Genomic DNA, 111,136 nt, shown 5'->3' on the forward strand with positions numbered 1-111,136 from the left:
GTGGCCGCTGAGCCGATGGGAGCTTCGCGTATGGGCGCCGCGCCCAACGGCGTTCATCGCCTCGTCATCCAGCAATCACCACCATCCCTTCCCTTCCTCCATCGAGGAGGAAGGGGTGCTCTTCCCGGTAAGCGCTGACCGACGTCGGGGAGAGGCGGCGCCTGATCGCGGCTTCCCCACCCCGCTCGCCTTTGGCGAGTCGACCCTCCCCATCAAGCGAGGGAGAGGGCCCATGCGAAAGGGCCCCGCAGTCGCCTGCGGGGCCCTGGAGCTTCGCGGAGGAGAGCCGGCGCTAGGCGGCGCCGCCCTTGTCGCGGCGTTCGGCGTAGATGATCAGCGGCTGGGCGCGGCCCTCGATGACCTCGGCGTTGACCACCACTTCCTCGACGCCGTCGTAGGTCGGCAGCTCGTACATGGTGTCGAGCAGCACGCCCTCGAGGATCGAGCGCAGGCCGCGCGCGCCGGTCTTGCGCTGGATGGCCTTGCGGGCCACCGCGTTCAGCGCGTCGTCGGTGAAGGTCAGGCCCACGTTCTCCATGTCGAAGAGGCGGACGTACTGCTTCACGAAGGCGTTCTTCGGCTCGGTGAGGATCTTCACCAGGGCCTTCTCGTCCAGGTCGTCCAGGGTCGCGATGACCGGCAGGCGGCCCACGAACTCCGGGATCAGGCCGAAGCGCAGCAGGTCGTCCGGCTCCACCTGGCGGAAGATCTCGCCGGTGCGGCGCTCGTCCGGATCGGTGACCTTGGCCCCGAAGCCGATCGAGGTGCCCTGGCCGCGCGCCGAGATGATCTTCTCAAGCCCGGCGAAGGCGCCGCCGCAGATGAACAGGATGTTGGTGGTGTCGACCTGCAGGAACTCCTGCTGGGGATGCTTGCGCCCGCCCTGCGGCGGCACGGAGGCGACGGTGCCTTCCATGATCTTCAGCAGCGCCTGCTGGACGCCCTCGCCCGACACGTCGCGGGTGATCGAGGGGTTGTCCGACTTGCGGCTGATCTTGTCGACCTCGTCGATGTAGACGATGCCGCGCTGGGCCCGCTCGACGTTGTAGTCGGCCGCCTGCAGCAGCTTGAGGATGATGTTCTCGACGTCCTCGCCGACGTAGCCGGCCTCGGTCAGCGTCGTGGCGTCGGCCACGGTGAACGGCACGTCGATGATTCGAGCCAGCGTCTGCGCCAGCAGGGTCTTGCCGGTGCCGGTCGGGCCGATCAGCAGGATGTTGGCCTTGCCCAGCTCGACGTCGTTGTTCTTCGTCGCGTGGTTGAGGCGCTTGTAGTGGTTGTGCACCGCGACCGAGAGGACCTTCTTGGCGTGGTCCTGGCCGATCACGTAATCGTCGAGCACCTCACGGATTTCCTTCGGCGTCGGGACGCCGTCCTTCGACTTCACGAAGGAGATCTTGTGCTCTTCGCGGATGATATCCATGCACAGTTCGACGCATTCATCGCAGATGAACACGGTCGGGCCAGCGATGAGCTTGCGGACCTCGTGCTGGCTCTTGCCGCAGAAAGAGCAGTAGAGCGTGCTCTTCGAATCTCCGCTCGCGGCCTTGGTCATGATCTTGTTCTCACTCTATCAGGCAACGCCGCCGACGCCGGCCGCGCCGCCCCGCAGGACGCCTGCGCCCCTACAATGCAGAATACGCGCCGCGGGTTGTCTAAGTCTTGACATTCCCCGATCCGGCTAAGGATCACAAGCCTTCGCTCGCCGGAGCGACAATTGGCGGCGCGGCGCCGCAGACCGCGGCGCCACATGGACCTAAATGGGAAACGGGCCGAAATGGCACAAGAGTTCGCAGCGGCCCCGTCCCAAGGCGATACGCCGGACGCGGACAGTCCGATCGTGGCCTTCGACTTCGACGGGACGCTGACGGTCAAGGACAGCTTCACGGCCTTCCTGAAATGGCGCGCCGGTCCGGTGCGCTATGCGCTGGGCCTCGCACGACTCGTGCCAGCCGCGGCGGCCTACCTGTTCCATCGCGACCGTGGCCGGATCAAGGCGGCGGCGGTGGGGGTGTTCCTGAAGGGCGTCCCCCACGACCGGCTGGAGGCGGACGCCCGCGCCTTCGCCGAGAGCCACGCCCGCAAGCTGCTGCGGCCCGACGCGGTGGCGGCCTGGAAGCGCTGGCGCGACCAGCGGGTGCGGCTGGTGATCGTCACCGCCTCCCCCGACATCGTGGTCGCCCCCTTCGCCCGGGGCCTGGGAGCCGACGCGATCCTGGGCACCCAGCTCTCCTACGATCCGCAGAACCGGGTGCTGGGGGCGTTTTCCGGCCCCAACTGCCGCGGCCCCGAGAAGGTGGTGCGGCTGCAGGAGGTGTTCGGCCACGACGTGAAGCTGAAGGCCGCCTACGGCGACACCAGCGGCGACACCGAGATGCTGGCCATGGCCGAGATCAAGGGCTTCCGGGTGTTCACCGGCAAACCGTAAAGTCCCGTCGAAAACGGCGCGCGGGCCGGCCTCACGGAAGCCCTCCTCCTGATGGAGGAGGGTTGGGTGGTGGTGCGCGCGCCGAGGCGAAGCGAAAGCTCCGTTGGGCGCCGAGCCGAGAGCGTCTTCACCGCACCACCCTGCGAACACCACCATCCCTACCCTTCCTCCATTGAGGAGGAAGGGGCGCGGACCCCGGCCGCCCTAGAGCTGGCGCAGGGGGGCGGCCAGGAGGGCCTGCACGAAGGCGTCGCGCCAGGCGGTGACGTCGTCGCGCTTCACGCCGTCCATGAGGTTCTCCCAGCGGCGCAGGCGCTCGGGCTTCTCCATGGCCAGACCCCGGCGGATGGCGTCGGACATGTCCTCGCGGCTGAACGGATTGACGATCAGGGCCTCGGTCATCTGCTCGGCGGCGCCGGCGAACTGGGAGAGGATCAGCACGCCGGGATCGGCCGGATCCTGGGCGGCGACATATTCCTTGGCCACCAGGTTCATGCCGTCGCGCAGCGGGGTGACGAGGCCGATGGCGGCGGCGCGGTAGATGCCGGCCAGCTCGTCGCGGCGGTAGCTGCGGTTCACGTAGCGGATCGGCACCCAGTCGGCGGTGGCGAAGGCGCCGTTGATGCGGCCCGACACCCCGTCGAGGCGGGCGCGGATCTCCTGGTAGGCCGGCACCTCGTCGCGGCTGGGCGTGGCGACCTGCAGCAGGAAGACCTGCTCCTGGGCCTCGGGCGTGCGGCTGAGGAACTCCTCGTAGGCCAGGAACCGCTCCTCCAGGCCCTTGGAATAGTCGAGCCGGTCGACGCCGACGATCATCCGGCGGCCGGCGAGGCTCTTCTCCATGCGCTTGCGCCAGGCGTGCGCGGCCTCGCCCTCGGCGGCGGCGACGAAGGCCTCGGTGTCGAGCCCGATCGGAAAGGCGCCCAGGCGGATGGTGCGGCCGAAGGCGGTGGCCTCGCCGTCGGGGCCGAGCGAGCCGCCCGCCTCCAGGGTGACGTACTCCTGGAAGGCGGAGAGCGCGTCCTGGCTCTGGAAGCCCACGAGGTCGTAGTCGAACAGCGACTGCACCAGCTCGGCGTGGTTCGGCAGGGTGGTGAACAGGCGGCGCGCCGGCCAGGGGATGTGCAGGAAGAAGCCGATCCGCGCGCCGATCCCGCGGCGGCGCAGCTCGCGGCCCAGCGGGATCAGGTGGTAGTCGTGGACCCAGATGAAGTCGTCCGCCTCCAGGAGCGGCAGGACGGTGTCGGCGAAGCGGGCGTTGACCCGAGAATAGCCCTCGTCGAACGAGCGCTCGTAGGCCGACAGGTCGATCCGGTAGTGCAGCAGCGGCCAGAGCGTGCGGTTGGCGTAGCCGTTGTAGTACTCCTGCCGGTCCTGCTCCTCGAGGTCGACGGTGGCGACGGTGACGCCGGCGCCCCGCTGGAAGGACAGGTGGCCGGTGAAGCTCTCGGTGGTGCGGCCGCTCCAGCCGAACCAGACGCCGTTGTGCTCGCGCAGGGCGGCGGAAAGCGCCATGGCCAGGCCGCCGACGCTGGCGCCGTGCTCGTCGCCCGGCGGGCTGACGCGGTTGGAGATGACGATCAGGCGTCCCAGCGGCTGAGGCCCCGAACGTCCGCCGCGGCCGGTCGTGGCGCGATCACCCTGTCGATGCGGTCCCCGGCCCTCGGCATGGCGTCCGGATAGGGCGCGGCGTCGGGCGCGCCAACACCCTGGCCGCTAAACTTCGCGTGAGCGCGCTGCGTCCTCATGGGCGCGCCGACCACGGCTCCACCTGGCCGACGACGGAGAACGGCAGGTCCTCGCGGACGGCGCGGAGCACGCCGCCGGAGATCTCCTGGTCGGTGAGCCAGCGCGCGGCGCCGGCCTCCACGCGGAAGCCCAGGACGACCTGGCGGAGGCGGCAGTCCGGGAGCCCGTCGGCGACTGCGGCGGCCGTGCGCAGGCGGTCCGGCCGGGCCGGATCGGCGACGGCGCTGCCCAGCACCTGGAAGAGCCGCCCCGACGCGGCGGGGGTTCCGACCCGCTCGGCCAGTCGGCGCGGCGCGGCGAGCTTGAGGGTGTGGAACCAGGCGACGGCGAGGTCGATCGCCCCCTGCCCGGCCACGGCGGCGTCCAGCGCGGCCGTGAACGCCGCCTCGTCGTGGTAGTCGGCGTCGAAGGCGCGGCCCGGCAGGCCGGCGGTCGAGGCGCGGCGGGAGACAAGCGAAAGGCGCCCGCCGTCGCCGGCGAGCGCCTCCACAAGACCTGCGAGCATGCCGGTCCCGCCCACCACGAGGATGTGCGGGGCCATGGGGCGGCTCAGGACTCGGCTTCGCGCTTTTCCCAGACGTGGTCGACGATGCCCCAGTCGCGGGCTTCCTCGGCGGTCATGAAGTAGTCGCGGTCGAGGGTGTCCTCGACCTCCTGGACGGTGCGGCCGGTGTGCTTGGCGTAGAGCTCGTTCAGGCGGTGCTTGGTCTTGATGATGTCCTCGGCGTGGCGCTCGATGTCCGAGGCCTTGCCCGAGAAGCCGCCCGAGGGCTGGTGGACCATGATGCGGGAGTTCGGGAGCGCGATGCGCTGGCCCTTCTCGCCGGCCATCAGCAGGAAGGAGCCCATGGAGGCCGCCATGCCGAGGCACAGGGTGATCACCGGGCTCTTGATGTACTGCATGGTGTCGTAGATCGCGAGACCGGACGTCACCACCCCGCCGGGGGAGTTGATGTACATCTGGATCTCTTTCTTCGGGTTCTCCGCCTCGAGGTGGAGCAGCTGGGCGCAGATCAGCGAGGCCATGCCGTCCTCGACGGGACCGGCCAGGAACACGATGCGGTCCTTCAGCAGGCGGGAGAAGATGTCGTAGGCGCGCTCGCCGCGGCTCGTCTGCTCGACGACCATCGGCACGAGGCCGAGCGCGGTGGTGACGGGGTCACGCATTGGGAGGAAGTCCTTCTTGGAAACGCTTCGCAGGCTGCCGTAACCCGCGTCCCCTCCGATATCGCGCGCCGGGACGGAAGTCGCAAGGTGGCGGCGGGCCGCGATCAGGCGGCGATGCGGTCGATCCAGGCCTTCAGCACGCCCACGACCTGGTCGGGCGGCGCGTAGCCGCGGGTGACCACCCCGAACTCCCCCGACTCGCCCGGGCCGGCGACGAGCGTCGGGAAGCCGGTGACCCCGGCGCGCTGGGAGATGGCGTAGTCGCGCCAGGTCTCCTCCCTGGCGTCCTCCTGCGACCACTGGGCGAGGAAGGCGTCGCGGTCGGCGCCCACCTCGGCGGCGAGATCGGCGAGGACCTCGGCCTGCGTCACGTTCCGCGCCTCGGCGTAGAAGGCCCGCTGGATGCGTTCCAGGTAGGTGAGCGCCAGCTCCGGGTCGTCGCGGCGGACGACGACCACGGCGCGGGCGGCCGGGTCGGTGTCGTAGACGAAGCCCTCGCCCAGGGCGGATTCGTCGAACGGCAGGCCGGTGGCGTCGTGGACGTGGCGCCAGTGGGCGGTCACCTCGGCGCGGGCGGCGAGGGTCATGGGCTCCTCCGTGCCGGGCCTGAGGCCGCCCATGACCAGGCGGATCGGCAGGGCCCGGCCGAAGGCGCGGCGGATCTCGGCCACCACGGGCGAGAAGCCGTAGCACCAGGAGCACATCGGGTCGGAAAAATAGATGAGGTGCGGTCCGTCCATGGCGGGTCCTCCTGCCGGCCGGGACAGGATTGCAGCGAACGGTCGGCGGGTCACGCCTCGATCGCAGCTCAGGACGCGCGGGCCGATACGCTTCACGCGCGAGTGACCGCGGGCCCGGTGCGGATCGCGGCGACGCTTGCGCGACCCGCAAGCATTAACCTCTAAGGGATTGCTTTCCCGTCGCAATGACCCGTCAATACTGCCGTTCCACGGAGCCCGCGCACAGTTCCGCGCAGGCCGGCGGGAACCTTCAGCCCGCTTCGTACGCTGAAGCTTATCGCGAGGGTTGTGCTGAATGGTTCAATACGCGGTCACCCTGAAGAACGGAGACTGGACGGTCTTCCGGGACGGCGAGGCCCTGGAGCGGGGCCTCTCGCGCTCGGCCGCCATACAGATGGCCAAGGACCTCGCCTTCGACGCCGAAGAGCGGGGCGAGGTCGTCGAGCTCCTGATCCAGGGCTACTACGGGGACATGTCCCGCCGGGTGAGCGGCGGGGACGACGACTAGCCTCTAGCGGCGGGACGCCGACTTGGCCTCGCGCTTGGCGCGGGCCGCGGCCTTCTCGGCCGCCTTGCGGGCCTTGCGCTCTTCCCGCTTCATCGCGAGCTGCGCCTCTTCGTCGTTGGCCAGGGCCTCGATGCGGGCCTTCTCGGCCTCCTCGGCGCGCAGCCGGGCGGCTTCCTTCTCGGCCAGCCGCTTCTGGCGGACCTCTTCCAGTTCCCGGGCCTTGCGCTGGGCGCGGGTCTCGAAGACTTCCGGCTTCACGGTGGGCTTGGGCTTGAACTTCTCGAGGAGCGCCTTCCGCGCTTCGGCCTGGGCCTCCAGCCGTTCGCTGAAGTGCCCGATCTTGGACTCTCGCATCGCTACTTTCTGATTGGGATTGGTGTCCGCGGGGCGTGAACCCCGCGGACGTCACTCGGTTGCCGGATCAGCCGACGATTTGATCGTCGGTGAAGAACTGGGCGATCTCGATCGCGGCGTTCTCCTGGCTGTCGGAGCCGTGGACGGAGTTCTCGCCGACGCTCTTCGCGAACAGCTTGCGGATGGTGCCGTCGGCGGCCTGGGCCGGGTTGGTGGCGCCCATCACTTCGCGGTACTTGGCCACCGCGTTGTCGCCTTCCAGGACCTGCACCACGACCGGACCGGAGGTCATGAAGTCGACGAGCTCGCCGAAGAACGGGCGCTCCTTGTGGACCTCGTAGAACTTCTCGGCCTGCTGGCGGGTCATGCGGATGCGGCGCTGGGCGACGATGCGCAGGCCGGCGTCCTCGATCACCGCATTGACCTTGCCGGTCAGGTTGCGCTCGGTGGCGTCCGGCTTGATGATCGAGAAGGTGCGTTCGGTCATGGTGTTGTTCTTGGTCTTCCGACTGGGAGGGAGGCCGCACGCCCCGGCGGGGCGGCGAAAGTGGGCGGCTCTATAGCCGCTGGGCCGGTGCTCGCCAAGGCGCCGCGCGTCTGCTATGAGCGCGCCCGGTCAGGCGGCGGCGCGGTCTCACTCTAAAGCCCTGGCCCTCCCATACCGCGATCCGGCGAGGCGCTGGTCCGCGCCCGCAAACCCTTTTCGTCTGTCCGCATGCTTCAGATCCAGAACCTCGTCTTCGACGCCTGGGGCCGCCGATTCTTCGACGACGCCTCGGTCAACCTGCCCAAGGACGCCAAGGTCGGCCTGGTCGGCCGCAACGGCGTCGGCAAGTCCACCCTGTTCAAGCTGATCAAGGGCGAGCTGGTCCCGGGCTCTGGCGAGATCAGCCTGCCCAAGGCCGCGCGCATGGGCTCGGTGGACCAGGAGCACCCGGCGACGCCCACGCCCCTGCTGGAGACCGTGCTGGCCGCCGACGTGGAGCGGGCCGACCTGCTCGCCCGCCTCGACACCGCGTCGCCGGAAGAGCTGGGCGACATCTACGCCCGGCTGATCGACATCGACGCCGACCGCGCCCCGTCGCGGGCCGCGGAGATCCTGGCGGGCCTGGGCTTCTCCAACGCCGACCTTTCCCGGCCGATGGCCGAGTTCTCCGGCGGCTGGCGGATGCGGGTGGCGCTGGCCGCTTCGCTGTTCGCCGAGCCGGACCTGCTGCTGCTCGACGAGCCGACCAACTACCTCGACCTGGAAGGCGCGCTGTGGCTGGAGGCGCGGCTCAAGAAGTACCCGCACACCGCCATCGTGATCAGCCACGACCGCGAGCTGCTCAACAACTCGGTGGATCACATCGTCCACCTGAAGGACGGCAAGCTGGAGCTCTATGTCGGCGGCTACGACGCCTTCGAGAACCAGCTCGTGGAGAAGCTGCGCCTGCAGGAATCCACCCGCCAGAAGATCGAGGCCCGCCGCGCCCACCTGCAGTCCTTCGTGGACCGCTTCCGCGCCAAGGCCTCGAAGGCCACCCAGGCCCAGTCGCGCCTGAAGATGATCGCCAAGCTGCCGCCGATCGACGCGGTGGTGGAGGAGCGGGTCGCGCCCTTCTTCCTGCCCTCCCCCGAACGGCCCCTGCCCCCGCCGCTGCTCAGGCTGGAGGACGCCTCGGTGGGCTACGGCGGGGCCCCGATCCTCAAGCGGCTGAACCTGCGCCTCGACATCGACGACCGCATCGGCCTCCTGGGGGTCAACGGGGCCGGCAAGTCGACCTTCGCCAAGCTGGTGGCCGGGGCGCTGGACGTGGAGGCCGGGCGCCTGCACCGCAGCCAGCGGCTGAAGGTGGGCTGGTTCCACCAGCACCAGATCGAGGCCATGGACCCGACGGACACGCCGCTGGAGATCATCCGCCGCGCCATGCCGGAGGACACCGAGGCCAAGCGGCGCTCGAGGCTCGCCCAGTTCGGGTTCAGCTACGAGAAGGTGGAGACCAAGGTGTCGAGCCTGTCGGGCGGCGAGCGGGCGCGGCTGCTGCTCAACCTCGTGGCCATGGAGGCGCCGCACCTCCTGATCCTCGACGAGCCGACCAACCACCTCGACATCGACAGCCGCCGCGCCCTGCTGGACGCGCTGAACGACTACGAGGGCGCGGTGATCCTGATCACCCACGACCGCTCGCTGATGGAGCTGGTCGCCGACCGCCTGTGGCTGGCGGCGGACGGGACCATCGCGCCGTTCGACGGCGACATGGAGGACTACGCCCGCTTCGTGCTGGACCGCGCCCGCATGGCCGCCCGCGCGCCGACCCAGGTGAAGGCCGAGGCGCCGCCTCCGCCTCCCCCGCCGCCGCCGGCGCGGGCGAAAGTGCCCACCGGTCCGGCGCGCCGCCGGGCGGAGGCCGCCGAACAGGCGCTGGCCCGGGCGACCGAGGCCCTGGCGGTCATCGACAGGGCGCTGACCGATCCCTCGACCTTCGCCAAGGACCCGCAGAAGGCCGCCGAGCTCGGCCGGCGGCGGGACCAGGCCCAGGCCGCCGTCGAGGCCGCCGAGCTGGAGTGGCTCGACGCGCAGGAAGCCTACGAGTCCCTGAAGGTCTGAGCCCCTTTACGGCGAAGCGCTGAGCCGCGTACGGTCAAGCTTTCCGAGGGGGCGACGATGGTGCGGATCGTGGCGGCGGCTCTGACCGCCCTGGCGTTGTGGGCGCCCGCGGCGCAGGCGGCGGATCCGCCGGGCGTCCCCACGGCGCCGCCCACCTGCCCCGGTGTGATCACCCGCCAGGTCGGGCCGCTGAGCGCGCCCTGGACCCTGCTGGCGGATTACGCCGACGAATACCTCGTCCTCACCGCCCGGGTCATCCGCAAGGGGCAGTTCGGATGCGGCTACGCCCCGGCCATGCCCGGCAGCGTCCAGGCCGGCCAGCCGACGGCGCAGTCGCCGGGAGAGGCGTCGGTGCTGATCCTCGCCCAGGGCGGCGCCCTGACGTGCCAGATCGACAATGACTCCCCCTGGACCCCTGCGCCGAACAACGTCTGCCTGCTGGCGAACGCGCCCTGCAAGGTGACCTGCGTGAAGTGACGGGCCGGGTCGCCGCGGGAGACGCGACCGCTCGCGACGCCTCGCAGGAACAGATCAGGTATTGGCGCTCGCCGAACATTGCTCGAGTTCCTGAGTCGGTGCAGGCTTCCTCCACGCACAAGCTGGAGGGGCCTGATGAGCGCGCTTCGGAAGACAGTAATCCCTGCTTTCCAGGATCCGGCTGAGGCCTGCATCGACGCCGCCCTGGCGCGGATCGGAGCCTACGCCGCCGACTTCGCCTGGCCCGACCTGCGGCTGATGGCGGGCGAGCAACGGGTGGTGGCGGGACCGGAGGACGGCCTGGGGCGGCTGAGCCTCGCCACCACGGACATCGACGAGCTGAAGGCCTGGATCGGCGTCGCCGACGAGGACGCGCGCGCCGGCCGGGCGGCCCTGCCGCCGCAGGGCCCCGAGAGCGGCCCCGACCACGCGACCGACCGGGACGTGCGGCGAGCGCTCTCGGCCTATGTGTTCGGCGACTCGCGCCTGATGCAGGCCTGGAGGCCGGTCATCGAACAGCGGATCGGACGCTTCGACGTCGATGTCGTCACCGTGGGGACCCTGTCGCTGCACCGCCGGTCCAGGCTGATCCTGGCCGGACGGCCGGTGGTGTTCATGGCGCGCAGGATCGTCTTCGACGGCGGCCACTTCGTCTCCACCGTGGACGGCCACTACGCGGTCGGCGAGATCGTCAAGCGGGAGGCCCGGTGATGGACGAACGTCAAGCCGCACGCCGGCGCTTCCTGCAGGCCGCGGCCCTCGGCGCCGGCGCCAGCCTGCTGAGGCCCGCCTCCGGCCACGCCCAAGGTCAGGCCGGCTTCGCCGCGGACTTCACCTTCGCCGGGACCGACGGGGCGGCCGGGGCCGAGGGCGCCCGCGGGGCGGACGGCACGCGAGCCCAGGGGAGCGCGGCGCCGGGCGGGCCCGGCGGCGACGGTGGCCAAGGCGGCGACGCGCCCAGCGCCACCCAGAGCATCGGCCGCGCGAGCGCCGGGGCTCCCGTGATCGTGGCCGTCCGGGCGGGTCGGGGCGGAAACGGCGGCAAGGGCGGCCGGGGCGGCGATGGCGTCGGGACCACCGGCCGCGGCGGCGACGGCGGCCGTGGCGGCGACGGCGGCGACGCCGGGGGCGCCGGCACGGTCACCGTGAACTACTGGGGCGCGGCCCAGGTCATGGTCTTGCCGATGCTCGCCGAGGGCGGCCTTCCGGGTGTGGGCGGCGATCCCGGCGGCTCGCAAAACGGCTGGATGACGGCCCCCGGCCCGGGGGGGCAGCCAGGCCGCCCGGCGCAGCCGCCGGCGTTCAGACTGAACCAGACGCCGCCGCCCGGCTGACGACGCCGCCAGACCGGAACCTCCCGGCCCGCCTGCCTGTTGCAGCCGGGCTGTTCAGGGAGGATCGATTGTCCAACGCGCTTCGCAAGGCCGCCCCGTTCCTGGTGCTGGCCGGGATCGCGCTGATGCCTCGCCCGCGGCGGGCGGTGCGCCCCCCGGCGCCCGCGCCGGCGCCGAAGCCGGCTGACGCGCCTCCCACCCTGGCCGACCGGCCGACTCCGCATCGCAGCACCCACGACCCGGCCGAGATCGCCGATCCCACGAGGGGCCGTACCGCCGAGGCGCCGCAGGAGATCCCGAAGAAGGGGTGGAAGGACATCCTGCAACGGACCCGCAAGGAGTTCATGGACGACCAGATCCCGCTGGTGGCGGCGGGGATCACCTTCTACTCGCTGCTGGCCATGTTCCCGGCGCTGGGCTCCTTCGTGGCGCTCTACGGCCTGTTCGCCGACGTCTCCGAGGCGCAGCGGCACCTGCAGCTGCTGTCGGTCGTGCTGCCCGGCGACGCCCTGCGGTTCCTGGGCGAGCAGATGGTGCGGATCTCCACGGCCAACGAGGGCGGGCTGTCGCTGGCCTTCGTGGGCGGCCTCCTGCTGTCGCTGTGGGGCGCGAGCGGGGCGGTGAAGGCGATGATCACCGCGCTGAACATCGCCTACGAGGAGACCGAGAAGCGGGGGTTCGTGAAGCGCACCCTGGTGTCGCTGGCCTTCACCCTGGGCTTCCTGGCGTTCGGCCTTTGCGCCCTGGCGGTGATCGCCGCACCGCCAGCCATCGAGGGCCTGCTGGGCAAGCCCGCGGCCACCATGTTCCGCTGGACCACCTGGCCGGTGCTGCTGGCGGCGCTGGGCGTCGCACTCGCCCTGCTCTACCGGTTCGGGCCGAGCCGCCACCGGGCGAAGTGGCGCTGGATCAGCTGGGGCAGCGGGGCGGCCCTCATCCTTTGGGTGGCGGCCTCGGCGGCCTTCTCGGTCTATGTGGCCAACTTCGCCCACTACGAGAAGACCTACGGCTCGCTGGGCGCGGCGATCGGCTTCCTGATGTGGGTCTATGTCTCCGGCCAGGTGATCCTGCTGGGCGCCGAGCTGAACGCGGAGATCGAGCACCAGACGGCGAAGGACACCACGGTGGGGCCGGAAAAGCCGCTGGGCGCGCGCGGCGCGATGATGGCGGACACGGTGGGGGCGCCGCAGGGACGCTAGACGCCCCTGCGGCGGTCTTCAGGACCTCAGGTGATGTGCTTGGGGCTGATGGGGTCGGAGCCCGGGAAGGTCTCCTCCACCGCCTCGTCGATCAGGGCCTCCTGGCGGTCCTCGCCGTGGGAGTCCTTGTCGGCGAGCTGGTCGTACTTCTCGCCCTCGGCCAGGGGCTCGGCCTTGCGGGCGTGCGGGGCGTCGACGCGCCTCTCCTCGGGGCTGCAGGAGCCTCCGACGGCCATGTCGGCGGTGGCGCCGCTGGATCCGTCGGTGAAGGCGCGCCGGGCTTCTTCCTCGGTTTGCTTGTGGGGCATGGGGGAGCGCTCCTTGTGACTGTCTTGACCGTAACCCCCGAGCCGGCGCGTGGGTTGCCGCCCGCCGGGGTTGCGCAGCGGACGCAATACAGCCTGAGGGTCGTGGCGCCGGCCTAGATGTTCTGCTTTTGTTCGCCCCACAGCAACAGGAGCTCCCCGTGGTTCGCGTACGTTACACAGGCGTCAGCCAGCCCAAGGAGGCGTTCGAAGCCCTCCGCCCCTTCCACGCGAGCCTGATCAAGCTGCAGATCCAGTGCCGGCCGTTCGGGCCCGACTACCTGGTGCTGGACGTGGTGAAGAAGGCCCTGAACACGGCCGCCTACCACTTCACCGGCGAGCCGGACTTCTTCGCCCTGCGCCCGCCGCGCTCGTGATCCCCCTGCCCCTGGACCGCAGCGCGACGCTGGCGGCGCACGAGGCCCATCCGGGAAGCCGCGTGGAACTGGTCTGCGCGGCCTGCACCTGGTCGCGGACCTACAGGCCCGAGCGGATCATCGAGGGCCTGAGCCGCAAGCAGCTGGGCGGGCGGCACACGACGGTCGCGTCGGTGGCGCTGCTCGTGCGCTGGCCCTGCCCCGGCTGCCGGCGCATGCGCTGGGCGACGCGGCTCTCGGCGCCGGCGCCGGATCAGGCGACCGAGCGGCCGCGCAGCATCTCGAGGATGGCGGAGAAGTCCTTGCCGCCGCCGCCCAGGCGGTCGAACAGGGCGTAGAGCCCCTCGGCGGTGGCGCCCAGCGGGGTCGCGGCGCCCGAGCGGGCGGCGGCCTCCTGGGCGAGCTTCAGGTCCTTCAGCATCATGGCTGTGGCGAAGCCGCCCTCGTAGCCGCGGTTGGACGGCGCGGCCGGCACCGGGCCCGGCCAGGGGCAGTAGCTGGTCAGGCTCCAGCACTGGCCGGAGGACTGCGAGGAGATCTCGTGGAACTTCACCGGGTCGAGGCCGAGCTTCTCGGCGAGCGCCAGGGCCTCGCACACCCCGATCATGGAGATGCCGAGGACCATGTTGTTGCAGATCTTGGCCGCCTGCCCGGCCCCGTGGTCGCCGGCGCGGAACACCACCCGGGCCATGGGGCCGATGGCCTGCTCGATCTCGGCGAAGTCGGCCTCGTCGCAGCCGACCATGAAGGCCAGCGTGCCGGCCACGGCCGCCGCCGTGCCGCCGGAGACCGGGGCGTCGGCGAAGCGGAAGCCGTGTTCGCGAGCCTGGGCGGCCACGGCGCGGGCGCTCTCCACGTCGATGGTCGAGCAGTCGATCAGCAGGGCGCCAGGCCTGGCGTTGGGGAACACCTGCTCGGCGTAGACGGAGCGCACGTGCGGGCCGGCCGGCAGCATGGTGATGACCACCTCGGCGTCGCGCACCGCCTCGGCGACCGAGCCGGCGGGCGTGCAGCCGGCGGCGGCGGCCTTCTCCAGCGCCGCCGCCGACAGGTCGAAGGCGCTCACGGCCCGCCCGTCCTTCGCCTGGTTGGCGGCCATGCCGCCGCCCATGTTGCCGAGGCCGATGAAGGCGATGCGGGTCATGAGAACCTCTTACGCTTTGAAGGACTTACTTGGGCTTGCGGAACTTCAGGATGAACTGGTCCGTATGCCCGCGCAGCGCCGGGTCGAACACCCCCTTGGTGTGGTCGTCGGCGGGATTGGCCAGGGCCTTGCTCTCGCCGACGTACTTGAAGCCGGCGGCCTCCAGGTTGCGGCGCACGGCCGCCGGATCGATCCGGTGCAGGGTGTTGGCGGTCTCGGCGACCGGCGCGCCGGGCGCGGCGGCGTGGTCGAGGACGACGAGCGTGCCGCCGGGCTTCACGGCGTTGAAGATCGCCTTGTCGGCCTGGGGCACGTCGAGGTTGAAGCGGGTAAGGTAGAGGTCGTGGTAGTTCTGCGAGGTCCAGAACACGTCCACCGGCTCCGGCAGGGCGAAGCTGGCGATGCCGGTGGCCACCACCTGGACGTTGCCGTAGGCCGGGTCGGCGGCGATCGCCTGGATCGGCGGCGGGTTCGGCGCGTTGGCCGGCGGCGGGTTGGTGACGGCGTAGACCTTGCCGGTCGGCCCCACGGCCTTGGCGAAGATGCGGGTGAAGTAGCCGCCGCCGGGGATGAAGTCGGCGACCTTCATGCCCTTCTTCACGCCGGCGAACTCCAGCATCTCGGCGGGCTTGCGGTCGGCGTCGCGGCGGGTGTCGGCCTCGGGCCGGGCGGCGTCGGCGACGGCCGCGGTGATGTGCTTGCCGGGCTTGGCCTCGACGGCCCCGGCCGAAAGCGCCAGCGCGGCGCAGGCCGCCACGAGCAGCTGGGTCTTCATGATGCATCCTCCCATGGCGGCCGTGCCGGCCGCCGTACGGTCAAGGTAGGGGCGTCCACTCCTGATCGGAAGGCAGGGGGGCGAAGATCTCGTCGAGCATGGCCTCGGTGACGCCCTCCAGGGACGCGGGGCTCCACTTCGGGGCGTTGTCCTTCTCGACGATCACCGCGCGCACGCCCTCCAGGAAGTCGTGCCGCCGCACCACCCGGGCGCCGATGCGGTACTCCATGGCCATGTTGTCGGCGAAGGTCCGGGCCTCGGCGCCGAGCTTCAGCTGGCGGAAGGCGACCTTCAGGGTCTGGGGCGACTTGGTGGCGAGGACCTTGAGCTGCTCGCCGGCCCAGTCGGTGTCCTCGCGCTCCAGGGCCGCCACGATCTCCTCCACCGAGCCCAGGCCGAAGATGCGGTGGATCTCGTCCTGGTGGGCGGCGAGCGGGGGGCGGCCGGGATCGGCCTCCATCTCGGTGAGCAGGGTCTCCATGTGGGCCGGATCGGCGACCAGGCCCTGCTTGAAGCGGTCGACCGCGGCGCTCTCGATGTAGTCGGTGGCGACGCCGACCAGCTCGCAGTCGGCGGCCTTGATCCGCGCGCCGGTGAGCGCCAGCCACAGGCCGATGCTGTCGGGCATCCTGGGCAGGTACCAGCCGCCGCCGACGTCGGGGAACAGGCCGATGCCGGTCTCCGGCATGGCGAAGGTGGTCCGCTCGGTGGCGATGCGGAACCGGCACGGCCGCGACAGGCCCACCCCGCCGCCCATGGTGATCCCGTCCATGATGGCGATGGTGTGCTTGGGGTAGTGGAACAGCAGGTGGTTCAGCCGGTACTCGGTGTGGAAGAACTCCCGCGCCGCGGCGCCGTCCCCCGCCCCGCTCTCGGCCAGCATGCGGATGTCGCCGCCGGCGCAGAAGCCGCGCTCGCCCGAGTGGTCGATCAGCACCAGCTTGACGATGGGATTGTCCTCCCAGGTCTGCAGGGCGTCGATCATCAGCCGGCACATGTTGGTGGTCAGCGCGTGCAGGGCGCCGGGCCGGTTGAGGGTGATGCGGCCCACCGCGCCCTCGATGCGGATCAGGACTTCGGGCTCGGTGCTCATTGGCGGAACAGCTCCCGGGCGGTGATCACCCGCATGATCTCGTTGGTGCCTTCGAGGATCTGGTGGACGCGCAGGTCGCGCACGATCCGCTCCAGGGGATAGTCGCACAGGTAGCCGTAGCCGCCGTGCAGCTGCAGGGCCTGGTTGGCGACCTCGAAGCCGGCGTCGGTGGCGAAGCGCTTGGCCATGGCGCAGTAGCGGGTGGCGGCGGGATCGCGCTTGTCGAGCGAATCGGCGGCCCGGCGGACCATCAGGCGGGCGGCCTCCAGCTCGGTGGCCATGTCGGCGAGGCGCCACTGCAGGCCCTGGAAGTCCTTCAGGGCGGAGCCGAACTGCTTGCGGGTCTCCAGGTGGGCCTTGGCGGCGTCGAGGGCGAGGCCCGCGCCGCCCAGCGAGCAGGAGGCGATGTTGATCCGGCCGCCGTCGAGGCCGGCCATGGCGAAGCGGAAGCCCTCGCCCTCCTGGCCGATGCGGTTGGCCTCGGGCACCCGGCAGTCGTCGAAGTTCACCTGGGCGGTGGGCTGGGCGTTCCAGCCCATCTTCTTCTCCTGCGCCCCGAAGGAGAGGCCCGGCGCGTCCTTCTCCACCACGAAGGCGGAGATCCCCTTCGGCCCCGGGCCGCCGGTCCGGGCCATGACCACATAGACGTCGGAGGCGCCGGCGCCGGAGATGAAGGCCTTGGAGCCGTTCAGCACGTACGAGTCGCCGTCCTTGCGGGCGGCGGTCTGCAGGGCCGCGGCGTCGGAGCCTGAGCCCGGCTCGGTGAGGCAGTAGGAGGCGATCAGCTCCATGGTGCACAGCCGGGGCAGATAGCGCCTGCGCAGGTCGTCGGAGCCGAACCGGTCGACCATCCAGGCGGCCATGTTGTGGATCGAGATGAAGGCCGCGGTGGCCACGTCGCCGTAGCTCAGCTGCTCGAAGACGATGGAGGCGTCCAGGCGCGAAAGGCCCGAGCCGCCGACGTCCTCGGCCACGTAGAGGCCGGCGAATCCCAGTTCCGCGGCCTTCCGCAAGGTCTCGACCGGAAAGTGCTTTTCCTCGTCCCAGCGGGCGGAATGGGGGGCCAGCTCCTCGGCCGCGAAGGCGCGCGCAGCGTCCTCGATGGCGCGCTGGTCGTCGGTGAGGCTGAAGTCCATGAGGTCGCGGTCTGATTGACGGGATTGAGCAATTCGCGCCAGTGGCGCACCCTGTCAACATCGACGGGTTGGCTTTGGGGGGCCAGCATGACGACCGAGTACCTGGCCGCCCCGGCGGCGGACAGTTCGCAGAACCTGGCCATGCTGGGCTACGCGCTGCTGTTCGCGTCGATCTTCTTCGCCGGCTTCCCGGCGCTGATCGCGGTGGTGATCGCCTATTCCCAGCGCGACGCCGCGCCCCGGATGGTGGGCTCCCACTTCGACTTCCAGATCCGGATCTTCTGGGTGGCCTTCGCGCTCAGCCTGGCGGCGGCGGCCTGCGGGCTGGCCGGGGTGATCGGCGGACTGGGCGAGGTGATCGGCATGGCCAGCATCACCGGCCTCGACCGCCTCGACACCGTGCAGATCGAGCTGCAGGACATCACCATCGGAGCCAAGGTGATCGCGCTCCTGGCGCTGGCGCTCCTGCTCACCTTCCTCTCCAGCCTCTGGCTGCTCTGCGCCCCCGCCGTGGGGTTCATCCGGCTTGCATCCGACCGGCCGATGGGCGACAGCCCCGGCCCATGACGAACGCCCCCCTCGCCGCCTATCCCGCCCTGCGTCTCCGCCGCCTGCGCCAGGCCGACTGGGTCCGGCGGCTGGTGCGCGAGACCGTGCTGACGCCGGCCGACCTGATCTGGTCGATGGTGGTGCACGAGGGCGAGGGCGAGGTCCCGGTGGCCTCCATGCCGGGCGTGGCGCGCCTGTCGGTCAAGGAGGCCGCCAAGGCCGCCAAGGAGGCGCGCGCTCTGGGCATCCCGGCGATCGCCGTCTTCCCGCACATCGACGGGGCCAAGAAGGACGCCCAGGGCACCCTGGCGCACGATCCCGACGGCCTGGTCTGCCGCGCCGTGAAGGCCATGAAGGACGCCGCCCCCGACGTGGGGATCATGTGCGACGTGGCGCTGGACCCGTTCACCGAGCACGGCCACGACGGCCTGGTCGAGGGCGGCAAGATCCTCAACGACGCCACCATCGAGCGGCTGGTGATGCAGGGGCTGGTGCAGGCGAAGGCCGGCTGCGACATCCTCGCGCCGTCGGACATGATGGACGGCCGCTGCGGGGCGCTGCGGAGCGCGCTGGAGGCCGAGGGCCTGCAGGACGTGATGATCATGTCCTATGCGGCCAAGTACGCGTCGGCCTTCTACGGCCCCTACCGCGACGCCATCGGCTCGGGGAAGCTGGGCACGGGCTCGGTGGACAACCCGGGCGACAAGAAGACCTACCAGATGGACCCGGCCAACCACGCCGAGGCGCTGCGCGAGGTGGCGCTCGACATCGCCGAGGGCGCGGACATGGTCATGGTCAAGCCGGGCCTGCCCTACCTCGACATCGTGCGCCAGGTCGTGGACGCCTTCTCGCTACCGACCTTCGCCTTCCAGGTGTCGGGCGAGTACGCCATGCTGATGGCCGCGGCCCAGAACGGCTGGCTGGACGAGGAGCGGGCGATCCTGGAGAGCCTGGGCGCCTTCAAGCGGGCCGGCGCGGCCGGGATCATCAGCTACTTCGCCCCGCGCGCGGCGCGGCTGCTCGGCGCTTGATCGTCGAGGTCGTCGGCGCGGTGATCCGCGACGCCGACGGCCGCCTGCTCACCGTCCGCAAACAGGGGACCGGGCGCTTCATGCTGCCCGGCGGCAAGCGCGAGCCGGGCGAGGACGACCGGGCGGCGCTGGCCCGCGAGCTCGCCGAGGAGCTGAGCGTGCGGCTGGTCGCAGCCGAGCCGCTGGGCGTGTTCGAGGCCCCGGCCGCCAACGAGCCGGGCGCGGTGGTGCGCTCGCATCCCTATGCGGTGACGGTGGCGGGGAAGGTCGCGGCGGGCGCGGAGATCGCCGAGCTGCGCTGGATCGACGTCGCTGAGCCGGGGGTTCCGCTGGCGCCGCTGCTGGAGCGCTGGGTGCTCCCCCTCCTCTCCCCCACGCGAAGCGGAGGGGGGAGAGGGTAGGGAGAGGGGCGGCTCCGACGCGCCGCTACGCCGTGGCGCAGCCAAGCTGTCGGGGGATCGCCGGGGCGAAGCCGTGACGGTGTCGGGGCCGAGCCGCCCCTCTCCCTACCCTCTCCCCTCGGGCTGCGCCTCGGGGGAGAGGAAGTCCGCCAGGATCGCGTTGACCTGTTCCGGGGCTTCCTGCTGGACCCAGTGGGAGACGCCCGGCAGGCGGCGGATGGTGAGGTGGCGCACGAAGCCCTCCGTGCCCTCCAGGGTCTCCAGGCCCAGCGCGGTGTCCTCCTCGCCCCAGACGATCAGGGTCGGGATCTCGATGGCCGGCCAGGTGCGGTCCTGGATGCGGTAGCGGACGGCGGCGCGGTACCAGTTGATCATCGCCCGCATGGCGCCGGGCTTCAGCGCATTGGCGGCGTAGTGGTCGAGCACGGCGTCGGGGAAGCGGCTCTTGTCGATGGCCATGCCGTGGAAGGCGCGGCGGATCGCCCGGGCGTTGCGGGCGGTGAGCATCCGCTCCGGCAGCCAGGGGATCTGGAAGAAGCCCACGTACCAGGAGCGGCGGCGCTGGGCGGCGGAATCGCGCAGCACGCGGGCGAACACCGCCGGGTGCGGCACGTTCATGATCACCAGCCGGGCCAGCGGCCGCACCCGGTCGGCGGCGAAGGTCCAGGCGACCAGGGCGCCCCAGTCGTGGGCGACGAGGGTGACCTCCCTGGCCCCGCTGGCGTCGATCAGGGCGGCGACGTCCTCCATCAGGCGCTCGATGCGGTAGCTGGCGACGTCCTGCGGCTTCGGCTCGGTGTCGCCGTAGCCGCGCAGGTCGGGGGCCCAGGCGCGGTAGCCCAGCTCCGCGAGCAGGGGGAGCTGGTGGCGCCAGGAGAACCGGCTCTCCGGGAAGCCGTGCAGGCAGAGCGCGAGCCGGTCGCCCTCCCCCGCCTCGTCGACGGCGAAGCGGAAGCCGTTGGCCTCCACGGTCCGGGTCGTGATCGCCGCCATGTGGTCCCCCTCAGGTGGTGAAGTAGGCGCTCGGCTCCTGGTAGCCCGGCAGGTCGATCATCTGGACGAAGCGCAGGCCGATCTTCTCCAGCACGCGCTGGGAGGCGGTGTTGCCGGGCGAGGTGACGGCGGCGATCTTCTCCAGGCCGAGGGTCTCGCGCGCGTGGGCGAGCACCACGGCGGCGGCCTCGGTGGCGTAGCCCTGGCCGGCGTGGCGGGCGAGGAAGGCATAGCCGATGTCGGGGCTGTCGAGGCCCTCGCGGCCCACCACGATGCCGCACATGCCCACCGCCTCGCCGTCCGCGGTGCGGACCACGAACCAGGGGCTCTTGGAGAACCGCTCGGCGATGTAGTCGCGGGCGGCGTCCAGGTCGCGCACGCCGCGGTCGCCGATGTTGGCGATCCAGCCCGGATCGTTGAGCAGCTCCAGCACGAAGGCGGCGTCTTCGGCGACCGGCGGGGTGAGCGTCAGCCGCTCGGTCCGCAGCGTGGGGCTCACCGCGGCGTCTCCAGGCGGGTGATCAGGCTGGAGGTGTCCCAGCGCCCGCCGCCCATGGCCTGCACCTCGCCGTAGAAGCCCTCCAGCAGCTCGGTCTGGGTGAGCGTGGCGCCGTTGCGCTTCGCCTCGTCGAGCACCAGGCCCAGGTCCTTGAGCACCCAGTCGACGGCGAAGCCGAAGTCGAACTTCCCCTCGCTCATGGTCTTCCAGCGGTTGTCCATCTGCCACGACTGGGCCGCGCCCTTGGAGATGGCGTCGTAGACCGCCTGCGGGTCGAGCCCGGCGCGCTTGGCGAAATGCAGGCCCTCGGCCAGGCCCTGGACGACGTTGGTGAAGCAGATCTGGTTGACCATCTTGGTGAGCTGGCCCGAGCCCGGCGGACCCATCAGCTTGATGGCCTTGGCGTAGGCGGCGATCACCGGCTCCACCTTGGCGAAGGCCTCGGGCTCGCCGCCGCACATGATGGTCAGCTGGCCCGCCTCGGCGCCGGCCTGGCCGCCGGAGACCGGGGCGTCCACGAAGCCGCGGCCGGACTGCTTCGCGAGCTCGGCCATCTCCCGGGCGACCACGGCGGAGGTGGTGGTGTGGTCGACGATCACCCCGCCAGGCGCCATCGCCGGCAGGGCCTCGGCGCACACCTGGCGGACGTCGTCGTCGTTGCCGACGCAGAGCGCCAGGACCTCGGCGTCCCGGGCGGCGTCGGCGGCCGTGGCCGCCGCCTTGCCGCCGAAGGTCTCGGCCCAGCGGCGGGCCTTCTCCGGCGAGCGGTTGTAGACCGTGACCTCGTGCCCGGCTTTCGCCAGATGACCCGCCATGGGGAAGCCCATCACCCCCAGGCCCGCGAACGCCACCTTCATCCCGATACGCTCCTCACGCTTAAGCTCAACGGCATCTTAACGAGCCCGGCCGCACCTTGCGCCCTCGTAGCAGGCCAAGTTGGGGTGAGCCATGTCGGTGGGCGACCAGCCGATCGTCATCAAGAAGGTCAAGAAGGGCGGCGGCCATGCCCACCATGGCGGCGCCTGGAAGGTGGCCTACGCCGACTTCGTGACCGCCATGATGGCCTTCTTCCTGCTGATGTGGCTGATCAACACCACCTCGCCGGAGCAGAAGCGCGGCATCGCCGACTACTTCGCCCCGGCCAGCGTGTCGGAGACCACCTCCGGCTCGGGCGGCATCCTGGGCGGCACGGCGCTCGGCGACGACGGCGCCAAGAGCGAGGGCTCGATGCCGATCATCGAGGCCCTGTCGCCGGAGAGCCCCAACCCCGACAACGGCAAGACCACCGACGAGGGCTCGCCCGCCTCCGCCGAGGAGCTCAGCACCGAGGCCATGCGCGAGGCGCTGCAGCGGCGCGAGGAAGCCGCCTTCCAGTCGGCGGCCCAGTCCCTGCGCCAGGCGCTGCAGGACATGCCCGAGCTCACCGAGCTCTCGAAGAACATCATCATCGACCAGACGCCCGAGGGCCTGCGCATCCAGCTCGTGGACCAGGAAGGCCGCTCGATGTTCAACCAGGGCTCGTCGCAGCCCAACGACCGGGCCAAGCTGCTGCTGCGGGCCGTGTCCAAGGTGATCAACCAGCTGCCCAACCGCATCAACATCTACGGTCACACCTCGGCCAACACCAACGGCGGCCGGCCCGAGAGCGACTGGTCGCTGTCGGCGGCCCGGGCGGACGCCTCGCGGCGGGTGCTGCAGGGCGCCGGCGTGGACTCCGACCGGGTCTTCCAGGTGGCCGGACGGGCCACATCCGAACCGCTCTACCCGGACGATCCGGCGCTCCCCGGCAACCGTCGCATTGCGATCGTGTTGTTGCGTGAGGCGCCGGTTCTTCCGCCGGACCGGGGGCTTTGACGCAAGCGCCTTGCGCAAGGGCCCGCCATGACGCCTAATCAGATCCAGGCGCAGAGTTAAGGGCGACCGCAGGTCCGTGACGCAGCACTTCCCGACCCGACAGCTCAGGTTCTTCCTGACCGCGCCGTCACCCTGCCCCTACCTACCCGAGCGGTTCGAGCGGAAGGTCTTCGCGCACCTGCCGCTGTCCGACGGCGCCTCGGTCAACGACAGCCTGACGCAGGTGGGCTTCCGCCGGTCGCAGAACATCGCCTACCGCCCCGCCTGCGAGTCCTGCGCGGCCTGCGTCTCGGCGCGGATCCCTGCCTCGGACTACGTCTTCTCCCGCTCCGAGCGGAAGGTTCTGGCCCGCAACGAGGACCTCGAGCGCCACCTGGTGGAGGCCGAGGCGACCATGGAGCAGTTCGACCTGCTCCGCCGCTACCTCACCGCCCGCCACGCCGACGGCGGCATGGCCGAGATGACCTGGCCCGACTACGTGGCCATGGTCGAGGACACCGCCGTCCGCACCCACATCATCGAGTACCGCACCAAGTCGAAGGGCGGCGGCCCCGGCGACCTCGTCGCCTGCGCGCTCGTGGACCTGATGAGCGACGGGCTGTCGCTGGTCTACAGCTTCTACGATCCGACGCTGACCCGCCGCTCGCTCGGCTCCTTCGTGATCCTCGACCACGTGATCCAGGCCTGCCTGACCAGCCTGCCCTACGTCTACCTGGGCTACTGGGTCCGGGGCTCCGAGAAGATGGACTACAAGGTCCGCTTCTCGCCCATCGAGCTGCTGAAGCCGGAAGGCTGGAGCCTGCTGTCGGCGCGCGAGACCCGTCCCGCGGCCGAATAGGCCTGTGCGACACGGGGATGGATCGGCCGCCGCGCTGGCGAGCCCCGCCCGGGCCCGGTAGAACCCGCGGGTGATCTCCGCATCTGGAACCGGCGCATGGCGCGACAGCTCCGGCTGGGCCTAGGCCGCCCCACCTCCTACGCCCGCGACGCCTTCGTGCGCGGCCCCTCCAACGCCCAGGCCTGGGCGGCGGTGGAGTCCTGGCCGGCGTGGCACGGCGGCTGCCTGGTGCTCGTAGGGCCCGAGGGCGTCGGCAAGACGCACCTGGCGAGCATCTGGGCCCGGCAGGCGCGCGCCGTGACCCTGGACCGCGAGGCGCCCGACGTGGAGGCCGCCGCCGGCCGCCCGGTGCTGCTGGAGGACGTCGATCGCGGCGCGCCGGACGAGGCGCTGTTCCACCTGATCAACCTGGCGGCGCGCGAGGGCGGCGGCCTGCTGCTGACCGCGCGGACCATGCCGGCGGCCTGGGCGACCGCCCTGCCCGACCTCCGCTCGCGGCTGAACGCCCTGTTCGTGGCCGAGATCGAGCCGCCGGACGACCAGGTGCTGGAGGGCGTGCTGGAGAAATTCTTCCGGGAGAGGAGCATTCGCCCGCCCCGGGAGGTTTACGCCTATCTCCTGCGCCGCATGGAACGGTCGATCCCCGGCGCGCGGGAGATCGTGCGGAAGCTGGACGAAGGCGTCGATGGTGAAGCCCGGCCGATTTCCAGGGTGCTCGCCCGCGAGATCCTGGAGGGCGATAACCAAAATCTTGACCTTTTCGAGTGAAGTCTTGTTCCCGTCACACGGCGGGTCCAGAACCGGAGGCCGCCTCGGAAGGTCCGGAGCCGCCGTCTCATGAGCTACGCCGCGCCCATCGCCTCGCACGCTGCGAACGAGGTCCCGCGCGCCCGGCTCGAGTGGAATGAGGACCTGGCGGGGTCGCCGGGGCGGTTCTTCAACCGTGAGCTTTCCTGGCTGGCCTTCAACCGCCGGGTGCTGGCGGAGAGCAAGAACCCCCGCCACCCGCTGCTGGAGCAGCTCCGCTTCCTGGCGATCAGCGCCAACAACCTCGACGAATTCTACATGGTCCGCGTGGCCGGCCTGAAGGCTCAGGTGCGCGAGGGCGTGCGGGTGGTCAGCCAGGACGGCCTCACCCCGGCCGAGCAGCTGGAGCGGATCAACGCCGAGGCCGCCGACCTGATGGCCGACCAGCAGACCCGCTGGGCGGAGCTCTGCGGCGAGCTGGCCAACGAGGGCCTCACCGTCGCCCTGATGGGCGACGTGACCCCGGCCGAGAAGGACGCGCTGGAAGAGGCCTTCCTCAACCAGCTGTTCCCGGTGCTGACGCCGATGGCCATCGACCCGGCGCACCCTTTCCCGTTCATCCCGAACCTCGCCTTCTCCCTGGTCCTCAAGCTGAAGCGCTCCACGGACGGCAAGGCCTTCTTCGCCCTGGTGCCGATCCCGGCGCAGGTCACCCGCTTCTGGGAGCTGCCGCGACCGCGCGGCCGCGGCCGCCGTGAGCGGCGGGTGATCTCGCTGGAGAGCATGGTGGCGCTCTTCCTCGACCACCTGTTCCCGGGGTGCGAGACCCTGGGCCTGGGGGTCTTCCGGCTGATCCGCGACAGCGACGTGGAGCTGGAGGAAGAGGCCGAGGACCTGGTGCGCGAGTTCGAGGCCCTGCTGAAGCAGCGGCGCATGGGCTCGGTGGTGCGCGTGGAGGTCGAGGCCTCGATGCCCGAGGAGCTGCGCGGCTTCATCTGCGAGGCCCTGCACGCCCTGCCCGACGACATCATCCTGGTGGACGGCCTGCTGGGCCTGGACGAGCTCTCGCAGCTGATCCCCCGCGACCGGCCGGACCTGAAGTTCAAGCCATTCGAGCCGCGCTTCCCCGAACGCATCCGCGACCACGGGGGGGACTGCTTCGCGGCGATCCGCGAGAAGGACATCCTGGTCCACCATCCGTTCGAGAGCTTCGACGTGGTGGTGCAGTTCCTGCGCCAGGCGGCGCGCGACCCGAACGTGCTGGCGATCAAGCAGACGCTCTACCGGACCTCCACCGACAGCCCGATCGTGGCGGCCCTGATCGAGGCGGCGGAGAACGGCAAGAACGTCACCGCCCTGGTAGAGATCAAGGCGCGCTTCGACGAGGCGGCGAACCTGAAGTGGGCCCGCGACCTGGAGCGGGCCGGCGTCCACGTCGTGTTCGGCTTCGTGGAGTACAAGACCCACGCCAAGCTCTCGATGGTGGTGCGCAAGGAAGGCGACGGCCTGCGCACCTACTGCCACTTCGGCACCGGCAACTATCATCCGGTCACGGCGCGGATCTACACCGACCTGTCGCTGTTCACGACCGACGCGGCGCTGGCGCGGGATTCGGCGCGGCTGTTCAACTACGTCACCGGCTACGCGCTTCCGGAACGGCTGGAGAAGCTCTCCTTCTCGCCGGTGACCATGAAGCGCGACCTGCTCAACCTGATCCAGGGCGAGGCGGACAACGCCCGCGCCGGCCGGCCGGCCGGGATCTGGGCCAAGCTCAACGCCCTGGTCGACCCGCAGGTGATCGACGCCCTCTATTCCGCCAGCCAGGCGGGCGTGCCCATCGACCTCGTGGTCCGCGGCATCTGCTGCCTGCGGCCGGGCGTGCCGGGCCTGTCCGACAACATCCGGGTCAAGTCGATCGTCGGCCGCTTCCTGGAGCACAGCCGGATCGTCGCCTTCGCCAACGGCGCGCCCATGCCGTCGTCCGAGGCGCGGGTGTTCATCTCCTCGGCCGACTGGATGCCCCGCAACCTGGACCGGCGGGTGGAGGCCCTGACGCCCATCGAGAATCCGACGGTGCACCAGCAGGTCCTGCAGCAGATCATGCTGGCCAACCTGAAGGACGAAGCGCAGAGCTGGACCCTGGACAGCGACGGCCGCTATACGCGGGACCCGTCCTGGGACCATCCAAGCGCCTTCTCCGCGCACGAGTATTTCATGACCAATCCCAGCCTGTCCGGTCGGGGCCAGAAGGTGAAGGACATGCCGCGCGCGATCGACCATGTGGCCTCGCGCGGATAGCCGACCCGAACCGCGCCAGGCCGCCGTCATCGACGTAGGCTCCAACTCCGTCCGTCTGGTGGTCTACCGGATCGACGGACGGGCGCTTTGGACCGTCTTCAACGAGAAGGCGCTGGCCGGACTCGGCCGCGACCTGCCCGCCACCGGCCGGCTGTCGCAGGCGGGGCTGGAGACGGCGATGACGGCGCTGCGCCGCTTCCGCACCCTGCTGGACGGCTGGCCACCGGGGGACATCACCGCCGCGGCCACCGCCGCCGTGCGCGAGGCCGCCGACGGCCCCGCCTTCCTGCGCCGGGTGAAGGCCGAGACCGGCTTCGACGTGCGCGTGCTCTCCGGCGAGGAGGAGGCCCGCTACGCCGCGCTGGGCGTCCTGGCCGGCGATCCCAGCGCCCAGGGCGTGGTCGGCGACCTGGGCGGCTCCAGCCTCGAGCTGATCCGGCTGAACGGGGTCGGCGGACCCGCCGACGGGGCGACCCTGCCGCTCGGGCCCTTCGCGCTCGGCGCGCCGCGGGCGCTGGACATCGACCGCACCTGGCGGCTGGTGGAGACGGCGCTGGCTCCCATGACCCACCGCTTCAGGGCGCGCGAGTTCCACGCCGTGGGCGGCGCCTGGCGCAACCTCGCCCTGCTGCACATGCAGCTGGCCGACTATCCGCTGCACGTGGCCCACCAGTACGAGATGGGCCGCGCCGACGCGCTGCAGCTGGCCCGCTTCGTGGAGCGACAGTCGAAGTCGTCGCTGGAGCGGATCGAGGGCGTCTCGAAGAAACGCTTCGACACCCTGCCCTATTCCGCCCTGGTGCTGGAGGCGCTGATCGAGCGCCTGGGCGTGGAGCGGGTGGTGATCTCGGCCTATGGCGTGCGCGAGGGCATGCTGCTGGAGTCCATGACCCCCGAGGTGCGCCGGCAGGATCCGCTGATCGCAGGCTGCGAGGCGCTGACCGCCGTGCGCGGCCTCTCGCCGGAACTGGGCGGGGCGCTGGAGGCGTGGCTGACGCCGGCCTTCGAGACCCTGAAGCCCGCCTTCGACGACCGCGACCCCGTGCTGCTGGCGGCCGCCTGCCGGCTGGCCGATCTCGGCGCGCGCCTGCACCCGGACCATCGCGCCGACATCGCCTTCGAGCAGGTGCTGCGGGCGCCGATCGCCGGCATGAACCACCCCGAGCGGGCCTTCCTGGCCTGCACGGCGTTCTCCCGCCATTCCTCGGCGACCAGCACGCCGCAAGCCGGCACCGTGGCCCGGATCCTGACCGCCGAGCGGCGGCAGCGCGCCCGGGCCCTGGGCTCGGCCATCCGCCTGGGCTGCGACCTCTCCGGCCGCAACGCCCGCCTGCTGGAGAAGTCGGCGCTGGCGCTGAAGGGCGACCGGCTGGTGCTCACCGCCGCGCCGGGCTGGGAGGACATGCTGCTGGGAGAACAGGTGGCGAAACGGGCCCAGACCGTCGCCCAGGCGCTCAAGCTCAAGCTGGAGCTCGGCTAGCGCCCATAGCAAGAGGGCGGCGCCCGGGGAGACCCCGAACACCGCCCTCTGAACCAGATCCGTTGGGGGATCCAGGCCTTCAAGGTCGGAGGAAGCTCTGGGCCATCCTGAGGGTCGCCCCCCGCTCCGGCTTCGATCCACCTCCGGTGTCCCCGGGGTCGGAAGGATCCGGGTCGCCCCGCATCCCGCCATCTCCAGGAACCTCCTGCCCGCTTCCGGTCCGGTTTCCCGGTCCGCCGCGCCGCAGTCCCTCTCGGCAAGTGGAGGTTCACCCGAGCGCCGGCCGGGCGCAAGCGACCGGCGTCACCCGAATGTGGGAAAACACCGTTCGGCCGGTGGAGAAGCGGTGGACAAGCCTGTGGACGGGCCGGATTCCGCCGTCCGTTCAGCGACTTGGCTTATCCTCAGGAAGCTTGCGGATCAGCCCGCCGTGGCCGCCTTGGGCGCCCGGCGGACCTCCACGACCCGCACCCGGGCGCCGTCCAGCACCAGGGCGAGCTCGCCGCGCTTGAGCTTCAGCGCGTCCTCGCCGAACGCCTCGCGCCGCCAGCCCTTGAGCGCCGGGGTGGCCGCCTCGTCGTCGTTGGCGATCAGCTCCAGGTCCGAGACCGTGGCGATGAGCTTGGAGGCTACGCCCGCCTCCTCGGCCCGGGCCTTGAGGAGCACCTTGAGGAGCTCCACCACGGCGCCGGCGGCGGGCGACGGGGCGGTCTTGGCGCGCTCGATGACCGGGGCGTAGGCCTCCGGATCGCGCAGGGCCTCGCGCACGGCGGCGAGCAGGTCCGGCCCGAAGCGCGAGCCGGAGAAGCCCTTGGGCACCGAGCGCAGACGGTCCAAGGCGTCGGCGTCGGTGGGCGCCTGGGTGGCGATCTCGTCGATCGCGTCGTCCTTCAGGATGCGGCCGCGCGGCTGGTCGCGCAGCTGGGCCGTGCGCTCGCGCCAGGCGGCGACGGCGCGGTAGACGGCCAGGTACTTGGCGGTGTGCCGGCGGGGCCGCAGGCGCTTCCAGGCGTTCTCCGGCTCGACGTCATAGTGGGCCGGATCGGTGAGGTTGGACATCTCGTCGGTCACCCAGCCGAGACGGCTCTCCTTCTCCAGCCGCTGGCGCAGCATGGGGTAGAGCTCGGCCAGGTGGGTCACGTCGGCGAGCGCATAGGTGAGCTGGCTGTCGGACAGCGGCCGGCGGGCCCAGTCGGTGAAGCGGGAGCTCTTGTCGAGCTCGATCTTCAGCATCTGGCGCACCAGGGCGTCATAGGCGATCTGCTCGCCGAAGCCCGCCGCCATGCCCGCCACCTGGGTGTCGAACAGCGGCCGCGGCATGGCCTTCAGGTTGTTGAAGATCTCCACGTCCTGGCGGGCGGCGTGGAAGACCTTCAGGATGGTCTCGTCACGCAGCACCTCGAGGAAGGGCTCGAGGTCCATGTCCTCGGACAGGGGATCGATCACCGCATGCGCGTTGGGCGCAGCAGCCTGGATCAGGCAGAGCTTCGGCCAGTAGGTCGTCTCGCGCATGAACTCGGTGTCCACGGCGACGAATGGCTGGCCCTTGAGCTTGTCGCAAAACACCGCCAGTTCGGCGGTGGTCGTAATCGGCGTCATCGATTAGCTATAGCCCCGCGCGCGGCCGAGTCTGCAAGCCCGCGATACCGGCTGGCGCAAGTTTCTCAAGGGCTTTCCGCAATGTCTGAGCGGCCGAACGGTCTCACCTATGCGCAAGCCGGCGTCGATATCGACGCCGGGAACGATCTGGTGGAGCGCATCAAGCCCCTGGCCAAGGCCACGCGGCGGCCCGGGGCCGAGGCCTCGCTGGGCGGTTTCGGGGCGCTCTTCGACCTGAAGGCGGCGGGCTACGACGATCCCCTGCTGGTCACCACCACTGACGGCGTGGGCACCAAGCTGAAGGTGGCCATCGAGACCGGCATCCACGGCACGGTGGGCGTCGACCTGGTGGCCATGTGCGTCAACGACCTGCTGGCCCAGGGCGCCGAGCCCCTGATGTTCCTCGATTATTTCGCCACCGGGAAGCTGGACGTGGAGGCCGCGGCCACCGTGGTCGCCGGGATCGCCGAGGGCTGCCGGCAGGCGGGCTGCGCCCTGGTCGGCGGCGAGACGGCCGAGATGCCGGGCATGTACGCGGCCGGCGACTACGACATGGCGGGCTTCTGCGTGGGCGCGGTGGACCGGGCCCGCGTCCTGCCGCGCTTCGACGACCAGAAGCCGGGCGACGTGCTGATCGGCCTGGGCTCCTCGGGCCCGCACTCCAACGGCTATTCGCTGGTCCGCCGCATCGTCGAGCGCTCCGGGCTCGCCTGGGACGCCTCGGCGCCGTTCGAGGCGGGGCTGACGCTGGCCGAGGCCCTGCTCGCGCCGACGCGCATCTACATCAAGACGGTGCTGCCGCACCTGAAGGCCGGCCGGGTATCCGGGCTGGCGCACATCACCGGCGGCGGGCTGATCGAGAACCCGCCCCGGGCCATCCGGCCGGGCCTCGTGCCGCGGATCGACTGGGACGCCTGGACCCCGCCGCCGGTCTTCCAGTGGCTGCAGGAGGTGGGCGGCGTCGCCGACCAGGAGATGCGGCGGACCTTCAACTGCGGCGTGGGCCTGATGCTGATCGTCGATCCGAAGGACCTGCCCGAGGTGCTGGAGGGCCTGGTCCGCGACGGGGAAGACGCCTTCGTCATCGGGGAACTGGCCGCCGCCTGACTTCGCGCAAGGAATTGTCGCGCAGGTGATGCATCCTTTCGGCATGCAGACCCGTATCCGAGCCATGAAGTCCCTGTTCGTGCTGCCCCTGGCGCTGGCGCTCACCGCCTGCGCCTCCCATGCTCCCCGGTCGGGATTTCTGACCAGCTACGAGGGCCTGGCCGCCAAGGAGCGGGCGGTCCGCACCGGCGTGACCGAGCGCAAGGACCCCGAGGCGCTCGCCGGCGTCCGCAAGGTGCGCCTGCTGCCCGCCGAGCTGCGCCTCGGCCCCGACGGCGCCTGGCTCACGGACGACGAGCGCACGCTCCTGCTGCGGGAGGTCGACGCCCAGCTCTGCTTCGAGGTCTCCGAACGCTACGAGATCGTCCAGGACGGCGCGGACGCCAAGGTGCGCGCCGCCGTCACGCGCGTGGCGCCCACCGGCCGGGTCAGCTCGGCGGCCTCGGCCGCGGCGTCCATCTTCATCCCGGGCCCGCTCGGCGTGCGGCCCGGCGGCCTGGGCGGGATCTCCGCCGAGGCCGAGATGCTGTCGCCGCAGGACCGGCAGATCGCCGCGCTCACCTGGAACCGCAACGCCACGGCGGTGGGCACCGACAACCCCTCGCTGAGCCGGATCGGCGACGCCCTGCAGTTCGTGGAGCCCTTCGCCGACACCGCGGCGGCGACCATGACGGCGCCGGACGTGAAGCCGCCCGGCCCGCCGACGCCGGACCCGTGCGCCGAATACGGGCCGCGCATCCGGCCCGAGGGCTGGCTCGCCAAGTTCGCCACCGGCCTCTACGTGCCGCAGATGAGCGGCGCCAGGCCCGAGCAGGCGGAGCCCGAGACGACGCGATGAAGGACCCGCACGGGGCGCTTTCCGCCCTCTGGCTGAAGGTGGGCGTCATCGCGGTCGTCGCCGCGGCCATCGGTTCGCCCGTGCTGCAGGCCCAGCAGGACATCGGCCTCTCGCCCTCGGAATTCTCCGCCGGCGGCGACACCACGCTCAGGGCCGCCGGCTACGCCTTCTCCATCTGGGGCCCGATCTATGCGGGTCTCGCGGCCTTCGCCCTCTACCAGGCGCTTCCCGGGCGCGGCGCATCGAAGGCGGTGGGCCTGGCGCTCTCGCCGGCGATCGCCGCCGTGGGCCTGATCGGGGCCTGGATCTGGCTGAGCGCCGCCGACCGGGGCTGGGCGACGGTGGCGACCATCGTGCTGGCCCTGCTGGCGGCGATGAGCGCCACCCTCCTGGCGCAGCGCGGCGCCGGCGGCTCGCGCTGGGACCGCTGGTTCGTGGTCTGGCCGTTCGCGGCGCTCGCCGGCTGGCTCACCGTGGCCTCGGCGATCAACCTGCTGACCGTGATGACCAAGGAAGGGATGATCGGCGCGGGCCAGGCCCTGCCCGCCGCCCTGGCGGGGATCGCCGCCGCGGCCCTGGTGGCGGCGGGCTTCCTGCGGATCACGCGGCTGCTGATCTACGCCCTGCCCGTCGCCTGGGGCCTGGTGGCGGTGTTCGTGGCCGAGCGCGGCGACAACCCGATCGCCGCCTGGACGGCGCTGGCGGCGGGGGCCGTGATCCTGCTGCTGGCGGGCCTGTGGCTGCGTGGCGGCCGGCGGACTACCTCAGCCCGGCGTTGATCCGGTCGAGCGCCGCCTGCCCGGGCACGAGCTCGGCGGCGTCGAGCTGGTTCAGGGGCGTGTCCACGGTCTCCAGGCTCTCGTGCAGGTCGTGGGACGTGGGGTCGACGTAGAGCAGGCCGGTGACGATCTGCCCCCTCGCCTGCCGGGCCTGCAGATAGCCCAGGGCCTGGGCGCGGTTGTTGGGGTTGTAGAGCTCGGCCAGCTTGTGCAGCGACAGGACCGAGCCGTCGTGCTGGGCCACGCGCACGGTCTCGCCGGGCGCGTAGTCCACCTGGATCGGCGCCCGGGGGCTGATCACGTCCAGCCGGTTCACCGCCTCGTTGTGCTCGCGCACATAGTCGAAGCTCTTGGTGGAGCCCGGGTGGTTGTTGAACTGCACGCAGGGGCTGATGCAGTCGATGAAGGCCGCGCCCTTGTGCATCAGGCCCGCCTTGATCAGCGGGACGAGCTGGGCCTTGTCGCCGGAGAACGAGCGGGCGACGTAGGTCGCGCCGAGCTGCAGGGCGATGGAGACGAGGTCGATGCCGGCGTCGTGGTTGACCACCCCGCGCTTGGACTTCGAGCCCTTGTCGGAGGTGGCCGAGAACTGGCCCTTGGTGAGGCCGTACACGCCATTGTTCTCGACGATGTAGAGCATGTTGACGCCGCGCCGGATGGCGTGGGCGAACTGGCCGAGGCCGATGGAGGCGCTGTCGCCGTCCCCCGAGACCCCCAGGTAGACGAGGTCGCGGTTGGCGAGGTTCGCCCCGGTCAGCACCGAGGGCATGCGGCCGTGGACGGTGTTGAAGCCGTGCGAGTTGCCCAGGAAGTAGTCCGGCGTCTTCGACGAGCAGCCGATGCCGGAGAGCTTGGCGATGCGGTGCGGCTCGATCTCCAGCTCGTAGACCGCCTGGATGATCGAGGCCGAGATCGAGTCATGGCCGCAGCCGGCGCAGAGCGTCGAGACCGAGCCCTCGTAGTCGCGGCGCGTGTAGCCCAGGCCGTTCTTGGCCAGCAGCGGGTGATGCAGCTGAGGCTTGGTGATGTAGGTCATTCCGCCGCCTCGATGATCGAGCCCACCGCCATCAGCTGGCCGATCTCGCCGGCGATGAAGCGGGCGGTGATGGGGGCGCCGTCGTAGTTCAGGACCGGCACGAGCCTGGCCGGGTCGATCCCCAGCTCGGTGACCAGCAGGGTGCGGAGCTGGGCGTCGCGGTTCTGCTCGACCACGAACACCCGCTCGTGGGCGGCGATGAAGTCCTCCACCGCCTGCGGGAACGGGAAGGCGCGGATGCGGAGCGCATCGAGCCGCTTGCCCTGCCCTTCCAGCGCCTCCAGCGCCTCGTGCATGGCGGGCGTGGTGGAGCCGAAGTAGATCACCCCGTCCGGCGTCTTGCGCCGGGCCCGCGTGAGCACCGGCTGCGGGACCAGGGCCTTGGCGGTCTCGAACTTGCGCAGCAGCCGCTGCATGTTGTCGACGTAGACCGCCCCCTCCTCGGAGTAGCGGGCGTAGGGGTTCCGCGAGGTGCCCCGGGTGAAGTAGGCGCCCCGCGTCGGGTGGGCGCCGGGATAGGTGCGGTAGGGGATGCCGTCGCCGTCCACGTCGAGGTAGCGGCCGAAGTCGCGGCCGGCCTCCAGATCCTCGAAGGTCATCACCTTGCCGCGGTCGAGGGCGCGGCTGTCGTCCCAGGCGAAGGGCTCGGTCAGCCACTCGTTCATGCCGATGTCGAGGTCGAGCATGACGAAGACGGTGGTCTGCAGCCGGTCGGCCAGGTCGAACGCCTGGGCGCCCATCTCGAAGCACTCCCCGGGATCGGCGGGCAGCAGCATGACGTGCTTGGTGTCGCCGTGGCTGGCGTAGGCGGCGGCGAGCAGGTCGGCCTGCTGGGTGCGGGTCGGCATGCCGGTGGAGGGCCCGCCCCGCTGGACGTCGAAGATCACCGCCGGGATCTCGGCGAAGTAGGAGAGCCCGATGAACTCGGTCATCAGGGAGATCCCCGGCCCGGAGGTGGCGGTGAAGGCGCGGCAGCCGTTCCAGCCGGCCCCCACCACGATGCCGATGGAGGCGATCTCGTCCTCCGCCTGGACGATGGCGTAGCGCGCCTTGCCGGTCTCCGGATCGGTGCGCAGGTCCTCGCAGTAGCCGCTGAAGGCCTCGGCCAGCGAGGTGGAGGGGGTGATCGGATACCAGGCGCAGACCGTGGCGCCGCCGTAGACCGCGCCCAGGGCGGCGGCGGAATTGCCCTCCACATAGATGCGGTCGCCGACCTTGTCCGCGCGGGCCACCTGCAGGCTGAGCGGCTGGAGGTTCTTCTGGACGTAGCCGTAGCCCATGTGCAGGGCGCCGAGGTTGGCGTCGATCAGCTTCTGGCGGCCGGCGAAGTCCTCGGCCAGCAGGTCCTCGATCACCTTGGGGTCGATGCCCAGCAGGGCGGCGAGCGCGCCCACGTAGACGATGTTCTTGAACAGCTGGCGCTCGCGCGGGAGCTGGTAGGCCTGGTTGCACATGGCCGTCAGCGGCACGCCGATGAAGCTGATGTCGTCGCGCAGCCGGCCGGGCGGCAGGGGCTTGGTGGAATCGTAGAACAGGTAGCCGCCGGCCTCGATCTCGGCGAGGTCGCGGTCCCAGGTCTGCGGGTTCATGGCGACCATCAGGTCCACCCCGCCGCGCCGGCCCAGCCAGCCGGCCTCGGTGATCCGGACCTCGTACCAGGTGGGCAGGCCCTGGATGTTGGACGGGAAGATGTTGCGCGCCGCCACCGGCACGCCCATCCGCAGGATCGAGCGGGCGAACAGGCCGTTGGCGCTGGCCGACCCCGAGCCGTTCACATTGGCGAACTTGACGACGAAATCGTTGACGCGGGTCCTGGGCTGCCCGGCCTCCGCCGACCCCGTACTCATCTCCCCGGGCATGCCGCCTCCGCGTGGGTCATCTCGAGATAGAACTTCTGCATGTCCCAGGCCCCCGTCGGGCAGCGCTCGGCGCAGAGGCCGCAGTGCAGGCAGACGTCCTCGTCCTTCACCATCACCCGGCCGGTGGGCAGGGAGCCGGAGACGTAGAGGTCCTGGGTGAGGTTCGGCGCCGGCGCCTTCAGCCGGCCCCGCAGCTCGTCCTCCTCACCCGGCTCGGTGAAGGTGATGCAGTCCATGGGGCAGATGTCGACGCAGGCGTCGCACTCGATGCACAGCGGATCGGCGAACACCGTCTGGACGTCGCAGTTCAGGCAGCGCTGGGCCTCGCGGAAGCCGAGCTCGCGGTCGAAGCCCAGCTCGACCTCCAGACGCACGTCCTTCAGCGCCTCGGCCTTGTCCCGCGTGGGCACGCGGTAGCGGCGGTCGTTGGCGATGTCGTTGTCGTAGCTCCACTCGTGGATGCCCATCTTCTGGGAGACGAGGGAGGCGCCGGGCGGGGGCCGGATCGCCACGTCCTCGCCCTGGCAGTGCCGGTGGATCGAGACGGCCGCGTCGTGGCCGTGGGCCACGGCCCAGATGATGTTCTTCGGCCCGAACGCCGCGTCGCCGCCGAAGAAGACGTGCGGGACCGTCGACTGGAAGGTGATCGGGTTCACCTTCGGCATGCCCCACTCGTCGAACTCCAGGCCGATGCCGCGCTCGATCCAGGGGAAGGCGTTCTCCTGGCCGACGGCGACCAGCACGTCGTCGCACGCGTAGTGCTCGTCCGGCTCCCCGGAGGGCACGAGGCGGCGGCGGCCCATGTCGTCGTAGCGGGCCTCGACGACCTCGAAGACCACGCCGGTCAGCCGGCCGTCCTGGTGGGTGAATTCCTTGGGGACGCGGAAGTTGAGGATCGGGATGTCCTCGTGGAGCGCGTCCTCCTTCTCCCAGGGCGAGGCCTTCATCTCCTCGAAGCCGGAGCGGACGATGACCTTCACGTCCTCGCCGCCCAGGCGGCGCGAGGTGCGGCAGCAGTCCATGGCGGTGTTGCCGCCGCCCAGCACGATCACGCGGCGGCCGATCCGCTCGATGTGGCCGAAGGAGACGGACGAGAGCCAGTCGATGCCGATGTGGATGTTGGCGCGGGCCTCCTCGCGGCCCGGCAGGTCGAGGTCGCGGCCGCGCGGGGCCCCGGAGCCCACGAAGACCGCGTCGTAGCCGTCCTCCAGCAGGGCCCTCAGGCTGTCGACCCGCTCGCCCAGGCGCAGCTCCATGCCGCCCAGGCCGGTGATGAAGCCCACCTCCTCGTCGATCACCTCCTCCGGCAGGCGGAAGCGGGGGATCTGGCTGCGGATCATGCCCCCCGTCTTGGCCTCGGCGTCGAAGATGGTGAGCTGGTAGCCGAGCGGCGCGAGGTCGCGGGCCACCGTGAGCGAGGCCGGCCCGCAGCCGACGAGCGCCACGCGCTTGCCGTTCGACTGGACGGCGGGGGCCGGCATGCGCGCGGCCACCTCTCCCTTGTTGTCGGCCGCCACCCGCTTCAGCCGGCAGATGGCCACCGGCTCCTCCTCCACCCGGCCGCGGCGGCAGGCGGGCTCGCAGGGGCGGTCGCAGGTCCGCCCGAGCACGCCGGGGAAGACGTTGGACTTCCAGTTGATCATGTAGGCGTCGGCGTATCGCCCCTCGGCGATCAGCCGGATGTACTCGGGCACCGGCGTGTGCGCCGGACAGGCCCACTGGCAATCGACGACCTTGTGGAAGTAGTCGGGGCCCTCGGTACGCGTGCGCTGCAAAACGGAATCCTTCCCGACACGCTCTACTCCCGCGGCGGAAGGCGAACTCTGGTCGAACCAGAGAGGGCCCGCCGTCACGACGCGGCGTCCGACTGTGAGGTTACGTCCCGTTTCCGGCCGAAGCCAACCGGTTTCTGATCGTCGTTCGGTGATTTCCGGTCGCAGGAGGCGGCTGTGCGGGCGAATTCCTGTGGCGGCGCCGCATCACGCGAACGTCACGGGGGTGACGTAAGGGTCGGCCTAGGCGGGCGTACAGAGTAAATGATAGCTTAACAGCGGGAGCCCCTGCGCCAGGGGTTAGGGAGATCTGCCGATGAGCCTCGAGCGCGACGTCGCCTCTGCGCCTGCGTCCCCCCTGCTTCCGATCGAGCCCGCGCTCGCCCTGCCCCTCGACGAGGACACGGGCCCGCTCTCGCTCCACCAGGAGATCAACGAGCGCCGCGCCCGGATCGAGAACGCCGAGCTGCTGCGCCGGCTGCGGGGGCTGTAGGGCTCCACCCCATGACCGTCGTCCCCGGGGCTTGTCCCGGGGATCCATGAACTCCGTTGCGGCGATACTGCGCAGGCCTGCGATCATGGATGGCCGGCACAAGGCCGGCCATGACGAACCGGGATACGAAAACGCCCCCGGGGATGAGCCGGGGGCGCTTCCTGATGGCTGGCGGTGAGGCCTATTCTTCCGCGGCGGCCTCGTCCTTGGCCGCGGCCTTCTTCTTCGGGGCGGCCTTCTTCTTCGGCTTGGCTTCGGCCGCGTCGGCGTCGGCGTAGCCCTCGGGCAGGTCGTCCTCCTTCAGGAGGTCTTCCTTGCTGACCTTCTTGTCGGTCACGGCGGCCTTCTCGACGATCAGGTCGACGACCTTGTCCTCGAAGATCGGCGCGCGCAGCTGGGCCTGGGCGTTGGGGTTCTGGCGGAACAGGTCGAACACCTGCTGCGCCTGCGGACCGTAGCGCATGGCCTCGCGGCGCATGGCCTCGGCCAGCTCCTGGTCGGTCACCTGGACGTTGTTGGCGCGGCCGATCTCGGCCAGCACCAGGCCCAGGCGCACGCGGCGCTCGGCGATCTTGCGGTACTCGGCCTGCAGCTGCTCGTCGCTCTTGCCGGCGTCGTCGTCGGGCAGCGAGCCCTGCTCCTTGTCCTGCTGCACCTGGCTCCAGATCGAGGCGAACTCGGCCTCGACCATCTTCGGCGGCAGCGGAAACTCGTGGCTGGTGTCGAGCTGGTCGAGCAGCGCGCGCTTCAGCTTGAAGCGGCTGGCGCCGGCGTACTGCTGCTCGAGGTTGGTCTTGATGAGCTCGCGGAGCTTCTCGAGGTTCTCGACGCCCAGGCGCTCGGCGAAGGCGTCGTCGGCCCTGGTCTCGACCGGGGCCTTCACTTCCTTCACCTTGACGTCGAAGACGGCTTCTTTGCCGGCCAGGTTCGGGGCCTGGTAGTTCTCCGGGAAGGTGACCTTCACCTCGACGTCGCTGTCGGGGGCCGCGCCCACCAGCTGCTCCTCGAAGCCCGGGATGAACTGACCGGAGCCCAGCACCAGCTCGGCGTCGGTCGCCGTGCCGCCCTCGAAGGCGACGCCGTCCAGCTTGCCCACGAAATCGATGACGACCATGTCGCCGTCCTTGGCCTTCACGGCCTTGCCGGTCCTGGCCTCGTAGGTCTTGTTCTGCGAGGCCAGCTCGTCGACGGCCTCGTCCACCTCGGCGTCGGTGGGCTCGTAGACCGGGCGCTCCAGCTTCAGGCTGGACGGATCGACCGGCTCGAACTCCGGCATGATGTCCACGGCGATCTCGTAGGCCAGGTCGGCCTTGCCCTCGATCACCTGGTTCATGTCGCCTTCCGGCTTCAGGTCCGGGTCGCCGGCGGGGCGCAGGTTGTTGTCGGTGAGGACCTTCTGGGTGGTCTCGGTGAGGGTCTGCTCGACCACCTCGCTCATCAGCGCCTTGCCGTAGAGGCGGCGCACGTGGGCCGGCGGCACCTTGCCCGGGCGGAAGCCCTTGATGTTGAGGGTCGGCGTGATCTCGGCGATCCGCGCCTCCAGCTTCTCGGTGAGGTCCGAAGCGGGAACGGTGACGCCATAGACGCGGCTGAGGCCTTCACCGGACTTTTCAACGATCTGCATCGACATTCTGGGATTTCCGGACGCCGCGCCGTTGCCGCGCGCTCCGCCCGCCTTCAGTGTGAAATGGTGAGCGCCGCCGGAGGGGCTCCGGCGGCGGGGCGGCGACTTATGTCACGCGGCGTGCGCGCGTCCAAGCCCTAAGGCCCCTCCTTCGCCGTGAGCGAACCGGGATGGTGCGGATGAGAGGACTCGAACCTCCACGCCTTGCGGCGCTGGAACCTAAATCCAGTGCGTCTACCAGTTCCGCCACATCCGCAGCCGGGCGTGGAAAGCCCCTTAGGACAGAAGGCCGCGCGCCGCCAGAGCCAGCAGAGAGGCGCGGGCCGACGCTTTCGGATAACGTTGTGCTGGGAATCTTCGGAGCCGAAGGTCGCCGGATGCGAAACGACCCCATGTCGCGGCTGCGCGACGAGTACACGCGCGTGGCCAAGGGCCTCGTCGGACCGTTGCTCGACGTGCTGGCGGCCGGCCGCGCGGCTTGCGACGGCGACCTGGACCGCTTCCACGTCCTGCTGGTGATCGCCCAGCGCACCGCCGAGGACCGGCGCACGGCGGAGCTCCGCCTGGACGACATGCTGAGCGGCAAGGTCCAGGACCTGCCGAGCCTGACGACGAACGTCCGCTCCATCGCCGAATCCACCGGCATCCCCAAGGAGACCGTGCGGCGGAAGGTGGCGACCCTGGTGGCGGACGGCCTGGTGCGGCGGGAGGGCAACGAGCTGTCCTACACCCGGCTGGGCCTCCAGCGGCTGACCAGCGTGCGCGAGCCGATCCTGCGCTTCGCGGTGCGCGGCCACCAGGCCGTGGCCGCCCTGGAGCTGGAGGAGGACCGCGGGGCGGGGTGACAGGCGCGCCGTCCGCGCTATGAAGGCCCCATGGGGTCCGGCGTCCTCTTCGTGCACAACAACTTCCCGGCCCAGTTCCGGGACCTGGCCCAGACCCTGATGGCGCGCGGCGCGTCCTGCGCGGCGATCGGCGCGCACACCTCCCCCGGAATCCCGGACCTGCAGCAGGCCCGCTACAAGCTGGGCCGCGGCACGACGCCGGGCATCTTCTCCCTGGCCGTGCGGGCGGAGGCGGACCTGATCCGCGCCCGGGCCTCGCTGAAGGCGGCGCGCTACCTGCAGGACGCCGGCTTCGAGCCGCAGGTGATCGTCGGCCATCCCGGCTGGGGCGAGACCCTGTTCCTGGACGAGGTGTGGCCCAAGGCCCGCCGGGTGATGTTCTCGGAGTTCTTCTACCACGGTCACGGCGTCGACGTGGGCTTCGACACCGAGTTCAGCACGCCCACCGAGGAGGCGGCGCTGATCGCCAAGGGCAAGAACGCGGTCATGACCCTGGCGCTGGCCGAGGCCGACGCGATCGTCGCGCCGACGCCGTTCCAGGCCTCGGTGCTGCCCTCGGTGTTCTCGCCACGGGTGCGGATCATCCACGAGGGCGTGGACGTGGACGCCATCCGCCCGGGCCCGGCCGAGCCGTTCGCCCTGGACGACGGCCGGGTGATCCGGCCGGGGACGCCGGTGATCACCCACATCAACAACAACATGGAGCCGCTGCGCGGCCTGCACATCTTCGCCCGCGCCCTCCCCGCCGTGCTGAAGGCCGTGCCGGACGCCCAGGTGATCGTGATCGGCCAGGCCGCGAAGAGCGGCTATGGCGGCACGGCGCCGGACGACCTCACCTGGCAGGACGTCTGCCTGCGCGGCGTCGAGCTCGATCCGCAGCGGGTGCACTTCCTGGGCAAGGTGGAGCATGCGCGGATGCTGGCGGCGCTCAGGCTCTCCACGGCGCACGTCTACTACACCTACCCCTTCGTGCTTTCCTGGTCGCTGTCGGAGGCCATGGCCAGCGGCGGCTACGTGATCGGCTCCGACACCGCGCCCCTGCGCGACGCCATCGAGGACGGGGTGAGCGGACGGCTGCTGCCGTTCTTCGACGTCGAGGCCCTGTCGGAGGCGCTGATCGCGGCCTGCCGGGACCCGGCGGCGACGGCCCCGATGCGCGAGGCGGCGCGGGCCGCGGCGGTGGCGAAGTTCAACCGCGCCACGGGCCGGGCGGCCTGGCTCGACCTGCTGCGCGAGCAGGGCCTCACCCTGCCCTGAGCACCCGCCCTAGCCGCAGCGGATCTCGCGGATGATGCCGGTCTGGGCGTCGAAGAAGAAGTTGAGCCGCTCGGGGCTGAAGTCCTGGGTGACCGGACAGGTGGTGCAGGCCACCCGCTGGCGCTCCGGGCGCACCGGCACCGGGATCTCGCTGCGCGGCCGGCCGACGAGGTGCTGGAGCTCGGCGGCGCCGCAGCGGTCGCGCGGCGGCGGCGGCGCGGGCGCGGCCCGCGGCGGGGCGGCCGCGGGCGGCGGCGGGGCCTCGGCCGGGGGCGCGGCGCAGCCGGCGGCCAGGAGCGCGCCCAGAACGGCCAGCCTGATCCTCATGCCTGCTTCTCCCATCCGCGTGCCTGCTGCTTCCAGTAGGAGACCGGCAGGCCGGTCGCCTTGATCCGGCTCCACTGCGCCCGGGCGGTGGCGAGCTGCGCCTCGTCGCCGCCGTCGAACAGCACCACGCAGCGCGCGTAGCCCGCCAGGTCGCCGGGCTCGGCGCCGTCCACCAGGAAGAGCGCGTCGGCGTCGTTCGCGTTCTCGAAGCCCGTGGTCAGCAGCACCGGCTGGCGGGCGGCGCCCGGCTCGTCGGCCGGGGCGTGGGGCAGGAAGCTGTCCTCGCGGTAGCTCCAGAGCCAGCCGTCCAGGTGCTCGACCCGCTCGGGCGCGGGCGTGCGGACGACCGCGCGCCAGCCGCGCTGCAGCGTCTTCTCCAGGAGTTCCGGCAGGGCCTGGTCGAGCCCGGTCCGCTCCAGGTGGTAGAACCAGACCTCGCAGGGGTTTTCGGCCATGGCCCCTCTTAGCGCCGTTTCCGGCCCCTGGGGAGGTCAGGCGGCGCGCACCCGGCCCTTGCCCGGGCGGGCGACCGCGCGGCGGATGGCGGCGAACAGCTGCGGCGCCTGCAGCGGCTTGGCCGCCATGGCGGCGAAGCCCAGGCCCCGGTACTCGGACGCGTCGCGCGAGACCACGTCGGCGGTGAGCGCGATCACCGGCGTCGCGCGGTTCGGCCCCTCCGCCCCCCGCAGCGCCTTCAGCGCCTGGGGCCCGCTCATCCGCGGCATGTGGACGTCCATGAGGATCACGTCGAAGGCCTGGGCGGCGGCGAGCTTCAGGCCCTCGGCCGCGCCGGCGCAGACCACCTTGTGCCCGCGCTGGCCCAGGAGCTCGCGCAGGACGGTGAGGTTCACCGCATGGTCGTCGATGGCCAGCACCTTCAGCGGCCGCATATCGCCGCCGGCGTCCTCGGCGTCGGCCGCGCGCGGGCCGGCCTTGGCGACCTCGAGCACGAGCTCCAGGTGGAAGGTCGAGCCCAGGCCCTGCACGCTCTCGACCTGCAGGCGCCCGCCCATGAGCTCGGTGAGCTGCTGGCAGACGGCGAGGCCCAGGCCGGATCCGTCGGCGCGGCGCGAGGCGCTCACCCCGCCCTGGCTGTAGCGGTCGAAGATCTGCGGCAGGACCTCCTCGGAGATCCCGGCTCCCGTGTCGGTGACGGCGATGGACACCCGCGTCCGCCCCTGGCGCACGGGGCCCGCCCGGGCGCTGATCGTCACGGAACCGGTGTCGGTGAACTTCAGCGCGTTGCCGACCAGGTTGAACAGCACCTGGCGCAGGCGCACGGCGTCGACCTTGACGAACGCCGGCACGGTCTCGTGGACCTGCAGGTCGAGGGCAAGGCCCTTGGCCTCCGCCTGCGGGCGCCAGAAGGCGGCCACCTTCTCCAGGAAGCGCGGCAGGTCCTCGGGCTCGAACACCAGCTCCAGCCGGCCGGCCTCGATCTTCGACATGTCGAGGATGTCGTTGAGGATCGACAGCAGGTACTCGCCGGAATCCGTCAGGGTCTGCAAGCGGCTGAGCCGGGCGGGGTCGGTCTCGACCCGGCGCATGGCCTCGGCCATCCCCAGCACCCCATTCATGGGCGTGCGGATCTCGTGGCTCATGGTGGCCAGGAAGTTGGCCTTGGCCTGGCCGGCCTTGCGGGCGGCCTCGCGGGCCTCGTCGGCGGCGACCCGTTCGGCGAACGCGCGGTCGCGGGCGGCCTCCAGGTCGCGGATCATCTCCACCGAGGCGTTGTGGGTCTGGCGCCAGACGTCCAGCGAGGCGCCCCAGGTCAGGGAGACCATGGCCAGCACCCAGACCGTGGCGGCGAGCGCGATCAGCAGCGCGATGGCGGGGCCGAAGCCCAGGAGGTCCACCGCGGCCACGCCGAAGGCCAGGACCGGCGGGATGGCGAAGCCCCAGAACACCTTCGGCGAGAAGGCGCCGTACGAGAGGGCGACGGCGATCAAGGAATAGCCGCCCACCACCGCCAGGAAGAGGATCTCGGCCACCTCGCCGGTGCGAAGCGCCGCGGCCAGCGGGGCGGAGGTGTAGAGGGCCGAGCGGAAGACGGCGAGCAGGGCCATCTTCCAGGGGACGCTGGGATCCTCGACCTTGAGCGCCTGCCTGGTCCACAGGGCGAGGATCTTCTGGATGGCGATGTCGCCGGCCCAGGAGGCGGCCAGCCAGGCGAGCGCCATCCAGGGATGGCCCAGCAGCGCCAGGCACAGGGCCCGGACGGCGGACAGCGCGCAGAGGCGCCACGCCGGATAGGTCATCCCGGCGAGCGTCAGGTGGTACGGATTGAACAGGTTCGCCCGGTCCGGCTGGACGCGCGGCGCCCATCCCATCCGAGGTCCCCGGCTGTCGCTCATCGGCGCGCGGTCCCCTTTCGGCGGGGACTAGAGGCCGAAATCGTGAATTTTCCCGGAACGTCGTTCGTTAATTGCGCTGCGGCTCAACCGCGCATTGCGCGCCGCCGCGCCGGCTCGGGCGACGGTTTCAGCCGGTGGTTGTGCGGAAGGCGCGCCGCGCCCTCCGCACGGACGCCCCCGTCAGCCCTCGTACCTGTCCTGCACCATGCGGTTCAGCAGGCGCACGCCGTAGCCGGTGGCGCCTTCCGGGATGGTCGGCACGGTGGAGCCCTTCTTCCAGGCGGTGGAGGCGATATCCAGGTGCGCCCAGGGCAGACCGTTGACGAACCTCTGCAGGAACAGCGCCGCGGTGATCGAGCCGGCCGGGCGGCCGCCGGTGTTCTTCAGGTCGGCGATCTGGGACTCGATCTGCTTGTTGTAGGCCTCCGGCAGCGGCAGCCGCCACAGGGGCTCGCCCTCCTTGCCCGAGGCTTCGAGCAGATTGCCCGCCAGCTCGTCGTTGTTGGAGAAGCAGCCGGCGTAGTCGTTGCCGAGCGAGATGATGATCGCCCCGGTCAGGGTGGCGAGGTCGACCATGAACTTCGGCTTGAAGCGGTCCTGGCAGTACCAGAGGGCGTCGGCGAGCACGAGACGGCCCTCGGCGTCGGTGTTGATCACCTCGATGGTCTGTCCGCTCATGGAGGTGACCACGTCGCCGGGACGCTGGGCGTTGCCGTCGGGCATGTTCTCCACGAGGCCGAGGATGCCGATGGCGTTCACCTTGGCCTTGCGGCCGGCGAGCACGTGCATGAGGCCGGTGACGGCGCCCGCCCCGCCCATGTCCCACTTCATGTCCTCCATGCCGTCGGCCGGCTTGATGGAGATGCCGCCGGTGTCGAAGCAGACGCCCTTGCCGACGAAGGCCACCGGCTGGGCGTTGGGGTCGGCCGCGCCGTTCCAGCGGATGATGACGAGCTGGCTCTCGCGGATGCTGCCCTGCCCCACGCCCAGCAGCGAGCCCATGCCGAGTTCGGCCATCTCGGGCTCGCCGAGCACCTCGATCTCCAGGCCCAGGCGCTCGAGCTCCTTCACCCGGCGCGCGAACTCGGCGGGATAGAGGATGTTGGCCGGCTCGGAGACCAGGTCGCGGGAGAAGCTGACGGCGTCGGCGAGCGCGGCCAGCGGCGGGAAGGCGGCGAGCGCGGCGTCCGGGTCGGCGGCGGTCACCTGGGTCTTGATCACCGAGGGCTTCTTCTCGGCGGCTTCCTTGGTGCGGTACTTGTCGAAGCGGTAGCAGGCCAGCCGTACGCCGAGCGCGGCCCGCGTGGCCAGTTCCGCGCTCGCCTGGGGCAGCTCGACCCGCAGGGTCTCCAGGCCCGACAGCTTCACCGCGTTGTAGGCGTTGGCGCCGGCATGTTCGGCGGCCAGGGCGTCGAAGGCCTCGGACTTGCCGGCGCCGACCAGCACCAGCCGGTCGCCGCCGCCCTCGGGGGCGAGCACGTCGAGCGTCTGGCCCTTGGCTCCCGTGAACCGGCTGGCGGCCACGGCGCGGGCGAGCGCGCCCTCCTGGGCCTGCCCCTCGAAGACCACGCGGGCCACGGCGGTCCGGGGGGCCAGCGGGGCGTCGGCGGCGACGAACTCGATCTCCATCGGAACTCTCTTCTTCTCGCGTCTCAGGCTTGGCGCGGCCACGCTGCGGCCGCTCGTGCGACGGTTGTGCGTCGCGGCGACGCATGGTTTAGAACAGCTCCGCGGCCGGGGCGCGCCAAATCTCCGGGTGAGCCGTAAAACTTACCGATGCGCCTGATCGACCGATACCTGCTGCGCCAGCTCGCCGGCCCCACCCTGCTCGCCACCCTGGCGCTGACGGGCGTCGCGTTGCTGAGCCAGAGCCTGGCCGGTCTCGACCTGATCGTGAACCAGCGGCAGAGCGGCCTCGTCTTCCTGAAGATCACGCTGCTCTACATGCCGCAGCTCATCAACATCATCCTGCCGATTGCGGTGTTCGTGGCCGCGCTGGTGGCGCTGAACCGGCTGCACACCGAGCAGGAGATCGTCGTCTGCTTCGCCGGGGGCATGAGCCGCTGGCGGGTGATCTCGCCGGCCATGCGGCTGGCCTGCACCATCGCCTTCGCCGCCCTGGTGATGAACCTCTTCGTCCAGCCGGCCGCCTTCCGCACCCTGCGCCAGGAGCTGTTCGAGGTGCGCACGGACCTCGCCTCGACCCTGGTCCGCGAGGGGGAGTTCACCGAGCCGGTCCCCGGCCTCACGGTCTACGCCCAAACGGTTGAAGGCGATGGGGATTTCGGCAACCTGTTCATCCACCAGGAAAAGGCCGACGGCTCCTCGACGGTCTACACCGCTGACGCCGGCCGGATAGACCGGCGCGGCGGCCGCACGGTGCTGCTGATGGAGAACGGCACGACGCAGGAGTTCTCCGAGCGCGGCGTGCTGAACTACCTGACGTTCAATGAGTACGCTTACGACCTGCAGGCGATCACCAGCTCCGACGAGCTGATCCACTACAAGCCCTCCGACCGCTATCTCCACGAGCTGTTCTTCCCGGACCTGACGCAGGACTGGGAGCGGAAGAACCGCCTGAGCCTGCTGGCCGAGGGCCACGCCCGCATCGCCACGCCGCTCTACAACATCGCCTTCATGGCGCTGGCGCTGTCGGCGATCATCGGCGGCGGCTTCTCGCGGCTCGGCTACGGCCGCCGGATCGCCACCATGGGCGCGGTGGCCTCGGTCGTGCGGATCCTGGGCTTCGTGGTGCAGGCCGCCTGCGAGGACTCGGCCTGGCTGAACGTCCTGCAGTACGTGGTGCCGCTCGGCGCGACCGCGTTCGGGCTGCGCAGCATCTTCCGCCAGCGGGTCAGCCGGTTCATCGACATCCGCCGGCGGGCGCCGGCGATCGGAGCCGCGGCATGATCGGGGTCGGGCGCCTGGAGCGCTATGTCCTCTACCGCACCCTGGCGGGCGTCGGCGCGGCGCTGGCGGTGATCGCGGCGGTCATCCTGCTGATCCAGTTCGTGGACCTGTCCCGCTCGGTGGGCACGCGCGCGGACGTCGGGGCCACCACCATCTTCGGCCTGACCCTGCTGCGGGCGCCGGCGCTCATCCAGGTGCTGCTGCCGTTCGTGTTCCTGTTCGGCGGGATCAGCGCCTATGTCGGCCTGAACCGGAAGAGCGAGCTCGTGGCCATGCGCGCCGCCGGCGTCTCGGCCTGGCGCTTCATCCTGCCGTTCGCGGCGGCCGCCTTCGTGGCCGGGGTGCTGGCCGTGACGGTGCTGAACCCGGTGGCCGCGGCGCTGAACGCCCGCTTCGAGGCCGACCGCGCCCGGCTGATGGAGAACTACCTCGGGGACGCGCCCGAGGACATCTGGCTGCGCCAGGGCGACGAGCGGACCCAGATCGTCATCCACGCCCGGGCCCGCGACACGGTGGACGGCATGGTCCGGCTGCGCCGCGTGTCGCTGTTCGTCTACCAGAAGGACCCCAACGGCCGGCTGGAGTTCAAGCGCCGCCTGGAGGCCGCCGAGGCCCGGCTGATGCCCGGCTTCTGGCAGCTGCGCGACGTGCGCGAGGCCACCGCCGGCGAGAGCTCGGTGCGTTCCGAGAGCCTGTCGATCCGCTCGGCGCTCGATTCGCGCTCGGCCATGGAGCGGTTCGCCTCCCCCGAGGCGATCGCCTTCTGGCGGCTGCCTGACGCCATCCAGCTCACGGAGCAGGCCGGCTTCTCGGCCTACGCCTACCGGCTGCGCTTCCAGCAACTGCTGGCGACGCCGCTGCTGTTCGCGGCCATGGCGGTGCTGGCGGCGGCCTTCTCGCTGCGGCTGGCGCGGCTGGGGGGACTGGCGGGGCTGGCCGGGGCCGGCGTGGCGCTCGGCTTCGTGGTGTTCTTCTTCAATCAGTTCGCAGGGGCCCTGGCCCGCGCCGACATCATCCCGCTGTTCGCCGCGGCCTGGGCGCCTGCGGTGGTGGCGCTGCTATCGGGCCTGACCCTGCTCGCCTACACTGAAGACGGTTGAATCCTGGCCCCGCCCGGCTATGCATCGCCGCAAGGCCTTGCTGAACGCCGCGCCTGCGCGAGAGGGGATCTGAAGCGTAATGAGTCCGCGTCGGCGCATGCCGTCTGCCGCAGCCAAGCGCGCCCTGCTCGCGGGCGCCGCGATCGCGGCCCTGTGGGCGCCCGCGTCCCTGGTCCACGCCCAGCAACCGCCGGCCCCTGCCCCGGCGCCGGCCGCGCCGGGGCCGGACGGCCTGCAGCCCGGCGAGCTCTACATGGAGGCGGACGAGGTCATCCGTGACGACAAGGCCAAGATCACCACCGCGGCGGGCAATATCGAGGTCCGCTACGAGAACCGCACGCTGCGCGCCGACCGGCTGATCTACGAGGAAGCCAAGGAAGAGGGCGGCCAGGGGATCATCCGCGCCCGCGGCAACGTCGTGATCATCAACGACGACGGCACCAGCGAATACGCCGACGAGTTCGTGCTGGACGACGAGATGCGCGCCGGCGTGGCGCTGGGCTTCTCGGCGCGCCTGCAGGAGAACGTCAAGATCGCCGCCGCCAGCGCGGCGCGGCGCAACGAGAACGTCCAGGAGCTGAACCGGGCGATCTACACGCCCTGCGAGATCTGCGCCGCCGACGGCACGCCCAAGACCCCCACCTGGTCCATCGCCGCCGACCGGGTGGTGCAGGACAAGAAACGCAGGCTCGTCTACTACCGCAACGCCCGCCTGCGGGTCTTCGGCGTCTCCCTGCTCTACCTGCCGGTCTTCTGGCACGCCGACCCGCAGTCGCCGCGCGCCTCGGGCTTCCTGGCGCCGCGCGCGTCGGCCTCCGACCGCCGCGGCCTGTCCTACGAGCAGCCCTACTACTGGGCGATCAGCCCCTATTCGGACCTGATCGTCAGCCCGCAGGTGAACACCGACGTCAATCCGTTCCTGAACGGGCAGTACCGCAAGCGCTTCTACTCGGGCGATGTGGACCTGCGGTTCGGCTACACCTACGAGCAGGACTTCGACGGCCGCGGCGACCGGTTCGGCGAGAGCACCCATCGCAGCTACATCCTGGGCCGCGGCGCCTTCCGGGCGGGCGAGAAGTGGCGCTGGGGCTTCACGGCCGAACGGGCGTCGGACGACCTGATCTTCGACAAGTACGAGATCGGCGACGTCTTCGAATCGCGCGGGCCCTATGTGGCCGACGACCGGCGGCTGATCTCCCAGGCCTACGCCATCCGCCAGGACACCCGTTCCTACGCCTCCATCGCGGCGCTGAGCATCCAGGGCCTGCGGCGCGGCGGCGACGAGACCAGCAGCCTCGACGACGACAACGACCGCACCTTCCCGACCGTCGCCCCGCTGGTGGAGACCCACTACGAGCCGATGGCCACGGTCATGGGGGGCCGCCTGCGCGTGCACGGCAGCGCCGTGGCGCTGACCCGCGAGCAGTCGCCCGACTTCCCCGCCACCCGCCTGCCCGGCCTCGACAGCCGCCGGGTGACCGGCGAGGTCGACTGGCGGCGCAGCTTCACCTCGGCCGCGGGCCTCAGGGTCGAGCCGTTCGTGAACCTGCGGGCCGACGCCTACAGCCTGAGCGACATCCTGACCGGGACCGGCGCGGAGACCACCTCGCGTTCCACCTCCCGCGCGCTGGCCACGGCCGGGGCGATGGTCTCCTATCCGGTCTACCGCCGCTTCAAGGACTCCACCGTCGTCCTGGAGCCGCTGGCCCAGGTGGCGGTCTCCCCGGACGCCAAGCAGATCGTGCTGCGGCGCAACGCCGACGGCTCGCCGGTGTACCTGAACGAGGACAGCGTCGCCTTCGAGTTCGACGAGATCACCCTGTTCCGGGCCAACAAGTTCCCGGGCTTCGACCTCTACGAGGACGGCGCGCGGCTCAATGTCGCGGGCCGGGCCTCTGTGCTGTGGGACGACGGCCGCAGGGCCAGCCTGCTGGTCGGCCGCAGCTTCCGCACCGAGGAGAACGACGTCTTCCGCGAGCGCTCCGGCCTGCGCAAGAAGGCCTCCGACTGGATCGTCGCCGCCGACGCCCAGCCGGTGCGCGGCGTCTCGCTGTTCACCCGCGCGCGGCTCGATTCCGACAGCCTGGACATCCACCGCCTGGAGGCCGGCGCCAACGTCGCGCGCTCCTGGGGCTCGGGCTTCGTCCGCTACCTCACCGACGACTTCGACATCAACGCCCAGCGCCGGGAGAACCTCGACCTCGGCGGCGAGGTCTACATCGGCAAGAACTGGGGCGTGTCGGCCTACGGCAACCGCGACATGCAGCAGGAAGCCTGGGTGATCCGCGACGTGGGCGTCTTCTACCGGGACGACTGCATGCGCGTGGACGTCATCTACCGCAAGGAAGACACCGTGGTGGGACGTCTGGGGCCCCGGGAGTCCGTCAGCGTGCGCCTAACGCTCGCCACATTGGGCGGACCACTTTATGGCAGATAGGATAACGGGCCGCGGACCGGGTACGGAGCGGCCCCTCGAAGGAATGACCTCGTCCATGAATCACCTGCGTAACGTCACGGGCCGTGCGGCGCGCGGCGCGGCTGTCGCCGCCGCCCTGCTGGCGGCGGGACAGCCCCTGACTGGCCAGGCCCAGGAGCTCCGCGGCCCGATGGGCGGCCGCACCGAGGCGGCCCCCGCCCAGCCGGCGCCGGCGCAGCCCGCCGGCCCGCGGGCGATGTCGGAATCCGTGGCCGCCATCGTCAACGACGAGATCATCTCCACCTACGACCTCGGCCAGCGCATGCGGCTGCTGATCGCCACCTCCGGCGTGCAGCCCACCGAGCAGACCCTGCCGCAGTTCCAGCGCGAGGCGCTGATCTCGCTGGTGGACGAGCGCCTGCAGCTCCAGGAACTCCGCCGCCAGGAGAAGGAGCAGAAGATCGACCTCGTGGCCTCCGACGACGAGGTCAACGAGGAGCTCGCCCAGATGGCGCAGCAGAACAACATGCGCGCCGAGCAGTTCGTCGCCGCCCTGCGCGCCCAGGGCATCGGCTCGGAGACCCTGCACCAGCAGATCCGCGCCCAGATCAGCTGGCAGCGCTGGATCCGCGGCCGCTACGGCTCGCGCCTGCGCATCGGCGAGGACCAGATCAGCGCCACCCTGCAGCGCCTGCAGGCGGCGGCCAGCAAGCCGCAGTACCAGGTCTCGGAAGTGTTCATCGACGCCAACCGCGTGGGCGGCATGCAGACCGCCGTGCAGGGCGCGACCCAGCTCGTCCAGCAGATGCAGCAGGGCGCCCCCTTCCCCGCCGTGGCGCGGCAGTTCTCGGCTTCGGCGACGGCCGCGGCCGGCGGCGACGCGGGCTGGATCAGCCCGGGCGAGATGCCGCCGGAGGTGGACGCGGTGCTCGAGCAGCTGCGCCCCGGCCAGCTCTCCCAGCCGATCCCGGTGCGCGACGGCGTCTACATCGTCTACCTGCGCGACAAGCGCTCCGGCGGCGCCGCCACCCTGGTGAACCTGAAGCAGGCGGCCGTGCCGCTGGCGGCCGGGGCCACGGCGGGCGACGAAGCCGCGGCCAAGGTGAAGCTGGAGGCCATCCGGGCCGCCGCCACCGGCTGCGGCGACCTGGAGGCGGTCGCGGGCCGCACCCAGGGCGTGGTGGCCGGCGACCTCGGCGAAGCCGAGCTGGCCGACCTGGCGCCCCAGTTCCGCCAGGCCGCCGAAGGCCTGAACGTGGGCCAGATCTCCGAGCCGATCCGCACCTCGGCCGGCATGCACGTGCTCGCCGTCTGCGGCAAGCGCGGCGCGGGCGAGGAGGCCATCGACCGCGACCAGATCGAGAACCGGCTCTACGGCCAGCAGCTCTCGATGATCGCGCGGCGCTACATGCGCGACCTGCGCAACTCCGCCACCATCGAGACCAGGTGAGGACCGGCCCGCTCGCCCTGACCCTCGGCGATCCGGCCGGCGTCGGCCCCGAGATCGTCGTCAAGGCCTGGAGCGAGCTGCGCGCCACCGGCCCCGCCTTCATGGCGGTGGGCGACTTCCAGTCGCTGGCCTCCGCGCCCGGCGCCGTCGCCGGGAACCTGCGGCGCGTCACCACGCCCGAGGAGGCCCAGCGGACCTTCGCGGACGCCCTGCCCGTGCTCGACCTGCCGCTCAGGGCGCCGGTGGTGGCGGGACAGCCCTCCGCCGCCGCCGCGCCGGCGATCATCCAGTGGATCGAGACCGCCGTGGGCCTGGCCCTGCGCGGCGACGTCTCCGGGATCGTCACCGCGCCGATCGCCAAGGCTCCGCTCTACGAGGCGGGGTTCAGGTTCCCCGGCCATACCGAGTTCCTGGGCGAGCTCACCCAGTCGGCCAGCTACGACGGCGCGCGCGGCCCGATCATGATGCTGACGGCCGCCGACCTGCGGGTGACGCTGGTGACCGTCCACGAGCCCATCGCCCGCGTCGCGGGGCTGCTGAGCGTCGAGACGATCGTCAACGCCGGCCTGGTCACCGCCCAGGCGCTGCGGCGGGACTTCGGCATCCGGGCGCCCCGGCTGGCGGTGGCGGGGCTGAACCCGCACGCGGGGGAGAGCGGCGGCATCGGGCGCGAGGAGGTGGAGGTGATCGAGCCGGCGATCCGCGCGCTGCGCGACCTGGGCATCGACGCCGCCGGCCCCTACCCCGCCGACACCATGTTCCCCGACGCGATGCGGGCGCTCTATGACGCGGCGCTCTGCATGTACCACGACCAGGCGCTGATCCCGGTGAAGATGCTGGACTTCTGGGGCGGGGTGAACGTGACGCTCGGCCTGCCGATCGTGCGGACGTCGCCCGACCACGGCACCGCCTTCGACATCGCCGGCCGCGGCGTGGCCCGGCCCGACAGCCTGATCGCGGCCATCCGCCTGGCCGACGAGATCGGCCGCCGATGGGCCGCCTGATGGAGCTCGCCGACCTGCCGCCGCTGCGCGAGGCGCTGGCCGAGCACGGCCTGATGGCCCGCAAGTCGTTCGGGCAGCACTTCCTGCTGGACCTCAACATCACCCGCAAGATCGCCCGCCTGGCGCAGGTGGGCGACGGCGACACGGTGATCGAGGTGGGCCCCGGCCCCGGGGGCCTGACCCGCGCCCTGCTGGAGACCGGCGCGACCGTGGTCGCCGTGGAGAAGGACGAGCGCTTCCGGCCGCTGCTGGAGGACGTGGCGGCCGCGTCCGGGCGCCTGACGCTGGTGCTCGCCGACGCGCTGACCGTCGACGAGGCGGAGCTCGCGCAGGGCGGCCCCGCCCACGTGGTCTCCAACCTGCCCTACAACGTGGGCACTCCGTTGCTCATCAAGTGGCTGACCGGGCCGTGGAGCCCGGCGTCCCTGACCCTGATGTTCCAGAAGGAGGTCGCCGACCGGATCGCCGCGGCGCCCGGGGCCTCGGCCTATGGGCGGCTGGCGGTGATCGCCCAGGCGACCAGCCACGCCCAGCTGGTCATGGACGTGCCCGCGCGCGCCTTCACACCGCCGCCCAAGGTGGATTCCGCCGTGGTGCGCCTGACCCCCAGGGCCGACCGGCCGTCGCCGCAGCGCCTCGACGCCCTGCAGAAGATCACCGCAGCGGCCTTCGGCCAGCGCCGCAAAATGCTGCGGGCGAGCCTGAAGGCGCTGGGCGGCGAGGCGCTGATCGCGGCCGCGGGCCTCGATCCGCAGGCGCGGGCCGAGACCATCGACGTGGCCGGGTTCCTGCGCCTGGCGGACGCCTGGCTGGCCCGGCGGGCGGCCTAGTCCTCCTCGTCGGGCTTGCGTTCGCGGCCCGGCGGGTCCCAGGCCGGCGGGTCGCTGGCGGGGAAGGACTCCACGCCGGCCTCCTCCACGATGTCGCGGGGCTCGTCGTCGTCGCGCGGTTCGCTCATCGCCTGGCCTCCTGGCCCGCCAACCTACGGCGTTGCCGAAGGGCGCTCCAGACGCTCCTATGGCCGCTCACCGGATTCTGAGGAGCCTGGATGCTGACCCTGCTGGGCGTGGCCGTCGTCGTCCTGGGCTTCGCCGCCCGCTTCAATCCGCTCCTGGTCGTCGTGGCCGCGGCCTTCGTCACCGGCCTGGCCGCCGGGCTCGGCCCCGTGGAGGTGCTGGCGGCGTTCGGCAAGGCGTTCAACGAGAACCGCTACGTCAGCGCCGCCCTGCTGGTCCTGCCGGTGGTGGGGGTCGTCGAGCGGGCCGGCCTGCAGGAGCGGGCCCGCACCCTGATCGCCCGGTTCCGTGGGGTCTCCGTGGGGCCCTTCCTGATCGGCTACCTGGCGTTCCGGCAGATCACCTCGGCGCTTGGCCTGACCTCCATCGCCGGCCAGGCCCAGAGCATCCGGCCGATGGTCGCGCCGATGGCCGAAGGCGCGGTGGAGTCCCGCACGGGCGAGATCACCGACGACACCCGCCAGGCGGTGCGCGCCCAGGCGGCGGCCACGGACAACATCGGCCTGTTCTTCGGCGAGGACATCTTCATCGCCATCGGCTCGATCCTGCTGATGGTGGGCTTCCTGGCGGCCAGCGGCATCACGCTCGATCCCATCCAGCTCTCCGTCTGGGCGATCCCGACGGCCATCGTCGCCTTCCTGATCCACGGGGCCCGGCTGATCCTCTTCGACCGGCGCCTGCGCCGGGAGGCGGGCCGATGATCAAGCTGGGCGCCGTCTACCTGCTGGCGGGCCTGGTGTTCGGCGCCTTCGCGGTGCTGAGCGCCACCGACCGCAACAATCCCAAGCGCTTCGGCAACGCCGGGTTCTGGGGCCTGGTCTCGCTGAGCTTCCTGGCCGGGGATTACCTGGGCGACGTGGGGAACGGGCTCCTGGTCGTCGGGCTGGCCCTGATCGCCGGCTTCGGCCTGCTGGGCCGCGGCCAGCCCGCGACCACCTCGCCCGAGGAGCGCCGCGTGCTGGCCGAGCGTTACGGCGAGAAGCTGTTCGTGCCGGCGCTGACGGTGCCGGTGGTGGTGATCTTCGGGGTCCTGGTGCTGAAGCCGCTGACGGTGGGCGGGGAGCCGCTGCTCGATCCCAAGCAGGCGACGCTGATCTCCCTGGCGCTGGCCGCCGTGGTCGCCACCGTCGTGGGCCTGGTTCTGCTGCGCCAGCCGCCGATCAGCCCGCTCCAGGAGGGCCGGCGGCTGATGGACACCGTGGGCTGGGCCGCCCTGCTGCCGCAGGCGCTGGCGGCGCTGGGCGCGGTCTTCGCCCTGGCCGGCGTGGGCCAGGTTATCGGCGACCTGGTCACCGCCTGGATCCCCATGGACACCCGGCTGGCGGCGGTCGCCGTCTACTGCCTGGGGATGGCGGGGTTCACGGTGATCATGGGCAACGCCTTCGCCGCATTCCCGGTGCTGACCGCCGGGGTCGGCCTGCCGATCCTGATCCAGCGGTTTGGCGGCGACCCGGCGGTGGTCTGCGCCATCGGCATGCTCTCGGGCTTCTGCGGGACGCTGATGACGCCGCTGGCGGCCAACTTCAACCTGGTGCCGCCGGCGCTGCTGGAGCTGGACGACCGCTATGCGGTGATCAAGGCGCAGATCCCCACCGCCATCCCCCTGCTCATCGCCAACATAGGTCTGATGTATGCCTTCGCCTTCTGAGCGGCTGACGATCGAGCAGGCCTCGCTGTTCGCCCGGCTGGCGCTGGGCCACGTGACCCGCGAGTACCCCAACAAGCTGGACCATGTGCTGGACGGCCCGCAGGACGCGCGGGGGCCGCGCGACCTGCACCCGATCTTCTACGGCAGCTTCGACTGGCACTCCTGCGTCCACGGCTACTGGACCCTGGCGACGGTGCTGCGGCGGTTTCCGGCGATCCCCGAGGCCGCGGCGATCCGCGCGCTGTTCGACGAGGCCTTCACCGACGGCAAGGTGGCCCACGAGTGCGCCTATCTCGCGCGGCCGTCGGCGCGCGGGTTCGAGCGGCCGTACGGTTGGGGCTGGCTGTTGAAGCTGCAGGCCGAGCTGCTGGCCCACGAGGCGCCCTGGGCCCAGGTGATGACGCCGCTCGCCCACGCCTTCGCCGACCGGTTCCGGGACTTCCTGCCGCGTGCGCCCTACCCGATCCGCACCGGCGTCCACTCCTCCACCGCGTTCGCCCTGGCGCTGGCCAGCGACTATGCGAAGGCCGCGGGCGACCGGGCGCTCCTCGAGCTCTTCGCGGAGAAGGCGCGGGAATGGCACCTGGCCGACAGCGACGCCGCGGCCTGGGAGCCCTCGCTGGACGACTTCCTGTCGCCGACGCTGATGACCGCGGCGTGCCTGCGCCGGCTCCTGCCCGCCGACGAGTTCGCGGCCTGGTTCGCCGACTACCTGCCGCATCTGGCCCACCGCAAGCCCGCCAGCCTGTTCACGCCGGCCGTGGTCAGCGACCGCACCGACGGCAAGATCGTCCACCTGGACGGGCTCAACCTGTCGCGGGCCTGGTGCTGGCGCGAGCTCGCCGCCGCCCTGCCGCCGGGCGATGCCCGCCACGCCGCGGAGGCGGCCTCGGGCGTCCACCTGGCCGCCAGCCTGCCGCACGTGGCCGGCGACTACATGGGCGAGCACTGGCTCGCCTCCTTCGCCCTGCTGGCGCTGACCGCCGGGGAAGCCGGCTAGGGCGCAGCTCCGAGCAGGGATCGGACCGTGGCCGCACGCGTTTGGGGCCCGGGACGCCAGAAGGAGCACAGACCATGCGCACGCATGCCCTCGCCATGGCGGCCGCCGTCGCCTCCCTGACCGCCACCGCCGCGCCGGCCCCGGCCGCCGCCCAGGGGATGGGGCTCGGCTCGCTGTTCAAGTGCGACAACGGCAGCGGCAAGACCGGCGCGATCGTCGGCGGCCTGGCCGGCGCCCTGGCCGGCAGCCAGGTGAGCAAGAACGAGCGCACGCTCGGCGCCATCGTGGGCGCGGGCCTCGGCGCCTGGGCCGGCAACCAGGTGGCCTGCAGGATGAACGCCTCGGGCCGGGACCGCGCGGAGACCGCCTTCGAGCGGGCCCTGAACACCGGCCGCACCCAGACCTGGTCCGATCCCCGCACCGGCGCGTCCGGCCGGGTGGAGGTGGTCTCCGGCGGCTTCGACAGCCGCCAGGCGGCCTATGCCGGCGAATACTCCCGGCCGGCGTCGGCCAGCGACCTGCGCTACGCCCGCGGCGTCCAACGGGTCCGCTCCGGCCTGCGCCCCTCCGCGCCGGTCTACGAATCGCCGGGCCGGGTGAACGTCCGGGCCGCGCCGGGCGTGAACGCCCCGGTGGTCGACCGCCTGCGGGCGGGCCAGCAGGTCCGCGTGGCCGGCATGACCGGCGACGGCTGGCTGGCCGTGGAGGCGGACGGCTCGGTGCAAGGTTATGCCTCGGCCTCGGCGCTGCGCGCCGTGCCGGCGGTGACCTACGTCCGCAACATGGACAGCCCCTACGAGTGCCGGATCGTGCAGCAGACCATCAGCCAGCGCGGCTACCGCGCCGAGACGCAGCGCTTCAACGCCTGCCGCGACGCGGGCGGCGAGTGGCGCCTGGAGCCGATCTAGCGATCGGGCGGGCCGGCCAGGAGCTCGCGCGCCTGGCCGGTGAGCGCCCAGCGGCTGGCGCAGGCCGCGCCGCCGGGCGGTTGCCCCTCCCAGCCCATGAAACTCAGCCAGCCGCGCTCGCCGAGCGCGAAGCAGCGCCGGTCGCGGTCGAACCCGACCTCCACGCGCGCGCCGTCCTCGTAAAGCACATTCACCAACTGGCCCGCCGGCAGCGCCTGCATCAATAGGGCCCGGCTCACCGGCGAGAGGCTGTCGACGTCCATGGTCGTACTCCCCGAGATGCGGGGAGAAGGAGGCGCCGAGTCCGGCGCAGGTGCAAAGCCCCCGGTGCGCCGTTCTGTGGATGACCCGGCCTCTGGATGGGGACGAGACGGCCAAGCCTGTGCATGGCGGCCGGAGCGCCCGACGCCCGCCACAGGCGTCGAGAGGGGTCACAACGCGGCCAAAACGCAGGCCAGTCAGCCTACGGTCTCATGCGCGGACAGGCGGGATGCGATTGGAGGCGCCTATGAAATTGTGCGGCCAGATCTCGGTCGAACTGACGGTCGGCGACTATGTCGAGGCGGCCGAACACCAGCGGCGGCTGCAGGACATCCTCAGACAGGTGCGCGACGCCTATCCGGAGGCCACCCTGGCGGTGCGCGAACGCCGGCAACGCAAGCCGGTCCTGCCCCGCCTCCCGGCGCGCGCTCGGGCGGACTGACGGTCGACCGAGGCCGTAACATCGCCTGCCGATGTTACAGTGTCCGGCAGAACACCAAGGGCGAACCCAAGCTGATGGGCTCCTGGAGATCTGCCCGCGACACGCAAAACCGGAGACGAATACGCATTCCGTCGCACCGGCATGGCGGATGAACCCGAGTTAATTGTGAAACCGCCGATTCCTGTGGTTCGTCTGACGGACTGCCGGGAGCGCGAATTCATGGCCTATCCTCTCGATCGTCTGGACATCCAGATCCTCGCGGCCCTTCAGGAAAACAACCAGGCCACGGCCCAGGCGCTCGCCGAGCGCGTGCCGCTCTCCCCCTCAGCCATCCTGCGCCGCATCCGGCAGTACCGGGAGGAAGGGGTGATCGCCGCCGACGTGTCGATCCTCGCCCCCTCGACGGTGGGGGAGCGGATCTCGGTCCTGATCATGGTCCAGCTCGAACGGCATTCGCCGGCCGACGTGGCCGGGTTCCGCGCCCACCTGTGCCGCTCGCCACATGTGCAGGTCTGCGTCGAGATCTCCGGCGTCTACGACATCTCCTGCATCGCCATCTTCCGGGGCATGGACGAGTTCAACGCCTTCACCGACGCCGAGATCGCCGAACACCCCGCCGTGCGCCGCTACGAGGCCAGTTTCATCAAGAAGCGGGTGAAGTTCACCACCGCCGTGCCGCTCTGAAAGCCAGGCCGGCCCATCAGAGCCCTCCCCAGATATTATACTTCGCAACGACTATAATTCAGTCAAAGACGATTGAAGTACTGTTTGTGTCCATAACGAGACAGTTTCTTTGTAACTTCAGAACTCTCAGCTTCGTCGTTTGACCTTCCTCCAGGCTCCCCAGTAACTCCACCGTAACCGCGCTCCTCAGGAGCTCGGGACCTTGATCTTTGTGGGGAGCAGGCCGGCGCCTTCCGGGCGCGGCTGCTGGAGGATGTAGACCTTGAAAACCAAATCCATGCGGGAGCGCCTGCTGGCGTCTTCCATGATCTGCAGCGCGGCCCTGCTCGGCCTCGCCGCCACGCCGTCCTTCGCCCAGGACGCAGAGGGCGAAGTCTCCGAGATCGTCGTCACCGGCACCCGGATCCCCTCCCCCAACCTGGAGAGCGTGAGCCCGGTGACCGCGATCGGCGCCGCCGACATCAAGGCTCAGGGCATCACCCGGGTCGAGGACATGGTCAACAGCCTGCCCCAGGCCTTCGCGGCCCAGGGCGCGGCCCTCTCCAACGGCTCGACCGGCACCGCCACGGTCAACCTGCGCGGCCTGGGCGCCACGCGGACCATGGTGCTGATCGACGGCCGCCGGCTGATGCCCGGCACCCCGAACACCCTGGGCCCGGCCTATGCCGCCGACCTCAACTTCATCCCGTCGGGCCTGGTGGAGCGGGTCGACGTGCTGACGGGCGGCGCCTCGGCCGTGTACGGCGCCGACGCCGTGGCCGGCGTCGTGAACTTCATCATGCAGCGGGACTTCGAGGGCGTGCGCGTGGACGCCCAGTACGGCCTCTACCAGCACAAGAACGACAGCCCGATCGCCGACGTGGTCCGCGCCTCGGCCGCGGCCTCCGCCACCCCCGAGTTCTTCGGCCTGCCCGACGAGAACGTCCGGGACGGCGAGACCTCGGAAGTCACCCTGATCCTGGGCGTGAACGCACCGGACGGCCGCGGCAACATCACCGCCTACGCCGGCTATCGCCACGTGGAGCCCATCCTCCAGATCAACCGCGACTTCAGCGCCTGCACGCTCAACTCCGGCGACAGCTTCGCGGCCGCGGGCTGCGGCGGCTCGGGCACCGCCTTCCCCGCGCGGTTCGGCCCGCTCGACGGCGGCCTGATCGTGGACCTGGACGGCCCCGGCAACACCTTCCGGCCCTCCACCGGGGCGGACGTCTACAACTTCGGCCCGCTGAACTACTTCCAGCGCCCCGACGACCGCTACGTCATGGGCGCCTTCGCCCGCTACCAGCTGGCCGACTGGGCCGAGGCCTATGCGGACATGATGTTCATGGACGACCGGTCGACCTACCAGATCGCGCCGGGCGGCATCTTCGCGGGCACCTTCAGCGTGAACTGCGCCAACCCGCTGCTGTCCGAGCAGCAGCGCGCCCTGCTGCCGGCCGTCGGCGGCGGAACCTGCGCGCAGAACCCGGCCGGGACCTTCACCGGCACCGTGGCCCGCCGCAACGTGGAAGGCGGCGGCCGCCAGGGCACGACCGAGCACGTGCAGTACCGCTACATCGTGGGCCTGCGCGGCCAGCTCGGCGAGAACTGGAACTACGACGCGTTCCTGCAGTACGGGCGCGTCGCCTACAACCAGGTGCAGACGGGCTTCTTCCGCACCACCGCGATCCAGAACGCGCTGAACGTGGTCATCAACCCCGCGACCGGCCAGCCGGTCTGCGCCTCGGTGCTCAGCGGCGCGGACACCGCCTGCGTGCCCTACAACATCTTCCAGGTCGGCGGCGTGACCCCGGCGGCGCTGAACTACCTGGAGACCCCGTCCTTCCAGACCGGCAACCTGCATGAGCGGGTGGCCAACATCTCCCTGGGCGGCAACCTGACGGAGTACGGCCTGAAGAGCCCGTGGGCGGCCGACGGGGTGGGCGTCTCGTTCGGCGCGGAATACCGCCGCGAGCAGCTCGACTTCTCCGCCGACTTCGTGGCCTCCGCCGGCCTGCTGAACGGCTCCGGCGGCGCCAACCCGCCGGTGGACGGCAGCTACGACGTCTACGAACTGTTCGGCGAGGCGCGGGTCCCGCTGCTGCAGGACATGCCGTTCGCCCGCTCGCTCACCGCCGAGGCGGCCTACCGCTTCTCCGACTACTCGTCGAGCGGCATCACGCACACCTACAAGCTCGCCGGCGACTGGGAGCCGATCGAGGACCTGCGGCTGCGGGCCAGCTACCAGCGCGCCGTGCGCACGCCCAACGTGCTGGAGCTGTTCAGCCCGCAGAACGTGGTGCTGAACGGCACCACCGACCCCTGCGCCGGCCTCGCGCCGGGCGCCGCCCTGGTGGCCCGCTGCGCCCAGGCCTTCGGCCTGACCACGGCCCAGGTGCTGGCGATCGAGCAGAACCCGGCGAACCAGTACAACGGCCGCGTCGGGGGCAATCCGAACCTGGACCCGGAAACCTCGGACACCTACTCCGTGGGCTTCGTCTACCAGCCGTCGTTCCTGCCGGGCATGAACCTCTCGGTCGACTGGTTCGACATCAAGGTGAAGGACTACATCCAGCAGGGCATCAACCAGGACCTGGTCCTGACCCGCTGCCTGGACTCGCTGGATCCCTTCTTCTGCGGCCTCGTGAACCGCGACGCCCAAGGCTCGCTGTTCCTCTCGCCGCAAGGCTACGTGGAGGCCTCCTGGCTGAACTCCGGGGCCCTGCGCACCTCCGGGGTGGACATCAACGCCGGCTACCGGACGGACCTCGACCGGTTCGGCCTCAACGACATGGGCGGGATCGCGGTCAGCTTCGTCGGCACCTGGCTCGACGAGCTGTCGACCCAGCCCCTCCCCGGCGACCCGTACTACGACTGCGCGGGCCTCTACGGGGCGATCTGCTCGTCGGCCAACGCGCCCAACCCGAAGTGGCGGCACAAGGCGCGCCTCACCTGGAACACCCCGCTCAGCGTGGGCGACTGGGTGAACAGCCTGGGCCTGTCGGTCCAGTGGCGCCACTTCGACAGCATCTCGCTGGACGCCTTCGATGACGACCCGCAGCTGAGCAATCCGGACGTGGCCTACGAGAGCGACCGGGTGCTGGGCTCGCGCGACTACTTCGACCTGACGGCGACCTGGACGATGAAGGAGAGCGTCAACTTCCGGCTCGGCGTGAACAACGTCTTCGACAAGAACCCGCCGCTGACCGGCTCGTCCAACTGCCCGACCGGTCCGTGCAACGGCAACACCTGGCCGCAGATCTACGACGCCTTCGGCCGCTACATCTTCCTGGGCATGACCGCCGACTTCTAGCCGGCGTTCCTGAGAGCGCGAACGGGGGGCGGCGGAGCGATCCGCCGCCCCTTCCGCTTGCGCGCCTAGCTGACCGCCGCGGCGTCCAGGCGCCGGCGGATGAAGTCGGCGGCCAGCAGGATCGACTGCCGGGCCTTGGCCGTGTGCATCCGCTCCCAGACGTGGGTCTCCTCGGTCCAGAGCCGGACCGTGAGGTCGCCGCCCTCGTCGCGGACCTTCTCGGCGAGACGCACCGCGTCGTCGTAGAGGATGTCCCCCTTGCTCGCGTGGATCAGCATGGGCGGGAAGCCGGCGAACGAGCCGAACAGCGGCGAGGCGATCGGGTCCGTGGCCGAGCGCCCGTCGAGGTAGAACCGCGCCACGAGGGCGAGGCTCTCCATGGTGTAGGGCGTGGTCCCCATCAGGGAGGCGGCGGTGACCGACCAGCTCTGCAGCGACAGGTCGACCCAGGGCGACAGCAGGACGATCCCGGCGGGCAGCGGCGCGCCCTGGGCGCGCGCCTGCTGAAGGGCGGCCAGCAGCACGGCGGTCCCCGCGGACTCGGCCAGCGCCACCACCGGCTCGCCCGGCCAGGTCTCGTGGAACCAGATCCAGGCGGCCACGATGTCGTCGACCGCCGCCGGACAGGGATGCTCCGGGGCCAGCCGGTAGCTCGGCGCGAAGACGCGCGCCTCGGCGGTGGCCGCGAAGCGGGCCACCAGCTGGGTGATCCGCGGCGAGCGCTCGGCGACGAAGGACCCGCCGTGGACGTAGAAGACGAAGCCGCGGCCCTGCTTCTTGCGCGGCGCGAACCACTCCGAAGGCGACGGCGGCGCCGCCAGGCCCGGCCCCGGCCCGCCCTGGCGGACGGCCTCGGCCTCGACCATCGGCAGGATGGGCGCGTCGAACCGCTCGTGCAGGCGGCGCTGGCGATCGACATAGGCCAGCAAGGCCTCGGGGCCCTCGGCGTGGGCCCGGACGGCCGCCCGCATGGAGCCGGTCACCAGCCGCTGCATCGTCCGGTTGGCCAGCCGCCGGGCCAGGGTCTTCAGGCCCAGACCGCCGGCCTGGTCCATATGGCGGACCTCGAGACGGCCCGCCACCGGCTGGCCAAGCGTACGCGCAACACTCATTGTTCACTCGACTCCGACTAAGGCGTGACCATGAGCGACGACGACACGTTCGACCAGCGTCTCCTCAAGACCGCGCAGACTTACGCACGCACCTATCCGAGCGTGCTCACCCGGCTGCGCGCGGCCTACGAGGCCGGCCACCCGCTGGTCCGCCAGGTGGCGAAGGCTATGGACGTGGCCCTCGACCGCTCCGAGGCGGAGCGCGAGCGGCGCCTGAGGCACGAGCACGGCCTGAGCCCGCAGGAGACGCGGATCGTGCTTCACCTGGTGGACGGCGGCACCGTGCAGACCTGCGCGGCGACGCTGCAGGTCGCCGAGAGCACGGTGCGCAGCCACCTGAAGTCGATCTTCCTCAAGACCGGGGTGAAGCGCCAGGCTCACCTCACCACCCTGCTCAGCGGCCAGGCGCCGCCGGACGGACGCCCGCCCTCGCCCTAGAGCGCCCTTGCCGCCGATCCGCGTTCGGGTATCGTCCGTATCCGGTACAGTTCGCGTTGTTTCCGGGGGCGGGTTGCCTAGGGCTTGGGGTGTGGACCGCGTGGGGACGCGGTCCGCTGCGCCGCGTGCGGCGGCATGATCGTCAATGACGAGCACTGGCTCGCCGTGGCCGACCTGTTCAGCGCCGCGGCGCTGGGCGGCGACTGGCCGACGGCGCTCAGCGCCTTCGCGGACGCCTGCGGCGCGGAGCGTGGCGAGCTGATCGGCATCGGCGCGGACAAGGCCGTGCCCTTCAACTGGATGACCCGGACCGACCCGGCGGCGCTCGACGAGTTCCTGGCCATCGGCGGCGGCGACCCGCGCCGCAACCTGCGCGTCCGCGTGGGGAGCAAGGCGCCGATCCTGGCGAGCTGGCACGACGTCGCCTGCTCCACCGAGGACGAGCTGCGGCGCAACTTCCTCTACGCCGACTACTGCCGCCGGCACGAGGTGCCGTACGGCAGCCAGACCAACCTGATGCGGGACGACGGCATGCTGATCGGCCTGGCCACCCTGCGCAGCGAACGGCGCGGGGCGCCGCAGGCGGAGGACCGGAGGGCGTTCGAGGCCCTCGCGCCGCAGGCCCGGGCGGCCGTGCGGACGCAGCTGGCGCTGGAAGGTCGTGGCGCGGACATCGTTCGCGGCGCCCTCGACGGACTGGACGTCGCGGCCTTCGTCTGCGACGGCGCGGGGCTGGTGCGCACCCACACCCGGGCGGCGGAGGCCGTCCTCCAGCGGGGCGTGCTGCGGCTGCGGGGCCGGCGCCTGGGGGCCACGGGCGTCGAGGAGGCGCGCGGCCTGGAGGCCGCCATCGCCGCGGCGGTGGGCGGGCGCCTCGCTCCGGGACAGGAGCCGGTCCGCACGGTCCTGGTCCGCCCGGCGGACGGGCCCGCGGCCTTCGAGGTGGTGGACGTGATCGCCCTGCCCCCGCGGCCCCACGCCTTCGGGTTCGAGCCCCGCGCGATCGTGGCCGTGCGCGGGCGCCAGCGCGAGGGGCGCGAGTTGGCCGGCCTGCTCGGCCTCGCCTTCGGCCTGACCCCTGCCGAGGCCGACGTCGCCGTTCGCCTTGCCGAAGGTCATTCCCGCGAAGCCATCGCCGAGGAGCGCCGCGCGTCGCTGGAAACGGTGCGCAGCCAGATCAAGACGGTGTTCGCCAAGCTCGACGTCCGGCGGGAGACCGAGCTCAGCGTCCGGCTCAACCGTATGCGCTGACCCCGATGTCGCATCCCCCATTTGGGGGAAGCGCCGGTCCACGAGAGCCCTCTAGGGTCCCCACAACCATCACGGGAACCCCAAGTGCCTGATTTTCAGACCGTTTCGACCCGCTCGCCCGCCCGGCAGGGCTCCCCCCGCATCAGCCTGACGGCCTAGGAGGCCGCGCCGATGCCCAGCTACTACGCCTCGCAGAACTTCTCCGTCCCGGTCCGCGCCGGCTATGAGAACGCCTCGGTGCACGAGGTCGCGGTCGGCGACTTCAACGGCGACGGCAAGGTCGACGTCCTGCTGACCTACTTCCTCTATCCCCTGGAGAATCGCGGCACGCCGGTGCGCTTCCTCGCGGGCGACGGCGCGGGCGGGTTCACCGACCGGACGGCCGGCATCGCCGGCGGCGCGCCCGCCACCGTCCACGCCCGCGAAGTCGTGGTGGGCGACTTCAACAGGGATGGCCGGGCGGATGTCTTCGTGGCCGACCACGGCTACGACACCAATCCGTTCCCGGGCGCGCAGAACGCCCTGCTGCTCTCCAGTGGCGCGACGGGTCTCGCCAACGCCACGGCGCAGCTGCCCCAGGTGTCGGACTACACCCACTCCGCCGAGGCCGCGGACATCGACCGGGACGGCGACCTCGACATCTATGTGGGCAACGGCGGCGGCGGCACGGCCTGGGTCAGGCCCTTCTTCCTGATCAACGACGGCGCCGGCGGCTTCACGCGCTCGGCGTCGAACCTGCCGACCTCGATCACGGCGGCCGGGGGCCCGAACCACTGGGCCGAGGCCTTCATCGATGTCGACGCCGACGGCGACCAGGACCTGTTCCTGGGCTCGAGCACCAATACCGGCTCGCGCCTGCTGCTCAACAACGGTCAGGGCGTCTTCACCGACTCCGGCCGCAACCTCCCGCGGGGGCTCCCCAACGCCGACGCGGTGGACATCCAGGCGTTCGACGCCAACGGCGACGGACGCCTGGACCTTGTCGCCAACTATTCCGTGCCGGCCGGCGCGGAGATCCACCGGCAGATCCAGCTCCTGCTGAACGACGGCGCGGGCGGCTTCACGGACGCCACCGCGACCAGCCTGCCCGGCTCCATGAACGCCGGCATCTGGGTGCGGCGCGTCCACCTGGCCGACGTCAACGGCGACGGGCTCACGGACATGGTGCTCTCCGACCGCTCGAGCGCGCCGTTCTACCTGAACGACGGCATGGGGAACTTCATCCAGACGCCGTCGCTGCTGCCGGGCAACGAGTACGACCAGATCACGCCTGCGGACGTGAACGGCGACGGGCGGACGGACTTCATCGCCTGGCGCGGCAAGTGGGATGGCCAGGAGCAGCTCCGGGTGGACCTCGGGATCGATCCGGGAACCAACCAGCAGGGCACGGCCGCCGCCGAGGGGTTCATGGGCGACAACGACGCCGAGACCATGAACGCGGGCGGCGGCGACGATGTCATCGTGGGCGGCGGCGGGCGGGACTATCTGCGCGGCGACGAGGGCAACGATCGGATCGCCGGCGGCGACGGCTTCGACGACACCCACGGCAACATGGGCGACGACACGGTCTCCGGCGGGCTCGGCCCCGACTGGGTGGTCGGCGGGCGCGACAACGACCTGCTGTTCGGCGGCGCCGACCACGACGTCGTCTACGGCAACATCGGCGACGACACCCAGTCCGGCGGCGACGGCAACGACGTGGTCCGCGGCGGCCAGAACGACGACATCGTCCGCGGCGACGCCGGCGACGACTACGTCTCGGGTGACCGCGGGGACGACACGGTGACCGGCGGGGCCGGCGCCGACCTGTTCCACACCTTCGGGAACGCCGACATCGACCGCGTGCTCGACTTCAACCGGGCCGAGGGCGACCGCGTCCTGGTGGACCCCGGCACCACCTACGCCTTCGCCCAGGTCGGCGCGGACGTGGTCATCACCATGGGCGGCGGCGGCCAGATGATCCTGGTCGGCGTCCAGCTCTCCAGCCTCACGGGCGACTGGATCTTCGGCGCCTGAGCCCTTCCCCCCTTCGCGTGGAGTACCCCCAATGACGACCGTCACCGCCGGCCCCTCGGGCATGGATTTCGAGAACCTGAAGATCAGCGACCTGCTGCTCGGAGACCCGATCACCCAGACCGAGACGCGCTACGTCCTGAAGGACGGCGACTGGACCTATGAGTTCACCGGCCAGTTCACCTACACCGCCGGCGAGATCTCCGACGGCACGGTCACCGGCTGGCGGGAGACCTTCAAGGGCGAGGTCACCTTCGACGCCAGCGGCTTCTCGGTCCCGCTGGCCACCGGCGTCGGCTGGGCGGAGACCAACGCCAACGAGACCGCGCGCAGCACCATCCTGGCGGGCGCCGACAACCTGATCGGCTCCGCCGCGGCCGACCGCATGTACGGCTACGCCGGCAACGACACCATCGAGGGCGGCGCCGGCCGGGACTACCTGCGCGGCCACGACGGGGACGACGTGATCCGCGGCGGCGCGGACTTCGACGACGTGCACGGCAACGCCGGCAACGACACCGTCCACGGCGGGCTGGGCGACGACTGGGTGGTCGGCGGCAAGGACAACGACGTCCAGTACGGCGACGAAGGCTGGGACATCGTCTACGGCAACCTGGGCGCCGACACGGTGAGCGGCGGGGCGGACTCCGACTGGGTGCGCGGCGGCCAGGACAACGACAGCGTCAGCGGCGGCGCCGGCGACGACTGGCTGGCCGGCGACAAGGGCGACGACACCATCTCCGGCGGGACCGGCGCGGACCTGTTCCACACCCACGGCGACGCGGGGATCGACCGCGTGCTCGACTTCAGCCGGGCCGAGGGCGACCGGGTGAACGTGCTGCCGGGCACCACCTACTCCACCGCCCAGGTCGGCGGCGACGTGGTCATCACCATGGGCGGCGGCGGCCAGATGGTGCTGGTCGGCGTGCAGCTCTCCAGCCTCACCGGCGACTGGATCTTCGGGGCGTGAGGCGGCGCTACGAGGTGCGCTGGTCGCGGGCGCTCGAGCTGCTGGCGGTGATCGCCTCGGTGGCGGCCTTCGTCGCCTGGCTGCGGATGCTCTAGGCCTCCTCGACGGCGCGGCGCAGGAGCAGGCGGCGGCCGAGCCACAGCTCGGCCCGCCCGGCGGGCAGCGGCAGGGCCAGGAACCTGGCCCTCGCCGCCGCGTCGTCCGGACAGTTCAGCGTCGCGCCGACCACCAGCTCGTCCCTGTCGTCGAGCACCTGCACACGATAGGCCGCCAACGCTCTCGTCCCCTCTCCGCAGGGGGTAGATAGCCGAGCGGCGGATGAGTCCTTTGTCCCTCAGTCGACATAGCGCCGGTGCCCGGAGCTATTTCTTCTCCAGCAGGATCTGGCCTTCCTTCTGCAGACGGCCCTTCAGCTTGCCGGCGATCATGGCCAGCAGGTTGGGCAGCAGGACCTCCAGCTTCACGGCGGTCTCGGCGACCTCGATGGAGCCCGAGATCGCCTGCCCCATGGCCTGCAGGGAGAAGCGCAGGACGTCGCCGTCCCAGCTCTTGGTGAAGGCGCCGGCGGCGGCCCCCATCTGGCTGGAGAAGCGGCTGAACCCCTCCTCGATCCGGCGGCGGGCCTCGGCGCGCCCGAGCTCGTGGGGAATGTTGACGGTGATCGCCTTGCTCATGTGTCTTCAACGCCCGGGCTGCGCCGGGGGGTTCCGCACGGCGCGGATCACCCCTAGAGCATAGGGCCGTCGGGAGGAGGCTCATGAGCGAAGACCGCAGCGTGTTCGGAGAGGGACGCTACCCGGACTCGGGGCCGCTGGCCGTGCTGTCCCGGCTGTCGCTGCTGGGCGCCGGCGTGGCGATCATCGTCGCCAAGTTCCTGCCGCCGGAGCTGGTGCCGGACTTCGTCCGTTCGCCCAACCTGCAGCACTTCGCCGCCTTCTACGTGCTGACCCTGTGCGCGCTCGCCGCCATGCCGCGGACCAGGCTTCGCACCGCGGCCATCGGCGTGGCCCTCTTCGCCACCCTGCTCGAGGCGCTGCACCTCCTGAGCGGTGCGCCGCTGGGGCCCCTGACCGACAACTGGGTGGCCGACCTGGGCGGCCTCAGCGCGGCGGTCGCGCCCGTCGTGGTCGAGCGCTTCCGCCGGCGGTTCGCCCAGCGCTAGGCGTCAGATGAACGTCCAGCCGCGATCGCGCTCGCGGACGCGCAGGTTGTTCTGCACGTGCCGGACGCCGTCGATGTCGGCGATGTCCTCGATGCGGCGGCGGTCCTCCTTGCGGCGCACGGTGCCGTTGAGGGTCACCTCCCCGTCCTCCACGACGACGTCCACATCGCGCAGGTCGAGCCGGCGCTCGTCTTCCAGCCGCTCCACGATCACCGCCCAGAGCACCCGGTCCGAGGGGCCGCGCCGGCGCGCGTGGCGCTCGTCGCTCCGCTCGCGGCCGCCGAAGAAGCCGCCCGCCCGCTCCATCCAGGACCGGCCGCCGTCGGCCCGCTCGTGTTCGCGCCGCTCGTCGTCGCGGCGATAGTCCCCGGCGTCCATGCGGCGGCCGTAGTCCCGATCGTCTTCCGAGAACCGACGGTAGGCCCGGCCGCGCTCCTCGTCATAGGCGTAGTCGCTGGAGTAGTCGGCCTGGCCGTAGTCGTCCGTGCGGAAGCTCGCCGCCTCGTCCGCCCGGTAGCCGGCGCGCCGGCGCGGGTCGTAGCCGTAGTCGGTGGAATAGTCCGCCTGGCCGAAATCGTCCCGGTCGCGCGTCCGTCCGTAGCGCTCCCGGCGCTCATCGTCCCGCTCCCGCCAGTCATCGCGCGGCATGGCCATTCTCCTCCTTCGAAAGGGGTCCGCGGCTGAAACCTGCGCCGTGGGCATCGGTTCCCGCGCCTGACGCAGGCGTGACGCCCCGCGCGACTCCTGAGACACCAGGGCCGTGCCGACCCCGGACCCGCCGCCGCACGCCGAAGCCCCCGCGGACCACCCGCTGGAGGACGAACTCGCCCAGGCCCTGCCCGACCGTCGCACCACCCTGCCCGTCCTGATTCGCCGGTGGGCGCTCAGGCTGATCCCGGTGATCCTGCTGGGCGCGGCCGGCTATGTGCTCTGGCGCGACTATCACGACCTCGCATTCGCCGACGTGGCGGCGGAGGTGCGCCGCTGGGGACATCGCGCGATCCTCGGGGCGCTGGCGCTGTCGGCGGTCAGCTTCCTGCTGATGGGGGTGGTGGAGAAGGTGGGGCTGCGCTGGATGGGCGCCAGGCTGCCCTGGGCGCCGACCCTGGCCACCGCCTTCATCGCCAACGCCATCGCCCACTCGCTCGGGGCGAACCTGCTGGTCTCCGGCGCGGTGCGGGCCAGGCTCTACGACCGCTACGGGGTCGGCCTGACCCAGGTGGCGGGCGCGACCCTCTTCCAGGGCTTCTCGTTCGCGGTGGGCATCGCCACCCTGGCCGGCGCCGGCCTGCTGCTGGCCAGTCCCCAGGCGCTCGCCGCCTCCGCCATCGCCACGCCAGTGGCGCGAACCACCGGCGCGGTGCTGCTCGCCGCCGTGGCCGCCTACCTGCTGACCTGCGCCCTGCACCGCACGCCGCTGCACGCGTTCGGCCGGACGCTCGCCCTGCCCTCGCCGGGAAAGGCCCTGGTGCAGCTCTCGGTGGGCGCGGCGGACAACGCCACCGCCGCGGCGATCATCTGGATCCTGCTGCCGCCGGGCACGGTGGACTACCTGGCCTTCGTGGGCGCCTACGCCATCGCCTGCGTGGCGGGCCTGATCTCGACGGTGCCGGCCGGCGCGGGGGTGTTCGAGGGCACGCTCTCGGCGCTCCTGCCGCGGGCCCCGGCCGCCTCCCTGGCCGCAGCCTTCCTGGGCTACCGGCTCGCCTATTTCCTGCTGCCGCTGGCCGTGGCGCTGCTGGCCCTGCTGGGCGACACCCTGCGCCGGCCGCGCCGCCGCTAATCCGCCCGCCGGGGGGAACTGCAGCCATTCACATTTGTTGTGGCGGACTGGGACTGGGCGGGCTCCATGACCGCGGGAGGCGGCGAATGGACCTCAACACCGCAAGCCTTGCGGCGCTGACCAAGCTCGTCGGCCTGGAAGGCGCCTACGACCTGATCCTCTGGCGGCCCTATCTCAGCTGGGACGAAGTGGCGTGCGTGCCGGGCTTCGACCCGGAACGGGTGGCCGAGTTGCGCGCCGCCGGCGCCCACATCCGTCTTCCGGGGGATCCGCGCACCCTGCGCGACGACGAAGCCAGGCTCTAGACCAGCCTACTGGGCGAGCAGCATCCGCACCTGGTCGGCCAGCTCGACGGCGGAGAACGGCTTGGGGAACATCAGGGCGTCCTCCACCCCGTGCTTGGACAGGTGGGCGGCGTGGCCGGTGATGTAGACAACCTTGATCTCGCCGTTCAGCTGGCGGGCCTTGCGCGCGATGTCGAAGCCGGTGACGCCCACGCCCAGGTTGATGTCGGTGACCAGGGCCGCGAAGCTCCGCGCCTCCCCCTCGAGGGCCGCCAGGGCGGAGCGGTCACTCAACGCCACCTGCACGTCGAGGCCGACGTCGGCCAGGGCCTCCTCCACGAGCTCGGCGACATCCGGCTCATCTTCGACAAGGAGTACGCTGGTCATCGACTCACTCCGGGGCGGCACAGGGGCGGCCATGGTCCACCGATCGACCCGAAATACGGCGGACTTGGGGCAAGCGGCGCCATCCTCAAAAGACGAGGCCCCGTCGTCCACAGGGACTGACGGGGCCTTGCTGCGGCTGCCGGCTCGGGGGGAGCGCCTGCCGCTGCGAATCGGTAACCGCCGAGCCCGCCGCGCAGTTCCGGCCTAGAGCCAGCGCGACCGCTTGAACCAGAGATAGAGGCCCGCGCAGATCACCGCGATCGCGGCCAGAACGACGTAGTAGCCGTACCTCGCATGCAGCTCCGGCATGTTGTCGAAGTTCATGCCGTAGATGCCGGCGATGGCGGTCGGCACCGCCAGGATGGCGGCCCAGGCGGCCAGCTTGCGGGTGATGGAGCCCTGCCGCTGCTGCTCGAGCAGGCTGGCCACCTCGAACACGGAGGACAGCACTTCGCGCAGGCCCTCCACCCGCACGGACACCCGGCGCACATGGTCGAGCACGTCGCGGAAGTAGGGCCGCACCTCGGCGTCGATGCAGGGGGCCTCGAGGTGTTCCAGCCGGCCGGCCATCTCTTCCATGGGCCCCAGGATGCGGCGGAAGCGCATCAGTTCGCCGCGGATCTGGAAGATGCGCATGATCTCGGTGCGGGCGAGGAAGCTGTCGAGGGCCCGGCGCTCCATCTCCAGGACCTCCTCCTCGATCTCGTCGACGATCGGCACGTAGCCGTCGACCACGAAGTCGAGGATGGCGTGCAGGACATAGTCGCCGCCGTGGGCGAGCAGCCGCGGCGCGGCCTCCAGCTGGGCGCGCAGGTCGGTGTGGGCGCGGGCCGAGCCGTGCCGGACGGTGATGATGTGCTGGGGGCCCAGAAAGATGTGGGTCTCGCCGTAGGCGATGATCCGGTCCTGGGTCTGGGCGGTCTTGGCCACCACGAACAGCTCGCCGTCATAGACCTCGGCCTTGGGCAGCTGGTGCGCCTTCAACGCGTCCTCGACGGCCAGGGCGTGCAGGCCGAAGCGGCTGGCGAGCACCCGCAGCTCGGCCTCGCCAGGTTCGAAGAGACCGATCCAGGCGAATTCGTCGGGCGCGAGGCTGAGGCTCTCCACGCTGTCGAGGGTCAGCGCCCGGACCCGCTGGCCGTGGCGATAGACATAGGCGGCGACGACGGTCATGGCGCAGGCCTAGCAGGGTTCGCCGCAGGGCTCCAAACGAGGGCGTCTGGCGCTCCAGGGACCGGCGCCGGCAGATCGCGCCTGGGTTGCGGGTGACGGAATGTCGCGGCCGCAGAACCCCCATTTGGCCCAGAATGGGTTTCCTACAGGTTGTAGCAACTCTCCCAGCACGCGAAATTCGCCTGGCCGAGTTACCTCCGAAGGGTGTTCGGTTCGGTGAGCGGGACAGAGCCGAAGACATCGCCCGCAGCCTGGCTACGTCCCCCTGGACAGGGAGCCGGCCGCCCCCGGGGAGCGTCATGCCCCGTTTTTTTCCAGTCCGACGAGCGCCCTCAGTGGGGACGCATGGCCTCGACCTCCGCGGCCGTGACCGGCTCGGCGTAGGTGTTGCCGAAGTGGGTGCGCAGGTAGGTGACGAGCTCAGCCACCTGGGCGGAGGTCAGGGCGCCCCGGAAGGGCGGCATGCCGCCCTTGCCGTTCTCCACCATGTAGATGGCGTAGGCCGCGGTCCCCAGCCGCTCGTTGCGGGCGAGCGCCGGAAAGGCCCCTGCCCCCCTGGCGCCCGCGGCGTCGGCCATGTGGCAGGTCTGGCAGTACATCCGGTAGACTTCCTCGCCGGTCTTCGGCACGGGCGGCTTCGCGCCGCCGGGCCCGGGCTCGTCGGCGAGGCTTGGGGCCGCCATGGCGGCGGCGGCGATCGCGAAGGCGAACAGGCGGATCCGCATCTCAGGCCTCCAGGGCGCGTTTGTGCAGGCGGGTGATGGCGTCAAGCGCCGAGAGCAGCGAGCCCTCCATCCAGCAGCCGACGTAGGAGGCGTGCTCGCCGGCCAGGACGACCCGGTCTTCCAGCGCCACGAGCTCCTGGTAGTGGTCGCGGCGGGTCTCCTCGTTCCAGCGGGCGCAGCAGCCCATCACCCAGGGCGTGCGGCTCCAGGCGACCGAGGCGCCGCTCAGGAATTCCTTGCGGTAGCTGCCAGGGTGGAACACCGAGCCTTCGCGCAGCGCGAGCTCGATCCGTTCCTCCGGCGTCATGCCGCCCAGGTGATAGCCGCCCGGACCGTTGGCGAAGGCCCCCAGGAGCACCGCCGGTCCGTCCTGGAAGAAGTTGTTGTTGGGATAGGAGACGAGGCCGATCTGCTGGTTGGTGAAGGAGTGGCCGCCGTAGATGTCGTGGTCCTCCTCCCAGAACCGACGGCGCATCTCGAGCCCGATCTTCACGGAGGAGGAGTAGGGCACGGCCTGGATGGCGGCGTTCTTCTTCGCCGACAGATTGTTCTCGATCTGGCTCAGCACCGTCAGCGGGATGGTGCAGACGCAGAAGTCGGCCTTGGCCTCGGTCACCGCGCCGGAGCCGGTGTCCGCGTAGGTGACGGTGACGCCCGAGCGGTCCTGGTGGAGCTTCGTTACCTTGGCGTTGTAGGTGATCAGGTGGCCGACCTGCCGGGCGAAGCCCTCGCCGATCTTGCCCATGCCGCCCACCGGCTGGAACATGGTGGTCTGGAACTCGTCGTTCATGAAGAAGGCCATCTGGGCCCAGACGCCGGACTTCAGCACCTCGTCGAAGGGGAAGAGGTCCGAGGGCCGGGGCGCGCCGTTCACCCCGCCGCCGGGTGGAAGCTCGAAGCCCCGGTGGCTGGAGGACCGGAAGCCCTTCACATAGCGCATGTCGTCGTCGAGCATGCCCCAGCCGCGGAGCGCCTCCTTCAGGCGGTCCATGTCCTCGGGCGTGAGGCGCGCATCCAGGGCCTTCTGGTCGATGGCCTTGCCGAGCAGTTCGGCGACGTTGCCCTCGAAGTCCGCGGCCAGCGACCGGAACCGCTGCGGCGCGCCGCCGAAGGCCTCGGTCGAGTGGACATAGGCGTTGTGGTTGAACTGGATGAAGGGCTCCAGCGCCACGCCGAACGCCTTGCAGTAGTGCAGCAGGGTCCGGTGGTGGTGCGGGATCCGCCAGGGGCCCGGGTTGAGGTAGTTCCCCTTGGCGAAGCGCACGTGCTGGGTGGCGCCGCCCATCTCGGTGAAGGTGTCGCCGCCGTGCAGGGACCAGTTCCGGCCGCCGGCGCGGTTCTGGTATTCCAGGATGCGCACCTTGTAGCCCGCCCGGGTGAGCTCGTGGGCGGCGAGCATCCCGGCCAGCCCCGCGCCCAGGACGATGACGGAGGCGCCCTTCCGTGCGCCCGACAGGTCCGGCGGCCCGTCGAAACGGGTCTCCGCCGCGTGACCGAAGGTGGTCATCATCTGGTAGATCGCGGCCGTGCCGCCGATCATCCCGATCGCCTGGAAAAGCTGGCGCCGTGTCGGCGCCTGTCGTTCGGAAGCCATCCCCAACCCGCCCGCTGCTGAACTGGGACGAGGCTAGTGAACGGCGATAAGGCTGCGCGAGCGGCGAGCGGCCGCGGCGGCGCAGATTCCTCCGGATGGGCGGAACTCCGCCGCCCGCTGTCTAGCCGATGGGCAGAGAGGCCCTAGATCGTCTCGTCCAGCAGGCCCTCGACGAACTCCGGCAGCCAGGGATTGCGGCCGGGCTTCAGCCGTTCGGCGCGGTAGATGTGGCTCAGGTCCGCGTAGGCGCGGTCGAAGTCCTTGTTGACGATGACGTAGTCGTACTCGCCCCAGTGGGTGATCTCGCGCTTGCCCAACTCCAGCCGCTGGTTGATCACCTCGACGCTGTCCTGGGCGCGGGCGTGCAGCCGTCGCGCCAGGTCGGGCCAGGACGGCGGCAGGATGAACACCCGCACCGAATCGGCCGGCGCCTGCTCGGCGATCTGCCGCGCGCCCTGCCAGTCGATGTCGAACATCACGTCCTTGCCGGCTTCGAGGGCCGCCATCACCGGCGCCTTGGGGGTGCCGTAGAGCTGGCCGTTCACCTCGGCCCATTCGAGGAGCTCGCCCGCCGCGATCATCGCCTCGAACTCGGCGCGCGCCTTGAAGAAGTACTCGCGGCCCTCCTCCTCGCCCGGCCGCGGCTTGCGGGTGGTGGCGGAGATGGAGAGCGTCATGCCGGCAAAGTCGGCGACCAGGCGGCGCGACAGCGAGGTCTTGCCGGCGCCGGCGGGGCTGGAGACCAGCATCAGCAGGCCGCGGCGGACCGTCTCCCACGGCTTGGCGTGATGGTCGTCGTGGGTGCTCAAGACGCCCTACTCCACATTCTGGACCTGCTCGCGGAACTGCTCGATCACGGCTTTGAGGTCGAGCCCCACCGTGGTCAAGCCGGCGATGGCCGACTTCGAGCAGAGGGTGTTGGCCTCGCGCATGAACTCCTGGGTCAGGAAATCCAGCCGCCGGCCGACGGCGCCGTCACCGCCGACCAGGGCGCGCGCGGCGTCGATGTGGCCGGAGAGGCGATCGAGCTCCTCGCGGACGTCGGCCTTCACGGCCAGGGCCGCGGCCTCCTGCAGCACCCGCTCCTCGGGCACCGCGTCGCCGGCCAGCTCCGCCATGCGCCGCTCGAACCGCTCCTTGATGGCCAGGGGCTGGGCGGCGGCATGGCTCTCGGCCGCGGCCACGAGCTCGGCGATGCGCTCCATCTGCCCGGCGAGCACGCCCGTGAGCGCTCCGCCCTCCTCCCGGCGCGCGGCCAGGAGGCCGTCCAGGGCCGCGCCGATGGAGGCCGCCATGGCCGCCTCGAGCGCCGCCTGCGCCTCCGGATCGTCTTGCCCGTCGGCCGCCTCGATGACGCCCTTCAGACCCAGCAGGCCGTCGAGCCTCGGCGGCGCGACCATGCCGGTGGCCACATAAGGGCCGCCGGCCGAGAGGTAGCGCTCCAGCTGGTCGATGTTCACGCGGACCGATCCGGCGCCCTCGGTCCGGCGGGCCTGCAGGCCGATGGTGAGCTGGCCGCGCTGGAAGCGGGCCTGCGCGCCCTCGCGGGCGGCGCGCTCCAGGCCCTCGAAGCCTGGCGGCCCGCGGAAGCGGACCTCCAGGTTGCGGCCGTTGACCGAACGGGCCTCCACCGCCCAGCTCCAGGCGCCGGAGGCGCCCTCCGCCCGGCCGAAGCCGGTCATGCCCGAGATCGCCATGTCTACCGCCCCGTCCCCGGCCCCGCCGCCGTCCGGGCCGCGCGCTCACGCTCCACGCGCCGCCACTGGGCGACGTTGCGCTGGTGCTCGTCAAAGGTCGAGGCGAACACGTGGCCGCCCGAGCCGTCGGCGACGAAGAACAGCTCCGTGCTGCGCGGCGGGTTCAGCACCGCCTCGATCGAGGCCCGCCCCGGATTGGCGATCGGCGTCGGCGGCAGGCCGTCGATCCGGTAGGTGTTGTAGGGCGTGGCGGCGGCCAGCTCGGAGGCGAGGATGCCGCGTCCCAGCGGCCGGCCGCGCGAGATGCCGTAGATGATCGTCGGATCGCTCTCCAGGCGCATGCCCTGGCGCAGCCGGTTGACGAACACCGCCGCGATCCTCGGCCGCTCGGCGGCGATCCCGGTCTCCTTCTCGACGATGGAGGCGAGGGTCAGGGCCTTCTCGGGCGTGTCGAACGGCAGGCCCGGCTGCCGCTTCGGCCACAGCTCGGCCATCAGCTTGTCCTGGGCGTCGGCCATCCGCTGCAGGACCGCGGCGCGGCTGTCGCCCCGCTGGACCTGATAGGTATCGGGCAGCAGCGCGCCCTCGGCCGGGACCGGCGCCTGGCCGGTCAGCACCGGCTGGCGCTGCACGGCCTCCCAGGCCATCTCGCTGGTCCAGCCCTCGGGCACGGTGATCAGGTGGCGCACCACGCGGCCGGCGCGGATGTCGTCGAGCACCCGGGCCATGGAGGCCCCGCTACGGAACTCGTACTCCCCGGCCTTCAGGACGCCCGCCGCGCCCGTCAGCCGGGCCGCGGCCATGAACAGCGCCTTGGACTTGATGACGCCGGCCTGGGCGAGTTCGCCGGCGATCTCGGAGAGGCCGGAGCCGCGCTCGAGCACCACGGTGGTGGCCGCGCCCCGCGGGGCCTGAGGGCCGGGCCCGCGGTAGGTCCAGGTGACCCAGGCGCCGGCGACGATCAGGAAGGCGGCGAAGGCCACGGCCACGCCGGCGACCATCCGCAGCGGCCCCGGCGGGGCCTTGCGCGGAACGGCGCGGCGGCGCGGGCGCGGGCGTCGGGTCACGCGACCTTCTTGAAGACCACCGAGGCGTTGGTGCCGCCGAAGCCGAAGGAGTTCGACATGGCGACATTGATCTCCCGCGGCACCGCCTTGTGCGGCGCGAGGTCGATCGGCGTCTCGACCGACGGATTGTCGAGGTTGATGGTCGGCGGCGCGATCTGGTCGCGGATGGCGAGCACCGTGAAGGCCGCCTCGATGGCGCCGGCGGCGCCCAGCAGGTGGCCGGTGGCCGACTTGGTGGAGCTCATGGTGACCTTGGAGGCGGCGTTGCCGAGCAGGCGTTCGACGGCGCCGAGCTCGATCTCGTCGCCGAGCGGCGTCGAGGTGCCGTGGGCGTTGATGTAGTCGATGTCCGCCGGCTCGACGCCGGCGTCCTTGATCGCCGCCTTCATGGCCCGGAAGCCGCCGTCGCCGTCATCGGCCGGCGCGGTGATGTGATAGGCGTCGCCGGCCATGCCGTAGCCCGCCACCTCGGCGTAGATCTTCGCCCCGCGCGCCTTGGCGTGCTCGTACTCCTCCAGCACCAGGATGCCGGCGCCCTCGCCCATGACGAAGCCGTCGCGGTCCTTGTCGTAGGGGCGGCTGGCCTTCTCCGGCGTGTCGTTGAAGTTGGTGGACATGGCCCGGCAGGCCACGAAGCCGGCGATGCCCACGGGCACCACCGAGCCCTCCGCGCCGCCGGCGATCATCACGTCGGCGTCGCCGTACTTGATGATCCGGGCCGCGTCGCCGATGGCGTGGGCGCCGGTGGCGCAGGCCGTCACCACCGAGTGGTTCGGACCCTTGAAGCCCCAGCGGATCGAGACCTGGCCGCTGGCCAGGTTGATGAGAGCCGACGGGATGAAGAACGGCGAGATGCGCCGCGGGCCCTTCTCGTGCAGCTCGATGGCGGTGTCGGCGATGGCGCCGAGGCCGCCGATGCCCGAGCCGATCATCACGCCCGTGCGCTCGCGGCCCTCGCGGTCGTCCTCGCCGGGCATCCAGCCGGAGTCGCGCACCGCCTCGTCGGCCGCGGCGATGGCGTAGAGGATGAAGTCGTCCACGCGACGCTGGTCCTTGGGGGCCAGGGTCTTGTCGGGATCGAAGGAGCCCGGCACGTCCGGTCCGCCGCCGCCGCGGCCGTCCACCCGGGGCACTTCGCAGGCCACCTGGCAGGCATAGGCCGTCGGATCGAAGGCGCTGATGCGGCCCGCGCCGGACTTTCCGGCGAGGATCTCTTTCCAAACGTGCTCGGCGCCGGTCCCCAGAGGGGTGACGAGGCCGATCCCGGTGACGACGACACGACGCATGGCGGGTCCTCAAACGAGAACCGCCGCGGCTTCGGGTGGGACCCTCGGCGACGCGGCGGTTAAATTTCCAAGCAGATTGAGGCGCTTTAGGCGCCCAGACGCTCCTGGATGAACTTCACGGCGTCCCCGACGGTCTGGATGTGCTCGGCGGCGTCGTCGGGGATCTCGATATCGAATTCCTCTTCGAACGCCATCACCAGCTCGACGTTGTCGAGGCTGTCGGCGCCCAGGTCATCGATAAAGCTCGCCTTCTCGGTGACCTTCTCGGGATCGGCGTCGAGGTGTTCGATGACGATCTTACGGACGCGTTCAAGGACGTCGGACATTAGGTAGGTCCCTCAGGCTTAGTCGGTCATTTGCATTCGGCGACAGCGACGCTGGTGTCAACTGCCGCCGAGGTGGATTGGTTCGGGCCGCCGGGTAGCATGTTCGCTTCCGGGTGGCGAGGGCTAGATCATCACCATGCCGCCGTTGACGTGCAGGGTCTGGCCGGTGACGTAGGCGGCCTCCTCGCTGGCCAGATAGACGCACGCGGTAGCCACGTCCCGGCCCGCCCCCAGCCGCCCGGCCGGGATGGTGGACATGATCTGGCCGCGCTGCTGCTCGTTGAGCGCATCGGTCATCGGGCTCTCGATGAAGCCGGGGGCCACGCAGTTCACGGTGATTCCGCGGCTGGCCACTTCCTGGGCCAGAGCCTTCGAGAAGCCGATCATGCCGGCCTTGGAGGCGGCGTAGTTGGCCTGGCCGGGGTTGCCCATGACGCCCACCACCGAGGTGATGCCGATGATCCGACCCGTCCGGCGCCGCATCATCCCCTTCACGGCGGCGCGCGAGAGGCGGAAGTAGCTTTCCAGGTTCACCTTGATCACGGCGTCCCAGTCCTCGTCCTTCATCCGCAGGAGGAGGCCGTCCTTGGTGATGCCCGCGTTGGCCACCAGGACATCGATCGGCGCGCCCGCGGCGGCCTCGGCGGTTTCGATCAGCGCGTCGACGGCCGCGGCGTCGGACAGGTTGGCGGCGACGGTCGAGACGCGCTCGCCCATGCGGGCGGCGGCGTCCTGCAGCACCGCTTCGCGGGTGCCGGAGAGGACCACGTGGGCGCCCTGCTCGTGAAGGGCGCGGGCGATCTCCGCCCCGATGCCGCCGGTGGCCCCGGTGACGAGGGCGGTCTTGCCGGTCAGGTCGAACATGGGCGTCCTCTCTAAAGGCTCTTGGCGAAGGCTTCGAGGTCGGCCGGCGCATTGAGGGGGACCGCCTCGGCGTCGGGCGCGATCCGCTTGACCATGCCGGAGAGCACCTTGCCGGCGCCCGCCTCGGCGAAGCGGGTGACGCCACCCTCCCCGGCCAGCCACAGCACGCTCTCGCGCCAGCGGACCCGCCCGGTCACCTGTTCCACCAGCAGACGCCGGATCGCCTCGGGATCGTTGGTCGGCCGGGCGGTGACATTGGCCACCACGGGCGCCTTCGGGGCGAGGATCGCCGCCTCGGCGAGCGCCTGGGCCATCTCGTCGGCGGCCGGCTGCATCAGCGGGCAGTGGAAGGGGGCCGAGACGTTCAGCGGGATCGCCCGCGCGCCCAGCTCCTTGGCCTTCTCGATGGCGCGGTCGACGGCGGCCTTGGCGCCGGAGATCACCACATTGCCCTGGTTGTTGTCGTTGGCGACCACGCAGACGCCGAGCTCGGCCCCGGCGGCGGCGGCCTCCTCGGCGAGCGCCACATCGGTCTTCGGGCCGATCAGCGAGGCCATGGCGCCCGCGCCCACCGGCACGGCCCGCTGCATCGCCTGGCCGCGCAGCTTCAGGAGCCGGGCGGTGTCGGCCAGGCTGATGGCGCCGGCGGAGGCGAGCGCGGAGTATTCGCCCAGGCTGTGGCCGGCCACGAAGGCGGCCTTCTCCATGCCCACGCCGAACTCGCGCTCCAGGGTGCGGGCGACGGCGACGCTCACCGCCATCAGCGCCGGCTGGGCGTTCTCGGTCAGGGTGAGCTGGTCCTCGGGACCTTCCTTCATGAGCCGGAACAGCCCCTGCCCGAGCGCGTCGTCCACCTCCTGGAACACCTCGCGGGCGGTGGCGAAGGCCTCGGCCAGCTCGGCCCCCATGCCGACCGCCTGGCTGCCTTGGCCCGGGAAGATGAAGGCGAGGCTCATGGGCCGCTCCGTCAGGTCTCAAGAATCCGAGCGGCGAGGGTTAGGGGATAAGGCTATCGTGGGCAAGCAGCAGGGGGAGGACGCCATGAGAGCGGTCGTGCGGCGCAACAAGCAGCTGGTCTGCGACGAGATTCCGGAACTCGAGCCGGCGGAGGGCCAGGTGCTGGTGCGCACCCTGGCCTGCGGCATCTGCGGCTCGGACCTGCACGCGCTCCATCATATGGAGCACATGATTGACCTGTCGCGGCGGGCCGGCGGGATCGACAACGGCTTCGACCCCACGGGGGACACGGTGTTCGGCCACGAGTTCTGCGCCGAGGTGCTGGACTTCGGCCCCGGGACCAGGCGGACCCTGAAGCCCGGCGCGCGGGTGGTCAGCGTGCCGGCGACCATGACGCCTTCGGGCGTCGAGCTCCTGGGCTTCTCCAACCGGCTGCCCGGCGGGTTTTCCGAGCGGATGCTGCTCTCCGAGGCCCTGCTGCTGGAGGTGCCCAACGGCCTGCCCACCGACCAGGCGGCGCTCACCGAGCCCTTCGCCGTCGGCCTGCACGCGGTGGCCAAGGCGCGGATGGATGCGAACTCGGTCGCCCTCGTGGTGGGCTGCGGCCCCGTGGGCCTGGCGGTGATCGGGGCGCTGAAGGCGGCCGGCCACGGGCCGGTGATCGCCGCGGACTATTCTCCGCGCCGCCGGGCCGCCGCCGAGCGGCTGGGCGCCGACATCCTCGTCGATCCGGCCGTCGAGTCGCCGCACGAGCGCTGGGACGCCCTGGGCGTGCCGAAGGCGCGGGCGGCCCAACAGATGGTCCGCATGATGGGCGGCAGCTTCGGCCGGCCGGTGATCTTCGAATGCGTCGGCGCGCCCGGCGTGCTGCAGGGCCTGATCGAGGCGGCCCCCGCCGGCGCCCAGATCGTAGTGGCCGGCGTGTGCATGGAGACCGACCGGATCGAGCCCTCGATCGCCATCACCAAGGAGGTCGAGCTCACCTTCGTGTTCGGCTACACGCCCGAGGAGTTCGCCCAGACCCTGCGCCACCTGGCCGAGGGCGTGATCGACGTCTCGGACCTGGTCACCGGGAAGGTCGGGCTGGAGGGCGTCGCCGGCGCCTTCCAGGCGCTGGCCGATCCGGAGGCTCATGTGAAGATCCTGGTCGCGCCGGGCGCCTGATCCCGCAGAACAAAGCTCTGCCATTACGGGAGAGATCCCTGGAACTCGCCTGCGGAAGCTTGGCTTTCGGGCCCCAGAAGCGTCACATTTTGACGTGGCTCAAAAGCAAATCGGCGCTCGTGTGGCAGATTGCCACGTAACGAATACTTCTGATCCCAATTCGCAAGCCGATGCAACCCGCGATCCTCGAACGTCGTTCTCTGATTCACTATACTTCTACACCACGGGGTTGTCCGCCGGATGTACGGCGCCACCAAAAGGAGAGTGAACAAGTAAGGCATCCCACCCTGCGAGCCGCCTCAAGTCGGCAAGCTCTTGGGAAAAACAAACCTGCTCCTGTCCTTCCTGAGCACACCTCTTGCAAAACCTGGATTGCTCCAGGGCCAGTGTTTCAGTTCGGGACTTTGGACTTGGAGCCCCTCTAATGTGGTTACCGCCGACCGACAATCTTGACAGTAGGCAGGGACACCTCTAGAGGGCGCATGGATAATCGTCGGTTAAAGTGGCGACTTGCAACCAGACGTTTCGAAGGTAACCGCCGCGGTAGATGGCGGTCCCCGAGAAGCTTCCCAAGTCTCCAGCAGACCAAGCATCGCGTTCAACAGATCAACCCATCACACGCCAGGGGCTAAAATGAATACCCTTCGGAACCTCCTCATCGGCGCCGGCAGCGCCGTCATTCTGGCGGGTATGGCCACCGCCGCCAGCGCCCAATCCACGGACACGGACAGCGCCACCGTCAGCGCCAGCATCATCCAGCCGATCGCCATCACGAAGGACAACGACGTGAACTTCGGCACCGTGGCCCGCCCGAATACGACGGGCACCTCCACGATCGAACTGGACCCGACGGCGGCGACCAGCCCGGTTTCGGTCGACGGCGGCACCGCCATTGTCCAAGCCCAGGGCAGCCGCGGCCAGTTCACCATCACCGGTGACGGCGGCCGCGCTTACACCCTTTCCGGCTCGACGACCGCTTTCAACCTGACCCGTACGGGCGGTTCGGAGACCATCTCCTTCACGCCCGAGTTCGCCGTGGATAGCGGTACGGTCGGCGGCCTGCCCGGCGCGGCCTACTCCGCGGCCACCCAGCTGCTCTACGCCGGCGGCGAGTTCGACATCACCGACACGACCGTTCCGGGCGCCTACACGGGCACCATGACCCTCACGGTCACCTACAACTGATCCTGATTTCCGGAGCTGGACGCCCCGCGCGTTCAGCTCCGGTAAACTGGTGCGGGGCTAGGTGATGACCATGAAACGTGCGCCCCTTCTGATCGGCGTCGGCCTTGCCGCGCTCGCGTGCTGCGCCCAGGCGTTCGCGCTCAGCCGCGCCGACGGCGCGGTCGCCGCCCGGATCACCCAGCGCGCCAGCGTTCAGATCGTCAGCCCGCTCGTGCTGCCGAGCGTGACGGCCACGGCCGTCGCGCCGAACGGCGGGCTCCCGCGCTCGCGCGGCGCAACCCCTGGTGCAGCCCCCTTGAGCAACGCCACCTTAACCATTAGTGGTCAGGCTGGGGATGCAGTGTCGATGGCCGTGCCCGAGAGCTTCACGGTCGTCCGCGCCGGGGGGACTGAAGCCTTGACTGTCAAGACCAACACCAACGCCGAATTCGGCCTGTCGAGCGACGGCGTCGTGCTCGCCGGCTCCCTCATGGGCGGCAACACCATGAGCGTGAACGTCGGCGGAGCGATCTCGCTGGCCTCGGCCGAACCCCTGGCGCCCGGCGCCTATGAAGGCCTCCTGGTTGTCGTGGTTCAATACAATTGACCCGCGTCGCCCTCCCCGCCGCCTTCGCCGCCCTGGCCCTGCTCGGCGCGGCTGAAGCCTTCGCCCAGCCCGCCGCCCCTGCGGCGCCGCCCGCCGCGACGGTCACCACCGTCGGCGCGAACCTGAACATCTCGCCCAAGCGGGTGACGTTCGACCGGAACCGCCGTTCGGCGACGGTCTACATCTACAACCAGGGCAACGCCGCGGCGACCTTCGACGTCGCCATGGTGGACCGCGCCATGCTGCCGGACGGCCAGATCGTCGCCCTCACCGACACCGCGCAGCGCCCCGAGGCGAAGCCCTTCGCCGACAAGGTGAAGTCGGCCCAGGGCATGCTGCTGATCTCGCCCCGGCGGGTCACGCTGGCGCCCGGCCAGGGCCAGACGATCCGCTTGCGGGTCACCAACCTCCCCGAAGGGGCGACCGGCGAGTACCGCAGCCACCTGACCATCACCACCATTCCGCCGCGCGATGCGGGCCTCACCGCAGAGGCCGCCGCCGGCATCGGGCCCAACGAACTCCGCTTCCAGATCAACTCGGTCTTCGGCCTGAGCATCCCGGCCATCATCCGGGTCGGCGACACCGATGTGCGCGCGTCCATCGAGAACGCGCGCCTGGAGTACGCCGACCTGCCGCAGGAAGGGCAGAGCGCGCCGCGTCGCACGCCGATCATGACCTTCGAGGTCGTTCGTCTCGGCGCCAACTCGCTGTTCGGCAACATCGAGATCCGGCCGGTGGGCAAGACCGAGGTCGTGGGCATCGCCCGGGGCGTCGGCGTCTATCCGGAAGTCGATCGTCGGACCATCCGGGTCCCGCTCACCCGCGCGCCGGCGGCCGGGGAGAAGCTCGAGATCACGTTCACAGACGACGACACGTCTCCGGGCAAACTCCTTGCGAAACAGGCGCCGTAGGTGCGTTGCGTGGTCTGCCACCGCCGCACTTGCCATTCTCCGCGCGACCCCTGGCGCGGCCGCTGAGGCCGCCGCGCCTCCCGTCCCTGCGCCCGCCCAGGCTTCCGTCAGCACCGTAGATCGGCCGGTCGAGATCGATCCGGCCAGCCTGCTGCTCCTCTTCGTCGAACTCGACGACCTCACCCTCACCGACGGGCTCGCCGCCTACGACGCGCCCGAGGACCCGCTGCTTCCGGTGGGCGAACTCACCCGGCTGCTGGAGATGGACGTCGAGGTGCTGCCCGCCGAGCGCCGGATCATCGGGCGCCTGGGCGAGGAGCGCCGTTCGCTCGTGGTCGACCTCGCCAGCGGCACGGCCAAGGACGGCCCGCGCAACGTACCGCTCTCCCTGGCCGACGTGGCGGTCACCGAGACCGAGCTCTACGTCCGCGCCTCGGCGCTCCAGCGTCTGCTGCCGGTGACCTTCGAGGTGGATCCGGAATCGCTGGCGCTGAAGATCACCGCCAAGGAACTGCTGCCGGTCCAGAGCCGCATGCAGCGCATGGCGCGCCGTCGCGACAGCCTGCAGAACTTCCAGCAGAAGGACGAGATCTTCAAGGTCGAGACGCCCTATCGGCTGTTCAGCATGCCGGCCTTCGACGTGGCCTTCGGCATGGGCCTGGAGAACTCCGAGAACCGCACGCCGGTGCGCTACGACGTCCGGATCGGCGCGGACCTGCTCTACACCGGCTTCCAGGGCTATGTGGGCTCCGACGAGCGCGGCGAGCCGTCCACCGCCCGCTTCGTCCTGGAGCGCCGCTCGATCGAGGGCCGCCTGCTCGGCCCGCTGAAGGCGCGCACCATCGGCGTCGGCGACGTCTTCACCCCGGGTCTGTCCGTGGGGCCGCGCAGCATCGGGGGGCGCGGCCTGATCATCTCCACGGTCCCGCTCGACCAGACCAACATCTTCAACCGCATCGACCTGCGCGGCGAGCTGCCGCTGGGCTACGACGTGGAGCTCTACGTCAACAATATCCTGCGCAGCGGCCAGAACACCCCGGCCCAGGGCCGCTACGAATTCCTCAACGTGCCTCTGTCGCAGGGCATCAACGTCGTCCGCGTCGTCACCTACGGCCCGCGCGGCGAGCGCAGCGAGAACACCCGGATCATCAACGTCGGGGGCGGCGTGCTGCGGCGCGGCGAGGCCACCCTGGAGGTGGGCGTCGTCCAACAGGAGGAGCCCCTGCTCGTCCTGCGCCCACCGGGCCCCGACGAGCAGATCAGTCCGGCGCGCGGCGGCTGGCGGGCGGTGGGCTCGGTGAACTATGGCCTCACGTCCACCCTGACGCTGAACGCGGCGGCGGCCCTGATCCCCACGGGCGCGCCGGACAGCTATCGGCAGCTCTACAACGTCGGGGTGCGGACCTCCCTGTTCGGCTTCGCCACGCAGGTCGACCTGGCCTACGACGACGACGACCGCTCCGCGGTGGCCCTGGGGCTCGCGGGCCAGGTGTTCGGCGTCTCGACCGTGCTCCGTCACGCCGAGTTCCAGGGCGGCTTCATCGACGAGAACGGCCCCAGCGCGGACCTGACGCGGGCGATGTCGCGCCGCACTGAGATGACCTTCGACGGCAACCTCGAGGTCGCCCGCCACGTGGTGCCGCTCTCGATCCGCGGGCTGCGCAACGAATACGCCGACGGCCTCGTCGACATGGCGGCCTCGGCGCGGGCCTCCACGACCGCCGCAAGCGTCCTGGTCTCGGCCGGCGTGGAGTACCAGCGCACGACCGGGCTCGGGAACACAGTCCAGCGCCTCAATGGCTATTTCGCGGGCTCCACCTTCCGCGGCTACAAATGGCAGCTTCGCTCCACGGTCGACTTCGAGATCCTGCCGGAGCTGAAGGCCCGCTCGCTGGCGATCACCGCCGACCGCGACATCTCCGAGACCGTGGCCCTGCGGCTGGGGCTCGGCCAGGCGCTCGACGACGCCTCCAGCTTCAGCCTGACCGCGGCCGGCATCTTCAAGCTGCGGATGGCCGACTTCTCCGTGAACGCCGACTACAACAACAGCGACCAGAGCTGGCGCCTCGGCGCGCAGCTCAACTTCGGCCTCAACTACAATCCCGTGGCCGGCGGGTACCGGATCACCCGCCCCGGTCCCGGCTCCGGCGGCAGCCTGCTGTTCGAGGCCTTCCTCGACAAGAACGGCAACGGCGTCTTCGACGGCGACGACCAGCCGGTGCCGAACGTGACGCTCGAAGGCGCCGAGGTGAAGATCCGCACCGGCGCGGACGGCCGCGCCTTCGTCACCGGCCTGGGCGCCGGGCCGACCGGACGGCTGCTGGTCGGCCTGGACGAGGTGGAGAACACCCAGGTCCAGACGCCGCCCAGCACCATCCAGTTCTCGCCTCGGGCGGGCAGCTTCACCACGGTGCGCTATCCCATGAAGCCGACCGGCGAGGTGATCGTCACCATCCAGTTGCGCCGGGCCGACGGCGCGATGGTCGGGCTCTCCGCCGCCCAGATCCGGCTCGTCGGGGACAACGGCGTCGTGCTGGAGGCGACCACCGAGTTCGACGGCTCGGCGGCGTTCCAGAACCTGCCGGTGGGGACCTATCGCCTGGAGCTCGATCCGGAGCAGGCGCAGCGCCTGCGCATGAGCCTGGCCGCACCGGCCAGCGTCACCATCACCGGCGACGGCGGCTTCGCCCCCGACATCATGGCGGAAGTGAAATTCGCGCCACGGCCGCAAGAGAATGCTCAGCAAACCGAGTAGATTTGACGCGTCTTGTCTGGGTGCACTTGCTGCACAGAAGGTGTTATGAGCCCCGCATGCGTCCGTTGACGAGTATAACGCAACTCTCGATTGCAGCTCTCCTGCTGGCGAATGCTGGCGGGGCGGCCGCACAGACTCTCGGTGTCGGGGTGTCGAGCAGCACGCCGAACCTGGGCCGGGTGGCCTCTGGCGCTTCGGGAAACACCGTCTTCCGCATCGCCCCCTCCACGGGCGCGATCACCAAGCAGTCGGGCTCCGGCGCGCGCGTGGCCACCGGGACCTCCCGGGCCACGGTGACCGTCAGTTGCGGCAATCAGGGCTCGTGCAACTCCACCCAGGTGAACGTGCGCATCGGCGCCGGCACGTTCACCGGCCGCGGCCGCCAGCTGACCAACTTCCAGGTCTCCATGGGCACGGCCACCCTGGCGGTGGCGCCGAGCGGCTCGAACCCGATCAACTTCCGCATCGGGCCGGTCGGCAAGAACTCGTCCAAGACCTTCTACGTCGGGGCCGACTTCCCGATCGCCGGCGACGACTCCGGGTCGACCACCGGTTCGGCGTCCTCGGCCTTCTACGTCTGGGTGGCGGCCGCCCCGAACACGCCCACCGGCTCGGTCTCCGGCTCCGGCACGGCGGTGGCCACCGTCTTCCGCTCGATCTCGCTGGCCAAGACCGCCGACCTCTATTTCGGCCGCATCGTGAGGCCGCTGAGCGGCAGCGGCACGGTGGCGCTGGCGGCCTCCAATGCGGCCAAGACCTTCCCGCCCGGCGTCGCCTGGATGAACCTGCCGGCGGCGACGCGTGCGGCCTACACCGTCACGGGCGAAGGCGGCCAGACGCTGTCGATCAACATCCCGACCACCTTCAACATGACCGGCCCGTCGAGCTCGACGCTCACGGTGACCACCAACAACAACCTCACGGCCACCCCGACGCTGAGCTCCATCCTGGGCAATTCGGGGACCTACAACTTCTTCGTCGGGGGGTCCTTCCCGATCAGTTCGTCGACGCAGTCGGGGGTCTATTCCGGGACCTTCACCGTCACGGTCGCGTACAATTAGCCTGGCGGCGCATCTCTTGCTCCGCCGCAAACCGGACGGTCGAACCCGCGGGCGAGGCTGTCATGAATTGAGACACCTGGGGGGCGCCCATGCCGGTCACGATCCAGTTCGAAAACATCCCTGACGGGCTGTTCCCGACCTATGCGGAGCAGGGCTTCACCTTCTCCACGGTGGTCACCCAGAACAACGGCTACAGCGACGCCTTCTGGAACCAGGCCGCGATCAACGACCTGGGCACCGGCGGCTACCTCATCAACCAGTACGCCACCGATACGGTCGTGGTGAAGGCCAGCAATGGCGCGGCCTTCGGGGCGACCTCGATCCAGGTGAACGGCTTCAGCTTCACGGGCTGGAACGGCACCACGCCGGTGACCGGCACCTCGGTGGTGGAGTTCTACTTCACGGGCGTGAAGGCCGACGGCAACCTCGTCACCTATCAATTCACCACCGACAACATCGACAACTTCCAGACGGTGACCCTGCCGGCCGCCTTCGCCGCGGGGCTGGTGGAGCTCAACTGGTTCACCAACCTCGGCACCGGCTGGGGCGCCTTCGACAACCTAACGCTCAACCTGAACAATCCGCCCGACGCCGATCCCTTCACTGGCCAGATCACCGGGGGCCAGACCTTCACCGGCCAGCTCGCCGCGACCGACCCCGACGGCCAGGCGTTGACCTTCGTGCCGGTGGGGACGCTGCCGGCGGGCGTGGTGCTGGACGCCGACGGGACCTTCTACGTCCAGCCGCAGCCGGGCGACGGCGACCTCACCGCCCCGCGGGTGGTGACCTTCCAGTACCGGGCGTTCGACGGGGCGGAGTATTCCCCGGCCGAGATCGTGAAGGTGACCCTGCAGCCTGTGGGCCTGGGCCCCGACATCCGCGGCGGTAACCATCCCCAGAACCTGACCGGCACGCTGCAGGGCGAGCGGATGTTCGGCGGCAACAGCGGCGACACCGTCTGCGGCCTGGGCGGCCCCGACACGCTCGACGGCGGCAACGGGACGGACTCCCTTTGCGGCGGCGACGGCAAGGACAAGCTGCTGGGCGGCAACGGCAGCGACTGGCTGGACGCCGGGGCCGGCGACGACCGCCTCGAGGGCGGCAACAGTCCCGACACCCTGGCCGGTGGCGCCGGCGCCGACACCATCACCGGCGGCAACAGCCCCGACCGCTTCGTCTTCGGCGCCGACTTCGGCCGCGACGTGCTCACCGACTTCGACGCTAAGAACGAGGTGATCCAGATGTCGCCGTCGATGTTCGGCAGCTTCGACGACCTCATGGCCCACGCCCAGCAGGTCGGGAAGGACGTGGTGATCACCTATGACGCCGACAACAGCCTCACCCTGAAGAACGTGAAGCTGTCGTCGCTGGCGATCGACGACTTCCTCTTCGTCTAGGCTCGCCTCGGCGCATCCGCCGGGCTAACGTCGCCGTATAAGGGCAGGTGAAGCCTCCGGAGAACGTCGTCATGAAGCGTCTTGCGTCCATCCTCGCGCTCGCCGCGCTCGCCGCCACGCCCGCCTCGGCGGCCCTGAAGGCCGGCGACAAGGCGCCCGACTTCACCGCGCCCGGCTTCCAGGCCGGCAAGCCCCTCACCTTCTCCCTCGCCCAGGCGCGGAAGAAGGGGCCGGTGGTGCTCTATTTCTTCCCGGCGGCCGACACCAAGGGCTGCAACCTCGAGGCCAAGATGTTCGCCGACGCCATGCCGCAGTTCGCGGCCGCGGGCGCGACGGTGATCGGCGTCACCGCCGGCAACCTCGACAAGCTGCAGCAGATCTCCGCCGACAGCGACAAGTGCTCGGGCAAGTTCCCGGTGGCCGCCGATCCGGGCGCGAAGATCGCCCGGAGCTATGACGCGGTCCTCGCCGCCAAGCCGGACTGGTCGGACCGCACCTCGTACGTGATCTCGCCGAGCGGCCAGATCGTGCACGCCTATTCCAAGCTGGACCCCAGCGAGCACGTGGCCCAGACGCTCGGCGCGGTGAAGTCCATCAAGAAGAAGTAGGCCGCTCTCAGGAGGGCCGCGTCTTCGGCGCTTCGCAGTCGAGCTTCTGACAGACGCGGATCAGCATCTCATCAGCCAGCCTGGGGATGAGGCCCTGGGTGGCCTTGGCCACCTTGGGAGCGAGCGTGGGAGTCTTGTCCAGGATCGAGCGGCCCACCGGGCTTTCGTAGAAGGTCGCCATCGCCTCCAGTTCGGCCTCGGAGTAGGTGGCGGCGTAGATGGGGATGACTGCTTCCAGCATCTCCGGCACGAAACTCTCGCGCATGGCCTCGAGCGTGGTCTCTGCGAGCACGCCGTGCTGGGCGGCGGTGATCTCCGGGTGCTCCTTGGCGATCCGCTCCTGCATCACCGGCAGCATGGCCGTCACGACGACGTCGATCTGCTTCTCGAAGTCCATGGCCTTGAGGACGCGCCGGACGAGGGCCTCCGCGCGGGGACCGGCCTCGGCCGCCGAGGCGGGCGGTGGCGCCGGCTGCGCCCGGACGACCGTGGTCGAAGCCAGGGCAAGCGCGACGGCGGCGAGAAGGGACCTGACGAGCACGAACGGGCCTTTCGGGCTAGAGGAACAGCGCCTTGGCGGCGAGGTAGAGGCCCGCGCCCAGCAGCACCGAGAGCATGGCGGCGAGAATCCGGTTGCGTCGCATGAGGCCCCTCCCCCGGGGCAGCCTCGACCATAACCGACCGGGGCCGACAAGGGGGAAAGCCCTTGCTCCCACAGCCTTTTTCGCCTATTTGCCCGCCTCTTCACGGAAGGCGGTCTCACGCGGAACGCGAATGGGTCGGGAAACTCCCGGCCGCCGCGCAGAGAGCCATCGTTTCCGGCGGACTTCCGCCGCCGGACGCGCCGCCCTCCACCAACGGAAGAAGGAACCTATGGCCCTCTACGAACACGTGGTCATTTCGCGGCAGGATATCTCGCCGCAACAGGCCGAAGCCCTCAACGACACGCTCAAGGCCCTCATCGAACAAGGCGGCGGTAACGTCGCCAAGATCGAGTACTGGGGTCTGCGCAACCTGACCTACCGGATCAAGAAGAACCGCAAGGGTCACTACTCCCTTCTCGCCATCGACGCCCCGGCCGACGCCGTGAAGGAGATGGAGCGCCAGCTGTCGATCAACGAAGACGTGCTGCGCTACATGACCGTCCGCGTGGACGAGCTGGATCTCGAGCTGTCCCCGATCCTCGCCCGCCGCGATCGCGACCGCGAACGCCGCGATGACATGCCCGCTCGCGAAGGGGCCTTCTGATGACCGACGTGACCAACGACGCCCCGGCCGCTCCGGCCGCCGGCGCTTCCGCGGGCGGCCAGCGCCGTCCGTTCTTCCGCCGCCGCAAGGTGTGCCCGTTCTCCGGCGCCAACGCCCCGAAGATCGACTACAAGGACGTCAAGCTCCTGCAGCGCTACGTTTCCGAGCGCGGCAAGATCGTGCCGTCGCGGATCACCGCGGTGTCCGCCAAGAAGCAGCGTGAGCTGGCCAAGGCCATCAAGCGCGCCCGCTTCCTGGCCCTGCTCCCCTACGTCGTGAAGTAAGGAGCACAGGCACATGAAAGTCATTCTGCTCGAACGCGTGGAAGGCTGGGGCGGCCTCGGCGACGTCGTCAACGTCAAGGACGGCTACGCCCGCAACTACCTTCTGCCGCGCTCCAAGGCGCTGCGCGCCACCTCGGCGAACCTGAAGGTCTTCGAAGGCCAGCGCGCCGACATCGAAGCCCGCAACGCCAAGGCCAAGGCCGCCGCCGAGAAGTCCGGCGAGAGCCTGGACGGCACGTCCTACATCCTGATCCGTCAGGCGGGCGAAAGCGGCCAGCTCTACGGTTCGGTCGCCGGCCGCGACGTGGCCGACGCGATCAACGCCGAGGGCGGCCAGAAGGTCGAACGTGCGATGGTCGTGCTGGACAAGCCGATCAAGACGCTCGGCGTCCACGAGGTGAAGGTCCGCCTGCACGCGGAAGTCACCGTGACCGTCACCCTCAACATCGCCCGCAGCCAGGACGAAGCCGAGCGCCAGGCGCGCGGCGAGAACGTCATCAGCTCGCAGTTCGAGGAAGAGCGCATCGCGGCCGAAGAAGCCGCGGCCGACCTCCTCGAAGGCGGCGCCGGCTCGATCGAAGGCAACTACGTCGAGGCCTGAGGCTCCGGCGGCCCTCGAGGCGCGAAAATGACGGCGCGGAGAGCGATCTCCGCGCCGTTTTTCGTGTTCGGCTACCGCTCGTCGTAGAGGCGGCGCAGGACGCCCGGCGCGAGACCGGGGAGGTCTTCGGAGATCAGGCCGGGGCCATGCAGCTCCGCGGCCTCGGAGTGGATCCAGGCGGCCGCGCAGGCGGCCTCGAAGCTCTCCATGCCCTGGGCGACCAGTCCGCCGATGAAGCCCGCCAGCACGTCGCCGGAGCCGGCCGTGGCGAGCCAAGGCGAGCCATTGAGGTTCACCGCCGCGCGCCCGTCGGGCGCAGCCACCACGGTGTCGGGTCCCTTCAGCAGGACGACAGCCCCTGCCCGTTCGGCGGCGCGGCGCGCGGCGGTGATCCGCTCCGGCGCGGCGGCCAGGACCCCGGGGAACAACCGCTCGAACTCGCCCGGATGAGGCGTCAGCACGTCGTCGCGGTCGAGGACCGAGAACAGCTCCTCCGGATCGTCCCGGAAGACGGTGATGGCGTCGGCGTCCAGCACCAGGGCCGCGCCGGTGCGCGCGAGCGCGAGCACGTTCATCAGCGTCGTCTCGCCGACCCCGGCCGCGGGCCCGATCACCGCGGCGTCCACGTCGGCGGCCGCCTGTTCCAGCTCCAGGTCGGTCTCGAAGGGCCGCAGCATCACCGCCTCGAGGTGGGCGGCGTTGGAGGCCAGGGACTCCGGCGGCGCATGGATGGTGACGAGGCCCGCGCCGATGCGCAGGCCGCCGCGCGCCGCGAGCCGCGCCGCCCCGGTGCTCCAGGCCTCGCCGCTGACCACGATCAGCCGCCCGCGGGCGTGCTTGTGGGAGGCGGCGTCGGGCCAGGGGAAGCGCTCCAGCCACAGCTCCGGGCCGTTCTCGAACAGCTGGGCCTTCGTCTCGCCGAGGCCGATGTCGGCCACCACGACCTCGCCGCAGGCTCCCCGGCCCGGCTCCAGGACGTGGGCGGGCTTGCGGGCGTGGAAGGTCACCGTCAGCGCCGCGCAGAAGGCCGCCTCCCCGAGCGGCCGGCCGGTGTCGCCGGAGACCCCGCTCGGCACGTCGATCGCCACGACCCGGTCGCGCAGGCGGTGGCTGGCGCGCGCCAGGCGGGCCGCCTCGCCCTCGAGCGGCCGGGCCAGGCCGGCGCCGAACAGGCCGTCCACGAGAAGCTCGGCCGTGCGGCCGGACTGCCCGAGTTCCAGGGTTTCGCCGGTCCAAGCGGCCGCGGCCGCGCGGGCGTCGTCGGTCGTGGGTTCGGCGAGGCGTTCCACCCACACGTTCCAGCCGCGGGACTTCAGCACCCGCGCCACCACATAGCCGTCGCCGCCGTTGTTGCCGGGCCCGGACAGCACGGCGGTGGGCTTGGGCCGGAAGCGGGCGCAGATGGCGTCGGCGACGGCCGTACCGGCCCGCTCCATCAGCACCGCGCCCAGCGTGCCGGCGGCGATCGCCGCCTGGTCCGCCTGGGCGGTCTCGGCGGTCGTGAGGATCTGGCGCGCCGGCAAGCCCGACTCCGTTGTTGTCTAGAGGACCCCGGTCGTGGCTTCGCGCCCCTTGGCCACCAGCGTCAAGCTCTCGCCGTCGGTTTCGAGCACAGTGACGGAAGCGTGGTCCGGCCGGAAGCTCACCACACGCGGGTCGTCGGTGAGGTGCGAGACCACCGCATTGATCGCCACGAAGTGCGAGAACACCGCGGTGTCGCCCCGGCGATGCAGGGACGCCACGATGCCCCGACGCCAGGCGTCGTAGTCGAGGTCGCCGCGGATCTCGCCCCAGGTCCCCTGGAACGCCTGCCGCAGCCAGCCCGGCCGTTCCTCGGCGGCGAGCGCCTGGGGCGTGCGGATCTCGCCGACCATGGGATCGACCTCGACCGTGACCCCCAGCGCCCGGGCGGTGGGCATTGCGGTCTCCTGGCAGCGGCGGAGCGGCGAGCTCACCACCCGCTCCGGCCGCTCGCCGGGCGGCAGCGCCAGCAGCCAGTCGCGGGCGGCTTCCGCCTGGGCCTGGCCGGTCTCGTCGAGGCCGGGATCGTCGTCAGCCCCGCCCCAGGTCGAGGCCGGCTTGCCGTGGCGGATCAGGTAGAGGCGCGGCATGAGGCTCAATCCGGGACGAAGAGGTTGGGCTGGCCGTCCCCGGCCTGGCGGACGGTCCCGGTGCGGCCCACCTGCTCCTGGGCTTCGAAGGCGGCCAGGAAGGCGGGATCGTCGGGGGTGTTGGCGGCGAAGCGGCGGCCGGCCTCGTCGCGGCCCACGACGATGCCGAGGAACGGTCCCTCGCGCTTGTGGACGACGGTGTAGGTCTCGATGGTCCCCCGCCCGCTCGGCAGCTCGACGATCTCGGGATGCGGCAGGGCGTCGATCTCCCGCTGCAGCACCGCCGGGTCCTCGCGCTCGAACGGCTTGTCGGGCCGCCGGGTGGAATAGATGCCGGTCGACTGCTTGGTCAGGTACCAGCCGTTGCCGGTGATCAGGCCATAGGCCCCGGGCCTGGCCCGCAGCTTCTGCAGCATCACCGCCACCGAGTGCATGACGTAGTTGTTGCCGGGCCCACCGGCGTAGGGCAGCCCGCCGGTGACCGTGAGGCCCCGCGGGTCGTCCAGCGACAGGCCCAGCTCCTCCGCGCCGATCTCCACCGCCACGGGGAAGCAGGAGTAGAGGTCGATCAGGTCCACCTGGTCGAGGCCGATCCCGGCCATGGCGAAGGCCTTCTGGCCGGTGCGGCGCATGGCGGGACTGGAGTGGAAGTCCTGCCGGTCCAGGGGGTGCCAGAGGTCGGCGGCGTCGGCGCAGCCGTGCAGATAGACCCAGCGGTCCTCCGGCACGCCCAGCTCGCGGGCCTTGCGCTCGCTGGCGATGATCACGCCCGCTGACTGGTCGACCTCCATGATGGCGTTGAGCAGCTTCGGATAGGGGAAGCCGATCATCCGGTTCTTCTCGGAGACGGTGACCAGCTCTTCCGGGGTCCGCTTCGTCGGGAACCAGGCCTCGGGATTGTCGACCGCGACTTCGGAGAAGCGGGCGAACAGCTCGCCCATCCGGCGCTGGTGCTCGGGGAGGGAGCGGCCGTCGCGGGCGCGGAGCGCATTCTCGAAGATCGGATAGATGTTGATCGGCCGCGAGAGCCCGTGGCGGATTTCGTAGGGCGTCGAGCCGGCGCGCGGGTCGCCGATCCGCTGCGGGGCCGGCAGGTCCTCCGGCTCGTCGGCGATCCAGTCGTCGAAGGAAAGCCCCTTCCCCAGCCGCTTCATGGCCGAGCCCAGGAACTCGCAGCCGACGGTGAGCGCCAGGTCGGCCTCGCCGCGGGCGATGCGCTCGCAAAGCGTGTTGATCAGGTACTGGGGCGTGTTGCCGCCCATCTCCGAATAGACGCTCCAGCGGGGATCGGCGCCGAGCTGGCGCGCGAGGCTGGCGGGCGGGTTGACCGAATGCGGGATCATCCCGCGCTTGGAGCCCGGGCTGTCGATCGTGTAGCCGACGACCGCCAGCGCATCGACGCCGGCCAGGCCCGCGGGACCGATGCCGGCGTCGAGCGCCGCCCGTTCCGCCGCAATCTTCAGCAGGGCGGTGGGCGACGGCGAGGCCGCCGGATCGCCCCGGTACGTGAATTGGCCCGCCCCGATCAGAACTGGGGTGTTTTCACCCATCTCAACCTGCCTCCCGACGCACTTGGTCCGCGATCCTAGGGGCCGAAACCCGCCTCACAAGGCGATTTCCGGCATGATCATTTTTTGATCCGATGGCGCCCATTTCTTAGGCGCCTGGTCATTTTCACAGGTGGCCGCGACGGCAAGCAACCGGATCGGCTTGTGGCGCGGACCCCCTCCGTGCTCCGTCCGCGGCGAGCGCCGGGGCGGCGCATCCCAGTCTGACGCCGGGGCCCATGAAAAAGATCGAAGCCATCATCAAGCCGTTCAAGCTCGACGAAGTGAAGGAGGCCCTGCAGGAGCTGGGCGTCCAGGGCATGACGGTGATCGAGGCCAAGGGCTACGGCCGCCAGAAGGGTCAGACCGAGCTCTACCGCGGCGCCGAGTACGTCGTCGACTTCCTTCCCAAGATCAAGATCGAGGTCGTCGTCGCCGACGACCAGCTGGACCGCGCCATGGAGGCCATCTCCACCGCCGCCCGGACCGGCCGCATCGGCGACGGCAAGATCTTCGTCAGCGACGTCATCGACGTCATGCGCATCCGCACCGGCGAGACCGGGCCCGCGGCCGTCTAACCCAGAACCATCGAGACCGGACCAAGAAGGGGATAACGAACATGGCTTCTGCCAAGGACATCCTGAACCAGATCAAGGAAAAGGACGTCAAATACGTCGACGTGCGCTTCACCGACGTGCGCGGGAAGATGCAGCACGTGACCTTCGACATCGACCTCGTCGATGACGAATTCCTCACCGACGGCACCATGTTCGACGGTTCGTCGATCGCCGGCTGGAAGGCGATCAACGAGTCCGACATGAAGCTGCGGCCGGACCTGGCCACCGCCCACATCGACCCCTTCTACCAGCAGACCACGCTCGTGCTGTTCTGCGACGTGGTGAACCCGGACACCAACACCCCCTACAACCGCGACCCGCGGTCCATCGCCAAGCAGGCGCTGAACTATGTGAAGTCGGCCGGCATCGGCGACACCGTGTTCTTCGGCCCCGAGGCCGAGTTCTTCGTGTTCGACGACGTGCGGTGGGACACCGCCCCGCACAACACCTTCTACTCCTACGACTCGACCGAACTGCCGGTCTCGTCCGGCAAGGCCTATCCGGAAGGCAACATGGGCCACCGCCCGGGCCCGAAGGGCGGCTATTTCCCGGTGAACCCGGTGGACTCCGGCCAGGACCTGCGCGGCGAGATGCTGGCGGTCATGGGCGAGCTGGGCATGCAGCCCGAGAAGCACCACCACGAGGTGGCGCCGGCGCAGCACGAGCTGGGGCTGAAGTTCTCGGACCTGATCACCATGGCCGACCGGATGCAGCTCTATAAGTACGTGATCCACAACGTGGCCCACGCCTACGGCAAGACGGCGACCTTCATGGCCAAGCCGATGTTCGCCGACAACGGCTCGGGCATGCACGTCCACCAGTCGATCTGGAAGGACGGCAAGCCGATGTTCGCCGGCGACAAGTACGCCGGCCTGTCCGACCTGTGCCTCTGGTACATCGGCGGGATCATCAAGCACGCCAAGGCGATCAACGCCTTCTCGAACTCGACCACCAACTCCTACAAGCGCCTGGTGCCCGGCTACGAAGCCCCGGTGAAGCTGGCCTATTCGGCCCGCAACCGCTCGGCCTCGATCCGCATCCCGCACGTGGACAGCCCCAAGGCCAAGCGGATCGAAGCCCGCTTCCCCGACCCGATGGGCAACCCCTACCTGACCTTCGTGGCCCTGCTGATGGCCGGCCTCGACGGGATCGAGAACAAGATCGATCCGGGCCCGGCCATGGACAAGAACCTCTACGACCTGCCGCCGCGCGAGCAGAAGAAGGTCCCCGAGGTCTGCGGCTCCCTGCGCGAAGCCCTGGAAAGCCTCGACAAGGACCGCGCCTTCCTCAAGAAGGGCGGCGTCATGGACGATGATTTCATCGACAGCTACATCGAGCTGAAGATGGAAGAGGTCATGCGCCTCCAGCTCCACCCGCACCCGGTGGAATTCGACATGTACTTCAAGTGCTAGTCGGCGGAAGCTGATCCAAGGTTCGAGGGGCCCGCGGAGCGATCCGCGGGCCCTTTTCCTTTGGCCTCACGCCGCGCTGCACTCGCCCGCGTGGTCGATGCTGGCGCCGGCCGCGCCTGCCTCGCAGGCGTTTCCGTAGGTCTTGCCGTCGCAACCGCAGACCGGCTGGTAGATGCGGGTGCACATGGGCGTCTTCGGCGTGCAGACGCCGGCGCCGTCGGCCACCCGGCACTGGCCCTCGGGGTGCTTGCAGTAGTCGTTCGGGTTGCGACAGGAAAAGCCGGCGATGCCGCCGCACATGCCGCCGGCGTCGGCGCCACGACCGGGCGCCTCGCTGCGCGGCGGCGGCTGGGGTCCAGGGCCAGCTTCCGCAGCGGACTGCTGGCAGCCGGCCAGGAGGAGGCCCGTGGCGGCCAGGGCGATGAGGGCGGATCGGATCGGCATGGGGCTCTCCTGTCGCCGGCGACGATTGCCGGGCGCGGCGGGCGCGCTCTACAACCCAACGCATGACCCTTCGACACCGCACCGCGCTTTCCGCCGCCGTCCTCGCGCTCGCCATCGCCCTGCCCGCCGCCGCCCAGGGGCCGCAGCCCCTGGACCTGCCGCCGCCGATCCCCGCCGCCCAGGACGTCCCCTACCCCGGCGTGATCAAGCTGGAGGTGGACGCCACCGACGTGCAGCGCCGCATCTACCGGGTGAAGGAGACCATCCCCGTGGCCCGGCCCGGCCGGCTGACCCTGCTGTTCCCCGAGTGGCTGCCGGGCAACCACGCGCCGCGCGGCCAGGTGGACAAGCTGGCCGGCCTGACGATCCGCGCGGGGGGCCGGGTGCTGCCCTGGAAGCGCGATCCGGTGGACGTCTACGCCTTCCACGTGGACGTGCCGCAAGGCGCGGCCGAGGTGGTGGCGGAATTCCAGTTCGTCTCGCCCACGGCCCCGAACCAGGGCCGCGTGGTCATCACGCCCGAGATGCTGAACCTCCAGTGGAACCAGGTGGCGCTCTATCCGGCCGGCCACTTCACCCGACAGATCACCGTCGAGCCCAGCGTGCGCCTGCCGGCCGGCTGGGGCTACGGCGTGGCGCTCGACACGGCCTCGAGCGAGGGGGGCGTCGCGCGCTTCAAGCCGGTGGACTTCGAGACCCTGGTGGATTCGCCGATGTTCGCAGGCCGACATTTCCGGCAGATTGATCTCGACCCGGGCGCCCGCTACCCCGTGCGGCTCAACATCGTCGCCGATGCGCCCGAGCACCTGGCGCCCACGGACGAGCAGATCCGCCTGCACCGCAACCTCGTCGACCAGGCCGACAAGCTCTATGGGGCGCGCCATTTCGACCGCTACGAGTTCCTGCTGGCGGTGACCGAGCGGCTGGGCGGCATCGGGCTGGAGCACCACCGCTCGTCCGAGAACAGCGTCTCCACCAACTACTTCACGGACTGGAAGAAGGCGCTCGGCGACCGCGACCTGCTGCCCCACGAATATGTCCACTCGTGGAACGGCAAGTACCGCCGCCCGGCCGACCTGTGGACGCCCACCTACGCCACGCCGATGCGCGGCTCCATGCTGTGGGTCTACGAGGGCCAGACCCAGTACTGGGGCTATGTCCTGGGCGCCCGCTCCGGAATGCTGAGCCGCAACGAGGCGCTGGAAAGCCTCGCCATGACCGCGGCCACCTACGAGAATCGTCCGGGCCGGGCCTGGCGTCCGCTCGAGGACACCGGCCAGGAGCCGGTGATCTCCGGCCGCCGGCCCGAGCCCTGGCAGTCCTGGCAGCGGCCGGAGGACTACTACTCCGAGGGCCAGCTCATCTGGCTCGACGCCGACACCCTGATCCGGGAGAAGTCCGGCGGGAAGCGCTCGCTGGACGACTTCGCCCGGACCTTCTTCGGCGGGCCCAGCGGCGACTGGACGCCCAAGACCTACACCTTCGACGACGTGGTCGCGGCGCTCAACGCGGTGGAGCCGCACGACTGGGCGGGGTTCCTGCGGACCCGGGTGCGGGAGGTGGCGCCGAAGGCCCCGCTCGACGGCATCACCCGCGGCGGCTGGAAGCTGGTCTACACCGACACCCCCACCGACGCCTGGAAGAGCGTCGAGGCCGACGCCAAGAACACCAACCTGACCTATTCCCTGGGCCTGATCCTGAACCGCGAGGGCGAAGCGACGTCCGTGCTCTGGGACAGCCCCGCGTTCAACGCAGGTCTTGCCGTGGGCGCGCGGGTGGTGGCCGTGAACGGCATCGCCTACGACGCCGACCGGCTGAAGCAGGCGATCAAGGACGCCAGGGGCGGCAAGCCCATCGAGCTCCTGGTGAAGTCGGGCGATCACTTCCGCACGGCGTCCATCGACTACCGCGGCGGGCTGCGTTACCCCCGGCTGGAGCGGATCGCCGGAACCCCGGACCGGCTGAGCGCCATCTACGCCGCGCGCAAGTAGCCGCATTGCGCGCGGGTTCGCCGCGATTCATACCCGCCTAGAATCCCCCTACGTTCCGCGAGTCATGTCCAAGTCAGCCGCCCAGCCCCTGCCCGACCTGTTCGACGACGCGCTGAACCCCGCGCCCGCCGCCCCGCTCGCCGAGAGCCACGAGCCGCGGCCGGACCCGGCGGTGGTCGGCGTGAAGCCGTCCGGCGGCGGCTATTCGGCCAAGGACATCGAGGTGCTGGAGGGGCTGGAGCCCGTCCGCAAGCGCCCCGGGATGTACATCGGCGGCACCGACGAGCGGGCCCTGCACCACCTGTTCGCCGAAGTGCTCGACAACGCCATGGACGAGGCGGTGGCCGGCCACGCCAAGGTCATCGAGGTCTCCCTCGACGCCGACGGCCAGCTCTCGGTGAAGGACGACGGCCGCGGCATCCCCGTGGACCCGCACCCCAAGCACCCGGGCAAGTCGGCGCTGGAAGTGATCATGACCGTCCTGCACTCGGGCGGGAAGTTCTCCGGCAAGGCCTACGAGACCTCCGGCGGCCTGCACGGCGTGGGCGTCTCGGTGGTCAACGCGCTCTCCGAGCGGGTCGAGGTGACCGTGTGGAAGGACGGCTTCGAGTGGCGCCAGGCCTTCACCCGCGGCAAGCCGATCGGCTCGATCGAGAAGCTGGGCCCGACCCGGAAGAAGGGCACCCAGATCGCGTTCGCGCCCGACCCGGTGATCTTCGGCGAAGGCGTCGCCTTCAAGCCGGCCCGGCTCTACCGGATGGCCAGGTCCAAGGCCTATCTGTTCGGGGGCGTCGAGATCCGCTGGAAATGCGATCCGAGCCGCATCCACGACCAGACCCCGGCCGAGGCGGTGTTCCGCTTCCCCAACGGCCTGGCCGACTTCCTCGCCGAGCGGGTGAAGAACATCGAGACCGTCACGCCCGAGCCTTTCGCCGGCCGCTACGAGCGTCCGGGCGAGGCCGGCAAGGTGGAGTGGGCCGTCACCTGGACCCCGGCCGGCTTCGGCGAGGCCGACGGCTTCATGCAGTCCTACTGCAACACCGTGCCGACCCCCGAGGGCGGCACCCACGAGGCCGGCCTGCGCGCCGTGCTCACCCGGGGCCTGAAGCAGTACGCCGAGCTCACCGGCGAGAAGCGCGGCTCGATCCTCACCGCCGAGGACGTGGTGGCCCAGGCCGGCGCGCTCGTCAGCGTCTTCATCCGTGACCCGGAGTTCCAGGGCCAGACCAAGGAGAAGCTCTCCTCGTCGGAAGCCCAGCGCCTCGTGGAAAAGGCGCTCGCCGACCCGTTCGACCACTGGCTCACCGCCCAGCCCAAGGCCGCCAGCGCCCTGCTCGAGTTCGTCATCGAGCGCGCCGAGGAGCGCCTGAAGCGCCGCAAGGACAAGGAGGTCGCCCGCGCCTCGGCGACCCGCAAGCTGCGCCTGCCCGGCAAGCTGGCCGACTGCTCCGGCCAGGCCACCGACGGCACGGAGCTGTTCCTCGTCGAGGGCGACTCGGCCGGCGGCTCGGCCAAGCAGGCCCGCGACCGCCGCACCCAGGCGATCCTGCCCCTGCGCGGCAAGATCCTGAACGTCGCCTCCGCCTCCCTCGACAAGCTCGGCGGCAACAAGGAGCTGGCCGACCTGATGCTGGCGCTCGGCGCCCAGGGCGGCTCGAAGTTCAAGGAAGAGGACCTCCGCTACGAGCGGATCATCATCATGACGGACGCCGACGTGGACGGCGCCCACATCGCGAGCCTCTTGATCACCTTCTTCTACCGGACCATGCCCGACATGATCCGCGCGGGCCGCCTCTTCCTGGCGCTGCCGCCGCTCTACCGGATCAGCCACGGCTCGAAGTCGATGTACGCCCGCGACGACGCCCACCGCGACGAGCTGCTGGCCACCGAGTTCAAGGGCAAGAAGCCGGACATCAGCCGGTTCAAGGGCCTCGGCGAGATGATGCCCGCGCAGCTCAAGGAGACCACCATGGATCCCAAGAAGCGGATCCTGGCCAAGGTCACCCTGCCCCGCGCCGAGGAGACGGTGGAGAGCCTGGTGGAGGCGCTGATGGGACGTAAGCCCGAGCTGCGCTTCCGCTTCATCCAGGAGAACGCCGAGTTCGCGGCCGCCGACCTCGACGTCTGATCGCGCGGGTCAGCCGACGACGCCGTGGCGGCGCATGTGCTCCGCCGCCGAACCCAGCATCTGCAGGAACATCCGGTCGCCGCGCTCGGTCTGGGTGACGATCATCGCCGCGAAGAAAGCGGTGCCGAACAGCAGGTAGGCGCCGCGCGCGTAGTGCCGCTCAAGGTCGGCCATGCCGTAGCCGGTCACGCCGAGGCTCTGCAGGGTGCGCAGGTAGAGCTCGAGCAGCTCGGCCTCGTGGGCGACCAGCACCTGCGGCTCCAGCGCGCCGGCCAGGAAGTAAGCCAGGTCGGTGGCGCCGGCGCCGTAGGCGAAGGACTGCCAGTCGAGGACGGTCACCGGATGGCCGCCCCGCGCGGTGCCGAACATCATGTTGTCGGGCCGGAAGTCGTTGTGGGTCAGGCACCGGGGCCCGTCGTGCGCCGCGCCGAAGTCGGTGAACCGCCGGCACAGCCAGTCGCCGACCTCCACCCACTCCGGCTTCAGCCGCGGGGCGTAGCGGGCCTTGAACCCCAGCCAGAGGGCCTCGACCATGTCGGGCGTGGCGGCGCTCGGCGGCGCGGCGCGCGAGCCGGAGACCCACGGCAGGGTGTCGAGCCGCTCGTCGCCCCAGTGGGAGGCGTGGAGGCGCGCGCCCTCCACCACCACCAGCCGCGCCTGCTGCAGGGTGACGCCGGAGAGCTGGTCGCCCTGCTCCGCCGGCGCCAAGTCCTCCATGATCAGCACGAAGTCGCTGGTGGGCTCGTCCACCTGCGCCAGGTAGCAGCGCGGGGTGCGCACCAGGGCCCGCGGCGCCAGCTCCTGGTAGAAGCGGACCTCGCGGAGGTAGTTGCCGAGGGCGTGTCCCGTGGCGCGGCTCTCGGCGCCGGCGGCGGGGAACTTGCCCACCAGGGTGTCCGGCGCGCCGGGCCCGCGGCGGGCGTAGTCCAGGTGGAAGCGGACGCTGTCGCCGATCTGGCCGGTGCCCACCGGCTCGGCGCGCGCCGCGCGGACGACGCCGTCGAGGCCGGCCTCGCGCAGCACGGCGGTGAGCCATGGGCCGTCCACGGCGGACGGCGGGCGGATGTCGGGGCGGAGGAGCAGGGTCACGGCAGGGTGTGGACGTAGACTTCGTTGAGCACGATGCGCTCCCCATCGAGGAGCACGAGGTCGAACCCGCGGAGGCGTGCGCCGCCCTCCACCTGACAGTACCAGCGGCCGCAGAAGCCGCCGGCGATCGGCCAGACCTCGTCGGGCGTGTAGGTCATCGCCGGCGTGGCGGCGAACAGGCCCTCCAGGTAGGCGCGCAGCGCCGGCCGGCCGCTGAGGCCCTGCGACGTCTGCGGGTCCTTGTAGATGCAGCCGTCGGCGTAGAAGGCGGTCAGGCGATCCACGTCCTTGTCCGTCCAGGCCGCCAGCCAGCGGGCGTTGTAGTCGGCGATGTCCAGGCCGGTGGCCTCCGTCACGCTCATGCCCGTTCCTCCTGGCCGCCCAGGACGCGGGCGCGATGGTCCTCGGTGAACAGCTCGGGGGGCAGCGTCTCCGGCCCAGCCATCACGGCGAAGGCGTGGGCCTTCAGCCCCGGGTCCCCGGCGGCGCGCTCGAAGAGGCTTCGCCGGCGGGCGCGGGCGGCCTCCCCGAACTCCATGTCCAGCGCCGCCTGGATCTGGGCGACGAAGCGCAGGCGGCGCATGCGCTCGGCCCGCTCCTCGCCGTAGGGTGAGAAGTCCACCGTCGCCCAGTCGTCGGTCGCCTTCAGGATGTCGCTGACCATCCGCACGTCGCGGTAGGTGATCGAGAGCCCCAGCCCCAGGATGGGATCGTTCCAGCCGGCGGCGTCGCCGACCAACACCGCGCCGGGCGCATAGGGCCGCTCGGTCCAGGAATCGGCGTTGATGTAGCTGAACAGCGGCCCGGCGGGGCGGCCCGCCACCAGCGCGCGGTTGGGCGGACTGCACTCCATGGCGAAGGCGTCGAGGAAGCGGCGGGGGGCGTCCGGTCCCCTGAACCGCTTGGCCTGGGACAGCGGATAGCCGCCGTAGATCCGGACGCGCCCCTCCCCTTGGGGGAAGGCCAGGAAGCCGAACTCCCCCTCCGTGCCGATCGCCTGCATCTCCGGGTCCCAGCCCTCGACGCCCTCGACGAGCAGGCCGGCGAACCAGTGGTGCGGCGTGTCCTGGTGAAGCCTGATCCCGAGCGTCTCGCGCACGTGGGAGGTCCGTCCGTCGGCCCCGACCAGGAGCCGGCCGCCGGCCGTCCGCGCCCGGCCGCCGTGCTCAAAGCGGATGCGCGGCCCGGGGCCAGGCTCGATCTCCAGGACGCGTACGCCGCGCAGCGCCGTCGCGCCCGCGGCCGCCGCGGCGTCGAACAGGGTCTGGCAATGCCGCGGATGGCCAAGGCAGAGCGGCCCCGGCACCCCTTCCCGGAAGATCCCCAGCGGCAGGGGCGAGGCCTCGGCCTGCGCGGGATCCAGGGTTTCGTCATAGGTGACGTGGCGGGTGATGTGATGGCCCCCCGCCCCCATCAGCAAGTCGTAGAGCCCGAGCCGCTGGACCTCGGCCACGCCCCAGGGCGCGATCCACTCGCCGCGCACCCGGTCCTCGTAGACCTCGGTCTGCTCAAGCAGCAGGGCGGACCGTCCGGCCCGGGCCATGACGGTCGCCAGGGCGGAACCGCCGATGCCGCCGCCTACGATGATCAGGTCGTAAGCGTCCACGCCTGTCTCCTCAGGGCGGTCTCCCGCCGTCTGGGACGAACGTTGGTCGGCGGGGCGGGCCGGGTCCAATCAATAGGCTTGGTCGATCTATAGGCGGGACTTATCAATCGGGAATGGAGCGTCGGGACGCCATCGAGCTGCGCCTGCTGCGGGCCTTCGTGGTGCTCGCCGAGGAGCTGAACTTCGGCCGCGCCGCGGAGCGGCTGCACATGACCCAGCCAGCCCTCTCGGCCCAGATCCGCCAGATGGAGACGCGGCTCGGCTTCGCCCTCTTCGAACGCAGTACGCGGCGGGTGGCCCTCACCGCCCAGGGCGCGGCCCTGCTGCCGCCGGCCCAGGCCCTGATGGCCGAGAGCGCGCGGTTCTCGGAGGCGGTGGCGCGGGCGCAGGGCCGCCGGGAGCGGCGGGTGGTGTTCGGCGCCGCCCTCTACACCCTGGAGATCCGCCAGCGGCAGACCCTGCTGGAGGCCTTCTTCCAGCGCTATCCGGACAAGCCCTTGACCGTGTCTCCGCTCTGGCAGCGCGAGGTGGTGCGCGCGCTCCTGCGCGAGGAGGCGGACCTCGCGCTGATGCTGGGCATGCCGGTTCCGCTCGACCAGTGGCAGGCCGAACCGATCGCCGAGGTCATGTTCCCCGACAATCTGCCGCGCATGGTGCTGGGCGAGGCGCGGACCGAGCTGCTGGTCCCCAAGGAGTCGCCGCTGGCGGCCTTCGAGGTGATCCCGCCCGAGGCGCTGGCCGACCTGCCGGTGGCCATGGTGGGGACAACCCACGGCAGTCCGATCCTGGGGCCGCTGCGCGCGGTGCTCGGTCGCGCCGGCGCCCGGCTGATCGTGCCGCCGGAGCCGCATGCGATCGGCGTCGAGCGCTACGGCCGCCAGTTCCGCATGGCGGCGGTGTCGCTGGGCTGGTTCAACACCGGCGGCGCGGGCGATCCGGACATGGTGCGCCGGCCGCTCGCCGGGCTCGACCTCACGACCCAGCTCGCGCTCGTGCGCGCGCCGGGCCGCGGCAATCCCGCCGCCGAGCCGTTCTGGCAGGAGGCCCGCCTGCAGTTCCCCGACGCGCGCCTGGTGGGCGCGGTGGCGTAGTCGTCAGGCGGCAGCCTTGCCCATGGTCGGCCCGCCCGCCAGCCGCTCGCACGCCGCAGACAGGGTCTGCATGGCGTCCTCGAGCCGCGACCGTTCGCTCTGCAAGGCCGCGATGCGGGCCTTGAAGACCTTCAGGGCGAGCGCGTTCTGAGCCTCCTCGCCGCCGTCCTCGTAGGTGTCGAGGATGTCGCGGATCTCGGCGATGGTGAGGCCCACCTTTCGGCCGCGGACGATCAGCTGCAGCCGGGCCCGGTCCTTGTAGGAATAGACGCGCTGCATCTGCTGGCGGCGCGGAAAGAGCAGACCCTGCTCTTCATAGAACCGCAGGGCGCGGGCCGTGCAGCCGAACTCCCGGCAGAGTTGGGTGATCGAATAGGTGCGGAATGGCGCGAGGCGACGCAGCTTTTCCACGGGCGCTCCTCCTGTGCATTGTTGATGCCCCGACGGCAGAGTGCGGAGCGCGCCGTCGCCCGTCCAATTGATGTCTGTGATGGATTGATCAGCAATCCTTATCAGTCACACCCTGAGCCGGGGCCACGCCTGGAACACCGCCATGGCGAAGCACGTTCAGGCATCCGGACGAGGAGGCCCGCATGGCCAAGAAGAAGCGCAAGACCAAGAGCCTGCTTCCCAAGCGGATCGCCGGGGTGAAGGTGCCCAAGGCCGTGCGCAAGGGCCGCTTCGGCGAGCTGCTGGCTTCGCGCACCGGACAGGTGCTGATCGCCGAGGCGATCATGGCCGCCGGGGCCGTGGCGGGCGCCAAGAAGGCGGGCGAAAGCCCCAAGGCGCGCCACCTGATCCACGAGGCGGCCGAGCGGGTGCGCCACGCCGGCGACGGCGGCGGCCGCGAGATGGGCGCCGCGAGCGCCACCCTGGCCTATGCGCTGGGCGAGGCGGCGCGCTCCTTCGCCGACGCACTTCGCCTCGGCGACGACGGCCACGAACCTGCCCGACACAGCGCAGCCGACGACGACGGCGACGCTGAAAAAAAAAGACAGCAGGCCTACGAGGCGGGCCCTCTCTGACGGCGCCGCCCGTTCCGCCTCCTGCCCTGCCCTACCATCCGCCCCGGCCGACGCTGGCCGGCAAGCTCGCCGCCGTCGGCACGCGCGGGCTCGTCCGCGTCGCCCAGTGGCGCGGCCGGCGCGCCGCCCAGGCGGCCTTCGCCCGTCCGCAGGAGCACGTCTTCCGCGGCGTCATCCAGATCAACCTGATCCGCCCCGGCTGATCTTGCGGCACAACGGAAATGCGGCGCGTGAACTGCTGGGGCCGGGAACGCGTTGACTTGAGCGTTGCTGCCCGTATCTTCCGCGCGCGCAAGCGATCTCCGCTCGCGCCGCCGCGGTACGCCAGCCATCTTCTCACACAGGGATCGGCGGGCCCCCGCTTTATTCGTACGAAATGACAGAATTTTCCGAACTGGGCCTTTCGCCTGCGACCCTGCAGGCCGTCGCCGACACCGGCTACACCACCGCGACCCCTATCCAGGCCGAGGCCATTCCCGTCGCCCTGCAGGGGCGTGACGTCCTGGGCATCGCCCAGACCGGCACCGGCAAGACCGCCGCCTTCACCCTCCCGATGATCGACCGGCTGAAGGCCGGCCGGGCCAAGGCGCGGATGCCGCGCGCCCTCGTCATCGCGCCCACCCGCGAACTCGCCGACCAGGTCTCGGCGTCCTTCGAGAAGTACGCCAAGGGCCAGAAGCTCTCCTGGGCGCTGCTGATCGGCGGCGTCTCCTTCTCCGACCAGGAGCAGAAGCTCGATCGCGGCGTCGACGTGCTGATCGCCACCCCGGGCCGGCTGCTCGACCACTTCGAGCGCGGCAAGCTGCTGATGACCGGCGTGAACATCATGGTCGTCGACGAGGCCGACCGGATGCTCGACATGGGGTTCATCCCGGACCTCGAGCGCATCTTCAAGCTGACGCCGGCCGCCAAGCAGACGCTGTTCTTCTCGGCTACCATGCCGCCGGAGATCACCCGGCTGACCAAGCAGTTCCTGCGCGATCCCGTCCGGATCGAGGTGGCGCGCCCCGCCACCACGGCCGAGACCATCAAGCAGTACGTCGTGCGCATGCCGGTCAGCGACCCCAAGGCCAAGCGCACGGCGCTCAGGACCCTGATCGGCAACGACGACGTCAAGAACGGCATCGTCTTCTGCAACCGGAAGTCCGAAGTCGACATCGTCGCCAAGTCCCTGCGGACCCACGGCCTCGACGCCGCGGCGATCCACGGCGACCTCGACCAGCAGACCCGCATGCGCACGCTGGAGAGCTTCCGCTCCGGCGAGCTGAAGCTGCTGGTGGCCTCCGACGTGGCCGCCCGCGGCCTGGACATCCCGGCCGTCAGCCACGTCTTCAACTACGACGTGCCACACCATGCCGACGACTATGTCCACCGGATCGGCCGCACGGGCCGCGCCGGGCGGAGCGGCCAGACCTTCATGCTGGTGACCCCGGCCGACGCCAAGAACATCGACAAGGTCATCAAGCTGATCGGCAAGACGCCCGAGGAGGTCACCCTCGACCTCGACTGGGCGAGCCTGAAGGACGAGCCCCGCGCCCGTCGCGACGGCGACCGCAGCGGCGGCCGCGGCCGTGAGCGCTCCACGAGCCGGGATCGCGACCGCGACCGCCGGCCCCGCGAGATCAAGGAGCACGGCCAGCGCGCCTCGATGGAGCCGTTCCAGCCGTCGGCCGAGACCCCGGCCCCGGCTGCCGAGGAGGACAAGCCCGCCCGCCGCTCGCGCAGCCGGAAAGCGGCGGAGCCCGCGCCCGTCGCGGAGGCTGCGCCCGTCGCCGCCCCGGTCGAGGAGCGCGCGCCGCGCGAGGAGCGTCCGCGGCGTGAGGAACGGCCGCGCCGTGAGGAGCGTCCCCGCGCCGATCGTCCGGAACGCGAGGCCCGCGCCGAGCGCCCTGAGGGCGAACGTGAACGTGGCCGGGACCGCGACCGCGGCCCTCGCCCCGAGCGGGACCGCGGCGAGCGCCGTGACCGCGATCGGGGCCGGGACCGCGAGCGCGGCGACGGCGAGCGGGTGGTCGGTTTCGGCGACGAGACCCCGGCCTTCCTGATGCGGGCCCCCGCGCCCCGGCCCGCCGACGACTGAGGCTTCGCCCGGCAGGGGAACGGCGGCGCGCGCCCGGCGCGCCGCGTCCCGCGCGGCCGCTCGCCTCGCACGCGAGGACAACGGCCCTTAACCGCCCCTCTTAACCGGCCGTTTGGCCTTCCCCACTAGGCTTCCTCCACGGAAGAGGGCTGGCCGCTCCGGCAGCGGAAACGGCCCGGTGTGGGAAAGAAGCGAATGTCCGCCGACGTCGAGACCGTCCTTCGCGCGCCGCAGGCCTACGCCATGGCGCGCAAGGCCATCCAGGCCATGGAGGCGCACAAGGTCTGGCCGACGCCCGTGAACTTCGAGCTCTGGGTCCACTACCTCTGCGACAAGGAAAGCCCGCTGGCCGCGGAGATCGATCAGCTGATCGAGTCGGGCGAGGCGTTCACCGACGCCGTGGGCGAGCATCTCGCCGCCCAGTACCTGCCCAAGGCCAAGCTCGACGGCGAGATCCTCCAGGCCGGCGACGCCCTGGCCCAGGAACTGGACAGCGTGTCGCGCGCCATCGAGAGCGCCCGCGAGACCAGCGAGGCCTACGGCCAGCAGCTGGCCACCGCGCACAAGTCCCTCGAGGCCGAGGACGCCACGGCCATCAAGGCCATGGTCGAGACCCTGACCACGGCCACCCAGCGCGTGCAACGCGAGAACCGGACGCTGGAGACCCAGCTCGCCGACACCACGGCCGAGGTCAGCCGACTGCGCGAGCACCTGGAACTCGTGCGGCGCGACGCCATGACCGACGCGCTCACCAACCTCGCCAACCGCAAGGCCTTCGACGAGGCGCTGGAACGCGCGTGCGCCCAGGCCGAGGCCGAGGGTCAGGTGATGACGCTGGCGGTGATCGACATCGACCACTTCAAGAGCTTCAACGACACCTGGGGCCACCAGACCGGCGACCAGGTGATCCGCTACGTCGCGAGCGTCATCGGCCGCGCCGGACATCCGCCCCGCCTGTCGGCCCGCTACGGCGGCGAGGAGTTCGCGATCATCTTCCCGGGCGAGGCGGCCGCGACCGC

The 111,136-nt window shown here is 70.9% G+C and carries 112 protein-coding genes and 1 tRNA gene (1 of these 113 cut by a window edge); 62 read left to right on the top strand and 51 right to left on the bottom strand.

Annotation, left to right across the window (positions count from 1 at the left end):
- Positions 1-292: 292 nt before the first annotated feature.
- Positions 293-1,555, bottom strand: coding sequence for an ATP-dependent Clp protease ATP-binding subunit ClpX (gene clpX, locus VM685_RS01995; RefSeq protein ID WP_325458434.1), 1,263 nt, complete (start codon positions 1,553-1,555; stop codon positions 293-295).
- Positions 1,556-1,777: 222 nt separating this feature from the next.
- On the opposite strand from clpX, the gene VM685_RS02000 reads away from it, so the two are divergent.
- A complete protein-coding gene (locus VM685_RS02000) occupies positions 1,778-2,428 on the top strand; it encodes an HAD-IB family hydrolase (RefSeq protein WP_325458435.1) in 651 nt (216 codons plus the stop codon).
- A 204-nt stretch (positions 2,429-2,632) separates the two neighbouring features.
- Here the strand turns inward: VM685_RS02000 and VM685_RS02005 are convergent, their stop codons facing one another.
- The 4 genes from VM685_RS02005 to VM685_RS02020 form a co-directional block, all read right to left on the bottom strand.
- Positions 2,633-4,021: an alpha,alpha-trehalose-phosphate synthase (UDP-forming) gene (locus VM685_RS02005; RefSeq protein WP_325458588.1), complete on the bottom strand. Its 1,389-nt coding sequence runs from the start codon at positions 4,019-4,021 to the stop codon at positions 2,633-2,635.
- Between the two features lie 151 nt (positions 4,022-4,172).
- Positions 4,173-4,718, bottom strand: coding sequence for a hypothetical protein (locus VM685_RS02010; RefSeq protein ID WP_325458436.1), 546 nt, complete (start codon positions 4,716-4,718; stop codon positions 4,173-4,175).
- Between the two features lie 8 nt (positions 4,719-4,726).
- On the bottom strand, positions 4,727-5,344 hold the full coding sequence (locus VM685_RS02015) for an ATP-dependent Clp protease proteolytic subunit (protein ID WP_325458437.1): 618 nt from the start codon (positions 5,342-5,344) through the stop codon (positions 4,727-4,729).
- 104 nt (positions 5,345-5,448) lie between these two features.
- On the bottom strand, positions 5,449-6,084 hold the full coding sequence (locus VM685_RS02020; protein ID WP_325458438.1) for a DsbA family protein: 636 nt from the start codon (positions 6,082-6,084) through the stop codon (positions 5,449-5,451).
- A 295-nt stretch (positions 6,085-6,379) separates the two neighbouring features.
- On the opposite strand from VM685_RS02020, the gene VM685_RS02025 reads away from it, so the two are divergent.
- Positions 6,380-6,592 (top strand): hypothetical protein, encoded by a 213-nt coding sequence (locus VM685_RS02025; RefSeq protein ID WP_325458439.1) that lies wholly within the window; start codon positions 6,380-6,382, stop codon positions 6,590-6,592.
- 3 nt (positions 6,593-6,595) lie between these two features.
- Here the strand turns inward: VM685_RS02025 and VM685_RS02030 are convergent, their stop codons facing one another.
- A complete protein-coding gene (locus VM685_RS02030) occupies positions 6,596-6,946 on the bottom strand; it encodes a DUF6481 family protein (RefSeq protein ID WP_325458440.1) in 351 nt (116 codons plus the stop codon).
- Positions 6,947-7,013: 67 nt separating this feature from the next.
- Positions 7,014-7,433 (bottom strand): nucleoside-diphosphate kinase, encoded by a 420-nt coding sequence (gene ndk, locus VM685_RS02035; RefSeq protein WP_325458441.1) that lies wholly within the window; start codon positions 7,431-7,433, stop codon positions 7,014-7,016.
- A 228-nt stretch (positions 7,434-7,661) separates the two neighbouring features.
- On the opposite strand from ndk, the gene VM685_RS02040 reads away from it, so the two are divergent.
- From VM685_RS02040 to VM685_RS02060, 5 genes are all read left to right on the top strand, one after another.
- Positions 7,662-9,536, top strand: coding sequence for an ABC-F family ATP-binding cassette domain-containing protein (locus VM685_RS02040; protein WP_325458442.1), 1,875 nt, complete (start codon positions 7,662-7,664; stop codon positions 9,534-9,536).
- Between the two features lie 57 nt (positions 9,537-9,593).
- On the top strand, positions 9,594-10,013 hold the full coding sequence (locus VM685_RS02045) for a hypothetical protein (protein WP_325458443.1): 420 nt from the start codon (positions 9,594-9,596) through the stop codon (positions 10,011-10,013).
- 135 nt (positions 10,014-10,148) lie between these two features.
- Positions 10,149-10,724, top strand: a complete 576-nt coding sequence (locus VM685_RS02050; protein ID WP_325458444.1) for a hypothetical protein — start codon at positions 10,149-10,151, stop codon at positions 10,722-10,724.
- Positions 10,724-11,347, top strand: coding sequence for a hypothetical protein (locus tag VM685_RS02055; RefSeq protein ID WP_325458445.1), 624 nt, complete (start codon positions 10,724-10,726; stop codon positions 11,345-11,347). Before VM685_RS02050 ends, VM685_RS02055 begins: the two co-directional genes overlap by 1 nt.
- Positions 11,348-11,415: 68 nt before the next feature.
- Positions 11,416-12,546 carry a YihY/virulence factor BrkB family protein gene (locus tag VM685_RS02060; RefSeq protein ID WP_325458446.1) on the top strand — a complete coding sequence of 377 codons (1,131 nt, stop codon included), beginning with the start codon at positions 11,416-11,418 and terminating at the stop codon, positions 12,544-12,546.
- A gap of 26 nt (positions 12,547-12,572) precedes the next feature.
- On the opposite strand, the gene VM685_RS02065 is transcribed toward VM685_RS02060, so the two are convergent.
- On the bottom strand, positions 12,573-12,854 hold the full coding sequence (locus VM685_RS02065) for a hypothetical protein (RefSeq protein WP_325458447.1): 282 nt from the start codon (positions 12,852-12,854) through the stop codon (positions 12,573-12,575).
- A 158-nt stretch (positions 12,855-13,012) separates the two neighbouring features.
- Between VM685_RS02065 and VM685_RS02070 the strand changes: the two genes are divergently transcribed.
- The gene (locus tag VM685_RS02070) at positions 13,013-13,228 is read left to right on the top strand and encodes a hypothetical protein (protein WP_325458448.1); all 216 of its coding nucleotides are present in this window, start codon (positions 13,013-13,015) and stop codon (positions 13,226-13,228) included.
- A complete protein-coding gene (locus VM685_RS02075; protein WP_325458449.1) occupies positions 13,225-13,566 on the top strand; it encodes a hypothetical protein in 342 nt (113 codons plus the stop codon). Before VM685_RS02070 ends, VM685_RS02075 begins: the two co-directional genes overlap by 4 nt.
- On the opposite strand, the gene mmsB is transcribed toward VM685_RS02075, so the two are convergent.
- Genes mmsB through VM685_RS02095 form a run of 4 tightly spaced genes read right to left on the bottom strand, consistent with a single transcriptional unit; the run spans position 13,482 to position 17,376 of the window.
- Complete coding sequence (gene mmsB, locus VM685_RS02080) at positions 13,482-14,372, bottom strand: 3-hydroxyisobutyrate dehydrogenase (RefSeq protein ID WP_325458450.1); 891 nt, start codon at positions 14,370-14,372, stop codon at positions 13,482-13,484. The genes VM685_RS02075 and mmsB overlap by 85 nt on opposite strands.
- A gap of 25 nt (positions 14,373-14,397) precedes the next feature.
- Entirely contained in the window at positions 14,398-15,147 is a 750-nt protein-coding gene (locus VM685_RS02085) for a methyltransferase (protein ID WP_325458451.1), read from the bottom strand.
- Between the two features lie 40 nt (positions 15,148-15,187).
- On the bottom strand, positions 15,188-16,240 hold the full coding sequence (locus VM685_RS02090) for an enoyl-CoA hydratase/isomerase family protein (protein WP_325458452.1): 1,053 nt from the start codon (positions 16,238-16,240) through the stop codon (positions 15,188-15,190).
- Positions 16,237-17,376 (bottom strand): isobutyryl-CoA dehydrogenase, encoded by a 1,140-nt coding sequence (locus tag VM685_RS02095; RefSeq protein ID WP_325458453.1) that lies wholly within the window; start codon positions 17,374-17,376, stop codon positions 16,237-16,239. The genes VM685_RS02090 and VM685_RS02095 overlap by 4 nt, the downstream gene beginning before the upstream one ends.
- An 87-nt stretch (positions 17,377-17,463) precedes the next feature.
- On the opposite strand from VM685_RS02095, the gene VM685_RS02100 reads away from it, so the two are divergent.
- The 3 genes from VM685_RS02100 to VM685_RS02110 are packed head-to-tail and all read left to right on the top strand — an operon-like array spanning position 17,464 to position 19,357.
- Positions 17,464-17,943, top strand: a complete 480-nt coding sequence (locus tag VM685_RS02100; protein WP_325458454.1) for a hypothetical protein — start codon at positions 17,464-17,466, stop codon at positions 17,941-17,943.
- The gene (hemB, locus tag VM685_RS02105) at positions 17,940-18,956 is read left to right on the top strand and encodes a porphobilinogen synthase (RefSeq protein ID WP_325458455.1); all 1,017 of its coding nucleotides are present in this window, start codon (positions 17,940-17,942) and stop codon (positions 18,954-18,956) included. Before VM685_RS02100 ends, hemB begins: the two co-directional genes overlap by 4 nt.
- Positions 18,953-19,357 carry an NUDIX domain-containing protein gene (locus VM685_RS02110; RefSeq protein ID WP_325458456.1) on the top strand — a complete coding sequence of 135 codons (405 nt, stop codon included), beginning with the start codon at positions 18,953-18,955 and terminating at the stop codon, positions 19,355-19,357. Before hemB ends, VM685_RS02110 begins: the two co-directional genes overlap by 4 nt.
- 105 nt (positions 19,358-19,462) lie before the next feature.
- Here VM685_RS02110 and VM685_RS02115 read toward each other — a convergent pair whose 3' ends face one another.
- Genes VM685_RS02115 through VM685_RS02125 form a run of 3 tightly spaced genes read right to left on the bottom strand, consistent with a single transcriptional unit; the run spans position 19,463 to position 21,706 of the window.
- Positions 19,463-20,350 (bottom strand): alpha/beta hydrolase, encoded by an 888-nt coding sequence (locus tag VM685_RS02115; RefSeq protein ID WP_325458457.1) that lies wholly within the window; start codon positions 20,348-20,350, stop codon positions 19,463-19,465.
- Between the two features lie 10 nt (positions 20,351-20,360).
- Positions 20,361-20,849: a GNAT family N-acetyltransferase gene (locus VM685_RS02120; protein ID WP_325458458.1), complete on the bottom strand. Its 489-nt coding sequence runs from the start codon at positions 20,847-20,849 to the stop codon at positions 20,361-20,363.
- Positions 20,846-21,706, bottom strand: coding sequence for an NAD(P)-dependent oxidoreductase (locus tag VM685_RS02125; RefSeq protein ID WP_325458459.1), 861 nt, complete (start codon positions 21,704-21,706; stop codon positions 20,846-20,848). The genes VM685_RS02120 and VM685_RS02125 overlap by 4 nt, the downstream gene beginning before the upstream one ends.
- 91 nt (positions 21,707-21,797) lie before the next feature.
- Here VM685_RS02125 and VM685_RS02130 point away from each other — a divergent pair, with 91 nt between their 5' ends.
- The 5 genes from VM685_RS02130 to VM685_RS02150 all read left to right on the top strand — a co-directional run bounded on the left by VM685_RS02130 (position 21,798) and on the right by VM685_RS02150 (position 28,066).
- Complete coding sequence (locus VM685_RS02130; RefSeq protein WP_325458460.1) at positions 21,798-22,703, top strand: flagellar motor protein MotB; 906 nt, start codon at positions 21,798-21,800, stop codon at positions 22,701-22,703.
- Between the two features lie 76 nt (positions 22,704-22,779).
- On the top strand, positions 22,780-23,541 hold the full coding sequence (locus tag VM685_RS02135; protein ID WP_325458461.1) for an arginyltransferase: 762 nt from the start codon (positions 22,780-22,782) through the stop codon (positions 23,539-23,541).
- A 96-nt stretch (positions 23,542-23,637) separates the two neighbouring features.
- Complete coding sequence (locus VM685_RS02140; RefSeq protein ID WP_325458462.1) at positions 23,638-24,309, top strand: DnaA ATPase domain-containing protein; 672 nt, start codon at positions 23,638-23,640, stop codon at positions 24,307-24,309.
- A 69-nt stretch (positions 24,310-24,378) separates the two neighbouring features.
- Positions 24,379-26,586, top strand: a complete 2,208-nt coding sequence (locus VM685_RS02145) for an RNA degradosome polyphosphate kinase (RefSeq protein ID WP_325458463.1) — start codon at positions 24,379-24,381, stop codon at positions 26,584-26,586.
- Entirely contained in the window at positions 26,567-28,066 is a 1,500-nt protein-coding gene (locus tag VM685_RS02150) for a Ppx/GppA phosphatase family protein (protein ID WP_325458464.1), read from the top strand. The genes VM685_RS02145 and VM685_RS02150 overlap by 20 nt, the downstream gene beginning before the upstream one ends.
- Before the next feature lie 420 nt (positions 28,067-28,486).
- On the opposite strand, the gene rnd is transcribed toward VM685_RS02150, so the two are convergent.
- Positions 28,487-29,665 (bottom strand): ribonuclease D, encoded by a 1,179-nt coding sequence (gene rnd, locus VM685_RS02155; protein WP_325458465.1) that lies wholly within the window; start codon positions 29,663-29,665, stop codon positions 28,487-28,489.
- Positions 29,666-29,746: 81 nt separating this feature from the next.
- Here rnd and purM point away from each other — a divergent pair, with 81 nt between their 5' ends.
- The 3 genes from purM to VM685_RS02170 all read left to right on the top strand — a co-directional run bounded on the left by purM (position 29,747) and on the right by VM685_RS02170 (position 32,389).
- On the top strand, positions 29,747-30,772 hold the full coding sequence (gene purM, locus VM685_RS02160; RefSeq protein WP_325458466.1) for a phosphoribosylformylglycinamidine cyclo-ligase: 1,026 nt from the start codon (positions 29,747-29,749) through the stop codon (positions 30,770-30,772).
- A 64-nt stretch (positions 30,773-30,836) separates the two neighbouring features.
- Entirely contained in the window at positions 30,837-31,610 is a 774-nt protein-coding gene (locus VM685_RS02165; protein ID WP_325458467.1) for a DUF3313 family protein, read from the top strand.
- Entirely contained in the window at positions 31,607-32,389 is a 783-nt protein-coding gene (locus tag VM685_RS02170) for a hypothetical protein (protein ID WP_325458468.1), read from the top strand. The genes VM685_RS02165 and VM685_RS02170 overlap by 4 nt, the downstream gene beginning before the upstream one ends.
- Here VM685_RS02170 and VM685_RS02175 read toward each other — a convergent pair.
- The 3 genes from VM685_RS02175 to VM685_RS02185 are packed head-to-tail and all read right to left on the bottom strand — an operon-like array spanning position 32,370 to position 37,059.
- Positions 32,370-33,425 carry a 2-oxoacid:ferredoxin oxidoreductase subunit beta gene (locus tag VM685_RS02175; protein ID WP_325458469.1) on the bottom strand — a complete coding sequence of 352 codons (1,056 nt, stop codon included), beginning with the start codon at positions 33,423-33,425 and terminating at the stop codon, positions 32,370-32,372. The genes VM685_RS02170 and VM685_RS02175 overlap by 20 nt on opposite strands.
- Entirely contained in the window at positions 33,422-35,272 is a 1,851-nt protein-coding gene (locus VM685_RS02180) for a 2-oxoacid:acceptor oxidoreductase subunit alpha (protein WP_325458470.1), read from the bottom strand. Before VM685_RS02180 ends, VM685_RS02175 begins: the two co-directional genes overlap by 4 nt.
- Positions 35,269-37,059, bottom strand: coding sequence for an FAD-dependent oxidoreductase (locus tag VM685_RS02185; RefSeq protein WP_325458471.1), 1,791 nt, complete (start codon positions 37,057-37,059; stop codon positions 35,269-35,271). Before VM685_RS02185 ends, VM685_RS02180 begins: the two co-directional genes overlap by 4 nt.
- A 313-nt stretch (positions 37,060-37,372) precedes the next feature.
- Between VM685_RS02185 and VM685_RS02190 the strand changes: the two genes are divergently transcribed.
- On the top strand, positions 37,373-37,549 hold the full coding sequence (locus tag VM685_RS02190; protein WP_325458472.1) for a hypothetical protein: 177 nt from the start codon (positions 37,373-37,375) through the stop codon (positions 37,547-37,549).
- 181 nt (positions 37,550-37,730) lie between these two features.
- On the opposite strand, the gene tig is transcribed toward VM685_RS02190, so the two are convergent.
- Positions 37,731-39,173 (bottom strand): trigger factor, encoded by a 1,443-nt coding sequence (gene tig / locus VM685_RS02195; RefSeq protein WP_325458589.1) that lies wholly within the window; start codon positions 39,171-39,173, stop codon positions 37,731-37,733.
- Positions 39,174-39,344: 171 nt separating this feature from the next.
- Positions 39,345-39,429, bottom strand: a tRNA-Leu gene (locus VM685_RS02200).
- A gap of 121 nt (positions 39,430-39,550) precedes the next feature.
- Between VM685_RS02200 and VM685_RS02205 the strand changes: the two genes are divergently transcribed.
- Positions 39,551-40,018 carry a helix-turn-helix domain-containing protein gene (locus VM685_RS02205; protein ID WP_325458473.1) on the top strand — a complete coding sequence of 156 codons (468 nt, stop codon included), beginning with the start codon at positions 39,551-39,553 and terminating at the stop codon, positions 40,016-40,018.
- A 30-nt stretch (positions 40,019-40,048) separates the two neighbouring features.
- Positions 40,049-41,275, top strand: a complete 1,227-nt coding sequence (locus tag VM685_RS02210) for a glycosyltransferase (protein WP_325458474.1) — start codon at positions 40,049-40,051, stop codon at positions 41,273-41,275.
- A 9-nt stretch (positions 41,276-41,284) separates the two neighbouring features.
- Here VM685_RS02210 and VM685_RS02215 read toward each other — a convergent pair whose 3' ends face one another.
- From VM685_RS02215 to VM685_RS02230, 4 genes are all read right to left on the bottom strand, one after another.
- A complete protein-coding gene (locus VM685_RS02215; protein WP_325458475.1) occupies positions 41,285-41,602 on the bottom strand; it encodes a peptidase inhibitor I78 in 318 nt (105 codons plus the stop codon).
- Positions 41,599-42,057 carry a DNA polymerase III subunit chi gene (locus VM685_RS02220; RefSeq protein ID WP_325458476.1) on the bottom strand — a complete coding sequence of 153 codons (459 nt, stop codon included), beginning with the start codon at positions 42,055-42,057 and terminating at the stop codon, positions 41,599-41,601. The genes VM685_RS02215 and VM685_RS02220 overlap by 4 nt, the downstream gene beginning before the upstream one ends.
- Before the next feature lie 36 nt (positions 42,058-42,093).
- Complete coding sequence (locus VM685_RS02225; protein WP_325458477.1) at positions 42,094-43,932, bottom strand: ATP-binding protein; 1,839 nt, start codon at positions 43,930-43,932, stop codon at positions 42,094-42,096.
- A gap of 204 nt (positions 43,933-44,136) precedes the next feature.
- Positions 44,137-45,585, bottom strand: coding sequence for a leucyl aminopeptidase (locus VM685_RS02230; protein ID WP_325458478.1), 1,449 nt, complete (start codon positions 45,583-45,585; stop codon positions 44,137-44,139).
- 147 nt (positions 45,586-45,732) lie between these two features.
- On the opposite strand from VM685_RS02230, the gene lptF reads away from it, so the two are divergent.
- From lptF to rsmA, 6 genes are all read left to right on the top strand, one after another.
- A complete protein-coding gene (lptF, locus tag VM685_RS02235) occupies positions 45,733-46,866 on the top strand; it encodes an LPS export ABC transporter permease LptF (RefSeq protein ID WP_325458479.1) in 1,134 nt (377 codons plus the stop codon).
- Positions 46,863-47,966 carry an LPS export ABC transporter permease LptG gene (lptG, locus tag VM685_RS02240; protein WP_325458480.1) on the top strand — a complete coding sequence of 368 codons (1,104 nt, stop codon included), beginning with the start codon at positions 46,863-46,865 and terminating at the stop codon, positions 47,964-47,966. Before lptF ends, lptG begins: the two co-directional genes overlap by 4 nt.
- A gap of 97 nt (positions 47,967-48,063) precedes the next feature.
- The gene (locus VM685_RS02245; protein WP_325458481.1) at positions 48,064-50,403 is read left to right on the top strand and encodes an LPS-assembly protein LptD; all 2,340 of its coding nucleotides are present in this window, start codon (positions 48,064-48,066) and stop codon (positions 50,401-50,403) included.
- Between the two features lie 55 nt (positions 50,404-50,458).
- Entirely contained in the window at positions 50,459-51,832 is a 1,374-nt protein-coding gene (locus VM685_RS02250) for a peptidylprolyl isomerase (RefSeq protein WP_325458482.1), read from the top strand.
- Entirely contained in the window at positions 51,829-52,836 is a 1,008-nt protein-coding gene (pdxA, locus tag VM685_RS02255; RefSeq protein WP_325458483.1) for a 4-hydroxythreonine-4-phosphate dehydrogenase PdxA, read from the top strand. The genes VM685_RS02250 and pdxA overlap by 4 nt, the downstream gene beginning before the upstream one ends.
- Positions 52,836-53,666, top strand: a complete 831-nt coding sequence (rsmA, locus tag VM685_RS02260) for a 16S rRNA (adenine(1518)-N(6)/adenine(1519)-N(6))-dimethyltransferase RsmA (RefSeq protein WP_325458590.1) — start codon at positions 52,836-52,838, stop codon at positions 53,664-53,666. Before pdxA ends, rsmA begins: the two co-directional genes overlap by 1 nt.
- Here the strand turns inward: rsmA and VM685_RS02265 are convergent.
- Positions 53,663-53,794 carry a hypothetical protein gene (locus tag VM685_RS02265; RefSeq protein ID WP_325458484.1) on the bottom strand — a complete coding sequence of 44 codons (132 nt, stop codon included), beginning with the start codon at positions 53,792-53,794 and terminating at the stop codon, positions 53,663-53,665. The two genes, rsmA and VM685_RS02265, sit on opposite strands and share 4 nt — an antisense overlap.
- Before the next feature lie 90 nt (positions 53,795-53,884).
- On the opposite strand from VM685_RS02265, the gene VM685_RS02270 reads away from it, so the two are divergent.
- The 4 genes from VM685_RS02270 (at position 53,885) to VM685_RS02285 (ending at position 57,408) form a co-directional block, all read left to right on the top strand.
- A complete protein-coding gene (locus tag VM685_RS02270; protein WP_325458485.1) occupies positions 53,885-54,553 on the top strand; it encodes a DUF969 domain-containing protein in 669 nt (222 codons plus the stop codon).
- Positions 54,550-55,500, top strand: coding sequence for a DUF979 domain-containing protein (locus VM685_RS02275; protein ID WP_325458486.1), 951 nt, complete (start codon positions 54,550-54,552; stop codon positions 55,498-55,500). Before VM685_RS02270 ends, VM685_RS02275 begins: the two co-directional genes overlap by 4 nt.
- Positions 55,484-56,500 carry a DUF2891 domain-containing protein gene (locus VM685_RS02280; RefSeq protein WP_325458487.1) on the top strand — a complete coding sequence of 339 codons (1,017 nt, stop codon included), beginning with the start codon at positions 55,484-55,486 and terminating at the stop codon, positions 56,498-56,500. The genes VM685_RS02275 and VM685_RS02280 overlap by 17 nt, the downstream gene beginning before the upstream one ends.
- A 74-nt stretch (positions 56,501-56,574) precedes the next feature.
- Positions 56,575-57,408: an SH3 domain-containing protein gene (locus VM685_RS02285; protein WP_325458488.1), complete on the top strand. Its 834-nt coding sequence runs from the start codon at positions 56,575-56,577 to the stop codon at positions 57,406-57,408.
- Here VM685_RS02285 and VM685_RS02290 read toward each other — a convergent pair.
- A complete protein-coding gene (locus VM685_RS02290) occupies positions 57,405-57,671 on the bottom strand; it encodes a hypothetical protein (protein ID WP_325458489.1) in 267 nt (88 codons plus the stop codon). The genes VM685_RS02285 and VM685_RS02290 overlap by 4 nt on opposite strands.
- A 245-nt stretch (positions 57,672-57,916) precedes the next feature.
- Here VM685_RS02290 and VM685_RS02295 point away from each other — a divergent pair, with 245 nt between their 5' ends.
- The 3 genes from VM685_RS02295 (at position 57,917) to VM685_RS02305 (ending at position 62,087) form a co-directional block, all read left to right on the top strand.
- On the top strand, positions 57,917-58,111 hold the full coding sequence (locus VM685_RS02295) for a hypothetical protein (RefSeq protein ID WP_325458490.1): 195 nt from the start codon (positions 57,917-57,919) through the stop codon (positions 58,109-58,111).
- Positions 58,112-58,330: 219 nt separating this feature from the next.
- A complete protein-coding gene (locus VM685_RS02300; RefSeq protein ID WP_325458491.1) occupies positions 58,331-58,795 on the top strand; it encodes an Lrp/AsnC family transcriptional regulator in 465 nt (154 codons plus the stop codon).
- A 262-nt stretch (positions 58,796-59,057) separates the two neighbouring features.
- Positions 59,058-62,087 carry a TonB-dependent receptor plug domain-containing protein gene (locus tag VM685_RS02305; RefSeq protein WP_325458492.1) on the top strand — a complete coding sequence of 1,010 codons (3,030 nt, stop codon included), beginning with the start codon at positions 59,058-59,060 and terminating at the stop codon, positions 62,085-62,087.
- A 65-nt stretch (positions 62,088-62,152) separates the two neighbouring features.
- Here VM685_RS02305 and VM685_RS02310 read toward each other — a convergent pair whose 3' ends face one another.
- Positions 62,153-63,199 (bottom strand): alpha/beta hydrolase, encoded by a 1,047-nt coding sequence (locus VM685_RS02310; protein WP_325458493.1) that lies wholly within the window; start codon positions 63,197-63,199, stop codon positions 62,153-62,155.
- A gap of 30 nt (positions 63,200-63,229) precedes the next feature.
- On the opposite strand from VM685_RS02310, the gene VM685_RS02315 reads away from it, so the two are divergent.
- From VM685_RS02315 to VM685_RS02330, 4 genes are all read left to right on the top strand, one after another.
- Complete coding sequence (locus VM685_RS02315) at positions 63,230-63,637, top strand: helix-turn-helix transcriptional regulator (RefSeq protein WP_325458494.1); 408 nt, start codon at positions 63,230-63,232, stop codon at positions 63,635-63,637.
- Between the two features lie 135 nt (positions 63,638-63,772).
- Positions 63,773-64,888 carry a helix-turn-helix transcriptional regulator gene (locus VM685_RS02320; RefSeq protein ID WP_325458495.1) on the top strand — a complete coding sequence of 372 codons (1,116 nt, stop codon included), beginning with the start codon at positions 63,773-63,775 and terminating at the stop codon, positions 64,886-64,888.
- A 171-nt stretch (positions 64,889-65,059) separates the two neighbouring features.
- A complete protein-coding gene (locus VM685_RS02325) occupies positions 65,060-66,904 on the top strand; it encodes an FG-GAP-like repeat-containing protein (RefSeq protein WP_325458496.1) in 1,845 nt (614 codons plus the stop codon).
- Between the two features lie 31 nt (positions 66,905-66,935).
- The gene (locus VM685_RS02330; protein ID WP_325458497.1) at positions 66,936-67,871 is read left to right on the top strand and encodes a calcium-binding protein; all 936 of its coding nucleotides are present in this window, start codon (positions 66,936-66,938) and stop codon (positions 67,869-67,871) included.
- Between the two features lie 91 nt (positions 67,872-67,962).
- Here VM685_RS02330 and VM685_RS02335 read toward each other — a convergent pair whose 3' ends face one another.
- Together VM685_RS02335 and VM685_RS02340 are read right to left on the bottom strand one after the other, a co-directional pair.
- On the bottom strand, positions 67,963-68,145 hold the full coding sequence (locus tag VM685_RS02335) for a hypothetical protein (protein ID WP_325458498.1): 183 nt from the start codon (positions 68,143-68,145) through the stop codon (positions 67,963-67,965).
- Between the two features lie 88 nt (positions 68,146-68,233).
- Positions 68,234-68,545: a polyhydroxyalkanoic acid system family protein gene (locus VM685_RS02340; RefSeq protein ID WP_325458499.1), complete on the bottom strand. Its 312-nt coding sequence runs from the start codon at positions 68,543-68,545 to the stop codon at positions 68,234-68,236.
- Between the two features lie 83 nt (positions 68,546-68,628).
- Here VM685_RS02340 and VM685_RS02345 point away from each other — a divergent pair, with 83 nt between their 5' ends.
- On the top strand, positions 68,629-69,033 hold the full coding sequence (locus VM685_RS02345; RefSeq protein ID WP_325458500.1) for a hypothetical protein: 405 nt from the start codon (positions 68,629-68,631) through the stop codon (positions 69,031-69,033).
- Between the two features lie 3 nt (positions 69,034-69,036).
- Here VM685_RS02345 and VM685_RS02350 read toward each other — a convergent pair whose 3' ends face one another.
- The gene (locus VM685_RS02350) at positions 69,037-69,681 is read right to left on the bottom strand and encodes a BON domain-containing protein (protein WP_325458501.1); all 645 of its coding nucleotides are present in this window, start codon (positions 69,679-69,681) and stop codon (positions 69,037-69,039) included.
- 112 nt (positions 69,682-69,793) lie between these two features.
- Between VM685_RS02350 and VM685_RS02355 the strand changes: the two genes are divergently transcribed.
- Together VM685_RS02355 and VM685_RS02360 are read left to right on the top strand one after the other, a co-directional pair.
- On the top strand, positions 69,794-70,816 hold the full coding sequence (locus tag VM685_RS02355) for a YbhN family protein (protein WP_325458502.1): 1,023 nt from the start codon (positions 69,794-69,796) through the stop codon (positions 70,814-70,816).
- Positions 70,817-70,902: 86 nt separating this feature from the next.
- Positions 70,903-71,121, top strand: coding sequence for a hypothetical protein (locus tag VM685_RS02360; protein ID WP_325458503.1), 219 nt, complete (start codon positions 70,903-70,905; stop codon positions 71,119-71,121).
- Between the two features lie 6 nt (positions 71,122-71,127).
- On the opposite strand, the gene VM685_RS02365 is transcribed toward VM685_RS02360, so the two are convergent.
- From VM685_RS02365 to fabD, 11 genes are all read right to left on the bottom strand, one after another.
- The gene (locus VM685_RS02365; protein WP_325458504.1) at positions 71,128-71,487 is read right to left on the bottom strand and encodes a response regulator; all 360 of its coding nucleotides are present in this window, start codon (positions 71,485-71,487) and stop codon (positions 71,128-71,130) included.
- Between the two features lie 204 nt (positions 71,488-71,691).
- Complete coding sequence (gene corA, locus VM685_RS02370) at positions 71,692-72,660, bottom strand: magnesium/cobalt transporter CorA (RefSeq protein ID WP_325458505.1); 969 nt, start codon at positions 72,658-72,660, stop codon at positions 71,692-71,694.
- A gap of 332 nt (positions 72,661-72,992) precedes the next feature.
- On the bottom strand, positions 72,993-73,385 hold the full coding sequence (locus VM685_RS02375) for a cytochrome c (protein WP_325458506.1): 393 nt from the start codon (positions 73,383-73,385) through the stop codon (positions 72,993-72,995).
- A gap of 1 nt (position 73,386) precedes the next feature.
- A complete protein-coding gene (locus VM685_RS02380; RefSeq protein WP_325458507.1) occupies positions 73,387-74,979 on the bottom strand; it encodes a flavin monoamine oxidase family protein in 1,593 nt (530 codons plus the stop codon).
- A 143-nt stretch (positions 74,980-75,122) separates the two neighbouring features.
- Complete coding sequence (gene gmk, locus VM685_RS02385) at positions 75,123-75,728, bottom strand: guanylate kinase (protein WP_325458591.1); 606 nt, start codon at positions 75,726-75,728, stop codon at positions 75,123-75,125.
- Between the two features lie 66 nt (positions 75,729-75,794).
- Positions 75,795-76,676, bottom strand: a complete 882-nt coding sequence (locus VM685_RS02390) for a YicC/YloC family endoribonuclease (protein WP_325458508.1) — start codon at positions 76,674-76,676, stop codon at positions 75,795-75,797.
- 2 nt (positions 76,677-76,678) lie between these two features.
- Positions 76,679-77,743 carry an endolytic transglycosylase MltG gene (mltG, locus tag VM685_RS02395; RefSeq protein WP_414693333.1) on the bottom strand — a complete coding sequence of 355 codons (1,065 nt, stop codon included), beginning with the start codon at positions 77,741-77,743 and terminating at the stop codon, positions 76,679-76,681.
- Positions 77,740-79,029: a beta-ketoacyl-ACP synthase II gene (fabF, locus tag VM685_RS02400; RefSeq protein ID WP_325458509.1), complete on the bottom strand. Its 1,290-nt coding sequence runs from the start codon at positions 79,027-79,029 to the stop codon at positions 77,740-77,742. Before fabF ends, mltG begins: the two co-directional genes overlap by 4 nt.
- 86 nt (positions 79,030-79,115) lie before the next feature.
- Positions 79,116-79,355 (bottom strand): acyl carrier protein, encoded by a 240-nt coding sequence (locus VM685_RS02405; protein ID WP_012522113.1) that lies wholly within the window; start codon positions 79,353-79,355, stop codon positions 79,116-79,118.
- A gap of 123 nt (positions 79,356-79,478) precedes the next feature.
- Positions 79,479-80,219 (bottom strand): 3-oxoacyl-[acyl-carrier-protein] reductase, encoded by a 741-nt coding sequence (gene fabG / locus VM685_RS02410; protein WP_325458510.1) that lies wholly within the window; start codon positions 80,217-80,219, stop codon positions 79,479-79,481.
- An 11-nt stretch (positions 80,220-80,230) separates the two neighbouring features.
- Positions 80,231-81,175, bottom strand: a complete 945-nt coding sequence (gene fabD, locus VM685_RS02415; protein ID WP_325458511.1) for an ACP S-malonyltransferase — start codon at positions 81,173-81,175, stop codon at positions 80,231-80,233.
- 85 nt (positions 81,176-81,260) lie between these two features.
- On the opposite strand from fabD, the gene VM685_RS02420 reads away from it, so the two are divergent.
- The 8 genes from VM685_RS02420 (at position 81,261) to VM685_RS02455 (ending at position 90,843) form a co-directional block, all read left to right on the top strand.
- Positions 81,261-82,340 carry a zinc-binding dehydrogenase gene (locus VM685_RS02420; RefSeq protein WP_325458512.1) on the top strand — a complete coding sequence of 360 codons (1,080 nt, stop codon included), beginning with the start codon at positions 81,261-81,263 and terminating at the stop codon, positions 82,338-82,340.
- Between the two features lie 633 nt (positions 82,341-82,973).
- Positions 82,974-83,525: a DUF4402 domain-containing protein gene (locus VM685_RS02425; protein WP_325458513.1), complete on the top strand. Its 552-nt coding sequence runs from the start codon at positions 82,974-82,976 to the stop codon at positions 83,523-83,525.
- A gap of 64 nt (positions 83,526-83,589) precedes the next feature.
- Positions 83,590-84,111, top strand: coding sequence for a DUF4402 domain-containing protein (locus tag VM685_RS02430; protein WP_325458514.1), 522 nt, complete (start codon positions 83,590-83,592; stop codon positions 84,109-84,111).
- Entirely contained in the window at positions 84,108-85,022 is a 915-nt protein-coding gene (locus VM685_RS02435; protein WP_325458515.1) for a hypothetical protein, read from the top strand. The genes VM685_RS02430 and VM685_RS02435 overlap by 4 nt, the downstream gene beginning before the upstream one ends.
- Positions 85,003-87,777, top strand: a complete 2,775-nt coding sequence (locus VM685_RS02440; protein WP_325458516.1) for a hypothetical protein — start codon at positions 85,003-85,005, stop codon at positions 87,775-87,777. The genes VM685_RS02435 and VM685_RS02440 overlap by 20 nt, the downstream gene beginning before the upstream one ends.
- Before the next feature lie 149 nt (positions 87,778-87,926).
- Entirely contained in the window at positions 87,927-88,838 is a 912-nt protein-coding gene (locus tag VM685_RS02445) for a DUF4402 domain-containing protein (RefSeq protein ID WP_325458517.1), read from the top strand.
- A gap of 89 nt (positions 88,839-88,927) precedes the next feature.
- Entirely contained in the window at positions 88,928-90,235 is a 1,308-nt protein-coding gene (locus VM685_RS02450) for a calcium-binding protein (RefSeq protein WP_325458518.1), read from the top strand.
- A gap of 71 nt (positions 90,236-90,306) precedes the next feature.
- Complete coding sequence (locus VM685_RS02455) at positions 90,307-90,843, top strand: peroxiredoxin (RefSeq protein ID WP_325458519.1); 537 nt, start codon at positions 90,307-90,309, stop codon at positions 90,841-90,843.
- Positions 90,844-90,850: 7 nt separating this feature from the next.
- Here VM685_RS02455 and VM685_RS02460 read toward each other — a convergent pair whose 3' ends face one another.
- Positions 90,851-91,384, bottom strand: a complete 534-nt coding sequence (locus VM685_RS02460) for a DUF2059 domain-containing protein (protein ID WP_325458520.1) — start codon at positions 91,382-91,384, stop codon at positions 90,851-90,853.
- A gap of 332 nt (positions 91,385-91,716) precedes the next feature.
- Here VM685_RS02460 and rpsF point away from each other — a divergent pair, with 332 nt between their 5' ends.
- Genes rpsF through rplI form a run of 3 tightly spaced genes read left to right on the top strand, consistent with a single transcriptional unit; the run spans position 91,717 to position 92,976 of the window.
- Positions 91,717-92,091 (top strand): 30S ribosomal protein S6, encoded by a 375-nt coding sequence (rpsF, locus tag VM685_RS02465; RefSeq protein ID WP_325458521.1) that lies wholly within the window; start codon positions 91,717-91,719, stop codon positions 92,089-92,091.
- Positions 92,091-92,375, top strand: coding sequence for a 30S ribosomal protein S18 (gene rpsR / locus VM685_RS02470; protein ID WP_325458522.1), 285 nt, complete (start codon positions 92,091-92,093; stop codon positions 92,373-92,375). Before rpsF ends, rpsR begins: the two co-directional genes overlap by 1 nt.
- A 13-nt stretch (positions 92,376-92,388) precedes the next feature.
- Positions 92,389-92,976 (top strand): 50S ribosomal protein L9, encoded by a 588-nt coding sequence (gene rplI, locus VM685_RS02475; RefSeq protein ID WP_325458523.1) that lies wholly within the window; start codon positions 92,389-92,391, stop codon positions 92,974-92,976.
- A 71-nt stretch (positions 92,977-93,047) separates the two neighbouring features.
- On the opposite strand, the gene VM685_RS02480 is transcribed toward rplI, so the two are convergent.
- The 3 genes from VM685_RS02480 to VM685_RS02490 are packed head-to-tail and all read right to left on the bottom strand — an operon-like array spanning position 93,048 to position 96,637.
- Positions 93,048-94,499, bottom strand: coding sequence for an NAD(P)H-hydrate dehydratase (locus VM685_RS02480; protein ID WP_325458524.1), 1,452 nt, complete (start codon positions 94,497-94,499; stop codon positions 93,048-93,050).
- An 18-nt stretch (positions 94,500-94,517) separates the two neighbouring features.
- Entirely contained in the window at positions 94,518-95,087 is a 570-nt protein-coding gene (locus VM685_RS02485) for a histidine phosphatase family protein (protein ID WP_325458525.1), read from the bottom strand.
- A 5-nt stretch (positions 95,088-95,092) separates the two neighbouring features.
- Positions 95,093-96,637, bottom strand: a complete 1,545-nt coding sequence (locus VM685_RS02490) for an acetyl-CoA acetyltransferase (protein WP_325458526.1) — start codon at positions 96,635-96,637, stop codon at positions 95,093-95,095.
- A gap of 236 nt (positions 96,638-96,873) precedes the next feature.
- Between VM685_RS02490 and VM685_RS02495 the strand changes: the two genes are divergently transcribed.
- Both VM685_RS02495 and glnA read left to right on the top strand, forming a co-directional pair.
- The gene (locus VM685_RS02495) at positions 96,874-97,212 is read left to right on the top strand and encodes a P-II family nitrogen regulator (protein ID WP_325458527.1); all 339 of its coding nucleotides are present in this window, start codon (positions 96,874-96,876) and stop codon (positions 97,210-97,212) included.
- 41 nt (positions 97,213-97,253) lie between these two features.
- Entirely contained in the window at positions 97,254-98,663 is a 1,410-nt protein-coding gene (gene glnA, locus VM685_RS02500; RefSeq protein ID WP_325458528.1) for a type I glutamate--ammonia ligase, read from the top strand.
- Positions 98,664-98,729: 66 nt separating this feature from the next.
- On the opposite strand, the gene VM685_RS02505 is transcribed toward glnA, so the two are convergent.
- On the bottom strand, positions 98,730-99,107 hold the full coding sequence (locus VM685_RS02505; protein WP_325458529.1) for a Kazal-type serine protease inhibitor family protein: 378 nt from the start codon (positions 99,105-99,107) through the stop codon (positions 98,730-98,732).
- A gap of 62 nt (positions 99,108-99,169) precedes the next feature.
- On the opposite strand from VM685_RS02505, the gene VM685_RS02510 reads away from it, so the two are divergent.
- Both VM685_RS02510 and parE read left to right on the top strand, forming a co-directional pair.
- On the top strand, positions 99,170-101,098 hold the full coding sequence (locus tag VM685_RS02510) for a peptidase M61 (protein WP_325458530.1): 1,929 nt from the start codon (positions 99,170-99,172) through the stop codon (positions 101,096-101,098).
- Positions 101,099-101,162: 64 nt separating this feature from the next.
- Entirely contained in the window at positions 101,163-103,226 is a 2,064-nt protein-coding gene (parE, locus tag VM685_RS02515; RefSeq protein WP_325458531.1) for a DNA topoisomerase IV subunit B, read from the top strand.
- Positions 103,227-103,235: 9 nt separating this feature from the next.
- Here the strand turns inward: parE and VM685_RS02520 are convergent, their stop codons facing one another.
- Genes VM685_RS02520 through VM685_RS02530 form a run of 3 tightly spaced genes read right to left on the bottom strand, consistent with a single transcriptional unit; the run spans position 103,236 to position 105,921 of the window.
- Positions 103,236-104,315, bottom strand: a complete 1,080-nt coding sequence (locus VM685_RS02520) for a phosphotransferase (protein WP_325458532.1) — start codon at positions 104,313-104,315, stop codon at positions 103,236-103,238.
- Entirely contained in the window at positions 104,312-104,677 is a 366-nt protein-coding gene (locus VM685_RS02525) for a nuclear transport factor 2 family protein (RefSeq protein ID WP_325458533.1), read from the bottom strand. Before VM685_RS02525 ends, VM685_RS02520 begins: the two co-directional genes overlap by 4 nt.
- Entirely contained in the window at positions 104,674-105,921 is a 1,248-nt protein-coding gene (locus tag VM685_RS02530) for an FAD-dependent oxidoreductase (RefSeq protein WP_325458534.1), read from the bottom strand. Before VM685_RS02530 ends, VM685_RS02525 begins: the two co-directional genes overlap by 4 nt.
- Positions 105,922-106,034: 113 nt before the next feature.
- Between VM685_RS02530 and VM685_RS02535 the strand changes: the two genes are divergently transcribed.
- The gene (locus VM685_RS02535; protein WP_325458535.1) at positions 106,035-107,012 is read left to right on the top strand and encodes a LysR family transcriptional regulator; all 978 of its coding nucleotides are present in this window, start codon (positions 106,035-106,037) and stop codon (positions 107,010-107,012) included.
- 3 nt (positions 107,013-107,015) lie between these two features.
- On the opposite strand, the gene VM685_RS02540 is transcribed toward VM685_RS02535, so the two are convergent.
- Positions 107,016-107,423 (bottom strand): MerR family DNA-binding transcriptional regulator, encoded by a 408-nt coding sequence (locus tag VM685_RS02540; RefSeq protein ID WP_325458536.1) that lies wholly within the window; start codon positions 107,421-107,423, stop codon positions 107,016-107,018.
- 182 nt (positions 107,424-107,605) lie between these two features.
- Here VM685_RS02540 and VM685_RS02545 point away from each other — a divergent pair, with 182 nt between their 5' ends.
- From VM685_RS02545 to VM685_RS02555, 3 genes are all read left to right on the top strand, one after another.
- On the top strand, positions 107,606-108,037 hold the full coding sequence (locus VM685_RS02545; RefSeq protein ID WP_325458537.1) for a hypothetical protein: 432 nt from the start codon (positions 107,606-107,608) through the stop codon (positions 108,035-108,037).
- A 376-nt stretch (positions 108,038-108,413) separates the two neighbouring features.
- Complete coding sequence (locus tag VM685_RS02550; protein ID WP_325458538.1) at positions 108,414-110,117, top strand: DEAD/DEAH box helicase; 1,704 nt, start codon at positions 108,414-108,416, stop codon at positions 110,115-110,117.
- 195 nt (positions 110,118-110,312) lie between these two features.
- Positions 110,313-111,136: the 5' portion of a diguanylate cyclase gene (locus tag VM685_RS02555; protein ID WP_325458539.1), read on the top strand. 229 nt of this gene lie beyond the right edge of the window; 824 of the gene's 1,053 nt are visible here — the first part of the coding sequence; the start codon lies at positions 110,313-110,315; its stop codon lies beyond the right edge, outside the window.

The organism is Phenylobacterium sp. (assembly GCF_035539035.1).
Taxonomy (GTDB): domain Bacteria; phylum Pseudomonadota; class Alphaproteobacteria; order Caulobacterales; family Caulobacteraceae; genus Phenylobacterium.

Coding starts and splice junctions, on each gene's coding strand:
- glnA (WP_325458528.1), top strand. CDS start 97,254: ATGGCTTCTGCCAAGGACATCCTGAACCAGATCAAGGAAAAGGACGTC.
- VM685_RS02125 (WP_325458459.1), bottom strand. CDS start 21,706: ATGAAGGTGGCGTTCGCGGGCCTGGGGGTGATGGGCTTCCCCATGGCG.
- rpsR (WP_325458522.1), top strand. CDS start 92,091: ATGACCGACGTGACCAACGACGCCCCGGCCGCTCCGGCCGCCGGCGCT.
- hemB (WP_325458455.1), top strand. CDS start 17,940: ATGACGAACGCCCCCCTCGCCGCCTATCCCGCCCTGCGTCTCCGCCGC.
- gmk (WP_325458591.1), bottom strand. CDS start 75,728: ATGCTGGTCTCCAGCCCCGCCGGCGCCGGCAAGACCTCGCTGTCGCGC.
- VM685_RS02420 (WP_325458512.1), top strand. CDS start 81,261: ATGAGAGCGGTCGTGCGGCGCAACAAGCAGCTGGTCTGCGACGAGATT.
- VM685_RS02330 (WP_325458497.1), top strand. CDS start 66,936: ATGACGACCGTCACCGCCGGCCCCTCGGGCATGGATTTCGAGAACCTG.
- lptF (WP_325458479.1), top strand. CDS start 45,733: ATGCGCCTGATCGACCGATACCTGCTGCGCCAGCTCGCCGGCCCCACC.
- VM685_RS02030 (WP_325458440.1), bottom strand. CDS start 6,946: ATGCGAGAGTCCAAGATCGGGCACTTCAGCGAACGGCTGGAGGCCCAG.
- VM685_RS02215 (WP_325458475.1), bottom strand. CDS start 41,602: ATGAGGATCAGGCTGGCCGTTCTGGGCGCGCTCCTGGCCGCCGGCTGC.
- VM685_RS02545 (WP_325458537.1), top strand. CDS start 107,606: ATGGCCAAGAAGAAGCGCAAGACCAAGAGCCTGCTTCCCAAGCGGATC.
- VM685_RS02020 (WP_325458438.1), bottom strand. CDS start 6,084: ATGGACGGACCGCACCTCATCTATTTTTCCGACCCGATGTGCTCCTGG.
- VM685_RS02115 (WP_325458457.1), bottom strand. CDS start 20,350: ATGGCGGCGATCACGACCCGGACCGTGGAGGCCAACGGCTTCCGCTTC.
- VM685_RS02310 (WP_325458493.1), bottom strand. CDS start 63,199: ATGAGTGTTGCGCGTACGCTTGGCCAGCCGGTGGCGGGCCGTCTCGAG.
- VM685_RS02245 (WP_325458481.1), top strand. CDS start 48,064: ATGCCGTCTGCCGCAGCCAAGCGCGCCCTGCTCGCGGGCGCCGCGATC.
- VM685_RS02315 (WP_325458494.1), top strand. CDS start 63,230: ATGAGCGACGACGACACGTTCGACCAGCGTCTCCTCAAGACCGCGCAG.
- VM685_RS02040 (WP_325458442.1), top strand. CDS start 7,662: ATGCTTCAGATCCAGAACCTCGTCTTCGACGCCTGGGGCCGCCGATTC.
- VM685_RS02350 (WP_325458501.1), bottom strand. CDS start 69,681: ATGCCGCGCGATGACTGGCGGGAGCGGGACGATGAGCGCCGGGAGCGC.
- VM685_RS02025 (WP_325458439.1), top strand. CDS start 6,380: ATGGTTCAATACGCGGTCACCCTGAAGAACGGAGACTGGACGGTCTTC.
- VM685_RS02170 (WP_325458468.1), top strand. CDS start 31,607: ATGAAGGACCCGCACGGGGCGCTTTCCGCCCTCTGGCTGAAGGTGGGC.
- VM685_RS02090 (WP_325458452.1), bottom strand. CDS start 16,240: ATGAGCACCGAGCCCGAAGTCCTGATCCGCATCGAGGGCGCGGTGGGC.
- VM685_RS02180 (WP_325458470.1), bottom strand. CDS start 35,272: ATGAGTACGGGGTCGGCGGAGGCCGGGCAGCCCAGGACCCGCGTCAAC.
- VM685_RS02495 (WP_325458527.1), top strand. CDS start 96,874: ATGAAAAAGATCGAAGCCATCATCAAGCCGTTCAAGCTCGACGAAGTG.
- VM685_RS02390 (WP_325458508.1), bottom strand. CDS start 76,676: ATGGCGATCTCGGGCATGACCGGCTTCGGCCGGGCGGAGGGCGCCTCC.
- VM685_RS02065 (WP_325458447.1), bottom strand. CDS start 12,854: ATGCCCCACAAGCAAACCGAGGAAGAAGCCCGGCGCGCCTTCACCGAC.
- VM685_RS02055 (WP_325458445.1), top strand. CDS start 10,724: ATGGACGAACGTCAAGCCGCACGCCGGCGCTTCCTGCAGGCCGCGGCC.
- VM685_RS02505 (WP_325458529.1), bottom strand. CDS start 99,107: ATGCCGATCCGATCCGCCCTCATCGCCCTGGCCGCCACGGGCCTCCTC.
- VM685_RS02095 (WP_325458453.1), bottom strand. CDS start 17,376: ATGGACTTCAGCCTCACCGACGACCAGCGCGCCATCGAGGACGCTGCG.
- VM685_RS02010 (WP_325458436.1), bottom strand. CDS start 4,718: ATGGCCCCGCACATCCTCGTGGTGGGCGGGACCGGCATGCTCGCAGGT.
- mmsB (WP_325458450.1), bottom strand. CDS start 14,372: ATGACCCGCATCGCCTTCATCGGCCTCGGCAACATGGGCGGCGGCATG.
- VM685_RS02325 (WP_325458496.1), top strand. CDS start 65,060: ATGCCCAGCTACTACGCCTCGCAGAACTTCTCCGTCCCGGTCCGCGCC.
- VM685_RS02150 (WP_325458464.1), top strand. CDS start 26,567: ATGTGGCCTCGCGCGGATAGCCGACCCGAACCGCGCCAGGCCGCCGTC.
- VM685_RS02450 (WP_325458518.1), top strand. CDS start 88,928: ATGCCGGTCACGATCCAGTTCGAAAACATCCCTGACGGGCTGTTCCCG.
- VM685_RS02365 (WP_325458504.1), bottom strand. CDS start 71,487: ATGACCAGCGTACTCCTTGTCGAAGATGAGCCGGATGTCGCCGAGCTC.
- corA (WP_325458505.1), bottom strand. CDS start 72,660: ATGACCGTCGTCGCCGCCTATGTCTATCGCCACGGCCAGCGGGTCCGG.
- VM685_RS02275 (WP_325458486.1), top strand. CDS start 54,550: ATGATCAAGCTGGGCGCCGTCTACCTGCTGGCGGGCCTGGTGTTCGGC.
- VM685_RS02250 (WP_325458482.1), top strand. CDS start 50,459: ATGAATCACCTGCGTAACGTCACGGGCCGTGCGGCGCGCGGCGCGGCT.
- VM685_RS02210 (WP_325458474.1), top strand. CDS start 40,049: ATGGGGTCCGGCGTCCTCTTCGTGCACAACAACTTCCCGGCCCAGTTC.
- VM685_RS02140 (WP_325458462.1), top strand. CDS start 23,638: ATGGCGCGACAGCTCCGGCTGGGCCTAGGCCGCCCCACCTCCTACGCC.
- VM685_RS02050 (WP_325458444.1), top strand. CDS start 10,149: ATGAGCGCGCTTCGGAAGACAGTAATCCCTGCTTTCCAGGATCCGGCT.
- VM685_RS02085 (WP_325458451.1), bottom strand. CDS start 15,147: ATGAAGACCCAGCTGCTCGTGGCGGCCTGCGCCGCGCTGGCGCTTTCG.
- VM685_RS02100 (WP_325458454.1), top strand. CDS start 17,464: ATGACGACCGAGTACCTGGCCGCCCCGGCGGCGGACAGTTCGCAGAAC.
- VM685_RS02405 (WP_012522113.1), bottom strand. CDS start 79,355: ATGTCCGACGTCCTTGAACGCGTCCGTAAGATCGTCATCGAACACCTC.
- VM685_RS02510 (WP_325458530.1), top strand. CDS start 99,170: ATGACCCTTCGACACCGCACCGCGCTTTCCGCCGCCGTCCTCGCGCTC.
- VM685_RS02300 (WP_325458491.1), top strand. CDS start 58,331: ATGGCCTATCCTCTCGATCGTCTGGACATCCAGATCCTCGCGGCCCTT.
- parE (WP_325458531.1), top strand. CDS start 101,163: ATGTCCAAGTCAGCCGCCCAGCCCCTGCCCGACCTGTTCGACGACGCG.
- rpsF (WP_325458521.1), top strand. CDS start 91,717: ATGGCCCTCTACGAACACGTGGTCATTTCGCGGCAGGATATCTCGCCG.
- VM685_RS02535 (WP_325458535.1), top strand. CDS start 106,035: ATGGAGCGTCGGGACGCCATCGAGCTGCGCCTGCTGCGGGCCTTCGTG.
- lptG (WP_325458480.1), top strand. CDS start 46,863: ATGATCGGGGTCGGGCGCCTGGAGCGCTATGTCCTCTACCGCACCCTG.
- VM685_RS02285 (WP_325458488.1), top strand. CDS start 56,575: ATGCGCACGCATGCCCTCGCCATGGCGGCCGCCGTCGCCTCCCTGACC.
- VM685_RS02425 (WP_325458513.1), top strand. CDS start 82,974: ATGAATACCCTTCGGAACCTCCTCATCGGCGCCGGCAGCGCCGTCATT.
- VM685_RS02015 (WP_325458437.1), bottom strand. CDS start 5,344: ATGCGTGACCCCGTCACCACCGCGCTCGGCCTCGTGCCGATGGTCGTC.
- tig (WP_325458589.1), bottom strand. CDS start 39,173: ATGCAGATCGTTGAAAAGTCCGGTGAAGGCCTCAGCCGCGTCTATGGC.
- VM685_RS02290 (WP_325458489.1), bottom strand. CDS start 57,671: ATGGACGTCGACAGCCTCTCGCCGGTGAGCCGGGCCCTATTGATGCAG.
- fabG (WP_325458510.1), bottom strand. CDS start 80,219: ATGTTCGACCTGACCGGCAAGACCGCCCTCGTCACCGGGGCCACCGGC.
- VM685_RS02165 (WP_325458467.1), top strand. CDS start 30,837: ATGAAGTCCCTGTTCGTGCTGCCCCTGGCGCTGGCGCTCACCGCCTGC.
- VM685_RS02550 (WP_325458538.1), top strand. CDS start 108,414: ATGACAGAATTTTCCGAACTGGGCCTTTCGCCTGCGACCCTGCAGGCC.
- VM685_RS02130 (WP_325458460.1), top strand. CDS start 21,798: ATGTCGGTGGGCGACCAGCCGATCGTCATCAAGAAGGTCAAGAAGGGC.
- VM685_RS02265 (WP_325458484.1), bottom strand. CDS start 53,794: ATGAGCGAACCGCGCGACGACGACGAGCCCCGCGACATCGTGGAGGAG.
- VM685_RS02455 (WP_325458519.1), top strand. CDS start 90,307: ATGAAGCGTCTTGCGTCCATCCTCGCGCTCGCCGCGCTCGCCGCCACG.
- VM685_RS02205 (WP_325458473.1), top strand. CDS start 39,551: ATGCGAAACGACCCCATGTCGCGGCTGCGCGACGAGTACACGCGCGTG.
- VM685_RS02190 (WP_325458472.1), top strand. CDS start 37,373: ATGAGCCTCGAGCGCGACGTCGCCTCTGCGCCTGCGTCCCCCCTGCTT.
- VM685_RS02320 (WP_325458495.1), top strand. CDS start 63,773: ATGATCGTCAATGACGAGCACTGGCTCGCCGTGGCCGACCTGTTCAGC.
- VM685_RS02225 (WP_325458477.1), bottom strand. CDS start 43,932: ATGGGATGGGCGCCGCGCGTCCAGCCGGACCGGGCGAACCTGTTCAAT.
- VM685_RS02490 (WP_325458526.1), bottom strand. CDS start 96,637: ATGGGTGAAAACACCCCAGTTCTGATCGGGGCGGGCCAATTCACGTAC.
- VM685_RS02430 (WP_325458514.1), top strand. CDS start 83,590: ATGACCATGAAACGTGCGCCCCTTCTGATCGGCGTCGGCCTTGCCGCG.
- clpX (WP_325458434.1), bottom strand. CDS start 1,555: ATGACCAAGGCCGCGAGCGGAGATTCGAAGAGCACGCTCTACTGCTCT.
- fabF (WP_325458509.1), bottom strand. CDS start 79,029: ATGCGTCGTGTCGTCGTCACCGGGATCGGCCTCGTCACCCCTCTGGGG.
- VM685_RS02045 (WP_325458443.1), top strand. CDS start 9,594: ATGGTGCGGATCGTGGCGGCGGCTCTGACCGCCCTGGCGTTGTGGGCG.
- VM685_RS02380 (WP_325458507.1), bottom strand. CDS start 74,979: ATGGCTTCCGAACGACAGGCGCCGACACGGCGCCAGCTTTTCCAGGCG.
- VM685_RS02295 (WP_325458490.1), top strand. CDS start 57,917: ATGAAATTGTGCGGCCAGATCTCGGTCGAACTGACGGTCGGCGACTAT.
- VM685_RS02375 (WP_325458506.1), bottom strand. CDS start 73,385: ATGCGGATCCGCCTGTTCGCCTTCGCGATCGCCGCCGCCGCCATGGCG.
- VM685_RS02230 (WP_325458478.1), bottom strand. CDS start 45,585: ATGGAGATCGAGTTCGTCGCCGCCGACGCCCCGCTGGCCCCCCGGACC.
- rnd (WP_325458465.1), bottom strand. CDS start 29,665: ATGACGCCGATTACGACCACCGCCGAACTGGCGGTGTTTTGCGACAAG.
- rplI (WP_325458523.1), top strand. CDS start 92,389: ATGAAAGTCATTCTGCTCGAACGCGTGGAAGGCTGGGGCGGCCTCGGC.
- VM685_RS02525 (WP_325458533.1), bottom strand. CDS start 104,677: ATGAGCGTGACGGAGGCCACCGGCCTGGACATCGCCGACTACAACGCC.
- VM685_RS02485 (WP_325458525.1), bottom strand. CDS start 95,087: ATGCCGCGCCTCTACCTGATCCGCCACGGCAAGCCGGCCTCGACCTGG.
- VM685_RS02000 (WP_325458435.1), top strand. CDS start 1,778: ATGGCACAAGAGTTCGCAGCGGCCCCGTCCCAAGGCGATACGCCGGAC.
- fabD (WP_325458511.1), bottom strand. CDS start 81,175: ATGAGCCTCGCCTTCATCTTCCCGGGCCAAGGCAGCCAGGCGGTCGGC.
- VM685_RS02145 (WP_325458463.1), top strand. CDS start 24,379: ATGAGCTACGCCGCGCCCATCGCCTCGCACGCTGCGAACGAGGTCCCG.
- VM685_RS02345 (WP_325458500.1), top strand. CDS start 68,629: ATGAGCGAAGACCGCAGCGTGTTCGGAGAGGGACGCTACCCGGACTCG.
- VM685_RS02175 (WP_325458469.1), bottom strand. CDS start 33,425: ATGACCTACATCACCAAGCCTCAGCTGCATCACCCGCTGCTGGCCAAG.
- VM685_RS02360 (WP_325458503.1), top strand. CDS start 70,903: ATGGACCTCAACACCGCAAGCCTTGCGGCGCTGACCAAGCTCGTCGGC.
- VM685_RS02220 (WP_325458476.1), bottom strand. CDS start 42,057: ATGGCCGAAAACCCCTGCGAGGTCTGGTTCTACCACCTGGAGCGGACC.
- VM685_RS02280 (WP_325458487.1), top strand. CDS start 55,484: ATGCCTTCGCCTTCTGAGCGGCTGACGATCGAGCAGGCCTCGCTGTTC.
- ndk (WP_325458441.1), bottom strand. CDS start 7,433: ATGACCGAACGCACCTTCTCGATCATCAAGCCGGACGCCACCGAGCGC.
- rsmA (WP_325458590.1), top strand. CDS start 52,836: ATGGAGCTCGCCGACCTGCCGCCGCTGCGCGAGGCGCTGGCCGAGCAC.
- VM685_RS02270 (WP_325458485.1), top strand. CDS start 53,885: ATGCTGACCCTGCTGGGCGTGGCCGTCGTCGTCCTGGGCTTCGCCGCC.
- purM (WP_325458466.1), top strand. CDS start 29,747: ATGTCTGAGCGGCCGAACGGTCTCACCTATGCGCAAGCCGGCGTCGAT.
- VM685_RS02340 (WP_325458499.1), bottom strand. CDS start 68,545: ATGAGCAAGGCGATCACCGTCAACATTCCCCACGAGCTCGGGCGCGCC.